Annotated in this window: 102 protein-coding genes, 6 tRNA genes and 2 pseudogenes; 30 read left to right on the forward strand and 80 right to left on the reverse strand. The window is 49.1% G+C overall.

The window, feature by feature from the left end; all coding sequences use genetic code 11:
* From B5F34_RS17745 to thiL, 6 genes are all read left to right on the forward strand, one after another.
* Positions 1–273 (forward strand): hypothetical protein (locus tag B5F34_RS17745; protein ID WP_204245594.1); only part of this gene is annotated, 273 nt, incomplete at its 5' end.
* Between the two features lie 343 nt (positions 274–616).
* A complete protein-coding gene (locus B5F34_RS17575; RefSeq protein WP_162609312.1) occupies positions 617–763 on the forward strand; it encodes a hypothetical protein in 147 nt (48 codons plus the stop codon).
* 97 nt (positions 764–860) lie between these two features.
* A complete protein-coding gene (sppA, locus tag B5F34_RS09355; RefSeq protein ID WP_087337847.1) occupies positions 861–2,630 on the forward strand; it encodes a signal peptide peptidase SppA in 1,770 nt (589 codons plus the stop codon).
* 5 nt (positions 2,631–2,635) lie between these two features.
* Positions 2,636–3,760, forward strand: coding sequence for a tetraacyldisaccharide 4'-kinase (gene lpxK, locus B5F34_RS09360; protein ID WP_087337850.1), 1,125 nt, complete (start codon positions 2,636–2,638; stop codon positions 3,758–3,760).
* Positions 3,699–4,508 carry a purine-nucleoside phosphorylase gene (locus B5F34_RS09365; protein WP_087337853.1) on the forward strand — a complete coding sequence of 270 codons (810 nt, stop codon included), beginning with the start codon at positions 3,699–3,701 and terminating at the stop codon, positions 4,506–4,508. The genes lpxK and B5F34_RS09365 overlap by 62 nt, the downstream gene beginning before the upstream one ends.
* 30 nt (positions 4,509–4,538) lie before the next feature.
* Positions 4,539–5,588 carry a thiamine-phosphate kinase gene (gene thiL / locus B5F34_RS09370; protein WP_087337856.1) on the forward strand — a complete coding sequence of 350 codons (1,050 nt, stop codon included), beginning with the start codon at positions 4,539–4,541 and terminating at the stop codon, positions 5,586–5,588.
* Positions 5,589–5,672: 84 nt separating this feature from the next.
* Here the strand turns inward: thiL and B5F34_RS09375 are convergent, their stop codons facing one another.
* A complete protein-coding gene (locus tag B5F34_RS09375; RefSeq protein WP_087337860.1) occupies positions 5,673–6,848 on the reverse strand; it encodes an MFS transporter in 1,176 nt (391 codons plus the stop codon).
* A gap of 382 nt (positions 6,849–7,230) precedes the next feature.
* Here B5F34_RS09375 and B5F34_RS09380 point away from each other — a divergent pair, with 382 nt between their 5' ends.
* The 5 genes and pseudogenes from B5F34_RS09380 (at position 7,231) to B5F34_RS09400 (ending at position 12,998) form a co-directional block, all read left to right on the forward strand.
* Positions 7,231–8,223, forward strand: a complete 993-nt coding sequence (locus tag B5F34_RS09380) for a hypothetical protein (RefSeq protein ID WP_087337864.1) — start codon at positions 7,231–7,233, stop codon at positions 8,221–8,223.
* Entirely contained in the window at positions 8,210–9,439 is a 1,230-nt protein-coding gene (locus B5F34_RS09385) for an acyloxyacyl hydrolase (protein WP_087337867.1), read from the forward strand. The genes B5F34_RS09380 and B5F34_RS09385 overlap by 14 nt, the downstream gene beginning before the upstream one ends.
* 90 nt (positions 9,440–9,529) lie before the next feature.
* Positions 9,530–10,162, forward strand: a pseudogene (locus tag B5F34_RS09390) (acyltransferase family protein); the annotation flags it as partial.
* Between the two features lie 519 nt (positions 10,163–10,681).
* Positions 10,682–11,851, forward strand: a pseudogene (locus B5F34_RS09395) (site-specific integrase); the annotation flags it as partial.
* Between the two features lie 25 nt (positions 11,852–11,876).
* A complete protein-coding gene (locus B5F34_RS09400; protein WP_087337873.1) occupies positions 11,877–12,998 on the forward strand; it encodes a PDDEXK nuclease domain-containing protein in 1,122 nt (373 codons plus the stop codon).
* A gap of 158 nt (positions 12,999–13,156) precedes the next feature.
* Here B5F34_RS09400 and B5F34_RS09405 read toward each other — a convergent pair whose 3' ends face one another.
* On the reverse strand, positions 13,157–15,172 hold the full coding sequence (locus B5F34_RS09405) for a KUP/HAK/KT family potassium transporter (protein WP_087337875.1): 2,016 nt from the start codon (positions 15,170–15,172) through the stop codon (positions 13,157–13,159).
* A gap of 372 nt (positions 15,173–15,544) precedes the next feature.
* Positions 15,545–15,628 (reverse strand) — tRNA-Leu (locus B5F34_RS09410).
* A 157-nt stretch (positions 15,629–15,785) separates the two neighbouring features.
* Here B5F34_RS09410 and B5F34_RS09415 point away from each other — a divergent pair.
* Positions 15,786–16,871, forward strand: coding sequence for a mannose-1-phosphate guanylyltransferase (locus tag B5F34_RS09415; RefSeq protein ID WP_087337878.1), 1,086 nt, complete (start codon positions 15,786–15,788; stop codon positions 16,869–16,871).
* 98 nt (positions 16,872–16,969) lie between these two features.
* On the opposite strand, the gene B5F34_RS09420 is transcribed toward B5F34_RS09415, so the two are convergent.
* The 3 genes from B5F34_RS09420 to B5F34_RS09430 all read right to left on the reverse strand — a co-directional run bounded on the left by B5F34_RS09420 (position 16,970) and on the right by B5F34_RS09430 (position 19,286).
* Positions 16,970–17,359 (reverse strand): HIT family protein, encoded by a 390-nt coding sequence (locus B5F34_RS09420; protein ID WP_087337883.1) that lies wholly within the window; start codon positions 17,357–17,359, stop codon positions 16,970–16,972.
* Between the two features lie 111 nt (positions 17,360–17,470).
* Positions 17,471–17,935 (reverse strand): transcription elongation factor GreA, encoded by a 465-nt coding sequence (gene greA, locus B5F34_RS09425; RefSeq protein WP_087337885.1) that lies wholly within the window; start codon positions 17,933–17,935, stop codon positions 17,471–17,473.
* A 199-nt stretch (positions 17,936–18,134) separates the two neighbouring features.
* Entirely contained in the window at positions 18,135–19,286 is a 1,152-nt protein-coding gene (locus B5F34_RS09430; RefSeq protein ID WP_087337888.1) for a TlpA disulfide reductase family protein, read from the reverse strand.
* 362 nt (positions 19,287–19,648) lie between these two features.
* Here B5F34_RS09430 and pnp point away from each other — a divergent pair, with 362 nt between their 5' ends.
* Positions 19,649–21,814 (forward strand): polyribonucleotide nucleotidyltransferase, encoded by a 2,166-nt coding sequence (gene pnp, locus B5F34_RS09435; protein WP_087337891.1) that lies wholly within the window; start codon positions 19,649–19,651, stop codon positions 21,812–21,814.
* A gap of 88 nt (positions 21,815–21,902) precedes the next feature.
* Here pnp and B5F34_RS09440 read toward each other — a convergent pair whose 3' ends face one another.
* Positions 21,903–23,462 carry a S41 family peptidase gene (locus tag B5F34_RS09440; protein ID WP_162609313.1) on the reverse strand — a complete coding sequence of 520 codons (1,560 nt, stop codon included), beginning with the start codon at positions 23,460–23,462 and terminating at the stop codon, positions 21,903–21,905.
* Between the two features lie 650 nt (positions 23,463–24,112).
* On the opposite strand from B5F34_RS09440, the gene B5F34_RS09445 reads away from it, so the two are divergent.
* Positions 24,113–25,450 (forward strand): NADP-specific glutamate dehydrogenase, encoded by a 1,338-nt coding sequence (locus B5F34_RS09445; RefSeq protein ID WP_087337897.1) that lies wholly within the window; start codon positions 24,113–24,115, stop codon positions 25,448–25,450.
* A gap of 282 nt (positions 25,451–25,732) precedes the next feature.
* Here the strand turns inward: B5F34_RS09445 and nadD are convergent, their stop codons facing one another.
* From nadD to B5F34_RS09465, 4 genes are all read right to left on the reverse strand, one after another.
* Positions 25,733–26,305, reverse strand: a complete 573-nt coding sequence (gene nadD, locus B5F34_RS09450; protein ID WP_087337900.1) for a nicotinate (nicotinamide) nucleotide adenylyltransferase — start codon at positions 26,303–26,305, stop codon at positions 25,733–25,735.
* A complete protein-coding gene (locus B5F34_RS09455) occupies positions 26,302–26,520 on the reverse strand; it encodes a hypothetical protein (RefSeq protein WP_087337903.1) in 219 nt (72 codons plus the stop codon). Before B5F34_RS09455 ends, nadD begins: the two co-directional genes overlap by 4 nt.
* Before the next feature lie 143 nt (positions 26,521–26,663).
* A complete protein-coding gene (gmk, locus tag B5F34_RS09460) occupies positions 26,664–27,236 on the reverse strand; it encodes a guanylate kinase (RefSeq protein ID WP_087337906.1) in 573 nt (190 codons plus the stop codon).
* 151 nt (positions 27,237–27,387) lie between these two features.
* Positions 27,388–28,266, reverse strand: coding sequence for a YicC/YloC family endoribonuclease (locus B5F34_RS09465; RefSeq protein ID WP_087337909.1), 879 nt, complete (start codon positions 28,264–28,266; stop codon positions 27,388–27,390).
* A gap of 158 nt (positions 28,267–28,424) precedes the next feature.
* Here B5F34_RS09465 and tsaB point away from each other — a divergent pair, with 158 nt between their 5' ends.
* The 7 genes from tsaB (at position 28,425) to rseP (ending at position 35,291) form a co-directional block, all read left to right on the forward strand.
* Positions 28,425–29,123, forward strand: a complete 699-nt coding sequence (tsaB, locus tag B5F34_RS09470; RefSeq protein WP_087337912.1) for a tRNA (adenosine(37)-N6)-threonylcarbamoyltransferase complex dimerization subunit type 1 TsaB — start codon at positions 28,425–28,427, stop codon at positions 29,121–29,123.
* A 144-nt stretch (positions 29,124–29,267) separates the two neighbouring features.
* Entirely contained in the window at positions 29,268–29,906 is a 639-nt protein-coding gene (locus tag B5F34_RS09475; RefSeq protein WP_087337914.1) for a DUF4290 domain-containing protein, read from the forward strand.
* Positions 29,907–29,912: 6 nt separating this feature from the next.
* On the forward strand, positions 29,913–31,217 hold the full coding sequence (gene murA / locus B5F34_RS09480) for a UDP-N-acetylglucosamine 1-carboxyvinyltransferase (RefSeq protein WP_087337917.1): 1,305 nt from the start codon (positions 29,913–29,915) through the stop codon (positions 31,215–31,217).
* Positions 31,214–31,750 (forward strand): ribosome maturation factor RimM, encoded by a 537-nt coding sequence (gene rimM, locus B5F34_RS09485; protein WP_087337920.1) that lies wholly within the window; start codon positions 31,214–31,216, stop codon positions 31,748–31,750. Before murA ends, rimM begins: the two co-directional genes overlap by 4 nt.
* Before the next feature lie 13 nt (positions 31,751–31,763).
* Positions 31,764–32,642 carry a M23 family metallopeptidase gene (locus B5F34_RS09490; protein ID WP_087337923.1) on the forward strand — a complete coding sequence of 293 codons (879 nt, stop codon included), beginning with the start codon at positions 31,764–31,766 and terminating at the stop codon, positions 32,640–32,642.
* Between the two features lie 95 nt (positions 32,643–32,737).
* Positions 32,738–33,898, forward strand: coding sequence for a 1-deoxy-D-xylulose-5-phosphate reductoisomerase (locus tag B5F34_RS09495; RefSeq protein WP_087337926.1), 1,161 nt, complete (start codon positions 32,738–32,740; stop codon positions 33,896–33,898).
* Positions 33,899–33,929: 31 nt separating this feature from the next.
* Positions 33,930–35,291 (forward strand): RIP metalloprotease RseP, encoded by a 1,362-nt coding sequence (gene rseP, locus B5F34_RS09500; RefSeq protein WP_087337929.1) that lies wholly within the window; start codon positions 33,930–33,932, stop codon positions 35,289–35,291.
* Between the two features lie 100 nt (positions 35,292–35,391).
* Here the strand turns inward: rseP and nhaA are convergent, their stop codons facing one another.
* The gene (gene nhaA / locus B5F34_RS09505; protein ID WP_087337932.1) at positions 35,392–36,708 is read right to left on the reverse strand and encodes a Na+/H+ antiporter NhaA; all 1,317 of its coding nucleotides are present in this window, start codon (positions 36,706–36,708) and stop codon (positions 35,392–35,394) included.
* A gap of 23 nt (positions 36,709–36,731) precedes the next feature.
* Positions 36,732–38,132, reverse strand: coding sequence for an rRNA cytosine-C5-methyltransferase (locus B5F34_RS09510; RefSeq protein WP_087337935.1), 1,401 nt, complete (start codon positions 38,130–38,132; stop codon positions 36,732–36,734).
* Between the two features lie 342 nt (positions 38,133–38,474).
* On the opposite strand from B5F34_RS09510, the gene B5F34_RS09515 reads away from it, so the two are divergent.
* From B5F34_RS09515 to B5F34_RS09545, 7 genes are all read left to right on the forward strand, one after another.
* Positions 38,475–39,188, forward strand: a complete 714-nt coding sequence (locus B5F34_RS09515) for a DUF6249 domain-containing protein (RefSeq protein WP_087337938.1) — start codon at positions 38,475–38,477, stop codon at positions 39,186–39,188.
* A complete protein-coding gene (locus B5F34_RS09520; protein WP_087337941.1) occupies positions 39,185–39,733 on the forward strand; it encodes a sigma-70 family RNA polymerase sigma factor in 549 nt (182 codons plus the stop codon). The genes B5F34_RS09515 and B5F34_RS09520 overlap by 4 nt, the downstream gene beginning before the upstream one ends.
* Positions 39,717–40,046, forward strand: coding sequence for a DUF5056 domain-containing protein (locus tag B5F34_RS09525; RefSeq protein ID WP_087337944.1), 330 nt, complete (start codon positions 39,717–39,719; stop codon positions 40,044–40,046). The genes B5F34_RS09520 and B5F34_RS09525 overlap by 17 nt, the downstream gene beginning before the upstream one ends.
* A 117-nt stretch (positions 40,047–40,163) precedes the next feature.
* Entirely contained in the window at positions 40,164–41,369 is a 1,206-nt protein-coding gene (cls, locus tag B5F34_RS09530) for a cardiolipin synthase (RefSeq protein WP_255376961.1), read from the forward strand.
* 59 nt (positions 41,370–41,428) lie between these two features.
* Positions 41,429–42,127 carry a hypothetical protein gene (locus B5F34_RS09535; RefSeq protein WP_140392991.1) on the forward strand — a complete coding sequence of 233 codons (699 nt, stop codon included), beginning with the start codon at positions 41,429–41,431 and terminating at the stop codon, positions 42,125–42,127.
* A gap of 6 nt (positions 42,128–42,133) precedes the next feature.
* Positions 42,134–42,928 (forward strand): thymidylate synthase, encoded by a 795-nt coding sequence (locus tag B5F34_RS09540; protein ID WP_087337951.1) that lies wholly within the window; start codon positions 42,134–42,136, stop codon positions 42,926–42,928.
* 48 nt (positions 42,929–42,976) lie between these two features.
* Positions 42,977–43,474: a dihydrofolate reductase gene (locus B5F34_RS09545; protein WP_087337954.1), complete on the forward strand. Its 498-nt coding sequence runs from the start codon at positions 42,977–42,979 to the stop codon at positions 43,472–43,474.
* Here the strand turns inward: B5F34_RS09545 and B5F34_RS09550 are convergent.
* Positions 43,471–43,947 (reverse strand): Lrp/AsnC ligand binding domain-containing protein, encoded by a 477-nt coding sequence (locus tag B5F34_RS09550; RefSeq protein ID WP_087337957.1) that lies wholly within the window; start codon positions 43,945–43,947, stop codon positions 43,471–43,473. The two genes, B5F34_RS09545 and B5F34_RS09550, sit on opposite strands and share 4 nt — an antisense overlap.
* A gap of 352 nt (positions 43,948–44,299) precedes the next feature.
* Here B5F34_RS09550 and B5F34_RS09555 point away from each other — a divergent pair, with 352 nt between their 5' ends.
* Positions 44,300–45,577, forward strand: coding sequence for an IgA Peptidase M64 (locus B5F34_RS09555; RefSeq protein ID WP_087337959.1), 1,278 nt, complete (start codon positions 44,300–44,302; stop codon positions 45,575–45,577).
* Between the two features lie 34 nt (positions 45,578–45,611).
* A complete protein-coding gene (locus B5F34_RS09560; RefSeq protein WP_087337963.1) occupies positions 45,612–46,151 on the forward strand; it encodes a GNAT family N-acetyltransferase in 540 nt (179 codons plus the stop codon).
* 62 nt (positions 46,152–46,213) lie between these two features.
* Here B5F34_RS09560 and B5F34_RS09565 read toward each other — a convergent pair whose 3' ends face one another.
* The 66 genes from B5F34_RS09565 to B5F34_RS09890 all read right to left on the reverse strand — a co-directional run.
* Positions 46,214–46,678 carry a biopolymer transporter ExbD gene (locus B5F34_RS09565; RefSeq protein ID WP_162609314.1) on the reverse strand — a complete coding sequence of 155 codons (465 nt, stop codon included), beginning with the start codon at positions 46,676–46,678 and terminating at the stop codon, positions 46,214–46,216.
* Positions 46,678–47,277, reverse strand: coding sequence for a biopolymer transporter ExbD (locus B5F34_RS09570; protein WP_087337965.1), 600 nt, complete (start codon positions 47,275–47,277; stop codon positions 46,678–46,680). Before B5F34_RS09570 ends, B5F34_RS09565 begins: the two co-directional genes overlap by 1 nt.
* 15 nt (positions 47,278–47,292) lie before the next feature.
* The gene (locus B5F34_RS09575; RefSeq protein ID WP_087337968.1) at positions 47,293–47,778 is read right to left on the reverse strand and encodes a hypothetical protein; all 486 of its coding nucleotides are present in this window, start codon (positions 47,776–47,778) and stop codon (positions 47,293–47,295) included.
* Positions 47,779–47,792: 14 nt separating this feature from the next.
* Positions 47,793–48,569, reverse strand: coding sequence for a MotA/TolQ/ExbB proton channel family protein (locus B5F34_RS09580; protein WP_087337971.1), 777 nt, complete (start codon positions 48,567–48,569; stop codon positions 47,793–47,795).
* An 89-nt stretch (positions 48,570–48,658) separates the two neighbouring features.
* The gene (locus B5F34_RS09585; protein ID WP_087337974.1) at positions 48,659–50,011 is read right to left on the reverse strand and encodes a hypothetical protein; all 1,353 of its coding nucleotides are present in this window, start codon (positions 50,009–50,011) and stop codon (positions 48,659–48,661) included.
* A 244-nt stretch (positions 50,012–50,255) separates the two neighbouring features.
* A tRNA-Ser gene (locus B5F34_RS09590) sits at positions 50,256–50,343 on the reverse strand.
* Positions 50,344–50,476: 133 nt separating this feature from the next.
* Positions 50,477–51,280, reverse strand: coding sequence for a TatD family hydrolase (locus B5F34_RS09595; RefSeq protein WP_087337977.1), 804 nt, complete (start codon positions 51,278–51,280; stop codon positions 50,477–50,479).
* A 9-nt stretch (positions 51,281–51,289) separates the two neighbouring features.
* Positions 51,290–52,000 carry a hypothetical protein gene (locus tag B5F34_RS09600; protein WP_087337980.1) on the reverse strand — a complete coding sequence of 237 codons (711 nt, stop codon included), beginning with the start codon at positions 51,998–52,000 and terminating at the stop codon, positions 51,290–51,292.
* Positions 52,001–52,061: 61 nt separating this feature from the next.
* Positions 52,062–53,036: a polyprenyl synthetase family protein gene (locus B5F34_RS09605; protein WP_087337983.1), complete on the reverse strand. Its 975-nt coding sequence runs from the start codon at positions 53,034–53,036 to the stop codon at positions 52,062–52,064.
* Between the two features lie 28 nt (positions 53,037–53,064).
* Positions 53,065–53,757, reverse strand: coding sequence for an energy transducer TonB (locus B5F34_RS09610; RefSeq protein WP_087337989.1), 693 nt, complete (start codon positions 53,755–53,757; stop codon positions 53,065–53,067).
* Between the two features lie 209 nt (positions 53,758–53,966).
* Complete coding sequence (gene tnpB / locus B5F34_RS09615; protein ID WP_087337992.1) at positions 53,967–54,155, reverse strand: IS66 family insertion sequence element accessory protein TnpB; 189 nt, start codon at positions 54,153–54,155, stop codon at positions 53,967–53,969.
* Between the two features lie 153 nt (positions 54,156–54,308).
* Positions 54,309–54,809, reverse strand: a complete 501-nt coding sequence (gene rplQ, locus B5F34_RS09620) for a 50S ribosomal protein L17 (protein ID WP_087337995.1) — start codon at positions 54,807–54,809, stop codon at positions 54,309–54,311.
* Positions 54,810–54,812: 3 nt separating this feature from the next.
* Positions 54,813–55,805 (reverse strand): DNA-directed RNA polymerase subunit alpha, encoded by a 993-nt coding sequence (locus tag B5F34_RS09625; protein ID WP_087337998.1) that lies wholly within the window; start codon positions 55,803–55,805, stop codon positions 54,813–54,815.
* An 11-nt stretch (positions 55,806–55,816) separates the two neighbouring features.
* Positions 55,817–56,422, reverse strand: a complete 606-nt coding sequence (rpsD, locus tag B5F34_RS09630; protein ID WP_087338001.1) for a 30S ribosomal protein S4 — start codon at positions 56,420–56,422, stop codon at positions 55,817–55,819.
* 120 nt (positions 56,423–56,542) lie between these two features.
* A complete protein-coding gene (gene rpsK, locus B5F34_RS09635; protein WP_072529649.1) occupies positions 56,543–56,932 on the reverse strand; it encodes a 30S ribosomal protein S11 in 390 nt (129 codons plus the stop codon).
* Between the two features lie 12 nt (positions 56,933–56,944).
* The gene (gene rpsM, locus B5F34_RS09640) at positions 56,945–57,325 is read right to left on the reverse strand and encodes a 30S ribosomal protein S13 (RefSeq protein WP_072546269.1); all 381 of its coding nucleotides are present in this window, start codon (positions 57,323–57,325) and stop codon (positions 56,945–56,947) included.
* A 35-nt stretch (positions 57,326–57,360) separates the two neighbouring features.
* Positions 57,361–57,477, reverse strand: coding sequence for a type B 50S ribosomal protein L36 (ykgO, locus tag B5F34_RS09645; RefSeq protein WP_005645768.1), 117 nt, complete (start codon positions 57,475–57,477; stop codon positions 57,361–57,363).
* Positions 57,478–57,486: 9 nt separating this feature from the next.
* The gene (infA, locus tag B5F34_RS09650) at positions 57,487–57,705 is read right to left on the reverse strand and encodes a translation initiation factor IF-1 (RefSeq protein ID WP_002558052.1); all 219 of its coding nucleotides are present in this window, start codon (positions 57,703–57,705) and stop codon (positions 57,487–57,489) included.
* 9 nt (positions 57,706–57,714) lie between these two features.
* Positions 57,715–58,512 (reverse strand): type I methionyl aminopeptidase, encoded by a 798-nt coding sequence (gene map, locus B5F34_RS09655; protein WP_087338004.1) that lies wholly within the window; start codon positions 58,510–58,512, stop codon positions 57,715–57,717.
* A 13-nt stretch (positions 58,513–58,525) separates the two neighbouring features.
* Positions 58,526–59,869, reverse strand: a complete 1,344-nt coding sequence (gene secY / locus B5F34_RS09660) for a preprotein translocase subunit SecY (protein WP_087338007.1) — start codon at positions 59,867–59,869, stop codon at positions 58,526–58,528.
* A 4-nt stretch (positions 59,870–59,873) separates the two neighbouring features.
* Complete coding sequence (gene rplO, locus B5F34_RS09665) at positions 59,874–60,320, reverse strand: 50S ribosomal protein L15 (protein WP_087338010.1); 447 nt, start codon at positions 60,318–60,320, stop codon at positions 59,874–59,876.
* 32 nt (positions 60,321–60,352) lie between these two features.
* Positions 60,353–60,529, reverse strand: coding sequence for a 50S ribosomal protein L30 (rpmD, locus tag B5F34_RS09670; RefSeq protein WP_087338014.1), 177 nt, complete (start codon positions 60,527–60,529; stop codon positions 60,353–60,355).
* Positions 60,530–60,541: 12 nt separating this feature from the next.
* Positions 60,542–61,060, reverse strand: coding sequence for a 30S ribosomal protein S5 (gene rpsE / locus B5F34_RS09675; RefSeq protein ID WP_087338018.1), 519 nt, complete (start codon positions 61,058–61,060; stop codon positions 60,542–60,544).
* Between the two features lie 5 nt (positions 61,061–61,065).
* Positions 61,066–61,410 carry a 50S ribosomal protein L18 gene (gene rplR, locus B5F34_RS09680; protein WP_087338021.1) on the reverse strand — a complete coding sequence of 115 codons (345 nt, stop codon included), beginning with the start codon at positions 61,408–61,410 and terminating at the stop codon, positions 61,066–61,068.
* 20 nt (positions 61,411–61,430) lie between these two features.
* The gene (gene rplF, locus B5F34_RS09685) at positions 61,431–62,000 is read right to left on the reverse strand and encodes a 50S ribosomal protein L6 (RefSeq protein ID WP_087338024.1); all 570 of its coding nucleotides are present in this window, start codon (positions 61,998–62,000) and stop codon (positions 61,431–61,433) included.
* Between the two features lie 18 nt (positions 62,001–62,018).
* Positions 62,019–62,414: a 30S ribosomal protein S8 gene (gene rpsH / locus B5F34_RS09690; RefSeq protein ID WP_087338028.1), complete on the reverse strand. Its 396-nt coding sequence runs from the start codon at positions 62,412–62,414 to the stop codon at positions 62,019–62,021.
* 54 nt (positions 62,415–62,468) lie between these two features.
* A complete protein-coding gene (gene rpsN / locus B5F34_RS09695) occupies positions 62,469–62,768 on the reverse strand; it encodes a 30S ribosomal protein S14 (protein ID WP_087338031.1) in 300 nt (99 codons plus the stop codon).
* 4 nt (positions 62,769–62,772) lie between these two features.
* A complete protein-coding gene (gene rplE / locus B5F34_RS09700; protein ID WP_087338034.1) occupies positions 62,773–63,330 on the reverse strand; it encodes a 50S ribosomal protein L5 in 558 nt (185 codons plus the stop codon).
* Entirely contained in the window at positions 63,330–63,662 is a 333-nt protein-coding gene (gene rplX, locus B5F34_RS09705) for a 50S ribosomal protein L24 (protein WP_087338037.1), read from the reverse strand. Before rplX ends, rplE begins: the two co-directional genes overlap by 1 nt.
* 20 nt (positions 63,663–63,682) lie before the next feature.
* Entirely contained in the window at positions 63,683–64,048 is a 366-nt protein-coding gene (gene rplN / locus B5F34_RS09710; protein ID WP_087338040.1) for a 50S ribosomal protein L14, read from the reverse strand.
* 2 nt (positions 64,049–64,050) lie between these two features.
* On the reverse strand, positions 64,051–64,320 hold the full coding sequence (rpsQ, locus tag B5F34_RS09715) for a 30S ribosomal protein S17 (RefSeq protein WP_087338043.1): 270 nt from the start codon (positions 64,318–64,320) through the stop codon (positions 64,051–64,053).
* Positions 64,317–64,514 carry a 50S ribosomal protein L29 gene (gene rpmC, locus B5F34_RS09720; protein WP_087338045.1) on the reverse strand — a complete coding sequence of 66 codons (198 nt, stop codon included), beginning with the start codon at positions 64,512–64,514 and terminating at the stop codon, positions 64,317–64,319. The genes rpsQ and rpmC overlap by 4 nt, the downstream gene beginning before the upstream one ends.
* Positions 64,515–64,519: 5 nt before the next feature.
* Positions 64,520–64,954: a 50S ribosomal protein L16 gene (gene rplP / locus B5F34_RS09725; RefSeq protein WP_087338047.1), complete on the reverse strand. Its 435-nt coding sequence runs from the start codon at positions 64,952–64,954 to the stop codon at positions 64,520–64,522.
* Between the two features lie 21 nt (positions 64,955–64,975).
* Complete coding sequence (gene rpsC, locus B5F34_RS09730) at positions 64,976–65,707, reverse strand: 30S ribosomal protein S3 (RefSeq protein ID WP_087338049.1); 732 nt, start codon at positions 65,705–65,707, stop codon at positions 64,976–64,978.
* A 6-nt stretch (positions 65,708–65,713) separates the two neighbouring features.
* The gene (rplV, locus tag B5F34_RS09735) at positions 65,714–66,124 is read right to left on the reverse strand and encodes a 50S ribosomal protein L22 (protein ID WP_087338052.1); all 411 of its coding nucleotides are present in this window, start codon (positions 66,122–66,124) and stop codon (positions 65,714–65,716) included.
* A gap of 38 nt (positions 66,125–66,162) precedes the next feature.
* Positions 66,163–66,432: a 30S ribosomal protein S19 gene (gene rpsS / locus B5F34_RS09740; protein ID WP_087338057.1), complete on the reverse strand. Its 270-nt coding sequence runs from the start codon at positions 66,430–66,432 to the stop codon at positions 66,163–66,165.
* A 20-nt stretch (positions 66,433–66,452) separates the two neighbouring features.
* Complete coding sequence (gene rplB, locus B5F34_RS09745) at positions 66,453–67,277, reverse strand: 50S ribosomal protein L2 (RefSeq protein ID WP_087338060.1); 825 nt, start codon at positions 67,275–67,277, stop codon at positions 66,453–66,455.
* Positions 67,278–67,282: 5 nt separating this feature from the next.
* The gene (gene rplW, locus B5F34_RS09750) at positions 67,283–67,576 is read right to left on the reverse strand and encodes a 50S ribosomal protein L23 (RefSeq protein WP_087338063.1); all 294 of its coding nucleotides are present in this window, start codon (positions 67,574–67,576) and stop codon (positions 67,283–67,285) included.
* Positions 67,577–67,579: 3 nt separating this feature from the next.
* On the reverse strand, positions 67,580–68,218 hold the full coding sequence (gene rplD, locus B5F34_RS09755; RefSeq protein WP_087338066.1) for a 50S ribosomal protein L4: 639 nt from the start codon (positions 68,216–68,218) through the stop codon (positions 67,580–67,582).
* Positions 68,218–68,835: a 50S ribosomal protein L3 gene (gene rplC, locus B5F34_RS09760; protein ID WP_087338067.1), complete on the reverse strand. Its 618-nt coding sequence runs from the start codon at positions 68,833–68,835 to the stop codon at positions 68,218–68,220. Before rplC ends, rplD begins: the two co-directional genes overlap by 1 nt.
* A 24-nt stretch (positions 68,836–68,859) precedes the next feature.
* Positions 68,860–69,165 (reverse strand): 30S ribosomal protein S10, encoded by a 306-nt coding sequence (gene rpsJ, locus B5F34_RS09765; RefSeq protein WP_004291244.1) that lies wholly within the window; start codon positions 69,163–69,165, stop codon positions 68,860–68,862.
* An 86-nt stretch (positions 69,166–69,251) separates the two neighbouring features.
* Complete coding sequence (gene fusA, locus B5F34_RS09770; RefSeq protein WP_087338069.1) at positions 69,252–71,369, reverse strand: elongation factor G; 2,118 nt, start codon at positions 71,367–71,369, stop codon at positions 69,252–69,254.
* 50 nt (positions 71,370–71,419) lie between these two features.
* Positions 71,420–71,896 carry a 30S ribosomal protein S7 gene (rpsG, locus tag B5F34_RS09775; RefSeq protein ID WP_087338072.1) on the reverse strand — a complete coding sequence of 159 codons (477 nt, stop codon included), beginning with the start codon at positions 71,894–71,896 and terminating at the stop codon, positions 71,420–71,422.
* Positions 71,897–72,045: 149 nt separating this feature from the next.
* Positions 72,046–72,447 carry a 30S ribosomal protein S12 gene (rpsL, locus tag B5F34_RS09780; protein WP_021846443.1) on the reverse strand — a complete coding sequence of 134 codons (402 nt, stop codon included), beginning with the start codon at positions 72,445–72,447 and terminating at the stop codon, positions 72,046–72,048.
* A 766-nt stretch (positions 72,448–73,213) separates the two neighbouring features.
* Entirely contained in the window at positions 73,214–75,703 is a 2,490-nt protein-coding gene (locus tag B5F34_RS09785; protein WP_087338075.1) for a GIY-YIG nuclease family protein, read from the reverse strand.
* Positions 75,704–75,726: 23 nt separating this feature from the next.
* A complete protein-coding gene (locus B5F34_RS09790) occupies positions 75,727–77,229 on the reverse strand; it encodes an Eco57I restriction-modification methylase domain-containing protein (protein WP_087338078.1) in 1,503 nt (500 codons plus the stop codon).
* Positions 77,213–77,905: a hypothetical protein gene (locus tag B5F34_RS09795; protein ID WP_087338082.1), complete on the reverse strand. Its 693-nt coding sequence runs from the start codon at positions 77,903–77,905 to the stop codon at positions 77,213–77,215. Before B5F34_RS09795 ends, B5F34_RS09790 begins: the two co-directional genes overlap by 17 nt.
* A 366-nt stretch (positions 77,906–78,271) precedes the next feature.
* Positions 78,272–78,580 carry a DUF3467 domain-containing protein gene (locus B5F34_RS09800; RefSeq protein WP_087338085.1) on the reverse strand — a complete coding sequence of 103 codons (309 nt, stop codon included), beginning with the start codon at positions 78,578–78,580 and terminating at the stop codon, positions 78,272–78,274.
* A gap of 216 nt (positions 78,581–78,796) precedes the next feature.
* Complete coding sequence (rpoC, locus tag B5F34_RS09805; protein WP_087338088.1) at positions 78,797–83,113, reverse strand: DNA-directed RNA polymerase subunit beta'; 4,317 nt, start codon at positions 83,111–83,113, stop codon at positions 78,797–78,799.
* Between the two features lie 53 nt (positions 83,114–83,166).
* Complete coding sequence (gene rpoB, locus B5F34_RS09810; protein WP_087338091.1) at positions 83,167–86,979, reverse strand: DNA-directed RNA polymerase subunit beta; 3,813 nt, start codon at positions 86,977–86,979, stop codon at positions 83,167–83,169.
* Positions 86,980–87,086: 107 nt separating this feature from the next.
* Positions 87,087–87,464: a 50S ribosomal protein L7/L12 gene (gene rplL / locus B5F34_RS09815; RefSeq protein ID WP_005941908.1), complete on the reverse strand. Its 378-nt coding sequence runs from the start codon at positions 87,462–87,464 to the stop codon at positions 87,087–87,089.
* A gap of 83 nt (positions 87,465–87,547) precedes the next feature.
* On the reverse strand, positions 87,548–88,069 hold the full coding sequence (gene rplJ, locus B5F34_RS09820; protein ID WP_087338094.1) for a 50S ribosomal protein L10: 522 nt from the start codon (positions 88,067–88,069) through the stop codon (positions 87,548–87,550).
* Positions 88,070–88,084: 15 nt separating this feature from the next.
* Positions 88,085–88,783 carry a 50S ribosomal protein L1 gene (gene rplA / locus B5F34_RS09825; protein WP_087338097.1) on the reverse strand — a complete coding sequence of 233 codons (699 nt, stop codon included), beginning with the start codon at positions 88,781–88,783 and terminating at the stop codon, positions 88,085–88,087.
* Positions 88,784–88,798: 15 nt separating this feature from the next.
* A complete protein-coding gene (gene rplK, locus B5F34_RS09830) occupies positions 88,799–89,242 on the reverse strand; it encodes a 50S ribosomal protein L11 (protein ID WP_087338100.1) in 444 nt (147 codons plus the stop codon).
* A gap of 57 nt (positions 89,243–89,299) precedes the next feature.
* A complete protein-coding gene (nusG, locus tag B5F34_RS09835; protein WP_087338103.1) occupies positions 89,300–89,842 on the reverse strand; it encodes a transcription termination/antitermination protein NusG in 543 nt (180 codons plus the stop codon).
* 11 nt (positions 89,843–89,853) lie between these two features.
* Positions 89,854–90,042, reverse strand: a complete 189-nt coding sequence (gene secE / locus B5F34_RS09840; RefSeq protein ID WP_087338107.1) for a preprotein translocase subunit SecE — start codon at positions 90,040–90,042, stop codon at positions 89,854–89,856.
* A 14-nt stretch (positions 90,043–90,056) separates the two neighbouring features.
* Positions 90,057–90,129, reverse strand: a tRNA-Trp gene (locus tag B5F34_RS09845).
* Positions 90,130–90,188: 59 nt separating this feature from the next.
* Positions 90,189–91,373, reverse strand: a complete 1,185-nt coding sequence (tuf, locus tag B5F34_RS09850; protein WP_087338111.1) for an elongation factor Tu — start codon at positions 91,371–91,373, stop codon at positions 90,189–90,191.
* 48 nt (positions 91,374–91,421) lie between these two features.
* Positions 91,422–91,493, reverse strand: a tRNA-Thr gene (locus tag B5F34_RS09855).
* 11 nt (positions 91,494–91,504) lie between these two features.
* Positions 91,505–91,587, reverse strand: a tRNA-Tyr gene (locus B5F34_RS09860).
* A gap of 13 nt (positions 91,588–91,600) precedes the next feature.
* Positions 91,601–91,674, reverse strand: a tRNA-Thr gene (locus B5F34_RS09865).
* 96 nt (positions 91,675–91,770) lie between these two features.
* A complete protein-coding gene (gene raiA, locus B5F34_RS09870; protein WP_087338114.1) occupies positions 91,771–92,070 on the reverse strand; it encodes a ribosome-associated translation inhibitor RaiA in 300 nt (99 codons plus the stop codon).
* Between the two features lie 16 nt (positions 92,071–92,086).
* Positions 92,087–92,974: a tyrosine recombinase XerC gene (locus B5F34_RS09875; RefSeq protein ID WP_087338115.1), complete on the reverse strand. Its 888-nt coding sequence runs from the start codon at positions 92,972–92,974 to the stop codon at positions 92,087–92,089.
* A 78-nt stretch (positions 92,975–93,052) separates the two neighbouring features.
* Positions 93,053–93,244: a 30S ribosomal protein S21 gene (rpsU, locus tag B5F34_RS09880; RefSeq protein WP_087338118.1), complete on the reverse strand. Its 192-nt coding sequence runs from the start codon at positions 93,242–93,244 to the stop codon at positions 93,053–93,055.
* Positions 93,245–93,432: 188 nt separating this feature from the next.
* Positions 93,433–94,053 carry a hypothetical protein gene (locus B5F34_RS09885; RefSeq protein WP_087338121.1) on the reverse strand — a complete coding sequence of 207 codons (621 nt, stop codon included), beginning with the start codon at positions 94,051–94,053 and terminating at the stop codon, positions 93,433–93,435.
* A gap of 161 nt (positions 94,054–94,214) precedes the next feature.
* Positions 94,215–94,466: BT1926 family outer membrane beta-barrel protein (locus B5F34_RS09890; protein ID WP_255376960.1), on the reverse strand; the 252-nt coding region annotated here is incomplete at its 5' end.

Here is a 94,466-nt window from a genome sequence, read left to right on the forward strand (position 1 = left end):
TGTTCTGTTTATGTAAACCTTTCAAGGATCTCTCTTTTACGCATCCGTCAGGAAGCGAAAGCGACTGCAAAGTTAAGGACTTTTTCGCATATCTTCCAAATTTTTCCCGAAGTTTTTTTCCTAAAAAAACAACCGGGGAAAACGGAAAACCGAAACAAACCTTTCAAACAGCGACGCTCCCTTGCTGAAAGCGGGTGCAAAAGTACACCTTATTCCCACAAACACCAAATACTCACAAAGGTTTTTTCCGAAAATTATAAAAATATTTTATAAATACACTGATAACGAGTTAGTTACAAAGACAAGGAAACCGGCGGGAGAACGGGAAGGGGGAAAGATGGACACATTATTATATAATATATAAGGGAGAAAAAGGCTGCCAATGCACCTGATACAGCCGACATCACACAGGTTATCTGCCTGATTCCGGCTGCGAAGTTGCACCCAGCCCCCACTTATCGCCCGCAGACCATGGCAAAACAAACCGCCTTCCAAGCCCAAAGAAAGACACGCGAAAAGTATTAGAAACAGCGTCCTAAGGTATAAGGAGCGTGTTGATTATATATAAGAAATAACCATCTATCAATCAACACATTGCATAGACATACCAAGAGAAATGAACTCCAAGAAAGAGGTTGCCTGCCAACAATCAGCCGACCGACCAGTTTGCTTCCCCAAGCATCTCCCAAGCCACATCTACCGCCTGCCCTTCCACGCCAGAAACAGACAAAAGAAAAAGGAAGAAATTGCCCCTTCGGTGTGACAAAACAAAAAAAACAGCGACAGATAGGGCAGATATCAATGGAATTACTTATCTTTGTTAGCTCAAAAAGCTGGCATACAAAAAACTCGTAAAAGTTATGAAAGATTTTCTGAAATTCACGCTTGCCACCATCGTGGGCATTGTCGTGTCGAGCGTAGTGCTGTTTTTTCTCAGCATATTGATTACATTCAGCATGCTGTACACATCCGACTCGGAAGTGCAAGTCAAAGAGAACTCCATCTTTAAGCTCGACCTGAACGGCACGTTGAGCGAACGGAGCCAAGAAGACCCGTTCAGCTTTTTAATGGGCGACGACAGCCAATCTTATGGACTGGACGACATACTGGTTTCTATCCGCAAAGCCAAAGAAAACGAAAACATCAAGGGCATTTACATCGAAGCAACGTCACTCTCCAGCAACGGCTTTGCCTCATTAAAGGAGATACGCGATGCATTGGCCGACTTCAAATCGTCGGGTAAATTCATCGTGGCTTATGCAGACACCTATACGCAAGGACTATATTATATATCGAGCATAGCAGACAAGATACTGCTCAACCCGCAAGGCATGCTGGACTGGAGCGGCCTGGCCTCGTCGCCCATATTCTTCAAAGACCTGCTGGACAAGGTGGGCATAGAGATGCAGGTGTTCAAAGTAGGCACTTACAAGTCGGCCGTAGAACCCTACACCAGCACCCAGATGAGCGATGCCAACCGCGAGCAAGTGACTGACTACCTGACTTCACTGTGGAGCACCCTCACCACAGAGGTATCATCTGCACGTCAAATATCAACAGACGACCTGAACCGGGCTGCCGACCGCATGATGCTGTTCCAACCAGCCGAGGAATGCGTAGCATCCGGCCTTGCCGACACGCTGATTTACAAGACGGATGTCACCGACTACCTGAAACAGATGGCAGGACTGGAGAAGGACGATGATTTGCCCACCCTGGACCTGAACGACATGCGTAATGTCAAGAAGAATGTCCCCAAAGACAAGAGCGGCAACATCGTAGCCGTATATTATGCCTGCGGACAAATAGGCAACGGCATGACCGGCTCCGGAAGCGAAGGCATCGACGGAGAGAAAGTGACCCGCGACTTGCGCAAACTGCAGGAAGATGAAGACGTCAAAGCCGTGGTACTACGCGTAAACTCACCGGGGGGAAGCGCCTATGAGTCGGAACAGATCTGGCATGCAGTCAGCGAGCTGAAAAAAGAAAAGCCCGTCATTGTCTCGATGGGCGATTATGCCGCATCAGGCGGATACTACATCGCCTGCAACGCCGATACCATCGTGGCCGAACCGACCACCCTGACCGGCTCCATCGGCATCTTCGGCATGGTGCCTAACCCTTCCAAGCTCTTACAGAAAATAGGCGTGAACTTTGATGTCGTGAAGACCAACGCTTACGGCGACTTCGGAATGCCCAACCGCAGCATGAACGAAAGCGAAAAGGAACTGATGCAAGCCTATGTGAACCGCGGCTATGACCTCTTCCTGACCCGCTGCGCAGAAGGCAGGGGCATGACCAAGGAAGCGGTGGACCAGATAGCACAAGGACGGGTGTGGACCGGGACACGCGCCAAAGAACTGGGACTGGTAGACGAACTGGGAGGCTTGGACCGCGCCATCGAGATAGCTGTCGGGAAGGCAGGCGTAGATGCCTATACCTTGATAAGTTATCCGGCAAAGAAAAGCGCCTGGGAACAACTGATGGATTTCAATGCCGGCCATTACATAAAGACCAGCCTGCTACAGGGAGAAGCCGGCAGACTTTACCGCCAAATTGAAGCCGTCGACCAGATAAGCCAAGGCGATCCTCTGCAAGCACTGATATATTTCGAACCCAACATTCACTGACGCGAATGACAGAGCAGCCTATCAAGATATCCTATTGGCTCTACCCCTTCTCGTGGCTCTACGGGATAGGGGTAGGCTTACGCAACAAACTCTTCGACTGGGGATGGCTCCGGTCGGAGAGTTTTGACATACCCGTCATCTGCATCGGCAACCTGGTGGCGGGAGGCACAGGCAAGACACCGCATACCGAATATCTGATACGCCTGCTCACCCGACAGAAACTGAACGTCGCTACCCTAAGCCGCGGCTACAAACGCAAGACCAAAGGCTACATCCTGGCCGACGGACAAAGCAATGCCCGACAGATAGGCGACGAGCCTTGCCAGATGAAGGCCAAATTTCCCGGTATACGCGTAGCAGTGGACGAAGACCGGAGGGATGGCATACACCAACTGCTCCGGCTGAACAATCCCCCCATAGATGTCGTACTGCTGGACGATGCCTACCAGCACCGCCGTGTAAAGGCCGGGCTGAACATCCTGCTGACGGACTACCACCGCCTGCTGTGCGACGACGCCCTGCTACCGGCTGGACGCCTGCGCGAACCGGCAGAAAACAAGCAGCGGGCACAAATCGTCATCGTTACGAAATGTCCTGCAGACATCAAACCCATCGACTTCAACATCATCACCAAAAAACTGCAACTATATCCGTACCAGAAACTGTTCTTCTCCGGCTTCCGCTACGGCAATCTGCAACCGGTATTTCCCAGCACCAACAAGCAACCGGCCAGATACCTGGAAGGAAACGAACACATACTGCTGCTGACCGGTATAGCTGCCCCCCTTCCGCTTCTGGACGAACTGAGACAGAAAGCAGCCCGGGTAGTACCGCTTTTCTTTGGTGACCACCACGATTTCAGCAAACGCGACCTTCAGCAGATAGAAGAGCGTTTTGCCACACTGGAAGGACCGAGAAAGTTTATCATCACGACCGAGAAAGATGCGGCACGACTGCGCAGCCACCCGCTGCTGTCAGCCAAGCTAAAGCCCTTCATCTATATGATACCCATAGAAATAAGCATATTACAAAACCAACAATCCATATTTAACCAAGCTATCACAGACTATGTTAGAAAGAATTCAAGAGACCGCAGCTTTCCTGAAGGGAAAGATGCATACACAACCTGAGACTGCCATCATTCTGGGCACAGGCTTGGGCAGCCTGGCCGAAGAAATCACCGACAAGTATGAAATCAAGTACGAGGACATTCCTTACTTCCCTGTATCGACAGTAGAGGGACATTGCGGCAAGCTGATTTTCGGCAAGCTGGGCAATAAGGATATCCTTGCCATGCAGGGACGATTCCACTTCTACGAAGGATACAGCATGCAGCAGGTTACTTTCCCCGTACGTGTGATGCGCGAACTGGGCATCAAGACATTGTTCGTGTCCAATGCTGCCGGCGGCATGAATCCCGACTTTGAAATCGGCGACCTGATGATTATCACCGACCACATCAACTTCTTCCCCGAACATCCGCTGCGCGGCAGGAACATTCCCTACGGCCCACGCTTCCCGGACATGAGCGAGGCTTACGACAAAGAGCTCATCCGCAAAGCCGACGCCATCGCTCAAGAGAAAGGCATTAAGGTGCAGCACGGCGTGTATGTCGGCACACAAGGTCCCACGTTTGAGACACCGGCCGAATACCGCATGTATCACATCCTGGGCGGAGACGCCGTAGGCATGTCGACGGTGCCCGAAGTCATTGTGGCCAATCACTGTGGCATCAAGGTGTTCGGCATCTCGGTCATCACCGACCTGGGCGTGGAAGGCAAGATTGTAGAGGTATCGCACGAAGAAGTGCAGAAAGCTGCCGATGCAGCCCAGCCTAAGATGACAGAAATTATGCGCGAACTGATTAACCGCGCCTAAATAATCTAAAAGCAATACGGAAAGACATTTATGCGAACAGAAATAGCTACCCTCGGTGAGTTCGGCCTCATCCACCACCTGACCGAGGGCATTGAACTGAAAAACGCTTCGACCCGCTATGGAATTGGCGACGATGCTGCCGTACTGTCCTATCCCGCCGACCGCGAAGTGCTGGTCACCACCGACTTGCTCATGGAAGGCGTGCACTTCGACCTGACCTACGTGCCGATGAAACACTTAGGCTACAAGTCGGCCGTGGTCAACTTCTCCGACATCTACGCCATGAACGGCACTCCGCGGCAAATCACCGTGTCGCTGGGGGTATCCAAGCGGTTCAGTGTAGAAGACATGGAAGCTCTCTATGCAGGCATCCGCCTGGCGTGTGAAGACTATGGCGTCGACATCGTGGGCGGCGACACTACCTCGTCTTATACAGGACTGACCATCAGCATCACTTGTATCGGCGATGTCGAACGGGGCAAGGCCGTCTACCGCAACGGTGCAAAGGAGACCGACCTTATCTGTGTGAGTGGCGACTTAGGCGCTGCCTACATGGGACTGCAACTGCTGGAGCGTGAGAAACTGGCTATGAAAGACAGCGGCGGCGACATCCAGCCCGACTTTGCAGGCAAAGAATACCTGCTGGAAAGGCAACTGAAACCGGAGGCACGACGCGACATCATCGAACGGCTGCGGCAAGCAGGCGTACAGCCCACGGCCATGATGGACATATCGGACGGGCTTTCCTCCGAACTCCTGCACATCTGCACACAGAGCAAGGTGGGTTGCCGGGTCTACGAAGAACACATTCCGCTGGACTACCAGACGGCTGTAATGGCAGAAGAACTGAACATGAACGTGACCACCTGTGCACTGAATGGAGGCGAAGACTATGAGCTTCTGTTCACCGTGCCCATTGCCGACCACGAGAAAGTGGCTGCCATGGAAGGTGTGAAGCTCATCGGACACATCACCAAGCCGGAGTTGGGCTGCGCCCTGATTACGCGCGACGGACAAGAGTTCGAACTGAAAGCGCAGGGATGGAACCCGCTGAAGGAAAAGCAAGACGAAGAAGACTAAGCCAAGGTAAGGCGAGAGATAGAGGCTGTGTCAGCATTGCTGGCACGGCCTCTTTAAGTATAGACACGCCCGAAAAGCACGCCCCTACTGCCTGTCCGCACACGAAACAAGCATCGACACCAGCGCGAAACCCGCTCCCACGCTACACACGCCCGCCCAGCCGAAATGCTCCCAACCAAGCCCTGAACAGAACGTGCCCACACTGCCGCCAATGAAGTAAAGCGTCATAAAGATGGTGTTGGCACGACTGGAAGCATGCGGCACTTCCTGCAGGCAACCGCTCTGGTTGCTCAACTGCAACAATTGCATGCCGATGTCCAGCAAGAGGATAGCCAGCACCAACCCCACATAGGTATTGCCCCACACATAGGCAATCAGCCAGGAGAGAAGCTGGAGCACAGAGCCATAGAGCGACATGCGACGGATGCCCAGAACTGGCACGAACTTGCCCGTACCGCTTGCCACCAATGCCCCCATCACACCGCAAAGCCCCAGCAGCCCTACCTTGTCGCTGCCCGCATGAAAGGGCTCACCTGCCAGATGAAACGCCAGACAAGACCATACGGACAACATGCTGCCGAAAGCAAACGCCGCACGCACAGCATAAAGCCGCATCCGCGGACGCGTGACGAAAAGCCTACAGACACTCTTCATCAGTCCACCATACGAACCGTGGAAAGTGACAGGCATAGGAGGAAGCACACGGAGCGACAACACCAGACAAACGGCCATCAGCACCGCCGCCAGCCCGTACATGCCCCGCCAGCCTATCCACTCGCCCACGTACCCGCTGACCACACGGGCTCCCAAAATGCCGGTCAGCAAACCGGAAAGCACGATGCCGATATTCCGCGACTTGTCTGCCGGCTTCGAGAATTGCCCGGCCACGGGGATGAAGACTTGCGGGATGACCGAACAGACACCCAGCACCAGCGACGCGACCTGCACCACCCCAAGCGCAGGAGCCACGGCGATAAGTGCCGCCATAACGGCTGCCAGCGTCATGCTGACTCCCACAATCTTGCGCCGGGCAAACATATCGGCCATGGGTACAATAAACAACAGGCCGCAGGCATAGCCCACCTGCGTAATGACGGTGATCAGGTTGGCTTCTACTTCGCCCGCGGCAAAGTCGGCACGCATCTCTTCCAGCAAGGGCTGGTTGTAATAAAGGTTAGCCACGGTCAGACCACTGACAACAGCCATTGTCAGCAGCAGGGAAGCCGGGATGCCTTGGTTTTCTTTCAACATCTGTTTCATTGCTCTTCGTGCATTAAGCTTCTTCCGGCTGGAAATCAAGATCCGGAAATGGTGCAAAAGTAATGAATAATCGGCAAAGCGCCATCAGCCCGCCCCTGCAGAATGACACTGCTCTGCTGGCAAGCCCTTTCCACCCAAGACCCAAGCAATAAGCAGTCTACTGCCAAGCGATAAGCAGCCGTCTCGTCATACATACGAAATGACAAATTGATTATCAGCGCAATATGCCCCAAGCCACCCAGGGAGCGAACCTCAGCGCGCGACGGTTTCCTGCAGAGGCCCGATTTGTCAAAAGCGAAACAACACAGCAAATTCGATAAAAAGCTTTGGCCGATAAAAAAAATAATCTACCTTTGTCTACATTAAACAACGAATCATACCTATGAGGACTTCAAACCTGCTGAAATGCCTGTTAACCGCCTTAACCCTGACCGTGAACATGAGCTGCAACAGCGACGTGTTCATCGACGAGTTCCTGACGGAAACCCCTGCTCCTATCAGCCTGACCGAGGAAGCCAGCGAAGCCACCATCTCCTTTGAAGCAGACAACTGGGACGTGTGGAGCATCGGAAGCATCGGCTTCGAAACCTACCCGTTCATCTGCGACGAAGAGGGAAACGGCCTGACACTCCCCCTCGAAAACGGCGGCAAGGATTATCAAATCTTCTGCCGGAGCGATTACATAGACTTCCGGATGGAGAAGTGCGACGGACGCAGTCTGAAGCTCCACCTCTACGAAAACCTGTACGACAGCCCGTGGGAATGGACCATCTACGTGGGCAACGAATACGAGCAGGTGCCCATATCCGTTACCCTCAACCCTACCGGCAAATACCAGATAGACAGCATCGTCTACGACTGGAGTAAGTTCGACTTCTACGACTACATGTTAGAAGAAGTAGAAAGCCTCACTGTGCTCAACAAAGAAGGTACCTCACCCGCCCGCTGGACGTGCTACCCGTATAAATTCTCCAAACGCAAAGTAAACTTCTATGCCCCCAACAACGGCTCCAACATCTACAGCGAACTGGACCAGGAGCAGATAGCCCGCTGCTTAGGCGACTGCTCCGTCACCATCCCCGACACGAAGGACGGGAAACCCGTCATGGGCCACACGGAAGCCGTCTTCGGCTCCTTCGAGCAGGAAGTGGACGTGACTTTAGACAAAAACCTGGAAGTAGAAGTATCTATCGACGCAGGCAAGAACATCCACATCACGGTATTCAACAACATGGATTGCTACCACGTGCCCTTCACCCTCTATGCCTCCCATCCCCGCACGGGCAAACGCTTGGAGATTCCGGGCGTGCTATACAGCCAATGCCCCGTAAACTATCTGATTTTAAAAAAAGACGTTACCGATGAACAACCATAAACAGAACCGCCGGAGCGCACTCCTGCTGCTGCTCCTCGTGTGCCTCGGCACCCCCCTGCTTCGTGCCGCCGAACGCGACACCACCCTCACACGCCGCCTCATCCCCATGCTGGGCGTAGACTTCCGCCCTGCCTACACCTTTCCCACCGACGGATTCTTCAAAGGCAACAACCAAGCTGGGAAGCCCATCCGTACCAACCTGTCCGGCCACCTGAAATTAGGATTCCAGTTCGCTCCCGGCACCCGCCTGGGCGACCTTTATCCCCACACGACACAGGGCATCGGCGTGGCCTACAACACCTTCTTCAACCACAAGGAGCTGGGCAGCCCCGTGGCGGTATATGTCTTCCAGACTTCGCGCATCGCCTCCCTCACCCGATACCTCTCGCTGGACTATGAATGGAATTTCGGCGCCTCGTTCGGCTGGAAAAAGTTTGATGAAGACAACAATCCCATGAACCGGGTAGTAGGCTCCAAAGCCAACGCCTACATCAACTTAGGCTTCTTCCTGAACTGGGCCATCGACCCGCAGACCAGCCTGAAAGCCGGCATCGGCCTCACACACTTCTCTAACGGCAATACTCACTATCCCAACGCAGGTGTCAATACGATAGGCGCCAACATTGGTTTCACCCGCTACTTCGGACACGGAGACGAGCGTAAAGACACGCATGTTTCCTCTGCGGCCTACCCCGCCTTCAAGCCCTACATAAGCTACGACGTGGTGCTCTACGGTGCCACGCGCAAGAAGGGGGTATTTCCAGACAACAACTCACCCGTGCTGGTGCCCGGCTCATTTGGCATCATCGGACTTAACTTCACGCCAATGTACAACTTCACCCGCTATTTCCGCGCCGGTCTATCGCTCGACGCCCAATACGATGAAAGTGCCAACATCGGCCGCCACATAGCCAACGAAAACAGTGTGCTCGACTCGGAGAACATCCGTTTCCACCGCCCTCCTTTCAGCGAACAGTTCGCAGTGGGCCTGTCTGTACGCGCCGAAGTCGTGATGCCTATCTTCTCCATCAACTTAGGCATCGGACGCAACATCCTCTGCCAAGGTCCGGATACCGACGCTTTCTACCAGATTCTAGCCCTGAAGACCCACCTGACCGACCGACTGTTTCTGCACGTAGGCTACCAACTCTCCCGCTTCAAGGACCCCAACAACCTGATGTTAGGATTGGGATACCGGTTCGGAAGCAGGAAGTAAGGCGACGCACAGTAGTCACCATGATACATTCACACAGAAATCTTCTTTCAGACCATGCACAACCCACAGATACCACCCCTTACCTCACTGCGCCTGTTCTTCGCCATGATGGTCTTCGCGTTTCTCGTTCCGCTGGCCAAGAATTACAAACACCTGCTGTGCCTCTTCGCCTTTGCAGCCTCCACCGTGGTAACGGGCATGTATTTCACGCCGGAAGCCGCAATTAAAGGATACTGGTACGTCAACCCGCTGACCCGACTTCCCGACTTCATAGCAGGCATGCTGCTGTTCCGCTTGTACGAATACTTCCAGACGAAAGACATCACCTTACTGCAAGGCAGCATCCTGGAAGTGCTTTCCGTCGTCTTTTTTCTGTTTCTTTACCTATATGCCTCAGAAGTTCCTAAGGTCTACCGGTATTCGTGCTACTACTGGCTTCCGGTATCCTTGGTACTTCTCAGCTTTTCCCTGCAAAAAGGCATCTTGTCGCGCCTCTTGTCCAACCGCTTCCTGGTAAAGGGCGGAGAAATCAGCTACAGTTTCTACCTGATACACCTTTTCGTGCTGTTGTCGTATGCAGAATGGCAGAAAACAGCCGACATGAAGATAGCCTGGTACGTATCGATACCCATTCTGTTTATCTTCATCATCCTGCTGAGCCTGCTCTCTTACCAGTACTTTGAAAGGCCCATGAACCGAAAAGTCAAACAGTTACTGGGTTGAAACCACGTAAGAAGGAACCGGGCATTTACTCCCAATAAGGTAGCACCACGAGCCATATATGGAGGAAACCGGCTGCTTATATATGAGCAGGGCAGAGTGAACCGCTGCAACAAGAAACCAATTGCAGGCATCATGACATTGCACTTGACAAACCAGCGCGCTAACTGTGACTTTGAGCAGGCTAACTGTGACTTTGAGCGCGCTAACTGTGACTTTTGAAACATCACTTTTGCCATTGCCGGAGAAAAGGGTGCAACGGACCGTTTCTCTTCCAAGATATGTGAAAGTAAGGGAGGAAATGTTTCTTTCACAACAATTCTCTTATTTACAAACACATACAAAAGGAATAGCGTGAAAGCAGCTGGACGTAATCGACCTGATTTCTACTACATAAAAAAAAGATACTGCAAACTGCCTTCACGGCTTCACGCGCGAATAACCCGTTGTGGATTAACGTGTTGCTGTGAAAGATAGAGGCTTCACGCTGCTTTCACGCCTCCGCAAAAATGAAGTTTATAAGACGGCAGAATTAGTTTGTATCTGGAGTATTATTGGGGTAGAGAGGAAAAGCCTGTATTGGATGAAAACGGTAATCAGGTGTATTATGAAAGCGGTAAGATGCGGGGAAAGCCGAAGTTCGCTATCAAGCATCACAGGCGAAAAGAAAACCTCAGCCTGTATCTGATAGAGAAGCCACGTACCCCTGCGGAACGCCAGCAGAACAAGGAAACACTGGAGCTTGCTGTAAAAATACGTGCCGAACGTGAACAGGAGTTTAAGGAAAGTATGTTGGGCTACCGTCTGAAAAAAGACCGGAACGTGAATTTCTTGGATTATTTTCAAGCCTATATCAATGACTACACCAAGAAAGACATTCGGATGGTGCAAATCGCCTTAAGCCGTTTCAAGGACTTTTTGAAGGAGCATTACCCGATGCACGAGTTCGGCATCAAGCCTGAACTTATCACGAAGGACATGATGGAACAGTTCGTAGCTTATCTGCAATCCCGGAGCGTGGGCGAAGGGGCTAAAAGCATCTTCCAGCGTTTCAAAAAGATTATACACTATGCGATTGACCACGATGTGATGCTGAAAGACCCGTGCAAAGGCGTTACCTGCAAGGCGGATAGCCAGATACTACGCAAGGATGTGCTTTCGCCGGAAGAAATCCAGCGGTTGATTGCGTGCCATTATGACAACGAGAACCCCAACGTAAGGCGTGCGTTTATCTTTTGCCTGTATTGTGGCTTGCGCTTCTGTGATGTGAAAGACCTTACCTATAAGAATATCGACTACGCTAATAAGCTGCTAAAATTTGAGCAGAACAAGACCAAAGGTCATTCCGCCAGTAGCGGTGTGGTTATTCCGCTCAATGACGGGCTTCTTTCGCTTGTGGGAGAACCGCCGGCAGACGGTAACAAAGACGCTCTCATCTTCAACCTGCCTTCGTATGAAAGTTGCTGCAAATCCGTCAAGCGTTGGGTGAAAAGAGCCGGGATAGATAAGCACATAAGCTGGCATTGCGCCCGTCACTCATTCGCCGTGAATATCCTCAACAATGGGGCGAACATCAAGACGGTTGCCAGCCTGCTCGGGCATAGCGGACTGAAACATACGGAGAAATACACCCGTGCGGTGGATAAATTGAAAGAGGAAGCGATAAACAGCCTGCCGGAATTAAAGTTTTAACCATAAAAGACTTACCTTTGCAATTATGGACTTTGAAGCATTAGTAAAACATATCAGCACGATACAAAGCACGTTGCAGGCGCAAGCCGCACACGCTGTAAACCTCGCTCTGACTGCCCGCAACTGGCTCATGGGCTGCTATATCGTGGAGTTTGAGCAAAACGGTGAAGACCGTGCCGCATACGGCGAGCAACTGTTGAAGAAACTGGAACAGCGGTTGAATGTCAAAGGACTGAACGAGCGCAGGTTTCGTGAGTTCCGGCGGTTGTACCTCGTTTATCCGCAACTGAAAGAGCCTATCGCACAATACATATTGGCAGGAAGCGAAATTCGGCACACACTGTCCGCCGAATTTGCAGACCCAATTCGGCGGTCGCCAACCGCCGAATCTTCTCAATACATTCAATCGGCTCAAAACAAATGGATTACCCCACCCGAAAAGTTGTTTAGCCGCCTATCCTCTACCCATTTGAATGTAATTTCACCCATTGATAACCCTGTAAAACGTGCTTTCTACGAAATGGAAGCCATTCGGGGCTGCTGGTCAGTAAAGGAATTGGAGCGGCAAATCAATTCCCTCTATTACGAACGCAGCGGATTATCCCAAAATAAGGAAACCTTGTCTGCCTTGGTGCAGCGGCAAGCCATGCAATTACAGCCCAAAGACATTATTAACACGCCCGTTACGTTGGAGTTTTTGGGATTGAACGACCGTACTTTGGTAACGGAAAACGACTTGGAGCAATCCATTCTCGACAACCTGCAGCACTTTCTGTTGGAAATGGGGCATGGGTTCTGCTTCGAAGCACGCCAAAAGAGAATCCTGATAGACGGGGATTATTTCTTTGCCGACCTCGTGTTTTACCACCGTATTTTGAAATGCCATGTCATCGTGGAATTGAAGATAGACAAATTCCGCCACGAGTACGCTTCGCAACTGAACCTATACCTTAACTACTTCAAGGCGGAAGTGATGCAGCCCGACGATAATCCGCCTGTCGGCATCCTGCTTTGCACCGAGAAGGGCGACACGTTGGTAAAGTATGCCACCGCCGGATTAGACCCGAATATTTTCGTGCAAAAGTATATGATAGAACTTCCCACTGAAGAGGAAATTAAGAAGTTCATTTCAACTGCAAACTATTAGCAATAAAAAACACTACTGGCGAAAAGAAGGAAAGCCATTCTTTCTCTTTTCGCCAGCACGTTTATTACTGCCAACAAGAATAGGTTTAGGTTAGTTTGGATGTATATACAAAAGACAGAACTAAACCGTAAATGCAGACGATAATTATAGCAAGTCACTTATGATACATTCTGTTCTTCCAAGACTATATTAGCATCATTATCGCATTTTTCAGGCTTAATCCGCTCTATACGACGAATATGTTTTGCCCTATTAGCTATAATTAACGGTACACGCTCGACAACAACAACCGATGTGTCAAGCCCCAACGCACTCGGTTCTCCAATGCCTATCTTTCTAATTAAGGCATAAAGGCTCATCAGCAAATTTTGTCGGCGGTTACGGGAATCTTCAGGATAATATATCCGGTGGATAATAATAAAGCGAAAATCACCCGGTATGCCATTCTTATGCAATGAAGGATAAGAGCTTGTTAGTTCTACTTCACCATCCGCAACAAGGTCATCAACTACTTGTCGTAAATAAAGGCTCACGCGCGGTTCTATACGAAAACCTATACGCATGGTTATACTAAACAATGTCCCTTTTATTAATGTGGAACAATTATATTCAAGTGTGTCTGGTGTATCCACAAATTCAAGGTTAATAAGCCAATAATGATCTGCCCGTTTAGGTTGCTTATTGATTATGGAATACAACAATTTATCGTCCACACAACCTTCTTTGTCTGCATGATTCACATAGACAAGATTAGAAGCATATTTGGATATGCTTTCGTCCGCCTTAATATCAGAAATAATGTTGTAGTATTCACTTAACCGTTTGGAAGACATATGTTTTCGACGAATTTTGTTGGCACTTACCCATACAAACATGATAAAACATAATAATCCACCTATTAACAGCGTAAACCAACCTCCGACCATAAATTTGGACAGGTTTGCAGCAAGGAAAATACCTTCAATAACACAATATCCGCCGACAAACAGTATTGATAGAATGCGTGGAATGTTATGCATATGCAAATAGAATCCCAACAACAATGTTGTCATCAACATTGTAATAGTTATGGCAAGTCCATAAGCGGCTTCCATGTGGGTGGAATCTCGAAACAACAATATAGTAAATATTACTCCAATATACATTACAAGGTTTACCATTGGAATAAATGACTGACCTTTTACGTTGGTAGGGTGCTTAATACGCATACGAGGCCAGAAATTCAAGTTCATAGCTTCACTCAATATGGAAAATGAACCGCTTATTAGAGCTTGGCTTGCAACAATAGCTGCCCCGGTAGCCATTGCAATGGAAAACAACAGTATTTCTTGTGGCATGATTGAATAAAATGGGTTCACTGTACCTTCTGCACTTTCCGGATGATGCAATACCCACGCTCCTTGCCCCAAATAATTTAGAATAAGCATCACCTTTACAAATATCCAACTGACCGTAATATTTCGTCTGCCACAGTGCCCTAAATCAGAGTATAAGGCTTCTGCACCAGTGGTACACAAGAAAACGGCACCCAATATCAGAAACCAGTGGGGGGATTCCACTAATAACCGTATGGCATAGTAAGGATTGAATGCCTTGAATACTTGAGGATAGGAAGTCAGACTGATAGCTCCGGCGATTCCAAGAAGCAGGAACCAAAGTAGCATAAATATGCCAAATGACCGTCCTATATTTTCTGTACCAAAACGCTGAACGAAAAATATAATGGTAATAATGGTCAGTGTAATAGGAATCACAGGCAGATGCGGACTGATACTTTCAAGTCCTTCTATGGCAGTTGTGACCGTAATGGCTGGAGTGATAATACCATCAGCAAGCAAAGTGCTCGCACCGATAATGGCAATGATGTAAATCCATCTTCTTCTGTGGCGGCGTAAAAGGGCATAAAGCGCAAGTATGCCACCCTCCCCGTTATTGTCGGCACGGAGAGCCACCAGCACATATTTCACCGTAGTCTGAAGAGTAAGCGTCCATATGATACAAGACAATGCGCCTAAAACATAATTTTCATCAAGAGCTTCTCCAGTATGAATGATGGCTTTCATAACATAGAGTGGCGATGTTCCAATGTCACCAAAAACAATACCCAATGTGATGAGTAACCCGGCAAATTCAAGTTTATGTTGAATATTGCCTTCTTTTGATAAGTTTGCCATAAAAAGTAGTTTTTTGTTCTACATATATTTGTTTTCCTTTTAAGCGGCGCAAATATAAAATAAAATCTTAACAATAAGATTTCACTTTTCTTTTTTCGTGAAAAATATCATATAAACCTTGACGGTGGGCAAAATTTTATATAACGCAGTTTTTTGATTTGAGAAGTGAAGTGTTAATAAATACAAGTTTAATTGACGTTGCTACAAACTTAGGGACATAAAACAACGAACTATAGTATTCATATTATGTAGCGAAGCAAAAAAATAACGATTCACAGCCATTTATTTTGCACCTGTGGGGAAAATGTGGGGAAAAACCGAGCAAATAAAAAGCTAAGTATTTACTTGTCAAATACTTAGCTTTTCTTGCTGTACCCAGACCCGGGGTCGAACCGGGATGGAAGTGAATCCACTGGTGTTTGAGACCAGCGCGTCTACCGATTCCGCCATCTGGGCAACTCGTTTTTCTTAATTGCGCTGCAAAGATACGGCTTTTTTCCGAATCTGCAATACTTTTCTTTAAAAAAGGCGAAAAATTTCAGAAAACGGCTTATAAAATTCGTTCATAAAGAAATATGCCGTACATTAGCGGAAACTTTTAAAACAACATCTTATGGCAGCCAATAAAGACAACTTTTGCGTCATCATGGGCGGAGGAATAGGCAGCAGGTTCTGGCCGGTCAGCCGCAAGACGCTCCCCAAACAATTTCTGGATTTCTTCGGAACAGGACGCTCACTGTTGCAGCAAACGTTTGACCGTTTCAAGAAGATAATCCCCGTAGAAAACATACTTATTGTAACCAATGCCATGTATGCGGATTTGGTCAGAGAGCAATTACCCGAATTGTTGCCCGAACAAATATTGCTCGAACCCACGCGCCGGAATACAGCTCCCTGCATCGCCTGGGCTTCTTATCACATCCGCGCCAAACATCCTAATGCAAACGTGGTGGTAGCTCCGTCGGACCACCTGATTCTAAAAGAAGAAGAATTTCTGACGGCCATTGAAAAGGGACTGGAATTTGTTGCGCAATCGGAGAAACTGCTTACACTGGGCATCAAGCCCAACCGTCCGGAAACGGGATATGGCTATATCCAGATTGACGAACCCGTAGGCGACAATTTCTACAAGGTCAAAACATTTACCGAAAAGCCGGAATTGGAATTGGCCAAGGTATTTGTAGAAAGTGGCGAGTTCTATTGGAATTCCGGACTGTTCATGTGGAATGTAAACACCATCATCAAAGCCGGCGAAGAGCTACTGCCAGAGTTAAGCGCCAAACTGGCACCGGGAAAAGACGTTTACGGCACTCCGGAAGAACAGCGGTTTATTGATGAGAATTTCCCTGCCTGCCCGAACGTATCCATCGATTTCGGCATCATGGAAAAAGCCGATAATGTATATGTATCCTTAGGAGATTTCGGTTGGTCTGATTTAGGTACGTGGAGCTCTCTCTACGACCTCTCCCCCAAAGACAAGAACGACAATGTGGTACTGAAATGCCAGACTCTGCTTTACAACTGCCACAACAATATAGTCACATTGCCAGACGGAAAACTGGCCGTCATTGACGGACTGGAAGGTTACTTAGTGGCCGAATCGGACAACGTGCTTCTTATCTGCAAGAAAGACGAAGAGCACTCTATCCGCAAGTACGTGAATGATGCCCAAATCAAATTGGGAGAAGACTACATCTGACCAGACCCTACAGGCACGGATACCCAATACAACGGGGCTGCTCCGCTTAGACAGAGCAGCCCCGTTCCTTTTATTCAATGGAGGAAACCCAATATATCTCAGAGCTGGGCACGAATGGCTTCAGCCACCGCCTTAAACTCATCGTCCGTCAGTTGCAGTTTGGGATTGGAGAAAAGCATGTCTTTCTCGTTCTGCATAGGTACCAGATGGATATGTGCGTGAGGCACCTCCAACCCCAGCACCGCCATGCCGACCTTACGACAAGAGAATGCCTTGCCAATAGCCACAGCAATATGTTTGGCAAACACGTGCATAGCCGCCAAGTCTTCGTCGCTCAAATCGAAGATATAATCTACTTCCTGCTTGGGAACAACCAGCGTATGGCCCTTCACCAGCGGATTAATGTCGAGAAAAGCAAAGAACTTATCGTTCTCGGCCACTTTGTAGCAGGGAATCTCACCTGCAATGATTCTGCTGAATATAGTCATAGACAACTTTATTTATAAGATTACAGTCTGCATAAGAGGAATAAAAAAATGAAGAATGTGAAAGGCTCGCATGGCGCAACCCGTTTTCTCATTCTTCATTTCTCCATCACTTTAGAAAGATATGTTCAGGACTTCCAGTTTAATCATTCCTTGCGGCACCTTGATTTCGGCCACATCGCCCACCTTCTTACCCAGCAGTCCCTGTGCAATCGGGGTATTTACCGAAATCTTACCTTCTTTCAGGTTGGCTTCGCTTTCCGAAACGATGGTGTAAGTCATCTTCGCACCGTTTTTCACGTTCTTCAGCTCCACCTTGTTCAGAATCTGCACCGAATCAGTCTTCAGCTTCGACTCATCAATGATTTTGGCATCGGCAATCACCGCCTTCAGTTTGGCAATCTTTGCCTCCAACATGCCCTGCGCTTCTTTGGCAGCATCATACTCTGCATTTTCAGACAGGTCGCCCTTGTCGCGCGCTTCAGCAATTGCTGCAATAACTTTGGGGCGTTCTACCGCCTCCAGGTTCTTTAACTCGGCCAACAACTTATTGTAGCCGTCTTCTGACATATAAGCCATAGTTTTTCCTCCTTATAAATTTTCGTTTTTACTGTTATTCACTATTACTCTTATAAACAAAAAAGAATTCCAACATGTCCGGCATGCTGGAACCCTCTTTCTTATTTCTGCGACAAAGATAGGCTTTTAATCCATACGTGTCAAGCAAAAAGCGATGCTTTGTAACATATTTAGGCAAAAAACACTAACTTTTAAGAAGTTAGAGCAATTTCTTGACTTCTTCCTCCAGATTTTTGATGGTTTCTCCACGAGCGCTCAACTCATTATTGCGGTTGATGAGGAAAAGCGTCGGCAGAGTCTGCACATTGTAGGCCGATGCATAGGAGGAATAGATGCCGTTGGCATCCCGCACGCAAATCCAGGGCAGGTTATCCGCCGTAGTTTTCCAGAAATGTTCGTCGGCATCGAGTGAGACCTGATAGATCTGCAGCCCTTGCGAGGCATACTTATTATAAAGGTCAATGAGCATATAGTTGTGCGAAGCCGATACGGCACTTTGGTAAATGGTAAAGTCCAAGATAACCACCTTCCCCTTCTGGTCGGCCAGTTTGTGCACCTTGCCTTCCAAGTCGCGCAGGCTGATGTCAATAATTCCGGTCTCCTGCACTTCCACCTTCGGGGCATCAACGGCAGCCTGCTGCGGAGTGCGCGTATTCTTCATGCCCTTGATGACAATATTATAAAGGTTGCGTGAACGGTCGGCATGCGGGTATGACTGGTTCAGGCTGGTAGCCACGGCGGCAAAGCACTTCACATCATCCTTGCTGTTCAGCGGGTCGAAAATAAGGTAATTGTTCAGCTTCTGGAACAAGGCAAAATAGGCAGCAGCCGTATTGGGGGCAGCAAAAATATAGTTTATCTTCACATCGTCCTTATAATTTTTCAGCAGCACGGCCAAGCTGTCCTGAAAATCGTCCACCCCGATGGCCCGCGCATTCATGGCCTTGGTCAGGTCGTCTACCCGGTTTTGCAAGACTGTCTGCTTCAGTGTCAGTTCCTTAATCTTCTCACAGTTGGCCGAACCTTCCACCGTATAGCCGGTAGCCAGATTACCCAAATCGGCTTTAACCGTTACCGTTTCGGTCGAATCGATGGAAAGGTTAATCACCTGATTGTCTACCCTCAACCTATAAAACTCAGGAGAGACAGGGCAGTCACCTTTGAAAGCGAAAGAACCGTCACCCTTCAGTTTCACCGAATCCATCGGAAGGATACCCTCCAAGGCCGAGGCCTCCAGATAAAGCATCTTACCGTCGGCACCAGACACGCTGCCTTCTATCTTGAACTGCGGTCCGGAAGTGCACGCACCCAACAGGGCCGTTGCCAATGCTACATAAATAATCTTCTTCATTGCTTATCCGTAATTTAATCTATTCAAAAAAAGAGCGGGGCTTCTGCCACCGTAGCCTTTCGCCACGCCACCGGATGTGTTCCGTCCCCTTCCTGCATGTTCCCCGAAACCGGCGTATGAACATCCGGGTCGGGAAAAGAAAGGATGCGAGCAGGAAGTTTTGTGCATTCCGGTCTCTCGCGAAAGCGGTGCAAAGATACGTCTTTTCAGATTTAGTCAAAGCATTTTCACCGCCGTTACATACAGAAATACGCAAAAATTACGTATTTATAAACTTTTTATCTCATCTCCACGCCTTTAGATAAAGAATTATATGTATCTTTGCGCGAATTTTATAGAGAAATAGAAATAAAAAACTTCTTATGATTAACCCTATTGTCAAGACAATCGAGCTGGCAGATGGAAGAACCATCACGCTCGAGACGGGAAAGCTGGCAAAACAGGCAGATGGTGCTGTGATGCTGCGCATGGGCAACACCATGCTGCTGGCTACTGTTTGTGCCGCAAAAGATGCAGTTCCCGGAACAGATTTCATGCCGCTGCAGGTAGAGTATAAAGAAAAGTATTCCGCTTTCGGACGTTTCCCCGGCGGCTTCACCAAGCGCGAAGGACGCGCATCAGACTATGAGATTCTGACTTGCCGTCTCGTTGACCGCGCCTTGCGTCCTCTTTTCCCCGACAATTTCCACGCAGAAGTATACGTAAACATTATCCTTTTCTCCGCCGACGGCGTTGACATGCCCGACGCGCTGGCAGGTCTGGCTGCTTCGGCTGCTTTGGCTGTATCAGACATCCCCTTCGGAGGTCCCATCGCTGAAGTGCGTGTAGCCCGCATCGACGGACAGTTCGTCATCAACCCCACGTTCGAGCAACTGGAAAAGGCCGACATGGACCTGATGGTAGGTGCCACCTACGAGAACATCATGATGGTGGAAGGCGAAATGAAAGAAGTGTCCGAACAGGATCTGCTGGCTGCCCTGAAAGCTGCCCACGAGGCTATCAAGCCCATGTGTAAGGCACAGATGGAGCTGGCCGAAGAAGTCGGCTCGACTGTAAAGCGCGAATACTGCCACGAAGTGAACGACGAAGACCTGCGTAAGGCCGTACACGATGCCTGCTACGACAAGGCATACGCCATTGCTGCCAGCGGAAACCGTAACAAGCACGAGCGTCAGGATGCCTTCGATGCCATTTGCGAAGAGTTCAAGGCTCAGTTCACTGAAGAAGAACTGGAAGAAAAGGCACCGCTTATCGACCGTTACTATCACGACGTGGAGAAAGAGGCCATGCGTCGTTGCATCCTCGATGAAGGCAAACGCCTGGACGGCCGCAAGACGACGGAAATCCGTCCCATCTGGTGCGAGGTTTCTCCCCTGCCCGGCCCTCACGGCTCTGCCATCTTCACCCGTGGCGAGACACAGGCACTGGCTACGGTAACATTGGGCACAAAGGATGACGAGAAAATCGTGGACGATGTGCTGAACCAGGGCAAGGAACGCTTCCTGCTGCACTACAACTTCCCCCCGTTCTCTACAGGTGAGGCCAAAGCACAACGTGGCGTAGGCCGCCGCGAAATCGGACACGGACACCTGGCATGGCGCGCGCTGAAAGGACAGATTCCCGAAGGCTATCCCTACGTAGTGCGCGTTGTATCGGACATTCTGGAATCCAACGGTTCTTCTTCGATGGCTACCGTATGCGCCGGCACACTGGCATTGATGGATGCAGGCGTACAAATCAAGAATCCGGTATCGGGCATCGCCATGGGACTTATCAAAAACGCAGGAGAAGAGAAATACGCCGTATTGTCCGACATCTTGGGTGATGAAGACCACCTGGGCGACATGGACTTCAAGGTGACGGGTACGAAAAACGGTATCACTGCCACGCAGATGGATATCAAGGTCGACGGCCTGTCGTACGACATTCTGGAAAAAGCTCTGCTGCAAGCCAAAGAAGGCCGCGAATACATCTTGGGCAAGCTGACCGACTGCATCGCCGAGCCGCGTCCCGACTTGAAGCCGCACGCTCCGCGCATTGAGACCATGATTATCCCGAAGGAATTCATCGGTGCAGTCATTGGCCCGGGTGGAAAGATTATCCAAGGCATGGAGGAAGAAACGGGTGCCATCATCAACATCGAAGAGGTGGGCAACGAAGGCCGCATCGAGATTGCCGGTACCAACAAGAAGTGCATCGACGATGCCATCCGCATGATTAAAGCCATCGTGGCCATCCCCGAAGTGGGCGAAGTGTATCACGGCAAAATCCGTTCCATCATGCCCTACGGTGCTTTCGTGGAATTCCTGCCAGGCAAAGACGGTCTGCTGCACATCTCCGAGTTCGACTGGAAACGTCTGGAAACAGTGGAAGAAGCCGGTTGGAAAGAAGGCGACGACATCGACGTGAAACTGCTGGAAATCGACCCGAAGACGGGCAAGTTCAAGCTGTCGCACAAGGTGCTGCTGCCGAAGCCCGAGGGCTACACAGAAAGACCGGAACGCAAACCGCGTCATGAAAAGCGATAATTCTTAACGCCAAAAGGTATAAAAGTAAAGCCGCTGCCCAACACAAAACAAGGGCAGCGGCTTTCTTTATACCTAATTTACATCTCTGCTATTTGACATGTTGCAAAACCCACTCCCAACAAGCATCCCTTCCAACCGATACGTCTTCCCAACGGGTAGGAATCAGCACGTCCGGACAGAGGGAAGCTGGAGTACCTTGCGAACGGTCGGGACGTAGAAACAGTTTGTGGCTCACCGTTCCCTGCACCCCGGTGTGAGGCAAACGCCAGAACAAGATGTCGCCGTAGGAACTGGGTTTGTAAGCACTGCAATCGCCAATTACTTTTCCGATATGGTTGTCCACCGCCTCGACAACCAGCAAACCTGCGCTGCTGTAAGTCCCCCGATTCTGGATGAAAATGACCTCGCCGTCAAAATTCGCCACAGCCGGAGAAGGTGATGCAAAGAAAGTATCCAAAGCCGCTACGATGGGCGAACTTTCCGGTCCGGTTTCCGGAAGTGTGATGTCTGCCGCATTATACAAAGTATCGTTGCTGTATACTTGCCGATGCTCTGCAAAATAGCGTGCAAACGACTCCGACAAGGCTGGGTATTGGCGTTTAAAGAGTTCGGAACAACGCATCCACACCGTCCCCTGCTTCCTTTCCACCTCCGGCTTCAGCCACGAAAGCAGCAACTGACATAAACGGCTGTCACCACCGCCATTGTCGCGCACATCTATCACCAATGTCTTTACCTGATGTGTAGCCATGTCGCGGAACATCTGCCGGAGAAACTCATCAAAACGAGGCACCTGTTCCAACTGTTTCTTCACTTCGTCCGGCACCTCTCCTTTGGTCTGCGCATATTGTGCATACAGACTTCCCCTGTCTGTACAGGCATTAAACTGCAAATAACAAACAGGACGGTCGGGCAATATCTTGTAGAGGAAAGGTTGTCGGCGGTTTCCCCGAATCCAATGGCCGGAAGGAGCCACATTCAGCCATTGCACTTGTAGCTCCGATTGCTTCATTGGTTTTAACGCGATTTCCGTCCCATCTGCCAAGGACAGACGCAACAACGAATCGGGTGCAGAGCAAGACGTTTGCACCCAAAAAGAATAGAACTGCATGAGGTTGGGCACTTTCTCCCAAAAATAATTTTCATTGTCACAACTCATGACCCGGCCAAACTCTTCCCAAATCCGATTCATCGACCGGCCATTCATCCGAATGATTTCTTTGCCCAACGCAGCGGCATGGACCTTGTCGACAGCCCGGATATAAGGCTTGCCGGAATCGACAAACACATTGAGGGGATAAATCAAATTCCTGTCTAAGCCGACTGAAACTGTAGTATGGGCATCGGACAGATTCGAAAAAACACGCTGCACGCAACGTTCCAACGCTTCTTTGGACTGGCATTCCGCCAATGCTTCATAACCGGCTTCAATCTGGTCGTCCACAGAGAAAGGAGCATTTTGCCCCGCCGCAAAAGCCGGATGGGTCTGCTCCAGCATGTCCATGCAAAGGAGGAAATCTTTCTGGTAAACATTTCCCTGCTGATACAAGGAGGAACTCTCTACCCGGACGGAAGTGTATGGCTGCACGTTTTGGGTATATGCATCGGCCACGTTCACCAAGCCCGCAAAAGCAATCAAGAGACTCATCTTTTTTTCTATCATGGCTTCTTTCAATTTAAGTGAAACAGTGGAACAAAGATACGCAAAAACTGAAATAGACAACCTGCCCGTTCACCGGGTTATTTTTTTAACAAGTTATATACATTTTAACTAACACAACTCATATTTCTGTTCACGCTTCATACATAATGCCTTACGAAACGACTCCTGCTTGCCACATTAGGCGTTTGCCAGAGTCCTCAGTCGAACATAGCCGACTGAGAGGGTGTGCTTTTGGCAAGGGCAAGTTCCTATCCTGATACAGTTTGCTTCATCTATATATGAAAGCTGCTTCAACGGTATGGGAAATGTCCTTCTTATACCGTTGTTGGTTCGGCAAAATGCCATCCATAAAAAACAGGGGTGAAAGCGTGAAAGCATTCCGTGAGGTCACCAAGACTTCCGGTAGCCTCCCTAACAACTACAACACGTCCCGAAGGACAGTCCGCATGTGACGAAAAAACACTTTTCAGCGTCGTAAAACATAAAATTGCTGTTTAATACCGCATTTTCTTTATCATTTGTTTGCCAGTTTAAAAATAATGCGTACTTTTGTCGCCGGAACCAGTAAGCATCCAGCAACTGGTGGCCCATAGCGAATCAAACGACAACCAATAATAAAAAAAGAAAAGACCATTATGAATGCAGCTAACGTATTGGAAGACCTGAAAAGGCGGTTCCCCGGCGAGCCGGAATACCACCAGGCCGTAGAAGAAGTGCTCTCCACCATCGAGGAGGAATACAACAAGCACCCCGAATTTGACAAAGTAAACCTCATCGAACGCCTCTGCATCCCCGACCGCGTCTACCAATTCCGCGTGACGTGGACCGACGATAAGGGCAACGTGCGCACCAACATGGGCTACCGCGTGCAACACAACAACGCCATCGGCCCCTACAAAGGCGGCATCCGTTTCCATGCCTCCGTCAATCTGGGCATCCTGAAGTTCCTCGCCTTTGAGCAAACTTTCAAAAACTCCCTCACTACCCTGCCCATGGGCGGCGGCAAAGGCGGCTCCGATTTCTCGCCCCGCGGTAAGAGTAACGCCGAGGTGATGCGCTTCTGCCAGGCCTTCATGCTGGAGCTGTGGCGCCACATCGGCCCCGACATCGACGTGCCCGCAGGCGACATCGGCGTGGGAGGACGCGAAGTAGGATTCATGTTCGGCATGTACAAGAAGCTGACACGCGAATTCAGCGGTGTGCTCACCGGCAAGGGACAGGAATTCGGCGGCTCGCTCATCCGCCCCGAAGCCACGGGCTACGGCAATGTCTACTTCCTCATGGAGATGCTGAAAACCAAAGGCATGGACCTTCAGGGCAAGACCTGCCTCATCAGCGGCTCGGGCAATGTGGCACAGTACACCGCCGAAAAAGTACTCCAACTGGGCGGCAAGGTGCTGACCATGAGCGACTCCGACGGCTACGTCTACGACCCCGAAGGCATCGACCGCGAAAAGCTGGACTACATCATGGAGCTGAAGAACCTCTACCGCGGACGTATCCGCGAGTATGCCGAGCAGTACCCCGGCGTGAAGTACGTCGAAGGTGCACGCCCTTGGGGTGAGAAGGCCGACATCGCACTGCCCAGCGCCACACAGAACGAGATTGACGGAGACGACGCCCGGAAGCTCGTGGCCAACGGTGTCATCGCCGTCAGCGAGGGTGCTAACATGCCCTCCACGCCCGAAGCCATACGCGTGTTCCAGGAAGCCAAGATTCTCTACGCACCGGGCAAGGCAGCCAATGCAGGCGGCGTGTCAGTTTCCGGCCTCGAGATGACGCAGAACTCCGAACGTCTCTCGTGGAGTGCCGAGGAGGTGGACAACAAACTGCACTACATCATGGAGAACATCCACGAGAACTGCGTGAAGTATGGCACCGAACCCGACGGCTACGTCAACTACGTCAAAGGCGCCAACATCGCCGGATTCATGAAAGTGGCACGTGCCATGATGGCGCAGGGGATAGTCTGACTGCGGCAGGTAACTATCTGAATTTTTTGTTTGAAGATTGATAGATAGAATTGATTAGGTAAGTAAGCGGGATGCCCCCGGAGCGATAAGCCTGGGCTTCCCGCTTTCTTATTTCCTCTCACTAAACTTGGCAAAAGTAAATGTGCAAAATTAAGTGGTACTAAACAGAGGCGCGGAAACACAGAGTTCCGTAACATCCTACCGGAAACAGGTGAGAGGTTACGGAACTCTGTGTCTCTGTATTTAATAAAACTAAATCAGATTGACGATCTATCTCAATTCTCAATTTTCAATTCTCAATTTAACAATTTCCTCCCACACTCTCGGATGCAAGAAGAATCGCACATCCCTTCCCTCCGCCATCGCCTGCCGGATGAAAGTAGAACTGACCTCCATCACCGGCGCAGGCACGAACCTCACGTGCGGGGGCAGCGAATCCTCGTCTACGGGATAGCCCGGACGCGGGTAAACAATCAGCCGATGTTCGGCCAAGATGCGCCCAGCCTCCCGCCAACGAGGGAACCCCTCCCAGTTGTCGGATCCGATGATAAGATGAAATTCATGGCACGGACAAACTTCGCGCAGTTTGTCGAGCGTGTGGATGGTATAAGACGGACGCGGCAAGTCAAACTCCACGTCGCAGGCGCGGAAGCGCGGATAATCGCCGATGGCCAGACGAACCAACTGCAGGCGCAAACCGTCGTCCATCAACTCCTGCCCTTGCTTGAAGGGGTTGCGAGGCGAAACAACAAACCACACTTCGTCCACCCAGCCAAACTCGCACAGGTAATTGGCCAGTGCCAAATGCCCCACATGCACGGGGTTGAACGAACCGCTGAAAAGACCTACTCTCATAGTTTCTTGCCCTTCAGGCGAAGCCCGCTCATAAAGGCATTGCCTGCCGAAACCAGCATGACCAGCGACGCGGCCACTACACTGACCGTCTCATCGTGTCGGATGCTCCCCACCAGCAAAGCTACCGCTGCCAGAAAAACTACCACGTTGACAATGAGCAGCACTCTGTGGGCCTTGGTACTTAACTGCTTGCCGCTATAATCTTTTTTTGCCATAACAGATGTAATAAAGTTTATAATTTTTAGGTGCGGACTACGCGAACGACACAGATCTATCAAGATATATTATTGACCCAAAAAACATAGACTCACGATGAAATCAACCCGTACAATCCGCGTAATCCGCTCCTAAAAAAGAATCAATCATCCAACAAGAACTCCCTGACCGCACCCAATGTTTCTGCCTTGGCCTTCTCCAAATCGTCGTTCACAATCACGCGGTCGAACTTCGGCGCGAAAGTCAGCTCATAAGCCGCTTTTGCCACCCGGCTCTCGATGACTTCGGGCGCATCGGTGCCTCTGCCCACCAATCGTCGGCGTAGCTCTTCTACGGAAGGCGGCTGGATGAAAAGCGAAAGTGCACGCTGCCCATAAAACTCCTTGATGTGGCATCCACCCACTACGTCGACATCGAAAATGACGTTTTCTCCGGCTTCCAACTGTTTCTCTACCTGTTCCTTAAGGGTTCCGTAGAAACGATCTTTATACACCTCTTCGTACTCCAGGAAGTCGCCTGCCTCAATGCGGCGGCGGAATTCATCGGGGGTGAGGAAGAAGTATTCTACTCCGTCACGCTCGCTGCCGCGCGGAGAACGGCTGGTGGCAGAGATGGAAAACGACAGATGAAGCTCGGGATGCGCAGAGAGCAGGTAGTTGATGATGGTGCTCTTGCCCGAACCGCTGGGGGCGGAAAAAATAATAAGCTTGCTCATTCTTAGTAAATTGAGAATTGGAAATTAAAAATTGAGAAATAAGAAAGTTGGTAAATTGAGGACGGAGAATTGAAAATTGAGAAATAAGAGATGACAGTCATTTGCCAGTTGCGCCAATTGCCACTATTTTTTAATTCTCAATTCAACAAGTTTACATCACATTCAGCACCTGTTCCTTGATTTGCTCCAACTCGTCTTTCATGCGCACGACAATACGCTGCATCTCGGCATGGTTCGACTTGCTTCCAAGGGTATTGATTTCGCGCCCCATTTCCTGGGCGATGAATCCCAGCTTCTTTCCTTGTCCGTGGCCTTCCTCCAGCGTCTGGATAAAATACTTCAGGTGGTTAGCCAGGCGCTGCTTCTCTTCGTTGACGTCGAGCTTCTCGATGTAGTAGATAAGTTCCTGCTCCAGACGGTTTTTATCGTAATCCACCTCCAGCGTTTTCTGCAAGGCATCAACGATGCGCTCGCGTATTTTTACCACCCGCTCTTGTTCGTAAGGCTCCACCTCGGCCAGCAGACGGGCGATATTGCTTATTTTCTCGCGGAATTTCTCCTCCAGCGCTGCCCCCTCTTGGCAGCGGAATCCGGTCAGCGCATCCACGGCCTGGCGCACCGCGGCACGCACCTGCTCCCACTCCTCGTCGGAAAGCTCCTGCACTTCGCTCTTTGCCAGAACGTCGGGCAGGCGCAAGAGCGTGGAGAACCAATCAGCAGGCAAAGGTATGCCGGTGGTTTGCGCAATCTCGCAGATGCGGTCGTAGTAAGCCTTGACCAAATGTGCGTCGATAGGCGTGGCAGCACCCACCCCTTCTTTCTTCTCTACCCACAAGTTGAAGTCTACCTTCCCACGTTCCAACTCGGCGGAGAGAAGGGCGCGTATCTCCATCTCCTTTTCACGGTAGAGAGGCGCTATGCGAGCGGAGAGATCGAGCGCTTTGCTGTTGAGAGATTTTATCTCGACATAAACTTTCTTATCAGGCAAATCGGCCACAGCTTTGCCATAGCCCGTCATGGATTGTATCATAATGCTTCTTAACTTTTGCGCAAAATTACACGATTATTTTTAATTACTGAAAATAATCCCGTACTTTTGTAAGCTGAAAACCTCCGGAACACTTTGCTTGCTGCTCGCCTTGGCAGAGTGCGCGGCGAAGCTTCGGGAAACAAAACACGTATCATATTATGTCATGTATCTTACATATAGAGACCTCCACCACGGCCTGCTCGGTAGCCGTGAGCCAAGACGGTCAGAACATTTTTGAGAAAGAAGAGCTGCGGGGTCCCTCGCACGCCACACTGCTGGGAGTGTTTGTCGATGAAGCCCTTTCGTTTGCCGACCACCACGCCATCCTGCTCGATGCCGTCTCGGTGAGCTGCGGTCCCGGTTCGTATACAGGCTTGCGTATCGGCGTCTCCATGGCAAAGGGTGTGTGCTACGGGCGCAGTATACCTCTTATCGGGCTACCCACGCTCGAAGTATTGTGTGTGCCGGTGCTGCTCTACCACGACGAATTGCCCGACGACGCACTGCTCTGCCCCCTCATCGACGCCCGCCGCATGGAGGTATATGCCGCCATCTACGACCGCGCCCTGCACACGGTGCGCCCCACAGCGGCAGACATCGTGGAATCCGATACCTACCGCGAGTATCTGGAGAACCACCCTGTGTATTTCTTCGGCAACGGCTCCGACAAGTGCAGAGAGCGGTTGGAACAACATCCCAACGCGCACTTCATCGGAGGTATCTATCCCCGCGCCGTAATGATGACACCCCTGGCAGAAAAAGCCATGGCGCAAGGCAGATTTGAAGATGTAGCCTACTTCGAGCCATTCTATCTGAAGGAATTCGTGGCGGGAAAACCGAAACCGTTATTAAGATAAGAACTTGTTAAATGGAAAATGGAGAATCGAGAATTAAAAAATAAATGGAAACTGGCAGATGACAGTCATCTCTTACTCCTCAAATCTCAATTCAGTAATTTTCAACTCAACAAGCACTCAAATCAATAATTTTATTTACCGATTATGCGATACAATACCCAACAAAAACGAATGCCACTGCCAGAATATGGGCGGAGCATACAGAACATGGTAGATTACGCCCTGACCATAGAAGATCGACGCGAACGGCAGCGGTGCGCCAACACCATCATCGGCATCATGGGCAATATGTTTCCACACTTGCGCGACGTGCCCGACTTTAAGCACAAGCTTTGGGACCACCTCGCCATCATGTCCGATTTCAAGTTAGACATTGACTACCCGTATGAAATCATCCGCAAAGACAGACTCGACACCAAACCCGATCCTATCCCCTACCCACGCACCAAAATACGTTACCGGCACTATGGGCGCACGCTGGAAGTGCTCATCCAGAAAGCTTGCGAAATGCCCGAAGGCGACGAGAAGCAACAACTCATCGCACTTATCTGCAACCACATGAAGAAAGACTACATGGCATGGAACAAAGACGCGGTAGAGGACGAAAAGATAGCCGACGACTTGCAGGAACTCTCGCAAGGACGCCTGCAGATGACACCCGCCATCAGGTACCTCATGAACGAACGCATCAACCGCTATTGCCGCAACAACTATCAGAATAATTATAACAACCGGAACAACAACCGGAACAATAACAACCGCAAGAAAAGCGGAAAATACTAACCGCTCATGGCATCATTCATCATCGAAGGAGGACACCGGCTGAACGGAGAAATCCGCCCGCAAGGAGCCAAGAACGAAGCGCTGCAAATCATCTGCGCCACGCTCCTCACCCCAGACGAGGTGGTGGTGCACAACGTGCCCGACATCTTGGACGTGAACAACCTCATACAGCTGCTGCGCGATATGGGCGTGAAAGTGGCCAAAGAAGGTATGAACACTTACCGTTTCCACGCCACCGGCATCGAACCCGCTTACTTGCAAAGCGACGCCTTCCTGAAAGCATGCGCTGGATTGCGAGGCTCGGTAATGCTGGCTGGACCACTCGTGTCGCGCTTCGGACAAGCCACCATCGCCAAACCTGGTGGCGACAAGATAGGACGACGGAGGCTCGACACGCACTTCGCCGGCATACAGAAACTGGGAGCAGACATCGCCTACAACGCTGACAGACATACCTACGAACTGAAATCGGAACGGCTGAAAGGCACTTATATGCTGCTGGATGAGGCGTCGGTGACGGGCACAGCCAACATCATCATGGCGGCTGTCTTGGCCGAAGGACGTACCGTTATCTACAATGCCGCCTGTGAACCCTACGTGCAACAGCTCTGTCACCTGCTCAACCGCATGGGGGCGCACATCGAAGGAATAGCCTCCAACCTGCTGACTATCGACGGCGTGGAGACCTTGCACGGGGCAGAGCACACGATATTGCCAGACATGATCGAGGTGGGAAGCTTTATCGGAATGGCTGCCATGACGCGCAGCGAACTCACCATCCGCGATGTCGCCTACAGACACTTGGGAATCATCCCCGAAAGTTTCCGAAGATTGGGCATCCGTGTGGAGCAACGCGGAGACGACCTTTACATCCCCGCCCAGGAACACTACCGCATCGAATCGTTCATGGACGGATCCATCATGACCATCGCCGATGCGCCATGGCCAGGATTGACGCCCGACTTACTCAGTGTGATGCTCGTCGTGGCTACACAGGCGCAGGGCAGCGTGCTCATACACCAGAAAATGTTCGAAAGCCGCCTGTTTTTCGTCGACAAACTCATCGATATGGGGGCGCAGATTATCTTGTGCGACCCGCACCGCGCCGTTGTCATCGGCCACGACCACGGATTCCGTCTGCGTGGGGGCAACATGACTTCGCCGGACATCCGCGCGGGTATCGCCCTGCTCATCGCCGCACTGAGCGCCGACGGCATCAGCCGCATACACAACATCGAACAGATTGACCGCGGCTACGAAGACATTGAACGAAGATTGAACGCCATCGGCGCAAGGATTACGAGAATATGATACGACCGGAGGAAGTATATAAGATAGGTATGTTCAACAAACCGCACGGCATTGGCGGCGAGTTGCAGTTCACCTTCACGGACGACATCTTCGACCGCGTGGAGGCGGAGTATGTGGTGTGCCCCATGGACGGGATACTGGTGCCTTTCTTCATCGAAGCATACCGCTTCCGCTCTGATACCACCGCGCTGATGAAGCTCGAAGGCGTAGACACGCAGGAACAGGCACGGCAGTTTATCAACACCCCGGTTTACTTTCCTGTGAAGCACGCACAAGAAACACCGGCAGAAGAGCTCTCGTGGACATTCTTCATCGGGTTCCGCCTGGAAGACACCGCGCATGGGCATCTGGGCGAAGTGACCGACATCGACGACTCCACTCCCAACGTACTCTTCGTTGTCGATCATCAAGGCGAAGAACTTCTCATCCCCGCCCACGAAGAGTTCATACTGGATATTGACACCACACACCGTGTCATCACCATGCATCTGCCAGAAGGCTTGCTGGACTTGGATAACGCAGAAGAAACATAACCGGAGCATAAACATGGCTACAACAACTCAGAGGAAAAAACGGAAAAAGCCGTTTTGGAAAGACATCAAGTTTAAATACCGTCTGACCATCACCAACGAAAATACGCTGGAAGAGGTGGCGAGTCTTTACGTGTCCAAACTCAACGGCATCTCCGTCGTACTCTTCACGCTGGCCATACTCTTTCTTATCGCTGCTGCCATCGTGTCGTTCACTCCCCTGCGCAATTACCTGCCAGGCTATATGAACAGCGAGGTGCGCCAGCAAGTGGTGGAAAATGCGCTTCGCGTAGATTCCCTCCAGCAGATGCTTGACCGCCAGGCCATGTACGTAATGAACATCCAAGACATTTTCAGCGGCAATATCCGTACAGACACTGTGCAAAGCATGGATTCGCTTACTGTTCTCCGCGAAGACTCGCTCATGGAACGCACGCAGCGCGAAGATGAATTCCGCCGCCAATATGAAGCTGCCGAGAAATACAATCTGACGAACCTTGCCGCACGCACCGATGCCGACGGACTTATCTTCTACCGGCCTGCACAAGGCATGGTGGCTAAACCCTTTGACGCTGACGCCGGACACTTGGGCACAGACATCGCCGCCAACCCCAACGAGAGCGTGCTGGCCACGTTAGACGGCACCGTACTGATGAGTGCTTATACGGCTGAAACCGGCTACGTCATCATCGTGCAGCACAACCCGGACTTTATCTCCGTTTACAAGCATTGCGGCCCTCCTTTCAAACACGAAGGAGAAACAGTGAAGGGGGGAGAGGCCATCGCCCCCATGCACGCGCCTCCCGAAGCCAAAGACAGCGAAGGAGCACATCTGCACTTCGAGCTGTGGCATCGAGGCAAAGCTGTAAATCCGGAACTGTACATCGTATTCTGACGGAAGCAATGCTCCCGCCACTGGCAATTCAGACAATCTCTAATTTCAATTGTCAATAATCCATTATCCATTATCAATTGTTTGAACCCTTGCTTATGAAGAAACAAATAGCCATACTCGGATCCACCGGCTCCATCGGCACCCAGGCGTTGCAGGTCATCGAGGAACATCCCGACCTCTACGAAGCCTACGTGCTGACAGCAAACAACCGGGTGGACAGCCTCATCGCTCAGGCACGCAAGTTCATGCCCGAAGCTGTGGTGATAGCCAACGAATCGAAATACCCCGAACTGAAAGAAGCCTTGGCCGACTTGCCTATCAAGGTCTATGCCGGCGAAGACGCGCTGTGCCAGATTGTGCAGGAAAACCCCGTCGACATGGTGCTGGCCGCTATGGTGGGATATGCCGGACTGCGCCCCACGATGAATGCCATCCGTGCCCGCAAGCCCATTGCCTTGGCCAACAAAGAGACGCTGGTTGTGGCCGGAGAACTCATCAACGAACTGGCGCGGGTGAACGGTACTCCCATCCTTCCCGTCGACTCTGAACACTCGGCCATCTTCCAATGTTTAGCGGGTGAGGGCAACAATGGCATCGAAAAGATATTGCTTACCGCCTCGGGTGGCCCGTTCCGCACCTTCACACACGAGCAACTGGCTACCGTCACCAAAGAGCAGGCCCTGCATCACCCCAAATGGGAGATGGGAGCCAAGATAACCATCGACTCCGCCTCGATGATGAACAAGGGCTTTGAGGTGATGGAGGCACGCTGGCTCTTCGGTGTGCGCCCGGAACAGATAGAGGTGGTAGTACACCCGCAGGCTGTTATCCACAGCATGGTGCAGTTCGAAGATGGAGCCATCAAGGCGCAACTGGGAATGCCAGACATGCGCCTGCCCATCCAGTATGCTTTCTCGTTCCCCGAACGTGTGCGGTCGTCTTTCCCCCGGCTTGACTTCGACACATGTTCGGCGCTCACTTTCGAACGCCCCGACACCACACGCTTCCGCAACTTAGCCTTAGCCTACGAGGCACTGCACCGCGGAGGGAACATGCCCTGCATTGTCAATGCAGCCAACGAGGTATGTGTCTACGCCTTCCTGACAGACCGCGTGTCTTTCTTAGGCATGAGCGATGTCATCGAGAAGACCATGATGCGCGTACCGTTCCTTGCCAAGCCCACCTACGAGGACTATGTACAAACGGATGCCGAAGCCCGCCGCGTGGCAGAAGAAATCCTAACTAAAAACAACTGAGTAAAAACAAGAAAACAATCACTAAAGACAAATGGAAACATTCTTAATCCGTGCCCTCCAGCTCATCATGAGTCTTTCGCTCCTGGTGATTATTCACGAGATGGGGCACTTTCTCTTTGCCCGGCTGTTCAAGACGCGGGTAGAAAAATTCTGCCTGTTCTTCGACCCCTGGTTCACGCTCTTCAAGTTCAAGCCCAAACGCAGTGAGACGGAATACGCCGTCGGCTGGCTACCGCTGGGCGGATACGTCAAAATCAGCGGCATGATAGACGAGTCGATGGACACTGAACAGATGAAACAACCCGTCAAACCCTGGGAATTCCGTGCCAAGCCTGCGTGGCAACGCCTGCTCATCATGATAGGGGGGGTATTGTTCAACTTCCTGCTGGCCCTGTTCATCTACAGCATGATACTCTTCTCGTGGGGCGACACCTACATTCCCGTACAGAAGGCACCGCTGGGCATGGACTTCAACGAGACCATGCACGAAGCCGGATTCCGCGACGGCGATATTCTGCTCTCTGCCGACGGCAAGCCCTTCGACCGCATGGGAGCCGACCTGCTGATGGGCATTGTCGATGCACGCCAAGTCACCGTCCTGCGCGACGGACAGGAAGCGTCGGTCTACATTCCCGACGGCATGATGGACCGCCTGCTTGCCGACAGCGTACGCTTTGCCGACTTCCGCATTCCCTTCGTGCTGGATAGCATCAGTGCCGGCAGCCCCGCCCAACTGGCAGGTCTGCAAGCCGGCGACAGCATCACACACTTAGACGGGCAGCGCATCGCCTATCTGGACTTCCGCGAGCAGATGGCACAGCGCCACGAACAATACGTTCAGGCTCCTACAGACAGTACCTCCCAAGCCTTGCGCGACATCACCCTGACCTACACGCGCCAGGGTGTGGAGAACACCGTGGCCCTTCGTGTAGACACAGCCTTCACCATCGGTGTATATGCCGTGGGACAAACCGACCGCCTGCTTCCGGTCGTACACCAGAAGTACAGTTTCTTCTCATCCTTCCCGGCCGGTGTCACCTTGGGCGTCAATACGCTGAAAGGCTATGTAGGACAAATGAAGTATCTCTTCTCGAAGGAAGGAGCCAAGCAACTGGGTGGATTCGGCGCCATCGGCAGCATCTTCCCCGCCACGTGGGACTGGCACCAGTTCTGGTACATGACGGCCTTCCTCAGCATCATCCTGGCCTTTATGAACATCCTGCCCATCCCGGCATTGGACGGCGGGCATGTGCTCTTCCTCATCTACGAGATTGTGGCACGGCGCAAACCCAGCGACAAATTCATGGAGCGGGCGCAAATGGTGGGCATGTTCCTGCTTTTCGCCTTGCTTATCTGGGCGAACCTGAACGATGTGATACGGTTCTTATTCTGATTTGACAAAGGATATAATTCAGGCGCGGACTACGCGGACTTCACGGAAGGATAACAGAAAATAATCCGTGAAAATCGCGTAATCCGCGCCTGAAATTTATCTATTTCTTCAGCAGCCGGAAGCCGACAATCCCGCCCAGGATAGATGCGGCAAAGATACCCAGTTTGGCCTGCAGCAGCAAGGTATCTTCTGTAAAGGCCAACGTGGAAATGAACATCGACATCGTAAAACCGATGGAAGCCAGAAAGCCCAGCCCCACGACACGCCTCATCGTCAGTCCCTCGCCCGGACGGGCCACGCCCAAGCGCGACAGCAGCCACGTGGAAAGCACAATGCCCAACGGCTTGCCCAGAAACAGGCCCAGCGCCACACCCAACGCCACATTCGTAGAAAAGACCACCGAACCGTCAATCCCGGCAAAAGACACACCCGCATTGGCCAAGGCAAAGATAGGCATCACCACAAACGACACAAAAGGATGCATGGCATGCTCCAGCCGCTGCGAGGGAGGCATGGCATCGCGCGTGTCGTTCCGCATTTGCGCCACTACCTCCAGTTGCTTATGGTCCAACGTTGAGACACCATTGGGTTCCATGCGTGAGAAAGCACGCAGATGACGGGCAGCCCGCTTCAGGTAAACAGCCTCGGGCAGACGGGCGTCTGCTGGGATAACGAAGGCAGCCAGCACGGCTGCTATGGTGGCATGAATGCCGGACATCAGGAAAGCTACCCATACACCGCCGATACCCAACAGACCGTAGAACAAGACGTTTTTCACCCCCAGTTTGTTGGCTCCCCACATCACCAGCAGGAAAGCGACGCCGACAATGATATTAAACAAGGAAATCTCCGAGGTATAGAACAAGGCAATGACCACCACCGCGCCCAAATCGTCGACAATGGCCAGCGTGGTGAGAAATACCTTGGCAGCCAGCGGCACGCGGTCGCCAAGCAGGTAAATGATGGCCAGTGAGAAAGCGATGTCCGTAGCCATCGGGATGCCCCAGCCACCTGCCGCACCGGTACCGGCATTCAGCAAGGTATAAATCAAGGCAGGAACCAGCATGCCTGCCACGGCAGCACCGATGGGCAGGATGGTATGGCGTGGGTCGGACAGTTCACCACCGATAAACTCGCGTTTCAGTTCCAGGCCCACCACAAAGAAGAACATCGACATCAGTCCGTCGTTAATCCAATGATGCAGGGAATAATAAAGGTAAGGCTCACCGTTGAAGAAGAAGCCCACTTTGTTTTCGAACAAATGAAAATAATCTTCACTCCAAGGCGAATTAGCCAGTATCATAGCCACCACGATGCTGATGCCCAGCACCACACCGGCGGACTTCTCACGGTTGATAAACTGCTGCACGGGCATGACGATGCCGCGCTGAATCTTTCGCTGATATTTCTTTGCCATAATGATTGATAAAGGAAAGAGGGTTAAACTTGCATACGTATCCGCCACTCGGCCGGATAAAGGTTATTGGCCCGGTTGCCCACGTTCTTCACGAAACCCAAGGGGAGGCCCTGACGGGTGAGGAGCACGAAGCCACGGGGTACACCGGCAGGCAAGACGATGGCCTCGCGCCGCAGGTAGGCAATGGCTTCTTCGTGCGACAACTCCACACGCGGAAAGGCATCGGGAGACATCGCCGTGCTCATGGCCAAGGCGTGTGCAGGCACCAGGTCGCGCCTTTTCACTTCGCCCAACACCACGCCCGCCTGCATCACACGAAGCGAAGCCCGCAACATCTGGCAGAAATCGGCATGGGCACGGGGCACAGCGGCAAGCATCGTACCGGCAGGCACCGACTCGAAGGCTTCCTCTCCACCGACCAGCCACGACAAGGCGCAGGAAACAGCTTCGCGCGGCAAAGCCGCCGACGGACGCGCTTGGCGACTCTTCTCCTTGCGGAATTTGTCGCGGCGTACAGGTGAGGCTTCGGCTTCCTCACCGGGTTTGCGCAGGAGGGCAAGGAAGAAGCCTTCGCCCTTCGTGCGGTGAGGCAAGAAACGGTAAACGGGAAAGTCTTCGTCTTCCAACAAATTTCCTGTGATGCCCCACGATGCTGGCACATCAGCCACAGACAGCGGCTCGGCTCCCCATTCGTCGCACATCCAGCGCACTTGCTCTTCGTCTTCTTTTATATTGTAGGTACAGGTGCTGTACACCAGCAAGCCCCCCGGACGCAGACAGGGCCAAATATCGGCCAGGATGCGACGCTGGCGGCGGGCACAAAGTTCCACGTTCTCCACACTCCACTCCTTTACAGCCACGGGGTCTTTGCGAAACATTCCTTCACCCGAACAAGGAGCATCCACCAGCACGAGGTCGAATACGGGCCCCAAGGGCGTGAAGTCTGCCGGATCGTTATGGGTCACCACCACATCAGGATACCCCCATTTAGTCAGATTCTCGGACAAGATTTGTACCCGGTTGCGCATCACCTCGTTGGCCACCAGCAGACTGCCCACCGGCAGGGAGGCACAGGCCAGGGTGGATTTGCCGCCGGGTGCAGCGCAGAGGTCCAACATACGCACGGGAGTTTCGCCCACATACTGCCGCAGCACCCGGTCGAGGAACATAGACGAAGCCTCCTGCACATAGTAAGCTCCCGCGTGCAGCAGGGGGTCGAGGGTGAATACGGGGCGTTGTTTGAGGTAGAAGCCCGACGGGCACCAAGGCACCGGGTCGCCCGCAGGTACCTCCGCACAAGGTTTACCCGGATTCAGGCGCACGCTTACAGGTGAAGGGGTTTGCAGCGCATCGAACAGATGCCCGGCTTCGGCCTCGCCCAGCAACATGCGGACACGCTCCGTAAAAGTTTGAGGAAGATTCATACTTATCTGCTTTTGATGGTACAAATATAGGGGATGATTTTCAATTTTGCAACATACGCCTCCCGCCGGTCCGGCAAGCAGGGGACAGCCAAAGGACGAATGGCTTGGAAGCAAACGGCAAATAGATTGGAAGCAAACAGCAAATAGGTTTCAAGCAGGGTGCTAATATATAAGAAGCAAATAGGCTAATACTGTGCAAGATACGAAGGCTGGTACGAGGGGAACGAGGCAGGGAAGAGCAGACGGGGCTCTTTTTTTTCAAGAAAATATCGTTCCTTTGCAACCAGAAAGCCTTGAACTCCGTCTAACACACAAAGAAACCTCAAAAAAACAAATAGCATTATGAAGACTTTCATTTTCTCTCTTATTGCCGCGGCAGCCCTCTGTATGCCGGTACAAGCCAAAGAACGGACCGTAACCGAACGCGACAGCTTGGGCAACACCAAGCGCATCATCGAACTGCTGGACACCGTGCGCGACGGACAGGCCGTGACCGACACGCTGAGCATCACGACTTATGACAACCCGACCCAGCACAAGTATTCCGTATCCTATGATGCGGACGATTTCTTCCATATCGGCAAAGAAGACGTTGAGAAGTGGGCAGACAGCGCCACGACTTCTGCCATGCTTGTAGCACTCGGACTGTTTCTCTTCTTCATCACACCCGTGGTGCTCATCATCCTCATCTTCTACTTCCGCAACAAGAACCGCCGACAGCGCAACCTGCTCATGCAACAGGCTTTGGCCAGCGGACAGCAGTTGCCGAAGGAAGTGTTCAAGGACGTGGCTCCGCTGGACTACCGCACCAAAGGCATCAAGAACATGGCTCTGGGCATAGGACTTTTCATCTTCCTGCTGATGTGTCTACGCTCACTGTCCTTCGCCTGCATCGGTCTGCTCATCTTCTGCATCGGCGCCGGACAACTGGCCATCCACTACACCACCCCCAAGCGTGACAATCCCTATGCTCGCCCGACGGACAAGCAACCTCACAACGAAAAGCCAGCAACAGACAACTCCACAGCAGCTAACGACCCGACAGGACAAGCATGAAACGCTTAGACGACATAGCGCTGGTTACGCAGGTGGCGGTGCTACACAACACCGCTGCCTTCGACAAACTGGTCAGGAAATACCAGTCGCCCGTGCGGCGGTTCTTCCTGAACCAGACCTGCGGCGACGCCGACCTCAGTGACGATCTGGCACAGGAAACGTTCATCAAGGCCTACACCTGCATCGCCTCTTTCAAGGGACTGGCCAATTTCTCTACCTGGCTCTACCGTATTGCATATAACGTATTTTATGATTATATTCGCAACCGAAAAGAGACAGATGCGTTGGACACACGCCAAGTGGATGCACAATGCCACACCCACCAGCGGGACATCGGGCTGGAGATGGACCTCTACCGCGCCCTCGCCATGCTCAAAGAGATTGAACGCACCTGCATCAACCTCTTCTACATGGAAGACCTGAGCATCGACAAGATAGCAGACATCACAGGATGCCCCGCCGGCACGGTGAAAAGCCACCTGTCGCGGGCTAAACAAAAACTGGCAACCTATTTAAAAGAAAACGGTTATGACGGAAAACGATGACAGACTGATAGAACAGTTTCTCGCCCCGGGACGCCGGGAGATAGCAGACAACGGATTCACCCGCCGCGTGCTGAACCGCCTGCCCGACCGCCGTGAACGGTTGGCACGGCTGTGGACATTTACGGGCTTTACACTCGCCTTGGTGCTCTTTATCGCCCTCGACGGAATAGAACTGATTTGGAACTCCTTGCGCGAAACGCTTACCACTGCCGTAGAACAGAGCATGGCCACCAACATCGACCCCAAATCGCTGGTCATTGCCGGCGTGGTACTCCTGTTCTTGGCGTATAAGAAAATAGCCTCTTTGGCATGAACTGTCTTAAAATAACTTAAGGAGCGGACTAACTCTTCGGGCTTTGGCGTACCTTTGCGCCCACAGAAAACCCCATAAGATAAGAGAGTTTTGAAGCACACCTTATTTATTATATTGCTGGCGGTCTTACTTCCGCTTGTCTCTGCCTATACGCAGACATCAAGCGACACACTGATGATGGACTATCTGCGTGGGCAGGGTATCCCTGTGACGGGCAACAACCGCGTCAAACTGCTCCCTACAGGACGCGCCAAGTTTGCCGACCTCTTCGATGCCATCCGTCAGGCACGCCATCACGTACATCTGGAGTATTTCAACTTCCGCAACGACTCCATTGCCAACGCATTGTTCGACCTGTTGGCGCAAAAAGTAAAGGAAGGTGTGGAAGTACGTGCTCTGTTCGATGCTTTCGGCAACTGGTCGAACAACAAACCGCTGCGCGAAAAGCATATCCAAGCCATCCGGGCCCGAGGCATAGAACTGGTAAAATTCGACCCCATCACCTTTCCCTACGTCAACCACGCCCTGCACCGCGACCACCGGAAAATTGTTGTCATCGACGGAAAGACGGGCTATACGGGTGGCATGAACGTAGCCGACTACTACCTGACCGGCTTGCCCAAGATAGGACAATGGCACGACATGCACGTGCGTATTGATGGCGATGCCGTGCGATACCTGCAAGGCATTTTCCTGACCACGTGGAACCGGGAGACAGGCCAGCACGTGGGAGGACCCGAATATTTTGCCGACATCGACATTCCCCGACAAGAAGCAGAAGAAGTAGCCATCGTAGACCGGGTGCCCCGCGAAACGCCCCGTTCCATCAGTCATGCCTACACCGCCGCCATCGACAGTGCGCGTCACACTGTACGCATCATCAATCCCTATTTCGTACCTACCCAATCCATCCGCACCGCCCTGAAGCAAGCATTGAAACGAGGCGTAAAGGTGGAAATCATGATTCCCAGTGTCAGTGATGTGCCCTTTACTCCCGAAGCCGCACTCTATTACGTACATAAGTTGATGAAGCGCGGCGCACGCATCTACCTCTTCAACGGAGGCTTCCACCATGCCAAAGTGATGACCGTAGACGACAGCTACTGCACCGTAGGCACTGCCAACCTGAACAGCCGCAGCCTGCGCTACGACTACGAGACCAATGCTTTTATCTTTGCCCCGCGCACCACCGCTGCCCTCAACCGGCTCTTCGACCACAACCGCGAGAACAGCACGCTGCTTACGCCGGAGGTGTGGAAACAACGCTCGGGATGGAAGAAGTTCGTGGGGTGGTTCGCCCACTTGTTTACGCCCGTACTCTGAGGATTTGTAAGATTGAAAGGAAAAGCGTACCTTTGTCCCAACAACTTAAGTCAGAAGATATGAAAAGGTATTTACTTATTACTCTCTGTATGCTGTTATCAGCCTTCCAGTTTCTTCAGGCACAGGAAGCTGAGCCGGAGGATTCCATCATCGTGTCCTATGAAACGCCTGCCCTACGGCCAGAGAACGCTTTTCTGCGCGACCTGATGGAATTTCAAGGCATTCAATGTATTGATGTAACAGTAAAATCGACTAAGCCCATCACCTATACCCTATATCAGGTAAACAACATCCAAGGCAAGGAAACAAGAAAGAGCATAGAATTTCCCTTCGCGCAGAATCAGGAGAATGAGATTACTTTCCGCTTCATGTCACAAGCCATGTCGCCCGATACGGCACGCATCGTCCTCTGCCGTCCCATGCACTGCTCCTTCCAAGTGCCCCTGTCCACTACGGGCTGCATCCTGATGGAAACGATCTCCGACAAGCCTTATTCATTAACCGGCCGCATCCCGCTGATTGCTTATACACCGGGACACAAGGAAGAAGTGGAATTAAATGGCATCAAGGGCACTTTCGTTGATTATTGCGGCGTACGGGATGCACACAAGCATCCTACTGAATGGCACAGGCTTTTCAACATCGGAGATTATATCTACTTTGAGTTGGAAATACAGCCGGGCACTACACCGCAGTTTAATTTCCAGCAAATGGATTCGCCCTCCGAGTCCTCTCAAAAAGAAGAAAAAGAAAACTAAATTGCAATGAAACCATACTTAGACCTCCTCAACCGCATACTCAACGAAGGTGTGCACAAAGACGACCGTACGGGTACGGGCACTCTCAGTGTATTTGGCCACCAAATGCGCTTCAACTTGGAAGAGGGTTTCCCCTTGCTGACCACCAAGAAGCTGCACCTCAAGTCCATCATCTACGAACTGCTATGGTTCCTGAGCGGCGATACCAACGTACACTACCTGCAGGAGCACGGCGTACGTATCTGGAACGAATGGGCTGACGCCAACGGTGATTTAGGACACATCTATGGCTACCAGTGGCGCTCGTGGCCCAACTACGAAGGCGGCTTTATCGACCAAATCAGCGAAGCGGTGGACACCATCAAACACAACCCCGACTCGCGACGCATCATTGTCTGCGCATGGAATGTGGCTGACCTTGACCGCATGAACCTGCCTCCCTGCCACCTGCTCTTCCAGTTTTATGTAGCCAACGGGCGGCTCAGCCTGCAGATGTACCAGCGCAGTGCGGACACCTTCCTGGGCGTCCCCTTCAACATAGCATCCTATGCCCTGCTGCTGCAAATGATGGCACAGGTGACGGGGCTACGGGCAGGCGACTTCGTGCATACTCTGGGCGACGCACACATCTACACCAACCATCTGGAACAAGTGAAGCTGCAACTCACCCGCACACCACGCCCCCTGCCACACATGCGGCTCAACCCCGACGTGAAGAATATCTTCGACTTCCGCTACGAAGACTTTGAGTTGACAGACTACGACCCGTGGCCACACATCGCCGGACAGGTATCCGTCTGACACCAACAATCTGTAACACTTCTATCCACCCGCTTACGCTTATTCGTCATGTATTTATCGCTCATTGCCGCCATCGACCGCAACCGTGCCATCGGCTACGAAAACAAGTTGCTGTTCTGGCTTCCGAATGACCTGAAACGGTTTAAGACGCTCACCACAGGCCACACCATCCTCATGGGACGCAAGACTTTCGAATCGCTTCCCAAAGGCGCGTTGCCTCAGCGAAGGAATGTCGTCCTCTCCACAGACAAAAGTCTACAGTTACCCGGTGCAGAAGTGTTTCCGACGCTGGAAGATGCCTTGGCTTCCTGCTGCCCCGATGAACACGTCTATATCATCGGCGGAGCCAGCCTCTACCACCACGCCCTGCCTCTGGCCGATGAACTTTGTCTGACCGAAATAGACGCCGAAGCCCCCCATGCCGATGCCTGGTTTCCGCCCATCGACCCGGCACTGTGGCAAGAAAAAAGCAGAGATGCCCGTCCTGCCGACGAAAAGCATCCCTGCCCTTACGCTTTTGTAGACTACGTGCGCCGTAAAGCCTAATCCTCATCCTCCACAGGCAAAATCGGCATCTGCCGCTTGATTGCTTCGTGAAACGAGATAAGCGTCTCTGTACGTGCCATCCCCAAGGGTTGTAACTTGTCGTGGATGATGCTCAACAGATGATGGTTGTTGCGGGCGTAGAGTTTGATGAACATGTCATATTTCCCGGTCGTAAAGTGACACTCCACAATCTCAGGAATGGCCTCCAGTGCCTTGGTCACGGCATCAAACGAAGCAGGATCCTTCAGATAAATGCCGATATAGGCACATGTTTCATAGCCAACTTTCTCCGGGTCGATGATGAACTCCGACCCCTTCAGAATGCCCAGGTTGGTCAACTTCTGAATACGCTGATGAATGGCAGCTCCCGACACATTGCAGGCACGTGCCACTTCCAAGAAAGGAATGCGGGCGTTATCGGCAATCAACCGCAGAATCTGTTCATCCAAACTATCCAATTGATGATGTCCCATTACTTGATACGAATAGAATTAAAAATGTAATAAACCGCATTAACTGGCGATTTGTTGCAAAGTTAGCGATTTTTCCCTCAACAGAAATGCAATCTGTTACATTTCTTATCAGAAAAGATACCGAAATGATTTAAACGTCCCGGCCAAACAGCCAAGAACTTCGCGCTAAGACCGATACTCGGCTGATATGCAGCACGTTATTTCTTATATATAACGAAGCGGCTGCTTACCGCTTGGAAATGCGCTGCTTATGGCTTGGCAATACGCCTCTTACCGCTTGGCAAGTTTTTCAGCCCATATTGCAGATGACGCAGAAACACCGTATCTTTGTAGACAAAATTAAGAACTTGTCATGAAAAAAAGTAACCTGCTTCTTGTGTGCCTATTTGCCTGCTTAGGCTTGAGCGCACAATCATTCGACCGGTACTTCACCGACCAAACGCTGCGTGTGGACTACCTCTTTACCGGCAATGCCGAACATCAAGCCATCTGTTTAGACGAACTATCCGTCCTTCCCCGCTGGGCAGGGCGCCGCCACCACCTCGACGAATTGCCTCTGGCCGGCAACGGACAAATCGTCATGCGGGATGCGGCAGACAGCACTGTTATCTACTGCACTTCTTTCTCATCTCTCTTTCAGGAATGGCTGGAAACGGAAGAAGCCCGACAAACGGACAGAGGATTCGAGAATACTTTCCTGCTGCCTTATCCGCAACGCCCGGCCGTGGTCGAAATCACTCTCTTCGACCCGCACAGAAAAGTACGCACCCGGATGACACATACCGTTGACCCACAGAATATCCTGATACACCAGCGGGGACTGACACACATCACCCCACACCGGTACCTCTTGCAAAGCGGTCCGGCCGACCGTTGCATCGATGTGGCTATTCTGGCCGAAGGATATACCTCTAATGAAATGGAGACTTTCTACCAAGATGCACGCATCGCCTGCGAAAGCCTGTTTGGCCACGAACCGTTCCGCTCGCTGAAAGACAAATTCAACATAGTGGCCGTGGCAAGCCCCTCGGAAGACAGCGGAGTGAGCATCCCGCGACTGAACGAATGGAAAAGCACTGCTTTCCACTCGCACTTCAGCACGTTCTACTCGGACCGCTACCTGACCACCTCCCGACTCAAATCGCTGCACGACGCGCTGGCTGGCATCGACTACGAACACATCATCGTATTGGCCAACACAGATGAATACGGGGGCGGTGGCATCTATAATTCTTACACTCTGACTACTGCCCATCACGAAGACTTCCGCCCGGTGGTGGTACACGAGTTCGGTCATAGCTTCGGAGGACTGGCCGATGAGTATTTCTACGACGAAGACATCATGAACGATACCTATCCGACCGACGTAGAGCCGTGGGAGCAAAACGTAACGACCCGTGTGGACTTTGCCTCCAAATGGCAAGACATGATTCCGCAGGGTACACCGGTGCCGACCCCTGCCGAAGACTTCAACACCCATAAAGTAGGTCTGTACGAAGGAGCCGCCTACTCATCGAAGGGCCTGTACCGGGCTTCCTACAACTGCCGGATGCGCACCAACGAGTATCCCGCATTCTGCCCCGTATGCCAACGGGCACTCCGGCGGCTGATAACCTTCTACACCGAATAAAACCATCCTATAACCCTTCAAAAACAAAGAAACCATGCTGAGACTACACCGCATCACTACGGCCGACGAGGAACTGTACAACTTTATGGAACAGTTGCTCATCGCTTCTTTCCCGCCCGAAGAATACCGGACCTTGGAACAGTTACGCCTCTATACCGATACGCGGCCGGAATTTCATAACAACATTATCTTTGACGGAGACATGCCCGTGGGCTTCTTCACCTTCTGGGATTTCGGCACCTTCTGCTACGGCGAACATTTCGCCATTGATCCAGCCCGACGCAACGGAGGCTATGGCAAACGTACACTCGAAGAACTTATAAGCCATGTCCACCCCCTGCCCATCGTGCTGGAAGTAGAAATGCCTGAAGAAGAAATGGCCCAACGCCGCATCAATTTCTACAAGCGGCAAGGATTTACGCTGTGGGACAAGCCTTATCAGCAGCCCCCCTATAAAGCAGGCGACGGCTTTCTGCCCATGCGGCTGATGTCGTACGGCAACATCGACCCCGAACAGGCTTACGAAAGCATAAAAGACCGTATCTATCGCGAAGTCTACGGAGTCGCACGCTGACTGAACGCCCTATCCATCCCGATAACATACGTGAGGGGAGAACAGCCATCTCCCCTCTCATTTCATTCTCTCTTCTGTGCCGAATAATTGATGTTCAGTGCATGCACCTTTCTCAACGCCTCTTTAATGTCCGTCACAATGCCCATGCGCGTATCTTGGTCTACTTTCAAGGAAATCTGCATCAACGGGCGATCGGACTCGGAAAGCCTGGAACGCTCACCTGCGATATAGTCGGGAATATCTTCGGGAGAGGCAAAAGCATCGTTCAACTGAATGCGGGTTTCGTTTCCCAACCGTTTCCTATAGGCTTCGGCAGGACGTCCTACATAGATAACGGTCACCAGCGATTTCTTTTCCAGCTTTTCCAATTCCGTAATCTGCGGCACCCTAAACTCCACTTTCAGGGTGACTTCGCGCATGGTGGTAACAATCATGAAGAAGAACAGCAGCGTAAATATCAAGTCGGGCAACGACGAGGTGTTCAAGGCAGGCATTGTCCGTTTTCCGTGTCTGTCAAAGCGTCCCATCAATCAGTTCCTCCTTCCTTTCCGGTTTGCGTTTCGGATATTTTCTGCGGATATACTTGCCGGACCGCCCGTTTTTGCTCCGGTGTCAGTTCCGCATAGTTCTTCTGCCACTTGGTACGGGCCAGTTCATCGCGCAATTCGTTATAAGCAGCCACCAAGGCATTCTGCACATCCATGTAAGCCTTATACGAAGCATTCCGGTCGCAACAGAGCGAAATGACATGATTCTTCGTAACCGACAACACGCCAAAGTAGGGGAAAGACACAGACATCTTCTCGGGAAGGTCTTCGCTGTCCGAAGGATTGGCTACGAACTCTTTCACGCGGCGACGCAATTCGTCTGCGCTTACCAACCGACCGTCACACAACACTTCGTCGTCAGCAGTCAGGTCTACAGGCAGTACGTTCCGTTCCTTCAGCCTCAAGGGTTCCGCCTTCTGTCCCGGCAGCAGAGGCTCCGGCAAACGGCGTACCAGGCCTTGGTCGGTATCCATCGAAGTCGTCATCAAAAAGAAGATAAGGAGCAGGAAAGCAATGTCTGCCGTCGAACTCGAATTGATTTCCGGAACATTCCGTTTGCTTCTACGCCTGAAATACATACCCTCCTCCTTTCCTTACCGGAATCTTCGCGCCATGCCAAAACCTGCAATCAACGCCAAGGCGATGCCCAACAGCGTGTAGATGGCATATAGAAACATATCGGACACCTTCAACCAAAAAGGCACATTCTCCGTCCCGTCGTATCCTGGTATGTTCAAAGGTCGGTCGCTGCCCATACACCACGAAACAGCCAGCACCACCACCAGCAACATGACACCCAACAAAGAGCGCAAGGCCGAACGAGGCGACACGATGCAACGGGCAACAAACTTATAAAACACACCCGACAATGAAACAACCACCGCCAATCCGAACAGAATGTATATCCAGCTCATCAACACATCCGTATAAGCGGGCTCCTCTTTCGAAAGATCGGCCACCAGGCGCTGCTCCACCGGTGTCTCGCCTCCGAAGAAGAACAGACAGAGTACGCCCAGCGTTGCTATCAGCAACACTCCCAGCACAGCGCCCGACACCTTCTGTATCTTATACCGTTTCATTTCCGTCCTTCCTATCACTTTTCATAACGCAGGTCGTAACGAATGACCATATCCAGCAACGTTACGGTAGCATCCTCCATATCGCTGGTCAGCGCCTCTATCTTAGACAGGATATAATTGTAGAACACTTGCAGAATCAGCGCCACAATCAATCCGAAAATAGTCGTGATGAGTGCCACCTTCATGCCACCCGCCACAACCGCAGGCGACAAATCGTTCACCATCTGTATCTTGTCGAATGCCTGCACCATGCCAATCACTGTGCCCAAGAAGCCCAGCGAAGGTGCCATGGCAATGAAAAGCGTAATCCACGAACAGCCTTTCTCCAGGTAGGCAGCCTGTACGCTACCATAGGACACAACGGATTTCTCCACTATCTCTACGCCCTGATCCAACCGCATCAGCCCTTGGTAGTAGATGGATGCCACAGGTCCCCGCGTGTTGCGAGCGATATCTTTGGCCTCTTCTACATCGCCCTTTGCCAAAGCCGAGTCGACAGACGCAACGAACTTCTTAGTATTGATTTCGGACAGGCTCAGATAAATAATGCGTTCAATGCAAAACGCCAGACCGATGACAAACGCAATGGCTATCCAACTCATATAGAAAGCCGACCCTTCGATGAACTTCGTCTTCAGCATCTGATGAAAGCCTCCCTCCGGTTCGGGTTGCACCACAGCCTCGTTTGCTTCTGCGGAAAGAATCTCCGAAGCATCCTGCGCCCAGACTTCCGGCGCTGCCACACCCGACAGCAGGAGAGCCACGACAAGCATGACAAACATTCTTTTCATTCCGATTTCCTCTTTACATTTTCTGATATAAATAACGCTTCAAAGATAATGCTTTTTTCAATGAACGCCAACAAGCTCACGGCGAAGAATCAATACCGCACTTCAACTTCAGCAGGGAAAATGCGCTCGCGGTCGTAAAACAGACAAAGACTTCTCATCATCGAGCCAACCCGGCAAGTCACCTTCCCGCGAAAGACCTCTTTCCCGTTGACTACCACCGTGACCGGCTTGCTCAAATCCACCAAATGTTCATTCAGGAAAAGGGTGAGCGCACCACCTGTAGCGGGCGTGTAGGTCTTGGCAAAACGCAGTTCGATACCCCAAACGGAATCACGCTCTACGGTCTGGTAATGCACATTGTCTACAGACAGTTCGATGCGATTATCTGCTATATCCATCCGGTAGCGGGTGCGCAGGGAATCGCAAGGACGCTTCTCCACCGCCAAGTTATAAAAACCGTTACGATGCCAGCCGTCCATCTCGAAATCTTCCCACAGAAAATGCCGGGGCCAGGGATTACGGCTGAAAGTCTTCAACCAAGGCGTGGTGGGCCGATAGTCAATATGATGTCCCCTACCGGGTATCAGTTCAATGCGGTGCTTGAAGCCATCGGTGAAAACAGTCTGCAGACTATCGAAAGCATCAGACACCAAGCGGCTCAGTTGATTACGGTAGAAGCCCGTATCATCGGCCCCGGTCAACAAACTGAAGCCGATGTTGCGGCAGTTCTCGGCTGGTGCATTCTTCAACGGCTCTCCACCTGCCATAGGTCCTGCCGCAGCCCAGTAGTCGGCATAAAACGAAGCCAGCCGCTGACTGCCATAGCCTCCTTCGGATATGCCAAAGACGTAAAGCCGGCGGGCATTGACAGAATCGTCCAGCATCAACCTGCGCAACAGCCAGTTCCACGTCCACTGCTTAGAGCGTTGCCACCAGCGGTAGTAAGCTCCCTCGTTGGGAATGCGGGGAACAAAATAGCGGGAAGGCGCATCATCGAACTGTTGAGCCAGTTTCAGGCCTGTGCTCCACTCCCTGTCGCGCGGCCCGGATCCGTGCAGGTAAATAAACACGGGCCATCCGCCATCCGAAGCAGCATCGCCCTTCTGCACCCAATAATAGTTCATCACGGCAGACGGTTCCAGCGTATCGGGCAGCAGGATGCTGTCTGCCACAACCGGTTTCTGGACCGACAAAGCAGGCAAGACCGGCTCGTCCAGCAGGCGGTTAGCTTCTTGCCAGGCGTTCCACACCTCGCTTCGCCGCTGTGCCAAACGGGATATTTTCACTTTATCCGACTGTTGCACGGGAGCAACCTGCTGTCCTCCTTCAATCTGCTGCACAAAATAGTCCACCATCTCCCCCGACGTCTGTCCCTGCACGGGCACAAACACTCCTCCTAAAAGGCATAAAGCCAAGCACTGATAAAATCTTATTCCTTTCATAAAACAAAATGTATGACAAAAGCGGCATATTTCCGGATATTGCCTCCGCAAACAGCCCTCATCCTTTCCGACTACAAAAATAACAGCTATATCCCAAACTTCCAAGCAATAAGCAACAGATTGCCAAACGATAAGAAGCAGACTCCTAAGCCCTAAGAAACAATCGGCCGTCAGCATCCAAGTCCACCGCCAAGGGATGCTCAGTCTTAAAACAAAAAATCCTGCTGATAATCAGCAGGATTAGCGGAGAGACGGGGATTCGAACCCCGGATACCCTTTTGGAGTATACACGCTTTCCAGGCGTGCCTCTTCAACCACTCGAGCATCTCTCCTTGGTTGATTGCCAAAAAAGAAAAACAAGAATCAGTAAGCCATACTACCTTCCCGTTTTTCGGGTGCAAAAGTAGTTTATTTTTTTGTTACTCGAAGCATTTCACCGCATTTATATTGCGAAAGGAGGTACATTTAATATATTTTAAATATATCATCCCGTTCCTTCATGCCAAAGAAGGCCAGTGCATTTTCAGTAGTCACCTGAGCCACCTTCTCTGGGGCTTCTCCCATAATCTCGGCCAACTTCCGCATCGTATCTCCCACAAAGGCGCTTTCATTCCTCTTCCCGCGGTGAGGCACCGGAGCCAGATAGGGAGCATCAGTCTCCAACACCATACGCTCCAAAGGTAAGTGTTTCAATACAGCAGGAAGAGACGATTTCTTGAATGTCACCACTCCGTTAATGCCCAACAGGAAACCGGGAAAGTCCAAGATGCGCCGCGCCTCTTCCTCCGTCCCTGTAAAGCAATGCATAATGCCTCGGAGAGATGTTGCCTTGTAAGGCAATAGTACGTCATATATCTCTTCGAAGGCTTCCCGGCAGTGAATCACAACGGGCAAGTTCTTGTCCAATGCCCATTGCAACTGCAGGTCAAACGCCTCGCGCTGCTCTCTGAGGAAAGTCTTATCCCAATAAAGGTCCATGCCAATCTCGCCTACAGCAACAAAAGGATGAGGAATTGCCAACTGCTGCTTCACCAATGCCAGCTCATCCCGATAATTCCCGCCAACCGACGTAGGGTGCAGGCCAATCATCGGGAAACAATATTCTGCATACTCCTCACACACCTGCAACAAAGGCTTCAGAGTGGTACTGTCGATGTTAGGCATAAAGATATGCGACACCCCAGCCTGACGGGCCCGCTCAATCACCTGAGGCAAATCATCAGCAAATTCCTCCAGAAAAAGATGCGAATGTGTATCTACCAGTTTCATAATTCAATCTTATAATTCAGTTTCATGTCTTTTCTCGCCGGTACGATAATAGTATATCACCCCATAAGCCCGACACTGTTCCAGACGTTTCTCTAAAGGCAGTACGTCGGCAAAAGCCTTTTCCACCTGATTCCATACATCCAGAATCAGCCGGTCGGCTTCTGCCCGCATAGCCGCCAGGGCTTCCAGGCTGCGGGCTGTTGCCACCTGTAAATTCTTCTGTTTCTCATAACTTTCCATAAAAATATCATAGTGCACTTTCACCTTGGCGATAGTAGGATTATAAATAGGAATTCCTCCTTGCCCCATACGCTTACGCTCCCCCTCTATCACTTTACGCCCCCAATCTGCCAAAGCGGTTTCCGACGACAAATCCGGCAACGCGTTTTCTTGGACATTTAAACCATACAACTCCTTCTGTATAGCCCGTATCTCATTGCGTATCACCGCCAGATTCAAGACCTGTATAAAATGCGATATGTACAAACGGGCCATCTTCACGTGACGGTGGTGTGCGGATGCCGCCCGTGCCTGCCGTTCATAACACTCCGCATAATAGGATTGTGCAGCCTCAAACCTGACCAGAAAATTCTGCACAGCCTGCTGCGTCTTCAAAGAAACGTTGGGGTCTATCACGCCGGACTCTCCACACTTTGCAACAACCGCTTTCATGGCCCGTATCCGCGCCTGGTCAGTATTGGGCAATCGTCTGTATGGCATTGTTTCAAATTAAAAAATTAAACGGGTATTCATGGTATTGCTCTCTCTGCCTGCACACGCGCTACACTTCCCGGAACATCAACTGCTCCATCAGTTCTTTCAAAGCCTGCTTGCGCTCATCCGACACGGCCACCGACAGCAAGGCTGCCCTTGCGCGGAATGTATATTCTTCCATCAGGCTCTCACACAGATTCTTTACACCGATTTCATCATAGAGGGCTGTCACGGCTGTTATTTTCTTCTCGGGCACGTACGTATCTGCATCTATCCAGAAAGACAAGGCTCTGCGTTGCTGTTCATCTGCCCGCTCAAAAGCCTTGATTAATAAATAAGTCTTCTTATTGCACAAGATGTCACCACCGATATTCTTACCAAACACCTCCGGATTTCCATACACATCCAACAGATCGTCTTTTAACTGAAAGGCTACCCCAAGATTGATGCCGAAATCATACAAACGGTCGGCATCTTCCTGCGAAGCACCTGCCAGGACAGCTCCTATTTTCAGGCTGCATGCCAACAGGACGGAGGTCTTCAAACGTATCATCTCAAGATATTCTGCCTCTGAAACATCTTTCCGAGATTCAAACTCCATGTCCATCTGTTGCCCTTCGCAGATCTCCAAAGCTGTCATGCTAAACAGATCCAACACTTCCTTCAAACTGGCAGAAGGGCAAGCCGCCATAAACTGATAGGCCAGCACAAGCATGGCATCTCCCGAAAGAATGGCTGCATTCTCATTCCAGACTTTATGCACGGTAGACTTACCACGACGCATCTCGGCTTTGTCCATCAGGTCGTCGTGCAAGAGCGTATAATTGTGGTAGACCTCAATGCCCGTGGCCGGAGAAAAGATTAGCTCCACATCTTCCTTATACAAGTTATAAGCCATCAGCATCAGCAAAGGTCTGATACGTTTTCCACCCAAAGACAAGACGTATGAAACGGGTTCATATAGCCCTTCAGGCTGACGAGTAAACTTTAACTCGCTTATGTGGCGGTTTATTTTCTCCAGAAGTTCGTTAGTTGTAAACATAACAATATATCAAAATTAAGTTTCTCTGTTATAACTGGAACACGACAGGCAGCGTATAACGCACACGCACCGCCTTCCCTCCCCGCATTCCCGGCTTCCAACGGGGCATCCCCCTCAACACGCGAACAGCCTCACTGTCAAGCAAAGGATGTATCCCCTGCAACACTTGCACATCAGTAATGCTGCCATCTGCATTCACCACGAACTGGCACAAAACCGCACCTTGAATATGATGCTCCCAAGCGGCCTGAGGGTAGTGAATGTGTTGCGTCAGATAACGCATCAACCCCTTTTGCCCATCCCAAGGGAACTCCGGCAATATATCCACCACGACAAAAGGTTCTTCACTTGCGGGATATTTCTTCAAATCATATACATCCTCTTCAATACGTTCTTCCCCACCACTGCCCAAGGGTTCTGCTGAGAACTCTACCGGACTATCCTCGGCGGCATCATTTTCAACTACTGTCGGTTTATCCTCCACAACAGGCAAAGGCTTGGCAGGGACAGGAAGAGGCACAATGGGATGTTCCACCAGCGGGACTTCAAGTTCCTCTTCAAAAACCAAATCAGAAAGTAAAGCATCCATACTGTCTATGTCATCCTGTTCTGTCCACTCAAGAGCAACGAACAAGACAGCCAATGCCACCACAAAACCCACCAGTAACCTGGTCGTTCGATGTGGCTCCAAATCTGCAGCAGGAGACTTTTTTATTTCCATGAAGTTAGTTCATCCACAATATATTCATTCCCTACAGGGCAAAATTAATGCATTTCTACCTAAAAGCCAGCATAAAAAGCGTTTTTCTGAAGAAAAAAACAAAAGGGGCAGTGTTTCTGCACAGCCGTTTCCTTGTTTCACCACGGTCCCAACCACTCACTAAAACAATAAGGCACCATAACAACCTGACAGTAAAGAGCACCTTTTTTCTACACATGAAAGAATTGCCTGTTGCCAAACAGCCGAGCAGCAGACTTCCAAGTGAACACATAGACATCCCCGTTCAAGGGATCCAGATGGCAGGAACGGATGGCACCGCACAGGCTGTCAACGCCCTTGCGCAAGTCTACCGGGTTGCGGCTCATTACAAAGCGGTTGCTTTCATTCAGGTTGAACATGGCTTTTTTGAGGACAAAGGTCGGAACTTCCTGAAAATCCTAAAACACGACGGATTTCGGATGGTTACGGATTTCGGATGGTTACAGTACCATAATAAAAAAGGGATGTATCTTCCAACAGATACATCCCCTATCGTAATAAGAGCAAATTTATTATTCAGCAGCAGCTTCAGTCTTAGTTTCTTCAGCAGCCGGAGTCTCAGCGGCAGCTTCAGCAGGTGCGGCAGCAGCGGCATTCTTCTTCGAACGGCGCGTACGCGTTACCTTCTTGGCAACCTTGTCCTTAGCCATGTTCTCATCGTAGTCTACAAGTTCGATGAAGCACATCTCGGCGTTGTCACCCAAACGGTGTCCCGTGCGGATGATGCGTGTATAGCCTCCGGGACGGTCAGCAATCTTCACGGAAATTTCCTTGAAGAGTTCAGTTACAGCATATTTGTCCTGCAGGTAGCTGAACACGACGCGGCGCGAGTTGGTCGTATCGTTTTTAGACTTCGTGAGCAGAGGCTCAACATACTTCTTCAAAGCCTTAGCCTTGGCAACGGTCGTAGTGATTCTTTTGTGCTTAATCAGAGAAATAGCCATATTAGCCAACATGGCCTTTCTATGAGAAGCAGTACGACCCAAATGGTTGAATTTCTTATTGTGTCTCATTGTTTATTCTTTGTCTAATTTATATTTAGAAATATCGGTTCCAAACGACAGATTCAGACTCTCCAGCAAATCATCAAGCTCGGTGAGCGATTTCTTTCCGAAGTTTCTGAACTTCAGCAAATCCGTCTTATTGAACTGCACCAGGTCGCCCAGCGTTTCTACATCGGCAGCCTTCAAACAGTTGAGGGCACGCACAGAGAGATCCATATCGACCAGTTTCGTCTTCAGCAATTGACGCATGTGCAGCACTTCTTCATCAAACTCTTCATTACCATCAGCATCGTTGGTTTCAAGTGTAATCTTCTCGTCGGAGAAGAGCATGAAGTGATGAATCAGAATCTTGGCTGCTTCTTTCAGAGCCTCTTTCGGGTGTATGGAACCATCGGTAGTAATCTCCAGTATCAGCTTATCGTAGTCGGTCTTCTGCTCGACACGGTACGGCTCAATCTGATACTTGACATTACGTATCGGAGTATAGATTGAATCGATAGGAATTGCATTCACATCGGTGCAGAAATCCCGGTTCTCATCGGCAGGGACATAGCCACGGCCCTTATTGATAGTCAGGTCAATCTGCATCGTTGCTTTGGGATCCAAATGACAAATAACTAATTCAGGATTTAACACTTCAAATCCAGTCAAATACTTACCTATGTCACCGGCCTTGAATTCAGTCGCATTCTCAACCGTAATGCTGACTTTCTCACTCTCGAATTCCTCCACTACTTGTTTGAATCTCACTTGCTTCAGATTCAAGATAATGTTAGTAACATCCTCCTTGACTCCGGGAACACTGGAAAATTCATGCTCAACCCCTTCAATCTTGATAGTGGTGATAGCAAAACCTTCCAATGAAGAGAGCAGGATGCGGCGCAATGCATTACCGACGGTAATACCGAAACCGGGTTCCAACGGACGGAATTCGAACTTGCCGAATTTGGAGTCCGCCTCCAACATTAATACTTTATCAGGTTTTTGAAATGCTAATATCGCCATGAAATTAATTATTATTTAGAATACAATTCTACGATCAAATGTTCTTTAATATTTTCAGGAATGTCTGCTCTTTCAGGCACATGAAGCAACTTACCAACCTTTGCATTGTCATCCCATTCCAACCAAGGATATTTGCTGTGGTTGAATCCAGCCAACGAATTGGCAATAACCTCAAGCGACTTAGAGCGTTCACGCACACCCACCACTTGACCAGGCTTAACCGCATAAGACGGAATATTAACCACTTCGCCATCTACAGTAATGTGTCTGTGGCTTACCAGCTGACGGGCAGCGGCACGCGTAGGAGCGATACCCAAGCGATAAACAATATTGTCTAAGCGACCTTCCAGCAACTGAAGCAGGACTTCACCCGTAATGCCTTTGGCGGTGGCTGCCTTCTCAAACAAATTGCGGAACTGTTTTTCCAAAACGCCGTATGTATATTTGGCTTTTTGCTTTTCACGCAACTGCACACCATATTCAGAAGTCTTTCTCTTTCTGGAATTACCATGTTGTCCAGGAGGATAGTTCTTTTTCGAGAGAACTTTATCAGCTCCAAAAATACCTTCACCGAATTTACGGGCTATTCTTGATTTTGGTCCAGTATATCTAGCCATTTTTCTTTCTTAATTTTAAATTGTTATTGATGAACTCAATTTGTTGCAGCCGCGATTGCAGAGAAGAATTTGATACAATCCAATAACAAAATCAAGTTTCATTCTAATTAAAGGTAATTTTTATACTCTACGTCTTTTCGGAGGACGACATCCGTTATGCGGCAACGGCGTAACGTCGATAATTTCTGTCACTTCGATACCTGCACCATGAACGGTTCTGATAGCAGACTCACGGCCATTGCCCGGACCCTTCACGTATGCCTTCACTTTTCTCAAGCCCAAATCATACGCAACTTTTGCACAATCCTGTGCAGCCATTTGTGCGGCATACGGCGTGTTCTTCTTGGAACCTCTGAATCCCATTTTTCCGGCAGAAGACCAAGAGATAATCTGGCCTTCGCTGTTTGCCAGAGAAACAATAATGTTGTTAAAAGAGGAATGAACGTGCAATTGACCGTTGGCATCCACCTTTACATTTTTCTTTTTTGCTGCAACTGTTTTTTTTGCCATATCAACTAATTATTATTTAGTAGCTTTTTTCTTATTAGCAACGGTTTTCTTCTTACCCTTACGTGTACGAGCATTGTTCTTCGTGCTTTGGCCTCTAACGGGCAAGCCCAGACGATGACGCACACCACGGTAACAACCGATATCCATCAGACGCTTAATGTTCAATTGAACCTCAGAACGAAGGTCACCTTCCACTTTGTACTCTGCGCCAATGATCTCACGAATCTTGGCAGCCTGATCATCCGTCCAGTCTTTTACTTTCAGGTCTTTGTCAACACCTGCTTTATCCAATATTTTTGCTGAACTACTACGACCTATTCCATAAATATAGGTCAAAGCGATTTCACCTCTCTTGTTTTGGGGCAAATCGACACCAACTATTCTTATAGCCATATACTAAGATTATTTTTTTTGCAAAAATAATAAATTTATCCTTGACGTTGCTTATACTTAGGATTTTTCTTGTTAATCACATACAAACGGCCTTTGCGTCTAACGATTTTACATTCCGGTGTACGTTTCTTTAAAGATGCTCTTACTTTCATATCTCAATGTTATTTATATCTAAAGACAATTCTACCTTTTGACAAATCATAAGGGGACATTTCAACTCTCACTTTATCACCCGGCAAGATTTTGATGTAATGCATACGCATCTTACCAGAAATATGCGCAGTAATTTCATGTCCGTTTTCCAATTCTACCCGAAACATTGCGTTGGACAATGCTTCTACGATTACTCCATCTTGTTCGATTGCAGATTGCTTCGCCATATTAATTCTTTAAATTGCGTTATCTCCTAATACTTCTTCAATGAAATCAAATGATGACAAAATATCAGCTTTTCCTGATGTAATTGCAATGGTATGTTCAAAATGGGCAGCACACTTTCTGTCTTTCGTACGAACTGACCAATTATCATTCTCCATCACAATCTGTCTGGCTCCCAAAGTAATCATTGGCTCGATAGCAATACACAAACCCTTCTTCAACACCGTTCCATAACCACGCTTTCCATAATTAGGAACTTGCGGATCTTCGTGCATTTCTTTTCCGATACCATGCCCCACAAACTCACGGACAACACCGTAAGAATGTGCTTCGCAATGTTGCTGAATGGCATATCCTATATCACCGATGCGCTTACCTGGCACAGCATTTTCAATGCCAAGATAAAGAGCCTCTTTCGTGACTCTCAAAAGTTGACGAATCTCCTCTGCAACTTCACCCACACAAAAAGTATAAGCGGAATCCCCGCAAAAACCATTCATATAGGTACCACAGTCCACAGAGAGAATATCACCGTCCTTCAACACGACATTTCCCGGAATACCATGTACTACCTGCTCATTGACAGAAGTACAGATTGAAGCGGGAAACGGAGATCCATAAGGATTAGGAAATCCCTTGAATGTAGGGACAGCACCATTATCGCGAATGAATTCTTCGGCTATCTTGTCAAGTTCTCCGGTAGTAACTCCTGGCTTGACAGCTTTGGCTATTTCTGCCAAAGTCTGTCCTACCAGTAAGTTACTCTTACGAAGTAACTCAATTTCATCATCCGTTTTAAGAAATATCATCTTCTTCTCCCAATTAATAGGCGGCTATATTAGCGCTACGACCCTTGATTCGTCCGGTTTTCAACAAGCCGTCATAATGTCTCATCAACAAATGACTCTCAACCTGCTGCAATGTATCAAGAACTACACCGACCAGAATCAACAACGAAGTACCACCAAAGAACTGTGCGAATTCCGAGGTCACACCAAACAAGCCTGCAAAAGCCGGCATGATAGCAACCAAGGCCAAGAAGAAAGAACCCGGCAAAGTAATGCGCGACATAATCACATCAATATATTCTGCCGTACTTTTTCCGGGCTTGATTCCCGGAATAAAGCCATTATTCCTCTTCATATCCTCGGCCATCTGAGTAGGATTTATAGTAATTGCGGTATAGAAATAAGTAAAGACAATGATCAATATCGCAAAAACCAGATTATACCAGAAACTCGTATGGTCAGTAAACGCACGGGCAAAACCACTCAAATTATCAACATTGGAAAAACCGATGAAAGTGATAGGGATGAACATGATTGCCTGAGCAAAGATGATAGGCATCACGTTAGCAGCATTAACCTTCAAAGGGATGTACTGACGCGCACCACCATATTGCTTGTTGCCCACTATTTTCTTTGCATACTGCACAGGTATCTTACGGGTTCCCTGAACCAAAAGAATAGCAGCAGCAATCACCAACAGCAAAACAACAATCTCAATCAAGAACATCACCAGACCACCCGTCTTATCAGTCATACGGGAAATCAACTCCTGAAACAGCGATTGAGGCAAACGGGCAATGATACCGACCATAATAATCAATGAGATACCGTTACCGATACCCTTATCCGTAATACGCTCGCCCAGCCACAAGATGAACATACTTCCAGCAGCCAAGAATATGGTGGAAGCAACCATAAACCAAGTCCAGTCTAATGAAGCATTTAAGGAAGGACCTGCCTGCATTTTCAAGTTGAACAAATAGGAAGGTGCCTGAACAAACAACACGAGAATCGTAAGATAACGCGTGTATTGATTCATCTTCCTTCTGCCACTCTCGCCTTCACGCTGTAACTTCTGGAAATAAGGAACAGCTATTCCTAACAACTGAATTACAATAGAGGCAGAGATGTAAGGCATAATTCCCAATGCAAAAATAGAAGCATTTGAGAATGCTCCACCCGAAAACATATTCAGCAAGGCTAAAAGGCCCTCACTTGTTTGTTGATGCAATTGCGAAAGCATTGACGGATTGATACCCGGCAATACAACGTATGAACCGAAACGGTAAATTGCCACAAACAATATGGTAATGAGGATCCGTTGCCTCAGATCCTCAATTTTCCATATATTCTTTAATGTTTCAATAGCTTTTCTCATTGAATCAGAGTTTTACTACTTGTCCGCCAACAGCTTCAATGGCAGCGACAGCCGTCTTGGAGAACGCATGAGCCTGCACATCGACTTTAGCAGTCAAAGTTCCATTACCTAAAATCTTGACCAGTTGTTTAGAAGAAACAAAACCAGCCGCAATCAGGTCGTTAATACCAACAACCTGCAGATTCTTAGCCTCGGCCAACTTTTGAACAGTATCCAAATTGATAGCCTTGTATTCTACACGATTGATGTTCTTAAAGCCAAATTTCGGAACACGGCGTTGAAGAGGCATCTGACCACCCTCAAAACCTATTTTCTTAGAATAGCCCGATCTTGACTTAGCACCCTTATGACCGCGCGTAGAAGTCCCGCCCAATCCGGAACCCGGACCACGACCGATTCTTTTTCTAGTCTTTGTAGAGCCGGCAGCTGGCTTCAAATTATTTAAGTTCATATCCTAAAGTTCTTAATTATTCAACAATAATTTTACTTCACGATGGTAACAAGATGTTTCACCTTATCAACCATACCCAGAATTGAAGGAGTGCATTCGTGTTCAACCACACGATTCAACTTACGAAGACCCAGGGCATCGAGCGTTCTTTTCTGATCAACGGGAGCACCGATTCTACTCTTTATCTGTTTAATCTTTATAGTTGGCATAAAAGTTCCTCCTTAACCTCTAAATACTTTATCAATAGAAATACCTCTGTTTTGTGCAACCATGCGTGCATCACGCATTTCGCTCAAAGCCAAGATTGTTGCCTTCACCAGGTTATGAGGGTTAGAGGATCCCTTAGACTTAGCCAATACATCCGTCACACCCACACTCTCCAACACGGCACGCATTGCACCACCGGCAACAACTCCCGTACCATGAGAAGCTGGCTTAATAAACACCTCAGCACCGCCAAACCTTGCAGACTGTTCGTGGGGGACAGTACCTTTCAGGACCGGAACTTTCGTCAAGTTCTTCTTGGCAGCCTCTACACCTTTGGCAATGGCTGCGGTCACTTCACCGGCTTTACCCAGTCCCCAGCCGATAATGCCTTCTTCATTACCAACTACAACAATAGCTGCAAAAGTAAAAGTTCTACCACCCTTCGTAACCTTAGTTACGCGATTGATGGCAACCAGTCTATCTTTCAGCTCTATGTCGTTTGAAATCTTAACTCTATTATTCAGCTTTGCCATAATGATTAAAATTTAAGTCCACCGTTACGGGCTGCATCAGCCACTTCTTTAACTCTTCCATGATACAGATAACCATTACGGTCGAACACTACAGTCGTGATGCCAGCTTCCTGCGCCTTTTTCGCAATCAGTTCACCCACCTTGGCAGCCTGCTCCTTCTTCGTCATCTTCTCAGTCATTCCCAATGAAGAGGCTGCAGCCAAAGTTCTCCCTGTCAAATCGTCGATTACTTGCACATAGATCTGCTTGTTGCTTCTGAACACACTCATACGCGGGCATTCAGGAGTTCCCGAAACCTTATTGCGTACTCTATATTTGATCTTAATTCGTCTTTCTATCTTTGTAGTCATAATACTATCAATTTAAAAGGTTACTTCGCACCGGCAGATTTACCAGATTTTCTACGAATTTCTTCACCGACAAACTTAACACCCTTACCTTTATACGGTTCAGGCTTACGGAAAGAACGTATCTTAGAGCAAACTTGACCAAGCAGCTGTTTGTCACAAGACTCCAGAATGATGAGAGGATTCTTATTTCTTTCAGACTTAGTCTCCACTTTGATTTCAGGCGGCAACTGGATAAAAATATTATGCGTATAACCTAAAGCCAGTTCAATGATGTTACCTTGGTTAGAAGCACGGTAACCCACACCGACAAGCTCCAATTCTTTCTTATAACCTTCCGAAACGCCAACCACCATGTTATGTATCAAAGCACGATACAAACCATGATAAGCATGCTTTTGCTTAGGATTATCCAACATAGCATCAGCTTTCTCAGCCAATACCACATGGTTATCGCTAATAGTGACTTCGATCGCGGGATTTACATACTGGCTCAATTCACCTTTGGGTCCCTTTACAGTAACCACATCATCCTTCAGTGTAACCGTTACACCGGCCGGAATGTTTACGGGCAATTTTCCTATTCTAGACATTACAAATTCCTCCGACGATTAATAAACATAACACAATACCTCACCACCGATCTTCAGCTGAGAAGCCTCTTTATCTGTCATCACACCTTTGGAAGTAGACAGGATAGCAATGCCCAAGCCATTGATTACGCGCGGCATATCCTTATAGCCGGTATATTTACGCATACCCGGAGAAGAAATTCTCTGCAGTTTCTTGATAGCGTTAACCTTGTTTACCGGGTCGTACTTCAAAGCGACCTTAATCGTTCCTTGCGGGCCATCTTCGATGAACTTATAGTTCAAGATATAGCCTTTTTCGAAAAGGATTTTCGTAATTTCCTTTTTCAAATTAGAAGCGGGAATTTCCACTACTCTGTGCTTTGCCTGAATAGCATTCCGCAATCTAGTCAAATAATCTGCTATTGGATCAGTCATATAAAATAAAATTAAATTAATCAGGACTACCCTGACAATATTTAAACTAAAAAATTACCAGCTTGCCTTCTTCACACCGGGGATAAGACCATTGGAAGCCATCTCACGGAACTGGATTCTGGAGATACCGAACTGACGGATATAACCTTTGGGGCGTCCTGTCAGCTTGCAACGGTTGTGCAAACGGATCGGGTTAGAGTTTTTCGGCAACATCTGCAACTTCTGTGCAGCTTCATAAGCTTCGGCCGGCTCACCCGTTCTGATGATTTGCTTCAACGCAGCTCTTTTCTCGGCATATTTGGCTACTAATTTGGCACGTCTTACCTCACGCGCTTTCATTGATTCCTTTGCCATATTCTCAATCGTTTTTTGCGTTCTTAAACGGTAAACCAAATTCTTTCAGCAATGCATATCCTTCTTCGTCAGTCTTGGCTGAAGTTACAAAGGTAATATTCATTCCGAGAATTCGGGTTATACTGTCGATATTAATTTCAGGGAAAATGATTTGTTCCTGGATACCCAGTGTATAATTACCCTTACCATCAAACTTGCTTTCGATTCCCTTGAAGTCACGGATACGCGGAAGAGCCACTCTCACGAGTCTTTCCAAGAACTCATACATTCTCTCACGGCGCAAAGTCACCATAACACCGATAGGCATTTTCTTACGCAACTTGAAGTTTGCGATGTCCTTGCGTGAAACAGTAGCCACTGCCTTTTGACCGGTGATAGCAGTCAGTTCGCTGATGGCAACATCAATAATCTTCTTGTCAGCCACAGCCATTCCCAAGCCCTGATTAATCACAATCTTCTTGAGAACAGGCACTTGCATAGAAGAAGAATACTGGAATTGTGACTTCAATGCAGGAGCAATACGCTCTGCATATTCTTTTTTAAGGCTAGCAGTATTACCCATTACTTAATCTCCTCCTCTGATTTTTTAGAATAACGCACTAAAGTTTTCTTGCCATTGGCATTCACAACTTCTTTTCTTCCAATACGTGTCGGTTTTCCAGTTTTCGGATCAACCGGGTTCAAATTTGAAATATGCACAGATGCCTCCTGCTTCACAATTCCACCTTGAGGATTCTTTGCGCTCGGCTTCGTGCTCTTTGATACCATATTGATACCTTCAACGATGGCCCGGTTCTTCTTCACCAGAACCTGCAACACACGACCAGTCTTTCCCTTGTCTTCACCAGAGTTAACGTAAACTGTATCGCCTTTCTTTATATGTAATTTAGCCATTACTTAAATCTTTTACAATATTAAAGCACCTCAGGAGCGAGTGAAACGACTTTCATATTTGTGGCACGAAGTTCACGGGCTACCGGACCAAAAATACGGCTGCCACGAATTTCACCAGCATTATTCAACAACACGCAAGCATTATCATCAAAACGTATGTAAGAACCATCCGGACGACGGATTTCCTTCTTAGTACGTACGATCAAAGCCTTAGACACTGCACCTTTTTTAATATCACTTGAAGGGATGACGCTCTTAACAGAAACAACAATCACATCCCCTACAGAAGCATAACGACGACCTGTACCGCCCAAAACACGGATACAGAGAGCTTCCTTAGCTCCGCTATTGTCACATACCGTAAGTCTGGATTCTGCTTGTATCATAATCACTTAGCTCTTTCAATAATTTCTACTACTCTCCATCTCTTCGTCTTGCTCAAAGGACGAGTTTCCATAATCCGCACAGTATCGCCAACATTGCACTCATTCTTTTCATCATGAGCATGATATTTTTTTGTCTTGCTGACGAACTTTCCATAAATGGGGTGTTTTTCCTTAAATTTGGCAGCAACGGTAATGGTCTTATCCATCTTATTGCTGATCACAACGCCCGTTCTTTCTTTTCTTAAATTTCTTGCTTCCATCAAACTCATCATTTATTGTTAAGTTCTCTTTGGCGTAATTCAGTCTTCATACGCGCAATTGTCCTGCGTAATTGTTTGATCTGAGCAGGATTGTCCAACGGAGAGATAGAATGGTTCAGCAACATTTGCTGATAATTACCCATTTCTGCTTCCAGTCTTTCCACCAAATCCTTGGTAGCCATTTCTCTAATTTCTGCAATCTTCATAACTCTTACGCATTTTGATTTTGAATATCATAATCACGTCTTACCACAAACTTGGTTGTGATAGGAAGCTTCTGTGCAGCCAGACGCAAAGCCTCCTTGGCGATTTCATAAGATACACCCTCAGCTTCAATAATAATTCTTCCCGGAGTAACAGGTGCCACGAATCCCTCGGGGTTACCTTTACCTTTACCCATACGTACATCAGCAGGCTTTCTCGTGATAGGTTTGTCAGGGAATATACGAATCCAGATCTGTCCTTGACGTTGCATATATCTTGTCACTGCAATACGAGCAGCTTCAATCTGACGGCCCGTAATCCACTTTGTCTCCAAAGCCTTAATGCCGAAAGAGCCAAAAGCCAACTGGTTGCCTCTTTGAGCATTACCTTTCTGACGGCCCTTTTGTTGTCTTCTGAATTTTGTTTTTTTCGGTTGTAACATAATTCCTAAAAATCAAATCAGTTAGCGATTGTTATTTTTCTTTCTTTTGAAGTTTCGACCGCCATTGCCGCCGTTATTGCTGCTACGACCGCTTTCTTTCTGGGTAAAGTTGGGTGCCAACTCACGCTTTCCATACACTTCACCTCTGCAAATCCAAACCTTGATACCCAGCACACCGACCTTCGTCAATGCTTCTGCATGACAGTAATCGATGTCAGCTCTGAAAGTATGCAACGGGGTTCTTCCTTCCTTATACATTTCGGAACGGGCGATTTCAGCTCCGTTCAAACGTCCAGAAATCTGGACCTTGATGCCTTCGGCACCCATGCGCATCGTGTTGGCGATAGCCATCTTGATAGCACGGCGATAGGCAATCTTGCCTTCAACCTGACGGGCGATGTTGTTAGCCACGATCACAGCATCCAACTCAGGTCTCTTAACTTCGAAGATGTTAATCTGAATATCCTTATCGGTAATCTTCTTCAGTTCTTCCTTCAACTTATCAACTTCCTGACCGCCTTTACCGATGATGATACCCGGGCGCGCTGTACAAACAGTAATAGTAACCAGCTTCAATGTGCGCTCAATGACAATTCTTGAAACGCTGGCCTTTGCAAGTCTGGCGTTCAAATATTTACGGATTTTGCTATCTTCCAGCAAAGAATCGCCGTAGTTCTTGCCGCCATACCAATTGGAATCCCAACCTCTGATAATACCTAAACGGTTGCTTATTGGATTAACTTTTTGTCCCATTACACCTTAATTTTGATCTTCGTTATTACTTTTAGAACCAACGAACAAAGTCACATGGTTTGAACGCTTGCGAATTCTATAACCTCTTCCCTGCGGAGCCGGACGCATTCTCTTCAGCGTAGCACCACCATCAACATAAATCTTTGTTATATACAATTCGCCGCTCTCTGCCTTCCGTTCGTTTTTCTGTTCCCAGTTAGCAATCGCAGAACGCAACAACTTTTCCAATCTCGCGGCAGCTTCCTTAGAAGAGAATTTCAAAACGCCCAATGCCCGATTCACTTCCATTCCGCGAATCATGTCAGCTACAAGACGCATTTTGCGGGGAGAAGTAGGAACATTCTGCAGTTTTGCAAAATACATGGTCTTAAGGGCTTCTTTTCTCTTTTCAGCCGATATTTTTTTTCTAGCTCCCATTATATTATTACTTTTTTTATTTCAATAAAAGACCTGTCTTATTTTTTCTTGTTACCCGCATGGCCTCTGAACGTACGTGTCGGAGCGAACTCGCCCAGCTTGTGTCCTACCATGTTCTCCGTAACATAAACAGGAATAAATTTATTTCCATTGTGAACTGCAACGGTATGCCCGACAAAGTCCGGCGAAATCATTGAAGCTCTGGCCCAAGTCTTAACCACCACTTTCTTGCCACTTTCGTTCATGGCAAAAATCTTCTTCTCAAGCTTTACGTTAATATACGGACCTTTTTTTAATGAACGACTCATAAATTACTCAATTAATCAGGTTACTTCTTTCTTCTCTCAATAATATACTTAGACGACTGCTTCTTCGGAGCTCTTGTCTTAAGTCCCTTAGCATACAAGCCCTTGCGGGATCTCGGATGTCCACCGGAAGCGCGGCCTTCACCACCACCCATCGGGTGATCTACAGGGTTCATCACAACGCCACGGTTGCGCGGACGGCGTCCTAACCAGCGTGTGCGTCCAGCCTTACCGGAGCTTTCCAACGCATGGTCAGAATTACCTACGCTACCGATAGTAGCCTTGCAAGTAGACAAGATTTTACGAAGTTCACCTGAAGGCAGTTTGATCACACAATAACTACCCTCTCTGGAGGTCAACTGAGCAAAGTTACCGGCCGAACGAACCAAAGCAGCGCCTTGACCCGGACGCAATTCAATATTGTGAATCACAGTACCGACCGGAATATTCTGAAGAGGAAGTGCATTACCTATTTCAGGAGCAGCGTTTTCACCTGACATGATAGTCGCACCAACTTTCAATCCATTGGGAGCAATAATATATCTCTTCTCACCGTCTGCATAAAACAACAAAGCGATACGAGCCGAACGATTCGGATCATATTCAATTGTTTTCACTACAGCCGGCACACCGTCTTTATTTCTCTTGAAATCTACAATGCGAATCACCTTCTTATGACCTCCACCAATGTAGCGCATAGTCATCTTACCTACATTGTTACGACCACCTGAGGATTTCGTTCCAAATACAAGAGACTTTTCTGGTACCCGTGCAGTAATTTCTTCGAAAGTACCAATAATTTTATGTCTTTGCCCCGGTGTTGTGGGCTTAAATTTACGTACTGCCATTTCTATTAAATATTGCTATAAAAATCAATCGTATCGCCTTCTTTCAATGTAACAATTGCCTTCTTAAAAGCATTTGTACGGCCATTGATAAGACCGGCTTTCGTGTAACGAGACTTGCTCTTGCCCGCATAACGCATGGTATTCACATCCATTACCGTTACATTGTAAAGGGCCTCTACTTCTTTCTTAATTTCCAGTTTATTAGCATCAGGACGCACGATAAAACCGAAGCGGTTGTTAGCCTTCTCGGTTATTGCGGTCATCTTTTCTGTCACTAACGGTTTAATAATAATTCCCATTATTTAAGCCTCCTTTTTACATAAGATATTTTCAATGGCAGAAAGAGCGTTCTCTGTAAGCACGAGAACCCCTGCATCCAACACCCGATAAGTGTTTAGACCAGAGACTGTCTGCACATTTGCCCTTTTCAAATTACGAGCCGACAAATATACGTTTTTATTTGCTTCCGGGAAAACCATAAGCAGCTTCTTGTCAGAAACTTTAAGATTTTTTGCAATATTTACAAATTCTTTGGTTCTCGGAGCGTCAAAACTGAAGTCCTCAACAACGATAATAGCGTTATTCTGAGCCTTGTAAGACAAAGCCGACTTACGGGCCAGAGCCTTCACTTTCTTGTTCAATTTAAAGGAATAGTCACGAGGTTTCGGACCAAAAACACGGCCACCACCTACCAGCACAGGCGAATTCATATCACCACGACGTGCACCGCCGCCACCTTTCTGACGACCAATCTTGCGCGTAGAACCGCTGATTTCGCTTCTTTCCTTAGACTTGTGAGTGCCCTGACGCTGGTTTGCCATAAACTGTTTAACATCCAAGTAAATAGCGTGGTCGTTGGGCTCAATTCCGAAGATAGATTCGTTCAACGTAACCTTTCTTCCGGTGTCTTCACCTTTAATGTTATATACGTTAACTTCCATTATTTCTCAATTATTACGATTGAACCTTTGCAACCAGGAACAGACCCCTTGATGAGCAGGAGGTTATGCTCCGCGATTACTTTTAATACTTGCAGGTTTTGAACAGTTACTCTGTTACCACCCATCTGTCCACCCATTCGCATGCCTTTGAAGACCTTTGCAGGGTAAGAACAAGCACCAATAGAACCCGGTTTGCGTGCGCGGTTGTGCTGACCGTGAGTAGTCTGGCCTACACCGCCGAAACCATGTCTCTTAACAACACCCTGGAAACCCTTACCCTTGGAAGTACCAATAACGTCAACAAACGTAGAGTCATTGAACAGTTCCACTGTAACGGTGTCACCCAGGTTCAGTTCTGTCTCAAATTCTTTGAACTCAGCCAAGTGTTTCTTGGGGGTTACTCCGGCCTTCTTGAAATGGCCCATCAGAGGCTTTGTAGTGTGCTTCTCTTTCTTGTCCTGAAAGCCCAGCTGAACGGCTGCATAACCGTCCTTTTCTACAGTCTTCACTTGAGTAACTACACAAGGACCAGCTTCGATAACAGTGCATGGTACATTTTTACCCTCGGCACTGAAAACGGATGTCATTCCGATTTTTTTTCCTAATAATCCTGGCATTTCACTAAATTTTTAATACACTTTTTACACTTTGATTTCTACTTCCACACCGCTCGGCAACTCCAGCTTCATCAGCGCATCAACGGTCTTAGCCGTAGAGCTATAGATGTCAATCAGTCTCTTGTAAGAAGAGAGTTCGAATTGCTCGCGTGACTTCTTGTTTACGAAAGTCGAACGGTTTACGGTAAAGATACGCTTGTGCGTGGGCAGAGGAATGGGTCCGCTCACGATAGCACCCGTTGTCTTCACAGTTCTTACAATCTTCTCAGCCGACTTGTCAACCAAGTTGTGGTCGTAAGATTTCAGTTTGATTCTAATTTTCTGACTCATTGTCTTAACTAAAAGTTTGATATTACACAAAGAAGCACCGCAGGTTAAGAGTCATTCGCTAACCTGCGGGCTTTATTTATTAATTATTAAAGCAGATCAACACGTCCCTTTACTTCTTCCAACACAGCCTTGGCAATAGAAGTAGAAACCTGAGCGTGGTGGTCGTAAGTCATAGAAGAAGTGGCACGGCCGGAAGTAATGGTACGCAAAGCCGTTACGTAACCAAACATTTCTGCCAGCGGAACCATAGCCTTCACGATACGGGCACCGGAACGGCTGGACTCCATACCTTCCACCTGACCGCGACGCTTGTTCAAGTCGCCAATCACGTCACCCATGTTTTCTTCCGGAGTAACAACTTCCAGCTTCATAATGGGCTCCATCAGCACAGGACCTGCCTTGGCACATGCGTTCTTATAAGCCTGGATGGCACAGATTTCGAACGAGAGCTGGTCAGAGTCAACGGGGTGGAACGAACCATCAAGCAGCGTCACCTTCAGATTATCCATCGGGAAGCCTGCCAACACACCGTTCTTCATGGCAGTCTGGAAGCCCTTCTGTACAGAGGGGATGAACTCCTTGGGGATGTTACCGCCCGTCACCTCGTTGATGAACTGCAGGCCACCTTCCTTAAAGTCCTCATCTACCGGACCAACGTTAACGATGATATCAGCGAACTTACCGCGACCACCCGACTGTTTCTTGTAAACCTCGCGGAGGTTGACAGTCTTGGTGATAGCCTCCTTGTAGTTAACCTGAGGCTTACCCTGGTTACACTCAACCTTGAACTCACGTTTCAGACGGTCGATGATGATATCCAGGTGAAGCTCACCCATACCGGAGATAACCGTCTGTCCGGTCTGTTCATCGGTACGAACCGTGAACGTGGGGTCTTCTTCAGCCAGCTTGGCCAGACCGTTGGACAGTTTGTCCATATCTTTCTGCGTCTTAGGCTCTACAGCGATACCGATAACGGGTTCGGGGAAGTCCATGGATTCAAGCACGATGGGGGCAGTTTCGTCACACAACGTATCACCCGTACGGATATCTTTAAAACCTACACCGGCACCGATGTCACCGGCAGAAATCACTTCTACAGGATTCTGCTTATTGGAGTGCATCTGGAACAAGCGGGATACACGTTCCTTCTTGCCCGAACGGCTGTTGTAGATATAAGAACCGGCTTCTACCTTACCGGAGTAAACGCGGAAGAATGTCAGACGGCCTACATAGGGGTCCGTAGCAATCTTAAAGGCCAGAGCAGACGTCTTTTCGTCCTCATCCGGTTTGCGGTCTTCTTCTTCACCCGTTGTAGGATTCGTACCTACGATGTTGGGGGTATCCAACGGTGAAGGCAAGAATGCGCACACGTAATCCAACAGGGTCTGCACACCTTTGTTCTTGAACGAAGAACCGCACAGCATGGGAACGATATCCATCTTCAATGTAGCGGCACGCAAGCCACGGAGGATTTCCTCTTCGGTAATCGTAGAAGGATCGTCGAAGAATTTCTCCATCAAAGCATCGTCATACTCAGCTACCGTCTCCAGCATCTTGCCTCTCCATTCTTCGGCCTCATCCTTCAAGTTAGCGGGGATTTCTTCTACATCGTAGTCGGCACCCATAGTTTCGTCATGCCACAAAATAGCCTTCATCTTAATCAGGTCGACCACGCCCTTGAAGTTTTCTTCAGCACCGATGGGGATAACAATAGCACACGGACGAGCGCCCAGAATCTCCTTCATCTGACGGAGCACTTCAAAGAAGTCTGCGCCCGAACGGTCCATCTTGTTCACATAACCGATACGGGGAACATTATACTTGTCAGCCTGGCGCCAAACCGTTTCAGACTGCGGCTCAACACCACCTACAGCACAGTACGTAGCCACGGCACCATCCAATACACGCAAAGAGCGCTCCACTTCGGCCGTGAAGTCCACGTGTCCCGGAGTGTCAATCAGATTGATTTTGTACTTGTGACCTGCATAATTCCAGTAAGTCGTGGTAGCAGCAGAAGTAATGGTGATACCACGTTCCTGCTCCTGTTCCATCCAGTCCATTGTAGCGGCGCCGTCGTGCACTTCACCAATCTTGTGCGTCAAGCCCGTGTAGTACAGGATACGTTCAGAAGTCGTAGTCTTACCGGCATCAATGTGGGCCATGATACCGATATTACGCGTTAAATGTAAATCTTGTTTTGCCATTATTGTCCTTTTACTTTAATGAGTTTCTAATATCAGCACAAAGGGGAGCATCAGAAGCGGAAGTGAGCGAAAGCACGGTTAGCTTCAGCCATTCTGTGCATATCTTCCTTACGCTTGAAAGCACCTCCCTGTTCATTATAAGCATCCATGATTTCAGCTGCCAGCTTGTCAGCCATCGACTTGCCGCCGCGCTTGCGGGCAAAGTTAATCAGATTCTTCATGGAAACGGACTCCTTACGTTCGGGACGGATTTCAGTCGGCACCTGGAAAGTCGCACCACCAACACGGCGGGACTTTACTTCTACCTGAGGGGTTACATTGTCCAACGCTTTTTTCCAAATCTCGAGAGCGCTCTTCTCTTCGTTCTGCATTTTGCTCTTCACTGTTTCCAAGGCAGCATAGAAAATCTCATACGACGTATTTTTCTTGCCATCATACATCAAGTGGTTCACGAACTTGGAAACCTTCACATCATTAAACACGGGATCCGGCAGGATAACGCGTTTCTTCGGTTTTGCTTTTCTCATTTTCTTTCAGATAATGTTTCGTCCTTGGTTGTCTACCTCTGTCTTCTTCAACCCTCCCTCCGGAAGATTTACTCAACCTTTAGCATCTCCAAGCAAACTAAAACGTAAATTATTTACTTCTTTCGCTTAAATTCCTTAGACTGCTGTCATTATTTCTTCTTAGCGGGAGCAGCCTGACCCGGTTTCGGACGCTTGGCACCGTACTTAGAACGACGCTGCGTGCGACCAGCCACACCAGCCGTATCCAATGTACCGCGAACGATGTGATAACGTACACCCGGAAGGTCTTTCACACGACCGCCACGCACCAACACAATAGAGTGCTCCTGCAAGTTGTGGCCTTCACCGGGGATATAGGAGTTCACCTCCTTACCGTTAGTCAGACGAACACGGGCTACCTTACGCATAGCCGAGTTAGGTTTTTTCGGAGTGGTTGTGTACACTCTCACGCAAACGCCGCGTCTTTGAGGGCAAGAATCCAAAGCGGGAGACTTACTCTTGTCTACCAACACTTGGCGCCCCTTTCTTACTAATTGCTGAATTGTAGGCATTTTACTTATTTTTAAATTATATATTAATTTATATTATTTCCAAACAGTACACTTTTTCGGGCTGCAAAGTTACGAATAAGTTTTGAATAATCAATGCGCTACAGACTTTTTTATTTAAGCGTCTGTTTAAATTTTCCTCTTTTAAGATTTATATTCAGCTTCCTTTAAGCCTCTTTCCGGTCTCTTTTCCCGGCATACTTCGTCACGTAGCCTGCTACGCTCCTCAATACACCGGGAAAAATACTCGGAAACAGCACTCAAAATAAAGCTGATTTGTTTGATGGGAAAAATGCTTTCACGCCTTCACCTGCCTGCAAACTTTTGTAGATGAGGAAAATGTTGTGAAAGATACATCATTCACCCATCTTTCACATCACGTTTTGTGCCGCCACTGATGCACGGAGCAGTTCTATTTTTACCGATTTTATCCTTATACTTTGAAAGCAGCGTCCATAGCGCGGAGAAGCACGGTGCGTATCCCTGCGAAAGGTGTGAAAGATGCGTGAAGGATGCATCTTTCACCATAACCGGCTGATTCACAAAAATTCAGCGGGCGGTGAAGGCGTGAAGGCAGTTTGGGGGTATATTGTTTGCGGGGTAATGTGGGGGGAGCATCATGCCGAGGTAACCAACCTAAAGGTTAGCAGACTAACATGAAAGTTTAGCGTGCTAATATGAAGGTTTAGCGTGCTAATATGAAGGTTTAACGTGCTAATATGAAGGTTTAACGTGCTAATATGAAGGTTTAACGTGCTAAACCTTTATGTTAGGTGAAGCCTTTCTCGTATTCTTCCCGGCTCATGACGGTTTGGTAAAGCCCGATGTCTTCGCCCGCATGACGGTTGATGCCCGTGTATTCCAGGCTGGCGTCTTCGTAGCGTTTGAATTTGTAGATGGCATCGTTCATCAGCGGACCATTGAAAACTCCCAAAGATACGAGTTGACTGAAGTCTTTTAGCGTCAGGCCGGTCACTTTGAAGAAAAGGTCGGGTTCCAGCTGGGTAATGACATCATACAGACTGTATTCGCGGTAGTCAGTCAGATACATGAAGACCGGAATACGGGCAGCAAACTTGATGAGCTTGTCTTGTATCTGTTTGCGCAGGCTCTTGTATTCTTTTTCTTCTTGAGTAATTTTTTGTTTTTCTTCTCTGCTGAGTGAACGGTCTCCAGCCTCACACCTGGCCTTCTTCACAGCATCAGACTTGTTGATAATGGTAGCAATGTCCCGGTTCAGGGTTCGGAAACCTTCTATGTTCATCAGCGCCTGCATAGCTTCGGGATTATTCATCAGGCGTTGTAAAGTCAGGTTGTCCACATTGACCAGCACGGCACTTTCCCATCGGCGGGCCAATAGGGTGGCACTGGTTCCGCTCAAGGCCATATCCAACACACCTGCTGCATCAATCTGCTTCATGTGGCTGCCATCGTAGGCCAACACCGGCAGAAAACGGATGAACTCTTCCACTTTCTTTTCGGGATTCGTTTCGTCTACGTTGAGACGGCAACTGTAATCGGCGATTTGCCGTAGAGCACGGTCGGGGGCAAAGTCGAAAACGTAGCAAGTCTGTTTCAGTATCTCTATCCGGTTGGGTGAAAGACCATCGGGGTTTCGGATAGCCCAAGGACTTTGCACTCGGAAGGCGGCTTGGAAATAGGTTTCGGGACTGGATGAATTGCGCAGCATGAAGATGCCGGTCCAAGGCTTTACGGTGACACCTGTAGTCAGCTTGCCACAAGACAAGGTGATGGTCTTTGTTGCCAGCGGGTCGTCCATGGCGGCGAGGACGGGTTGGAGTGCATCTGCGCCAATACCGGCTTCCGGTCCGGCAGCCACGACAATGTGGCAGTCGTGGTAGAAACGGTTCTGACGCTCTTGCAACAGGTTGCGCATGGCATAGCAGGAGGCCACAGAAGGCAGAAACCAGAGTGTATGACTCAACACTTGCAGCAACGGCGCATGCGAAAAAGGCATAGGCGGACGTTCTGTGCACAACTTCAAGTCGGAAACGATATGGCCGGTATAGGCCCCGCGCATCAGGTCGAGCCATTTTTGCACTTCGTCTTTGTAGCGGAATGAAGCCAACGTGCCTTCGCCTTCTGCCTTGAAGAAGGTGTTGAGGTCGAACTCGTTGAATTCGCCCGCCAAGGCTACAGAGCGGATGGCGTCGGGCAACTGGTAGGTCATCATTACCATGCGTGGCAGGGCGGCGTATGGATTGTCAGGCCCTTGCCAGGCAGCCTTGGCACGCTGTTCGTCCGAGTAAGTCCAGTTGTATATCTGTTCTTCAATAAATTCTCCGGAGCTGATGGCGCGGAAAGGAGTGCCGGACAGGTAGAGGTAGGCATCGGTAGTGATGGGCATCATGTCTTCATCGTAATAGTCGAAGGCACGGTTGGCTTCCTCTTTTTCTTCAGCGGCAAAAAGGTCTTTGGTCTTGTCACGCCAGGCGCCGTAGTGATATTCATCCAAAATGACACAGTCCCAATTCATCTGGTGTATCTGTTCGTTGCGTGCCTTGATTCCTCCCGCTTTGTTGCGTCCCAGCAGGTCTTGGAAAGAACCGAAATACACCAAGGGGTGCGTTTTGTCTGCTTCGTCCAGCGTCAGTGGGGTGTCGCGCGAGATGAATTGCCAGCCCCGGAAGTCAGTGTGGTTCATCAGGTCCGTTTCCCAAGCGTTACGCACGGCGGGTTTGAAAGTAAGTACCAGCAGGCGTTTCCAGCCCATACGACGTGCCAGTTGGTAGGCGGCAAAAGTTTTGCCAAAGCGCATTTTGCAGTTCCAGAGGAAATGAGGGGCTTTTCCGGTATTCTCTTCGCGGCAGCGGTGGAAGTAAGCGGCTGTTTTTTCCACAGCTTCCTGCTGTTCGGGGCGCATGCGGAAGGTTTCTGTGCGTTGGCATTCGGTATCATCATGTCGGCGCACAACTTCTACGGCCTGTGCCACTTCGCGCACGGTGCAGCGGAACCATTCTCCGGCAGGGTTGGCAATGCCCATGCGACGCAGGCGGTCGTGCACTTCGTGGTCGGTAAACGAAGTGCCGTCTTCGCGCATGGCAGAAGCTTCGTAACGGATGGCATAGGGCAGCGGACCGGGCCGTAATGTGGGATATTGTTGGCGAATGCGTTCTTGTACGCTTATGGTGGTATAACCCACTTTCAGCAAGCCTTGATATTGCGGGCTTTTGTCCTCATAGGCGTATATTTTGGGGGATACGGCAGGACGGTGAGGGAAGAAATTGTTGGCAGACATGAGGTAAATAATAAATGTATGCTTTAATCCATGGGACGTATCATGCTTTCGACGAAGGCGATTTCTTCATCGGTCAAGCCGTATTTCTGGTAGAGCATCTCGTCGGTCCAGGGGTGGGAGAAGTCTTGGAGGGGGACAAGAGAGTAAACATTTCTCATAGCATCTTGAGTATTCTTTTTAAGCATAACGCAGAATCTAAAAAATCTGGTATGGATATAACTTATTACATTTTTGCATTCCTTTTCATCATTGAATGGACCAAGCATAAGATAAGTCTGCGTACAGCAGGACTCTGGATAACCAATCATTGGCTTAGCTAAAAATCTATACGGATAGGCGCCTCTTTCTCCATAAGATTTGGAAATGTAAATTTTATAGCTGCCTATCCATTGTTTATTCTTTGTTACATACGCTTTATCTATGTATTTCTTTCCTTTAACGCAAAGGAGTTCTACAGAACCTTGAAAGGGAACATCTTGATATTTACTAAAGGAGGAAATAATGCCGAAAGGAGTTTGTGGGCTTACATATTGAGAGAATGATTTTTCTTTAAATGACTGTATCTTATGCAGAATGGGAACTGCTTCGTTGAAACGAATAAAAGTATCACAATTATTTTCTAATAAGGGGCGAAACATAGTGGATTTTTCTTTTCCATTTTGTATAGAACTAACTCGACAGTTTCCATGATAGTCTTTGTCCCATAGAAAATAGCAAACACCGCCAGAAAGATCTATGCCGTTAGTAAAACATTCTGTAGCATCAGGATAATCAACAATGACTTTTAACCGATTGTCAGAAAGCATATCTTTTCGGAAATCGTCAAGTCCACGACCTCCTGCAAACCATCGTGAAGGTATAATCATAGTTAAGTATTTAGGGCAAAGTTTTTTTGCCTGTTCTACAAATTTATGATAGAGAGGAATGGAGTAATTATCTTTTTCTATTCCAATTTCCAGTTGATACGGCGGATTTCCAATAATAACATCAAACTTCATATCAAATATCTTTTCCGGATTAAATGTGTGAATAAACTGGTAGGCGTATGTTTCCCGTCCTTCATTGCGATCATACACGTTTTGGCTGGCACCGCAGTAGCGGCAGCGACCCTGTTCCCACGTGTGCTGCATGGGCGTATATCGAATGTTTCCCTGCCTGTCGGCAAAAGCAGTGCAAACGGAGTATTTGCTGTTTGCCCACTTGCTGCAATAGACGCTGCGGCGAGAGAGAAGTGAGGTGAGTTCCGTAATGGCGAGTCCGAAGAGTTGGCTGGTCATGATGTGGTTCACCCGTTCTTGCACATCGGGAATTCGGTCGGCCAAACCAACCATGAGGCGCTTGGCTACTTCACGCAAGAAGACACCGGTCTTGCATACAGGGTCGAGAAAGGTGGCCTGCGGATTGCTCCACAGTTCCGGTGGAAGCATATCCAGCATGCGGTTCACTACTTGTGGCGGTGTAAAAACTTCGTCGTTGCTCAGGTTGGCCAGACACGACAATACATCCGGGTTATAGCTGCGCTGCATCTTGGGTATAGATTTTCAGGTAGTGCGTAAGGGGATATTCAGCCTTTGGCGTGGGAATGAAAGCTTCGTCGCCCAAATCGGAGAAAAGATTAGGACCTTGCATAGGCTGGTTGCGCAGCAGCATGTCCAGTTCGAAGTCGCGACGTTTGATGAGACCGCTTCCATTGACAGCCGTCCATTCGCTAAAGGTAATTGCTTCGCGTCCGTCCGGTGTACGCAGGGTCAGAGCATCGCCCCACAAGATGTTACGGTGGAAAACATAGCGGATGCTTTGCAGGTAATCGTCTTTGTCGTCGGCTTGGGGGAAGTGAGTCAGGTAGGCATCGCGCAGAATGTGGAAAAGCCGGGTACGGCATTCGTCCACGTTGTCCTGCAGCAGTTCGATACCGTAGAGGCTGGAAACAGTCAGGAAGGCGTAAAGTTCGTAGTCGGCACGCACTGCGACATACCGGCGTTGCACCACAGCCAGCTTGCGCTGGAGTATGCGGGCCAGAAAATTACCGTTGCCGCAGGCGGGTTCGAGGAAACGGGAGTCAATACGTTCCGTTTCCTCTTTCACAAGATCGAGCATGGCGTTCACCTCGCGGTCGGCGGTAAAGACCTCGCCGTAGGCGGATACGCGCTCTTTGGACTTTATCCGCCTATGGGCAGAAAAGTCTGAGGTGGGGTGTTCCATACAATGCGCTATATATGAGCGGACGCATTATTGGGTAAAAGGTGGGCTTCTGAGGACTTACAAGAGAGGATAAAAAACGCAGACGGAATCTTATCCAATCCTGAGGCCCTGAGAAAGCCCACCGTTACAGATAAGTTCCGCCCACGCTATAGCGCAGGCGTTCGCTGAACTTATTCGAGTAACGGTGCTTGAAATTTCTCAGGTTTCAGGATTTACCGAATAATAGCAAACGCTAATTAATAATATGTCTTTTGTTGTGGCAAAGGTACGAAAGAATTCGTTATCCCGGCTTCAGCAGAACTACTTTTTTAGCATAGGTCCTTTGCTCTTTCATTTTAAAAAGGCAATAAACCTTGCCGATTACACTCAGGCCTCACCAGTTAAATTGGGAAAAGCCAGGTTCTTTTCTTCCGGTATGGAGATGGGGCCGAAAGCACGCTCATACTTCGCGATGTTCTCCTCCAGCGCGCGCAACAAACGCTTGGCATGTTCCGGTGCCAGAATGACCCGCGACTGCACTGGCGCCTTGGGCATACCGGGAAGCACACGCACAAAATCGAGTATGAACTCGGAACTGGAATGGGTAATGATGGCCAGGTTGGAGTAGGTACCCAAGCCGACTTCTTCTCTCAACTCTATCTGCAAATGGTTGTTGCCACTTTCTTGATTTTCCATATCTGTTGCGATTATTTTACAAGTCGCAAAGATAGAAAAATGCGCCAAAAGCACGAAACAAAAAAGAAAAATATCTGCCGCGCCATACATGCCCCAAAGTCAGGCAGAGTCACGGCAACGAAAACAGTCTGCAGCCTCCTCCATTGCAGATAAAAAGAAAAAGGGTAGAAAGCGCAACAGACTCCCTACCCTTCTTCCTTATCTTAACAAACTTCTTTACTCAGCTTCGGCAGGCTGTTCCTGCTTCTCACTGTCAGACACGGCATAATCCAACACCGTCTTCTTGTTGGCCAGCATGCGGTCGTACTCCTCTTTGGAGCCGACAATGAGCTTGTCGAACTCGCGCTGTCCGGTACCGGCAGGAATCAGGTGACCGCAGATAACGTTCTCCTTCATACCCTCCAGTTTGTCCACCTTGCCGTTGATGGCAGCCTCGTTCAGTACCTTCGTCGTTTCCTGGAAGGATGCAGCCGACATGAAGCTGGACGTTTGCAGAGCGGCGCGGGTGATACCTTGCAGGATCTGCGTTGATGTGGCAGGCACGGCATCGCGCACTTCCACGGGCTTCAAGTCGCGGCGCTTCAACATAGAGTTCTCGTCGCGCAACTTGCGGGCAGTGACAATCTGTCCCGGCTGCAGGTTCTGCGAATCTCCGGCATCCACAACCACCTTCTTGCCCCAGATGCGGTCGTTCTCTTCCATAAACTCCTGCTTGTCCACCACCTGCTGTTCCAAGAAGCGGGTATCACCCGGCTCATTGATTTCGACCTTACGCATCATCTGACGCACGATGATTTCGAAGTGCTTATCGTTAATCTTCACACCCTGCAGGCGGTAAACGTCCTGCACCTCGTTGACAATGTATTCCTGTACTGCCGTGGGGCCCTTGATGGCCAGGATGTCGGCCGGCGTGATAGCACCGTCGGACAACGGCGTACCGGCACGCACATAGTCATTCTCCTGTACCAAGATCTGCTTGGACAGCGGCACTAAGTACTTCTTCACATCGCCACCTTTGGAAGTCACGATGATTTCGCGGTTACCACGTTTTACCTTGCCCATCGTAATCTCACCGTCGATTTCGGAAACCACAGCAGGATTGGACGGGTTACGAGCTTCAAACAGCTCTGTGACACGCGGCAGACCACCCGTGATATCACCGGCCTTACCTACGGCACGCGGTATCTTCACGATGACATCTCCGGCTTTCACCTTCTGACCGTCTTCCACCACCACGTGTCCGCCTACCGGCAGGTTGTACGTGCGGATCAATTCGCCGTCTTCGGTCATGATGTGGGCAGTAGGCACCTTCGTCTTATCCTTCGACTCGATGATAATGATTTCGCGCAAACCGGTCGATTCATCGGATTCAACCTTATAAGTAACATTTTCGATGACGTCCTCAAATTCAATCTTACCCGTAGCTTCGGTGATGATAACGGCATTGAACGGGTCCCAACGGGCAATCAGTTTGCCTTTCTCCACCACCTCACCATCGTTGGCATACAACGTAGAACCATAAGGAACATTGTGAGTAGACAGGATGATGTCGGTATTCACATCCACGAAACGCAATTCTGCCAAACGGCCGACTACCACCTTGGCAGCCTGACCGGTTTCGTCAATCACGTCTACCGTGCGAAGTTCCTCGAACTCCAGGCGGGCATCATTCTTGGCCACAATGCTGGCATTGGCAGCGATGTTGGCAGCCGTACCACCGGCGTGGAACGTACGCAACGTCAACTGAGTACCCGGTTCACCGATAGACTGGGCAGCGATGACGCCTACAGCCTCGCCCTTCTGCACCATGCGGCTCGTAGCCAGGTTACGCCCATAACACTTGGCGCAGACACCTTTCTTCGACTCACAGGTCAGTACAGAACGGATTTCGACGCTCTCGATAGGAGAATCTTCAATCTTCTGGGCAATCTCTTCGGTAATCTCCTCACCACCGGCTACAATCAGTTCGCCAGTTGTGGGGTGAACAATATCGTGCACAGACACACGGCCTAAGATGCGTTCATACAATGTGGCAATGACCTCGTCATTGTTCTTCAAAGCCGTGCACACCAGTCCGCGGAGTGTACCGCAGTCTTCTTCGTTCACAATCACATCGTGCGACACGTCTACCAGACGACGGGTCAGGTATCCGGCATCGGCCGTCTTCAAGGCAGTATCGGCCAGACCCTTACGGGCACCGTGCGTGGAAATGAAGTACTCCAACACGGAAAGGCCCTCCTTAAAGTTCGAAAGAATCGGGTTCTCGATAATCTGACCTCCCTCGGCACCGGCTTTCTGCGGCTTGGCCATCAGACCACGCATACCGGACAACTGACGGATCTGTTCCTTAGAACCACGGGCACCGGAATCCAGCATCATGTAAACAGAGTTGAATCCTTGGTCGTCTTCCGAGATTGTCTTCATCAGGATGTTGGACAACTCAGAGTTAACGTGCGTCCAAATATCAATCACCTGGTTATAACGTTCATTGTTGGTAATGAAACCCATGTTGTAGTTATTGATAACCTGCTCCACTTCTTCATAACCCTTCTGAACCAGAGCCTCTTTCTCTTCAGGGATAATAATGTCACCCAAGTTGAATGACAGACCACCCTTGAAGGCCATGTAATAACCCAAGTTCTTGATACCGTCCAGGAAGTCGGCAGCCTCAGACACACCGCATACTTTGATAACGTGGCTGATGATGTCGCGCAACGACTTCTTGGAGATAATAGTATTGATATAACCGGCTTTATCCGGTACGATTTCATTGACAATGACACGGCCCACAGAAGTATCATGCATCATTTTCTTGACGATGTTACCCTGATCGTCCACGTCGTTCACCAACACACTTACCGGTGCGTGAATATCACACTTGCCTTCGTTATAAGCAATCAAAGCCTCTTCCGGTCCGTAGAAAGTCAAGCCTTCGCCCTTGGCTCCCTTACGCAGCTTGGTGATATAATATAAGCCCAGCACCATGTCCTGCGCAGGCACTGTGATAGGAGCACCGTTGGCAGGATTCAAGATGTTGTGCGATTGCAGCATCAGCATCTGAGCTTCCAGAATAGCCTCATTGCTCAAAGGCAAGTGAACAGCCATCTGGTCACCATCGAAGTCGGCGTTGAAAGCCGTACATGCCAACGGGTGTAACTGGATAGCCTTGCCCTCGATCATCTTGGGCTGGAAAGCCTGGATACCCAGACGGTGCAGCGTCGGGGCGCGGTTCAACAGCACCGGATGTCCCTTCATCACATGCTCCAGAATATCCCAGATGACCGGTTCCTTACGGTCTACAATCTTCTTGGCACTCTTCACCGTCTTCACAATACCACGCTCAATGAGCTTGCGGATAATGAACGGCTTATAGAGTTCGGCTGCCATCAGTTTAGGAATTCCGCATTCACCCATCTTCAACTCCGGACCTACCACGATAACGGAACGAGCCGAATAGTCGACACGCTTACCCAGCAGGTTCTGACGGAAACGTCCCTGCTTACCTTTCAAGCTGTCCGAAAGAGATTTCAGCGGACGGTTGGCATCTGTTTTTACAGCACTCGACTTGCGTGAGTTGTCAAACAAAGAATCTACCGCTTCCTGCAACATACGCTTTTCGTTGCGCAAGATTACTTCCGGTGCCTTGATTTCAATCAAACGTTTCAGACGGTTGTTGCGGATAATTACACGACGATAAAGATCGTTCAGGTCCGAAGTGGCGAAACGTCCTCCATCCAATGGAACCAACGGACGCAATTCGGGCGGGATAACCGGCACGATGCGCACAATCATCCACTCCGGCTTGTTGCGACCACGCGAAGCACGGAACGACTCAACAACCTGCAGCCGCTTCAGAGCCTCGTTTTTACGCTGCTGAGAAGCATCACTTCCGGCACGATGACGCAACTCGTAAGAAAGAGCATCCAAATCCAACTTAGACAACAGGTCGTAGATGGCTTCTGCGCCCATCTTGGCAATAAACTTGTTGGGGTCGGAATCTTCCAGGAACTGATTATCTTTCGGAAGTTTATCCAGCAAATCCAGATATTCGCCTTCTTCCAACAAATCATATTTAGCCACCTCGTCACCCAGCACACCGGGCTGAATCACGATGTAACGCTCATAGTAAATAATGGCATCCAACTTCTTCGTCGGCAATCCCAACAGATAACCGATCTTGTTGGGAAGGGAACGGAAATACCAAATATGTGCTACCGGAACCACCAGTTGGATGTGTCCCATACGCTCACGACGTACTTTCTTCTCAGTGACCTCTACACCGCAACGGTCGCAGACAATGCCCTTGTAACGGATACGCTTGTACTTACCGCAATGGCATTCATAGTCTTTAACAGGACCAAAAATACGCTCGCAGAACAAACCGTCACGCTCAGGCTTATACGTACGGTAATTGATGGTTTCAGGCTTTAATACTTCACCACTCGAATTTTCCAGGATTTCTTCGGGAGAAGCCAAACCGATGGATATCTTCGAGAAATTACTCTTTATCTTGTTATCTTTTCTAAAAGCCATATTTGTATGTTAATTGTAAATTGTCGATTGAATAAATGGTCATCTCAGCCGGCTTATTCCAAGTGAATGCTTAAACACAAGCCCTGCAACTCATGCAGCAATACGTTCAAGGACTCCGGAATGCCCGGCGTAGGCATCGGCTCGCCCTTCACAATAGCCTCATAAGCTTTGGAACGTCCAACGACATCATCCGACTTAATCGTCAGGATTTCCTGCAAGACGTGTGCGGCACCGAAGGCCTCCAGTGCCCAAACCTCCATTTCTCCGAAACGCTGGCCACCGAACTGTGCCTTACCACCCAACGGCTGCTGGGTAATCAACGAATACGGGCCGATAGAACGTGCGTGCATCTTATCCTCAACCATGTGACCCAACTTCAACATATAAGTCACACCCACCGTTGCCTGCTGTTCAAAGGCCTCACCCGTTCCGCCATCGTAAAGCGTAGTCTTACCATAACGCGGCAATCCGGCCTTATCAGTCCATTCATTCAAGTCATCCAGAGAGGCGCCATCGAAAATCGGAGTAGCAAACTTCACACCCAGCTTCTTTCCGGCACTGCCCAATACAGCCTCGAAAATCTGACCAATATTCATACGCGAAGGCACGCCCAAGGGGTTCAGTACAATATCAACTGGGGTTCCGTCTGCCAAGAACGGCATATCTTCCTGGCGTACCACACGTGACACAATACCCTTGTTTCCGTGACGACCGGCCATCTTATCTCCGACACCAATCTTACGCTTCTTGGCAATGTAGACTTTCGCCATCTGGATAATTCCTGCCGGCAGTTCATCGCCGATAGTAATGGCAAACTTCTTGCGTTTCAATTCAGCGTCCTGTTCCTTATACTTACGGATAAAGTTCATCACCAACGCACGAATCAAATCATTGGTATGCTCATCCTTGGTCCAACCACTCAACTGAACGGCCGTAAAATCCAAGTCACTGAAATCGGATGCAGCAAATTTGGCGCCTTTGGCTATCACGTCAGTGCCCATATAATCCTTGACACCTTCGGATACATAATTTTCTGTCAACTTTAGAAGTTTCTTCACCAGAATCTTACGCAAATCTTCAACCTGAGCCTCAAATTCTTCATCAATCTTCTGCAACAAAGCCTTATCAGCCATCTTGGAACTGCGGGTCTTTATGACGCGCGAGAACAACCGCTTACCAATAACTACACCTTTTAACGAAGGAGAAGCCTTCAGTGAAGCATCCTTCACATCACCAGCCTTGTCACCAAAGATGGCACGCAGCAATTTCTCTTCGGGCGAAGGATCCGACTCACCCTTCGGGGTAATTTTACCAATCAGGATGTCACCCGGCTCAATACGTGCTCCAACACGCACAATACCGTTGTCATCCAAATCTTTCGTAGCTTCTTCACTCACATTCGGAATATCAGAAGTCAGTTCTTCCATACCGCGTTTTGTTTCACGCACTTCCAGCGAGAACTCTTCCACATGTACCGAAGTCAGCAAATCTTCACGTACCACGCGCTCATTCAGAACGATAGCATCCTCGTAGTTGTATCCTTTCCACGGCATGTAAGCCACCAGCAGATTCTTACCCAATGCCAGTTCACCATCTTCCGTAGAATAGCCTTCTGTCAGAATCTGCCCCTTTGTCACACGCTGTCCTTTATCGCAAATAGGACGCAAGTCAATGGTCATATTCTGATTGGTGCGGCGCCATTTCGGGATTTTATATTCCTTCAAGGCAGGCTCAAAGCTGACAAATTCCTCGTCTTCCGTACGGTCGTACAAGATACGTATGGTGGTTGCATCCACGAAATCGACCACCCCGTCGCCCTCAGCCGTAATCTGTGTACGGGAGTCACGTGCAAGCTGACGTTCTATGCCCGTTCCCACGATAGGAGCCTCACTTCTCAACAAAGGTACAGCCTGGCGCATCATGTTCGAACCCATCAGCGCACGGTTGGCATCATCGTGTTCCAAGAAAGGAATCAGTGAAGCGGCTATAGAGGCAATCTGCTGCGGAGAAACGTCCATCAACTCCACCTCGCTGGGAGGCACTACCGGATAATCGGCATCCTGTCGGGCCTTTACCTTGTCGCGCACAAATGTACCGTCATCATTCAACGGCGCATTACCTTGGGCAATGATTTTGCCTTCCTCTTCCTCAGCCGTCAGATAAAGCAGTCCGTTTTCAGACAAATCCACCTTACCACTTTCTACCTTACGGTATGGGGTCTCAATAAATCCGAGGTCATTAATCTTGGCATATACACAGAGCGAAGAAATCAGACCGATGTTCGGACCTTCAGGTGTCTCAATCGGACACAAACGGCCATAGTGAGTATAGTGCACGTCTCGCACCTCAAAACCGGCACGGTCGCGCGACAAACCGCCGGGACCCAATGCAGACATACGACGTTTGTGCGTGATTTCTGCCAGCGGGTTCGTCTGGTCCATGAACTGCGACAGTGCATTGGTGCCGAAGAACGAATTGATAACCGATGAAATAGTCTTGGCATTGATCAAGTCAATGGGCGTGAACACTTCATTGTCACGCACATTCATGCGTTCACGAATGGTACGCGACATACGCGCCAGACCAATGGCAAACTGATTGGACAACTGCTCACCGACCGTACGTACACGACGATTGCTCAAGTGGTCAATATCATCGACTACAGCTTTGGAGTTAATCAACTCAATCAGATACTTGATAATTTCAATAATGTCCTCTTTCGTCAAGACACGGACACTCATATCCGTAGTCAGATTCAGTTTCTTGTTGATGCGGTAACGTCCCACATCACCCAAGTCGTATCTCTTCTCCGAAAAGAACAGGTTATTGATGACCTCGCGGGCACTCGCATCGTCGGCAGGGTCAGCATTGCGCAGCTGACGGTAAATGTAAAGCACTGCCTCCTTCTCCGAGTTACTCGGGTCTTTCTGCAATGTATTGTAAATAATCGAATAATCAGACTGATTCTGTTCCTCTTTATGAACCAGAATATTCTGAACACCCGATTCAAGAATAATATCAACATGTTCCGGCTCAATGACGGTTTCACGGTCGATTACGACTTCATTACGCTCGATAGAAACCACTTCACCGGTATCTTCATCCACAAAGTCCTCAATCCAAGTCTTCAAGACACGGGCCGCTAACTTACGTCCGATGATTTTCTTCAAGTTAGCCTTGTTCACCTTTACATCCTCGGCCAGATTGAAGATTTCCAGAATATCCTTGTCGTTCTCAAAACCAATGGCTCGCAGCAAAGTCGTTACTGGCAGTTTCTTCTTACGGTCAATATACGCATACATCACATTATTGATGTCTGTAGCGAATTCGATCCACGAACCTTTGAAAGGAATGATACGGGCCGAATACAATTTGGTACCGTTGGCATGCACGCTCTGACCGAAGAACACGCCCGGCGAGCGGTGCAGCTGCGAAACGACAACACGTTCAGCACCATTAATCACAAAAGTTGCCTTCTCCGTCATATAAGGGATAGGACCGAGAAAAACATCCTGAATCACGGTATCGAAGTCCTCGTGGTCAGGGTCGGTACAATACAGCTTCAATTTCGCCTTTAATGGAACGCTGTAAGTGAGCCCCCGCTCTATGCACTCATCAATGCTATAACGCGGCGGATCAATATAATAATCCAGAAACTCAAGAACGAAATTGTTTCTTGTATCGGCAATGGGGAAGTTCTCAGCAAATACTTTATACAATCCCTCGTTTTTACGTTTTTCGGGTGGAGTATCCAGCTGTAAAAAGTCTTTGAATGACTTCAATTGCACCTCCAGAAAATCCGGATAGGGAAGCGGATTTTTAGTAGAAGCGAAGTTAACTCTTTGATTTACAATATTTGAAGACATCTGGAAAAATGGATTTGTAGAAGTGAATTTTAACTATATGCACAAAAAGGTTAAGAACCCTTTTCACGAAGGGTTCCTAACCGAATAACCTGATTTACAGGCAAATGTTATTTAAGTTCAACTTCAGCTCCAGCTTCTTCCAATGTTTTCTTCAATGATTCTGCTTCGTCCTTAGCCAAACCTTCTTTTACAGTGCTGGGAGCACCGTCAACCAAGTCCTTAGCCTCTTTCAGACCAAGACCGCAAGCTTCCTTCACAGCCTTCACTACCTGAAGTTTAGCTGCACCGGCGCTCTTCAAAACTACGTCGAAAGAAGTCTTCTCTTCAGCAGCAGCGGCACCACCGGCAGCGGGACCAGCAGCAACTGCAACAGCTGCAGCAGCAGGTTCAATACCATATTCTTCCTTCAAGATTGTAGCAAGTTCATTAACTTCTTTTACTGTCAAGTTAACTAATTGTTCTGCAAAAGCTTTCAAATCTGCCATTTTTGTATGAATTTAATTGTTTAAATACTGAATAAATTGTTTGATTTTGAACTCCGGCATAACGGAGTCCGGTTGTGAAGGCATTAAGCCTCCGTGCGTTCGCCAAGAGTCTTGAGGACTCCGTGAAGAGTGTTGCCACCCGATTGAAGAGCAGAAATAACGTTCTTGGCCGGAGATTGCAGCAATGCAACGATTTCAGCAATAACCTCATTCTTACTCTTGATAGCTACGAGAGCATCCAGCTGGTCAGCGCCAACATAGAAGCTTTCTTCTGCATATGCAGCCTTCAGTGCGGGAATACCGTCTTTAGCCTTATCCTTGATTAACTTAGCCGGAACATTTGCCACATTGCAGAACATCACGGCAGTCGTGCCTTTCAAGCAGCCGTAGAGCGGAGAAAAGTCACCTTCGAGAGACTCCAGAGCCTTATGCAGCAAAGTGTTCTTTACCACCATCAGCTTCACGCCAGCCTTGAAGCAAGCAGCTCTCAAAGCACTAGTGGCAGCAGCATTCATAGCCGTTACATCCACCAGATAGAAATGACCATATTCCTTAACCGTAGCAGCGATCTGCTCAATAATCGTACTTTTATCTTCCTTTCTCATTATTCGTCCGTTTTATTAGATTTCTTCCACTGATTTCGGGTCAACCTTGATACCCGCACTCATTGTACTAGAAAGATAAATACTCTTAATATACGTACCCTTAGCTGCTGTCGGTTTCAATTTAATCAGAGTAGATATGAATTCTTTTGCGTTGTCACGGATCTGATCCGGCGTAAACGATACCTTACCGATAGAGGTATGCACGATACCGCTCTTGTCAACCTTGAAGTCTATCTTACCTTGCTTAACTTCCTTCACAGCTTTGGCCACATCCATTGTCACAGTGCCACTCTTCGGATTCGGCATCAGGCCACGGGGACCGAGAATACGACCGAGGGCACCAATCTTACCCATGATAGACGGCATTGTGATAATGACATCCACATCCGTCCATCCACCTTTGATCTTTTCGATATACTCGTCCAGACCGACATAGTCAGCACCTGCTTCTTTTGCAGCAGCCTCGGCATCAGGCGTACACAACACCAACACACGTGTCACCTTACCAGTACCGTGAGGAAGTGATACCACACCTCTCACCATCTGGTTAGACTTACGCGGGTCGATACCCAAACGCACATCGATATCCAGAGAAGCATCAAACTTAGTAAAAGTGATTTCTTTCACCAATTGAGAAGCCTCCTTGAGAGAGTATACTTTCCCTGCTTCAATTTTGCCTGCAGCCAACTTTTGATTTTTTGTCAGTTTACTCATTCTAATTGAAGTTTATTAGTTATTAACCGGGAACTCCCCTTTTACAGTGATACCCATGCTTCTTGCTGTACCGGCTACCATCTTCATGGCAGCTTCCACAGTAAAGCAGTTCAAGTCTACCAACTTATCCTGGGCAATCGTACGAACCTGGTCCCAAGTAATCTCAGCAACCTTCTTACGATTAGGCTCAGCAGAACCACTCTTCTGTTTTGTCAACTCCAGCAGCTGAATAGCTACGGGCGGAGTCTTGATGACAAAATCAAAAGACTTATCCGTATAATAAGTGATAATTACAGGAAGAACTTTTCCTGCCTTGTCTTGGGTTCTGGCGTTGAATTGCTTGCAAAACTCCATAATATTGATACCCTTCGAACCCAAAGCAGGTCCTACGGGAGGTGATGGATTTGCAGCGCCTCCTTTAATCTGTAACTTGATTAGTCCAGCAACTTCTTTAGCCATTTTAAATTGATTTTTATATTACACTAATGACGAGAATTCCGCAGCGTAACACCCGCATCATTCTTTCTCCACTTGCATAAAGCCCAACTCAAGCGGGGTTTTCCGCCCGAATATCTTCACCATGACCTTCAGTTTCTTCTTCTCGGCATTCACCTCTTCAATGACACCACTGAAACCGCTGAACGGGCCGTAATTCACCTTTACAGCCTCACCGACCAGATACGGGATATTCAGGTCTTCACCTGCATCCTGCAACTCATCGACCGTACCGAGAATCCGATTGACTTCCGACTGTCTCAGGGGAACCGGTTTGTCCAATCCTCCCAAGAACCCAATCACATTAGGCGTGTTTCTCAAACGATGAGCCACCTCACCCACCAGAGCTGCTTCTACCAAAACGTAACCAGGCAGATAACTTCTTTCTTTCACAATTTTCTTACCATTGCGAACCTGATAAACCTTTTCAGTAGGAATCAATACCTGAGACACATATTCGCCAAGGTCGCTGTTCTTTATGTCAGCTTCCAGGTATTCCTTCACCTTAGCTTCTTTTCCACTGATGGCACGCAACACGTACCACTTTTTTTCCACCTCAGACATTCTGCTCTAATTTAATGAGGATAAACAAACTCCATAATGTTCTGGAAACAGAAATCCATAATGAACACCACCAACGCAATAAGCAGGGAAGCATATAAAACAGCCACTGCGCTGCTGGTCAGTTCTGCATACGTAGGCCACGAAACTTTATGAACAAGTTCGTCGTAAGATTCCTTGAATATAGTAACAATCTTTTTCATTGTCTAAATATTAGCACGGGAGGAGAGGCTCGAACTCCCGACACCCGGTTTTGGAGACCGGTGCTCTACCAACTGAGCTACTCCCGTTTGTACATAATCAGTTCCCGAAATTTAATCCGGGAACTGATTCATACCTTTATCTTCTATTAGTCAAGAATTTCAGTAATCTGACCAGAACCTACCGTACGACCACCTTCACGAATAGCGAAGCGCAGACCTACGTTCAAGGCTACCGGATAAATCAGCGTAACTGTGATTTCCACGTTATCGCCCGGCATTACCATTTCTACGCCTTCCGGCAGAGTGATTTCACCGGTGCAGTCCATCGTACGCAGATAGAACTGAGGACGATACTTGTTGTGGAACGGAGTGTGACGACCACCTTCTTCTTTCTTCAAGACATAGATAGAAGCCTTGAATTTAGAGTGAGGCTTAATCTGACCCGGTTTGCAGAGAACCATACCGCGCTTGATTTCGTTCTTGTCGATACCACGCAGCAGCAGACCTACGTTATCACCAGCTTCACCTTCATCCAGAATCTTGCGAAACATTTCAACGCCCGTAACAACAGACTTCTTATCTTCACCCAGACCCAGGATTTCAACTTCGTCACCTACCTTGATAATACCAGCCTCGATACGTCCCGTAGCAACAGTACCACGACCTGTGATAGAGAACACGTCCTCAACAGGCATCAAGAAAGGCTTATCGATATCACGCGGAGGCAGAGGAATCCAAGTATCGCAAGCATCCATCAGCTCCATAATCTTCTCTTCCCACTTTTCAACGCCGTTCAATGCGCCCAGAGCAGAACCCTGGATAAACGGAGTGTTGTCACCGTCGAAATCGTAAGCAGACAGAAGTTCGCGCATTTCCATTTCAACGAGCTCCAACATTTCGGGGTCGTCTACCATGTCGCACTTATTCATGAACACTACCAATCTCGGCACGTTCACCTGACGAGCCAGCAGGATGTGCTCACGCGTCTGAGGCATCGGACCATCGGTAGCAGCAACCACGATGATAGCGCCATCCATCTGAGCGGCACCAGTTACCATGTTCTTCACATAGTCAGCGTGTCCCGGGCAGTCAACGTGCGCATAGTGACGAGTTGCAGTTTCATATTCAACGTGAGAAGTATTGATCGTGATACCACGCTCTTTTTCTTCAGGAGCATTATCAATCTGATCAAAAGACTTAACTTCAGACAGACCTTTCTTTGCCAATACCGTTGTGATAGCGGCAGTCAAAGTAGTCTTACCGTGGTCAACGTGACCAATTGTACCAATATTAACATGCGGTTTGGTACGTTCAAATTTCTCTTTAGCCATAGCTTTACTTGTTATTTATTTGATTAATAATCAGCTTTCGTACGCAAGAGCTGTTACCGGGACTTGAACCCGGGACCTCTTCCTTACCAAGGAAGTGCTCTACCGCTGAGCTATAACAGCAAAAGTGAGGGTGGGCAAAGATGGATTCGAACCACCGAAGGCATAAGCCAGCAGATTTACAGTCTGCCCCATTTGACCACTCTGGTATTTGCCCTGCTTAATTATCGAGCCTCTTGTCGGATTCGAACCAACGACCCCGAGATTACAAATCACGTGCTCTGGCCAACTGAGCTAAAGAGGCATTCACAAAAATGCAACCGTTCCGTTGAAGGGACCTTTGCGAAACGGCTGCAAATTTAGGCATTATTTTTTTACCCGCAAAATTTTTACCGGGATTTTATTTATTCCTTTGCTTTTCTTTGTATTTCACCAGCTGTTTTTCCAAAGCATCCAGGCTCAAGTCCACTGCTTCTTCAAACGTGTCGCAAACTTTGCTTGCGTAGAACTCACCGTTCGGGACCAGTATTTTCACACCGGCTTCCTTGTTTTCGGCCGTCTCTGGCTTCACTACTTTCAATGACACCTCTACTTTCTTTATATCATCGTAAAACCGTTCCAGTTTCTGCACTTTTTTCTGAATAAAGGCCTGCAGACGTTCGGATGCGTCGAAATGAATCGATTGAATTCTTACTTCCATACTTACCTCCTTTTATTTAGGCCCGAGGATGAGCCTGGTTATACATTTTTTTCAGTTCCTCAAAAGTGGTATGCGTATAGACTTCGGTCGTCGCCAGACTTTCGTGCCCCAGCAGTTCCTTAATAGATCCAAGCTGAGCGCCGTGGTTCAGCATTAACGTCGCAAAGGTATGCCTCAGCACGTGGGGAGACCGTTTCTTTACCGTCACCACCTTGGAGAGATTTCGCTTCACAATATCTTCAACAATACTGCGGTATAATTGTTCACCGTTTTCACGAACAAAAAACGCGTTTGTCTTCGCTCCTACGGCGTCCGACCGCTGCCTGACATATTCCAGCAAGTCTTTTTTCAGCTCCTCGCCAAAAGGTATCAGCCGCTGTTTATTCCGTTTTCCCGTCACCTTAAAACAGGAAGCCAGAAAATCCACGTCTTCATCTTTCAGTCCTATCAGTTCAGACAGGCGCATCCCTGTCAGATAGAACGTCTCAAGAATCGCGCGGTCGCGACATCCTTTAAAGCCCGGCCCGAAATCGATGTCATCCAGCAGTCTGTCCATATCCGTTTCCTTCACGAAGACAGGCAGCCTCTTTTTGTTTTTGGGTCCCATAACTTTCCGCAGCGGGTCTGCCTGACAGACGCCCTGCTTCAGCAGGTATTTAAAGAAGGACCGCAGGGTGCTCAATTTCCGGTTGACCGACGTCGACGAATACCCCCCATCCAACAGCATAACCATCCAACTGCGGATTTCGCGGGAGCCGGCCTCGGCAAGCGGCTTGCTTTCTCCATTCTCACCTTCCAGGAACGCTTCAAACTGAAGCAGATCACTGCCATAAGCCTTCACCGTTTCCGGTGAATAATTACGCTCATAGCGCAGGTAGTCAAGAAAGGAATCTATCAGTTCCATATCGTTACAACTCTCTTATGAAATTGTGCAACGAAAGTAGGAAAAAGAATTCAAAAAATCAAAGGTCTTTACGAAAAATTAATCTTCCATTTGCTGAAGTTTCTGAACGTAGATAGCACGTTCTTTCTTAAGTCTCTTGATTACAGACGGTTTATCAAACTGCTGTCTGCTTCTCAATTCCTTCACAACTCCGGTTTTTTCAAATTTACGCTTGAATTTCTTCAGCGCCTTTTCGATGTTCTCGCCTTCTTTTACAGGTACTACAATCATTTTTTTGGTTTTAAAATTTAATAATTAAACATAGAATGTCAAATTCGAGCGGCAAAAGTACGTATACTTTCTTAATTTACAAAACTTTCTGCTTGTTTTTCCACGAAAAACACCGGAAAAAGCCCGACACCGGCAAGTTTCTCCGTTCCGACTCCCGACCTGCTGCGCATGTTTCTGCCCGACACCTCTTACCGGCCGCCTGCCTGCATCCTGCGGCCTTCTTCCTGCTTTTCCTTCAGCAAAAAGAACCGGCAACAAAGGAAATAAAAACAAACGTCCGAGGCGTAAGGCATCCAATCAAACATTGCGTCTATTTCCATCGGCATTATCTTATATTGATAGTACACCAGAGCCGAACCCACAAACACTAAAGCCGAGAAGCCCAAATAGGCAAAGACAACACGAGACATGTATTTCTCCCGTATCTTCCTGAGAGCCATTCCTGTATTAAACATAGCTACATAGAGAGCCACCAACAAAATAGGCGACAAAAGAGCCAGGAACAACTGTCCGTCGTCCATCTCTGACGCCTTCTTATCATCCATGAACCCAAACAACATCGTAGCAAGCGTCAAGCCAATGAGCCACGTAAAAGACGACGACCGGCTACCCTTGAGCCTGGCATATTGCCACAAGCCCCAAGTGAAATAGACAGACACCAGACATTCGAATAAATCCCTCGGCCAAGCTATCCGTTCCCCAAAAATCAGAAAGCAGGGGGAGATAACCAGCCAGATAATGAATACTATTTTATAGCGTCGGGCATCGGGCAACCGACCCGAAGCCTTTAAGAGCGGAGTGGTCTGCATAAAAACTACTTTGGTTTACAGGTGCAAAGATAACGTTTTTTTCATTTCCCAACGCCTGAAGAGCCTCCCGATTGCCAATAAAAAAAGGGTGCGCCCCTTGTAGCGCACCCGGAAGCCCGCCGCCGGAGAGTGCAGCGGGCACAGTTCTAAGTTTACGAGGCTTAGAAAAGAAATCCTATCTTCAAGGTCGGTGCAGCGAAGATGCCGAAGTTGTGGCTGTTGGCATCCAGGTTGCTCAGACCTTCCTGAGGCTTGATAAGCGTACGGTTGTAGGTGTAAGCGAAAGGATCAATCTCGGCACCGATGAAGAATGATTCGGTGAAGAAATAGTCCACACCGGCGGTGATGGCACCGCGGATGTTGAAGGCTTCGCCTACCGATTCGCCCATGTAGGTCTCGTCGTCCGTCATGCT

Source organism: Mediterranea sp. An20, from assembly GCF_002160055.1.
Lineage (GTDB): Bacteria > Bacteroidota > Bacteroidia > Bacteroidales > Bacteroidaceae > Bacteroides > Bacteroides avicola.

What these genes read in the sequence shown, in the direction of transcription:
- B5F34_RS17575 (WP_162609312.1), top strand. Translation starts at nt 617, where the DNA reads ATGAACTCCAAGAAAGAGGTTGCCTGCCAACAATCAGCCGACCGACCA.
- sppA (WP_087337847.1), top strand. Translation starts at nt 861, where the DNA reads ATGAAAGATTTTCTGAAATTCACGCTTGCCACCATCGTGGGCATTGTC.
- lpxK (WP_087337850.1), top strand. Translation starts at nt 2,636, where the DNA reads ATGACAGAGCAGCCTATCAAGATATCCTATTGGCTCTACCCCTTCTCG.
- B5F34_RS09365 (WP_087337853.1), top strand. Translation starts at nt 3,699, where the DNA reads ATGTTAGAAAGAATTCAAGAGACCGCAGCTTTCCTGAAGGGAAAGATG.
- thiL (WP_087337856.1), top strand. Translation starts at nt 4,539, where the DNA reads ATGCGAACAGAAATAGCTACCCTCGGTGAGTTCGGCCTCATCCACCAC.
- B5F34_RS09375 (WP_087337860.1), bottom strand. Translation starts at nt 6,848, where the DNA reads ATGAAACAGATGTTGAAAGAAAACCAAGGCATCCCGGCTTCCCTGCTG.
- B5F34_RS09380 (WP_087337864.1), top strand. Translation starts at nt 7,231, where the DNA reads ATGAGGACTTCAAACCTGCTGAAATGCCTGTTAACCGCCTTAACCCTG.
- B5F34_RS09385 (WP_087337867.1), top strand. Translation starts at nt 8,210, where the DNA reads ATGAACAACCATAAACAGAACCGCCGGAGCGCACTCCTGCTGCTGCTC.
- B5F34_RS09400 (WP_087337873.1), top strand. Translation starts at nt 11,877, where the DNA reads ATGGACTTTGAAGCATTAGTAAAACATATCAGCACGATACAAAGCACG.
- B5F34_RS09405 (WP_087337875.1), bottom strand. Translation starts at nt 15,172, where the DNA reads ATGGCAAACTTATCAAAAGAAGGCAATATTCAACATAAACTTGAATTT.
- B5F34_RS09415 (WP_087337878.1), top strand. Translation starts at nt 15,786, where the DNA reads ATGGCAGCCAATAAAGACAACTTTTGCGTCATCATGGGCGGAGGAATA.
- B5F34_RS09420 (WP_087337883.1), bottom strand. Translation starts at nt 17,359, where the DNA reads ATGACTATATTCAGCAGAATCATTGCAGGTGAGATTCCCTGCTACAAA.
- greA (WP_087337885.1), bottom strand. Translation starts at nt 17,935, where the DNA reads ATGGCTTATATGTCAGAAGACGGCTACAATAAGTTGTTGGCCGAGTTA.
- B5F34_RS09430 (WP_087337888.1), bottom strand. Translation starts at nt 19,286, where the DNA reads ATGAAGAAGATTATTTATGTAGCATTGGCAACGGCCCTGTTGGGTGCG.
- pnp (WP_087337891.1), top strand. Translation starts at nt 19,649, where the DNA reads ATGATTAACCCTATTGTCAAGACAATCGAGCTGGCAGATGGAAGAACC.
- B5F34_RS09440 (WP_162609313.1), bottom strand. Translation starts at nt 23,462, where the DNA reads ATGAGTCTCTTGATTGCTTTTGCGGGCTTGGTGAACGTGGCCGATGCA.
- B5F34_RS09445 (WP_087337897.1), top strand. Translation starts at nt 24,113, where the DNA reads ATGAATGCAGCTAACGTATTGGAAGACCTGAAAAGGCGGTTCCCCGGC.
- nadD (WP_087337900.1), bottom strand. Translation starts at nt 26,305, where the DNA reads ATGAGAGTAGGTCTTTTCAGCGGTTCGTTCAACCCCGTGCATGTGGGG.
- B5F34_RS09455 (WP_087337903.1), bottom strand. Translation starts at nt 26,520, where the DNA reads ATGGCAAAAAAAGATTATAGCGGCAAGCAGTTAAGTACCAAGGCCCAC.
- gmk (WP_087337906.1), bottom strand. Translation starts at nt 27,236, where the DNA reads ATGAGCAAGCTTATTATTTTTTCCGCCCCCAGCGGTTCGGGCAAGAGC.
- B5F34_RS09465 (WP_087337909.1), bottom strand. Translation starts at nt 28,266, where the DNA reads ATGATACAATCCATGACGGGCTATGGCAAAGCTGTGGCCGATTTGCCT.
- tsaB (WP_087337912.1), top strand. Translation starts at nt 28,425, where the DNA reads ATGTCATGTATCTTACATATAGAGACCTCCACCACGGCCTGCTCGGTA.
- B5F34_RS09475 (WP_087337914.1), top strand. Translation starts at nt 29,268, where the DNA reads ATGCGATACAATACCCAACAAAAACGAATGCCACTGCCAGAATATGGG.
- murA (WP_087337917.1), top strand. Translation starts at nt 29,913, where the DNA reads ATGGCATCATTCATCATCGAAGGAGGACACCGGCTGAACGGAGAAATC.
- rimM (WP_087337920.1), top strand. Translation starts at nt 31,214, where the DNA reads ATGATACGACCGGAGGAAGTATATAAGATAGGTATGTTCAACAAACCG.
- B5F34_RS09490 (WP_087337923.1), top strand. Translation starts at nt 31,764, where the DNA reads ATGGCTACAACAACTCAGAGGAAAAAACGGAAAAAGCCGTTTTGGAAA.
- B5F34_RS09495 (WP_087337926.1), top strand. Translation starts at nt 32,738, where the DNA reads ATGAAGAAACAAATAGCCATACTCGGATCCACCGGCTCCATCGGCACC.
- rseP (WP_087337929.1), top strand. Translation starts at nt 33,930, where the DNA reads ATGGAAACATTCTTAATCCGTGCCCTCCAGCTCATCATGAGTCTTTCG.
- nhaA (WP_087337932.1), bottom strand. Translation starts at nt 36,708, where the DNA reads ATGGCAAAGAAATATCAGCGAAAGATTCAGCGCGGCATCGTCATGCCC.
- B5F34_RS09510 (WP_087337935.1), bottom strand. Translation starts at nt 38,132, where the DNA reads ATGAATCTTCCTCAAACTTTTACGGAGCGTGTCCGCATGTTGCTGGGC.
- B5F34_RS09515 (WP_087337938.1), top strand. Translation starts at nt 38,475, where the DNA reads ATGAAGACTTTCATTTTCTCTCTTATTGCCGCGGCAGCCCTCTGTATG.
- B5F34_RS09520 (WP_087337941.1), top strand. Translation starts at nt 39,185, where the DNA reads ATGAAACGCTTAGACGACATAGCGCTGGTTACGCAGGTGGCGGTGCTA.
- B5F34_RS09525 (WP_087337944.1), top strand. Translation starts at nt 39,717, where the DNA reads ATGACGGAAAACGATGACAGACTGATAGAACAGTTTCTCGCCCCGGGA.
- B5F34_RS09535 (WP_140392991.1), top strand. Translation starts at nt 41,429, where the DNA reads ATGAAAAGGTATTTACTTATTACTCTCTGTATGCTGTTATCAGCCTTC.
- B5F34_RS09540 (WP_087337951.1), top strand. Translation starts at nt 42,134, where the DNA reads ATGAAACCATACTTAGACCTCCTCAACCGCATACTCAACGAAGGTGTG.
- B5F34_RS09545 (WP_087337954.1), top strand. Translation starts at nt 42,977, where the DNA reads ATGTATTTATCGCTCATTGCCGCCATCGACCGCAACCGTGCCATCGGC.
- B5F34_RS09550 (WP_087337957.1), bottom strand. Translation starts at nt 43,947, where the DNA reads ATGGGACATCATCAATTGGATAGTTTGGATGAACAGATTCTGCGGTTG.
- B5F34_RS09555 (WP_087337959.1), top strand. Translation starts at nt 44,300, where the DNA reads ATGAAAAAAAGTAACCTGCTTCTTGTGTGCCTATTTGCCTGCTTAGGC.
- B5F34_RS09560 (WP_087337963.1), top strand. Translation starts at nt 45,612, where the DNA reads ATGCTGAGACTACACCGCATCACTACGGCCGACGAGGAACTGTACAAC.
- B5F34_RS09565 (WP_162609314.1), bottom strand. Translation starts at nt 46,678, where the DNA reads ATGGGACGCTTTGACAGACACGGAAAACGGACAATGCCTGCCTTGAAC.
- B5F34_RS09570 (WP_087337965.1), bottom strand. Translation starts at nt 47,277, where the DNA reads ATGTATTTCAGGCGTAGAAGCAAACGGAATGTTCCGGAAATCAATTCG.
- B5F34_RS09575 (WP_087337968.1), bottom strand. Translation starts at nt 47,778, where the DNA reads ATGAAACGGTATAAGATACAGAAGGTGTCGGGCGCTGTGCTGGGAGTG.
- B5F34_RS09580 (WP_087337971.1), bottom strand. Translation starts at nt 48,569, where the DNA reads ATGAAAAGAATGTTTGTCATGCTTGTCGTGGCTCTCCTGCTGTCGGGT.
- B5F34_RS09585 (WP_087337974.1), bottom strand. Translation starts at nt 50,011, where the DNA reads ATGAAAGGAATAAGATTTTATCAGTGCTTGGCTTTATGCCTTTTAGGA.
- B5F34_RS09595 (WP_087337977.1), bottom strand. Translation starts at nt 51,280, where the DNA reads ATGAAACTGGTAGATACACATTCGCATCTTTTTCTGGAGGAATTTGCT.
- B5F34_RS09600 (WP_087337980.1), bottom strand. Translation starts at nt 52,000, where the DNA reads ATGCCATACAGACGATTGCCCAATACTGACCAGGCGCGGATACGGGCC.
- B5F34_RS09605 (WP_087337983.1), bottom strand. Translation starts at nt 53,036, where the DNA reads ATGTTTACAACTAACGAACTTCTGGAGAAAATAAACCGCCACATAAGC.
- B5F34_RS09610 (WP_087337989.1), bottom strand. Translation starts at nt 53,757, where the DNA reads ATGGAAATAAAAAAGTCTCCTGCTGCAGATTTGGAGCCACATCGAACG.
- tnpB (WP_087337992.1), bottom strand. Translation starts at nt 54,155, where the DNA reads ATGTTCAACCTGAATGAAAGCAACCGCTTTGTAATGAGCCGCAACCCG.
- rplQ (WP_087337995.1), bottom strand. Translation starts at nt 54,809, where the DNA reads ATGAGACACAATAAGAAATTCAACCATTTGGGTCGTACTGCTTCTCAT.
- B5F34_RS09625 (WP_087337998.1), bottom strand. Translation starts at nt 55,805, where the DNA reads ATGGCGATATTAGCATTTCAAAAACCTGATAAAGTATTAATGTTGGAG.
- rpsD (WP_087338001.1), bottom strand. Translation starts at nt 56,422, where the DNA reads ATGGCTAGATATACTGGACCAAAATCAAGAATAGCCCGTAAATTCGGT.
- rpsK (WP_072529649.1), bottom strand. Translation starts at nt 56,932, where the DNA reads ATGGCAAAAAAAACAGTTGCAGCAAAAAAGAAAAATGTAAAGGTGGAT.
- rpsM (WP_072546269.1), bottom strand. Translation starts at nt 57,325, where the DNA reads ATGGCTATAAGAATAGTTGGTGTCGATTTGCCCCAAAACAAGAGAGGT.
- ykgO (WP_005645768.1), bottom strand. Translation starts at nt 57,477, where the DNA reads ATGAAAGTAAGAGCATCTTTAAAGAAACGTACACCGGAATGTAAAATC.
- infA (WP_002558052.1), bottom strand. Translation starts at nt 57,705, where the DNA reads ATGGCGAAGCAATCTGCAATCGAACAAGATGGAGTAATCGTAGAAGCA.
- map (WP_087338004.1), bottom strand. Translation starts at nt 58,512, where the DNA reads ATGATATTTCTTAAAACGGATGATGAAATTGAGTTACTTCGTAAGAGT.
- secY (WP_087338007.1), bottom strand. Translation starts at nt 59,869, where the DNA reads ATGAGAAAAGCTATTGAAACATTAAAGAATATATGGAAAATTGAGGAT.
- rplO (WP_087338010.1), bottom strand. Translation starts at nt 60,320, where the DNA reads ATGAACTTAAATAATTTGAAGCCAGCTGCCGGCTCTACAAAGACTAGA.
- rpmD (WP_087338014.1), bottom strand. Translation starts at nt 60,529, where the DNA reads ATGCCAACTATAAAGATTAAACAGATAAAGAGTAGAATCGGTGCTCCC.
- rpsE (WP_087338018.1), bottom strand. Translation starts at nt 61,060, where the DNA reads ATGGCAAAGCTGAATAATAGAGTTAAGATTTCAAACGACATAGAGCTG.
- rplR (WP_087338021.1), bottom strand. Translation starts at nt 61,410, where the DNA reads ATGACTACAAAGATAGAAAGACGAATTAAGATCAAATATAGAGTACGC.
- rplF (WP_087338024.1), bottom strand. Translation starts at nt 62,000, where the DNA reads ATGTCTAGAATAGGAAAATTGCCCGTAAACATTCCGGCCGGTGTAACG.
- rpsH (WP_087338028.1), bottom strand. Translation starts at nt 62,414, where the DNA reads ATGACTGATCCAATAGCAGATTATTTGACTAGATTGCGGAATGCTATT.
- rpsN (WP_087338031.1), bottom strand. Translation starts at nt 62,768, where the DNA reads ATGGCAAAGGAATCAATGAAAGCGCGTGAGGTAAGACGTGCCAAATTA.
- rplE (WP_087338034.1), bottom strand. Translation starts at nt 63,330, where the DNA reads ATGGGTAATACTGCTAGCCTTAAAAAAGAATATGCAGAGCGTATTGCT.
- rplX (WP_087338037.1), bottom strand. Translation starts at nt 63,662, where the DNA reads ATGGCTAAATTACATATAAAGAAAGGCGATACAGTTTACGTTAACTCT.
- rplN (WP_087338040.1), bottom strand. Translation starts at nt 64,048, where the DNA reads ATGATACAAGCAGAATCCAGACTTACGGTATGTGACAATAGCGGAGCT.
- rpsQ (WP_087338043.1), bottom strand. Translation starts at nt 64,320, where the DNA reads ATGATGAGTTTGATGGAAGCAAGAAATTTAAGAAAAGAAAGAACGGGC.
- rpmC (WP_087338045.1), bottom strand. Translation starts at nt 64,514, where the DNA reads ATGAAGATTGCAGAAATTAGAGAAATGGCTACCAAGGATTTGGTGGAA.
- rplP (WP_087338047.1), bottom strand. Translation starts at nt 64,954, where the DNA reads ATGTTACAACCGAAAAAAACAAAATTCAGAAGACAACAAAAGGGCCGT.
- rpsC (WP_087338049.1), bottom strand. Translation starts at nt 65,707, where the DNA reads ATGGGACAAAAAGTTAATCCAATAAGCAACCGTTTAGGTATTATCAGA.
- rplV (WP_087338052.1), bottom strand. Translation starts at nt 66,124, where the DNA reads ATGGGAGCTAGAAAAAAAATATCGGCTGAAAAGAGAAAAGAAGCCCTT.
- rpsS (WP_087338057.1), bottom strand. Translation starts at nt 66,432, where the DNA reads ATGAGTCGTTCATTAAAAAAAGGTCCGTATATTAACGTAAAGCTTGAG.
- rplB (WP_087338060.1), bottom strand. Translation starts at nt 67,277, where the DNA reads ATGGCAGTACGTAAATTTAAGCCCACAACACCGGGGCAAAGACATAAA.
- rplW (WP_087338063.1), bottom strand. Translation starts at nt 67,576, where the DNA reads ATGGGAATTATTATTAAACCGTTAGTGACAGAAAAGATGACCGCAATA.
- rplD (WP_087338066.1), bottom strand. Translation starts at nt 68,218, where the DNA reads ATGGAAGTTAACGTATATAACATTAAAGGTGAAGACACCGGAAGAAAG.
- rplC (WP_087338067.1), bottom strand. Translation starts at nt 68,835, where the DNA reads ATGCCAGGATTATTAGGAAAAAAAATCGGAATGACATCCGTTTTCAGT.
- rpsJ (WP_004291244.1), bottom strand. Translation starts at nt 69,165, where the DNA reads ATGAGTCAGAAAATTAGAATCAAACTGAAATCTTACGACCACAACTTG.
- fusA (WP_087338069.1), bottom strand. Translation starts at nt 71,369, where the DNA reads ATGGCAAAACAAGATTTACATTTAACGCGTAATATCGGTATCATGGCC.
- rpsG (WP_087338072.1), bottom strand. Translation starts at nt 71,896, where the DNA reads ATGAGAAAAGCAAAACCGAAGAAACGCGTTATCCTGCCGGATCCCGTG.
- rpsL (WP_021846443.1), bottom strand. Translation starts at nt 72,447, where the DNA reads ATGCCTACAATTCAGCAATTAGTAAGAAAGGGGCGCCAAGTGTTGGTA.
- B5F34_RS09785 (WP_087338075.1), bottom strand. Translation starts at nt 75,703, where the DNA reads ATGTCTGCCAACAATTTCTTCCCTCACCGTCCTGCCGTATCCCCCAAA.
- B5F34_RS09790 (WP_087338078.1), bottom strand. Translation starts at nt 77,229, where the DNA reads ATGCAGCGCAGCTATAACCCGGATGTATTGTCGTGTCTGGCCAACCTG.
- B5F34_RS09795 (WP_087338082.1), bottom strand. Translation starts at nt 77,905, where the DNA reads ATGGAACACCCCACCTCAGACTTTTCTGCCCATAGGCGGATAAAGTCC.
- B5F34_RS09800 (WP_087338085.1), bottom strand. Translation starts at nt 78,580, where the DNA reads ATGGAAAATCAAGAAAGTGGCAACAACCATTTGCAGATAGAGTTGAGA.
- rpoC (WP_087338088.1), bottom strand. Translation starts at nt 83,113, where the DNA reads ATGGCTTTTAGAAAAGATAACAAGATAAAGAGTAATTTCTCGAAGATA.
- rpoB (WP_087338091.1), bottom strand. Translation starts at nt 86,979, where the DNA reads ATGTCTTCAAATATTGTAAATCAAAGAGTTAACTTCGCTTCTACTAAA.
- rplL (WP_005941908.1), bottom strand. Translation starts at nt 87,464, where the DNA reads ATGGCAGATTTGAAAGCTTTTGCAGAACAATTAGTTAACTTGACAGTA.
- rplJ (WP_087338094.1), bottom strand. Translation starts at nt 88,069, where the DNA reads ATGAGAAAGGAAGATAAAAGTACGATTATTGAGCAGATCGCTGCTACG.
- rplA (WP_087338097.1), bottom strand. Translation starts at nt 88,783, where the DNA reads ATGAGTAAACTGACAAAAAATCAAAAGTTGGCTGCAGGCAAAATTGAA.
- rplK (WP_087338100.1), bottom strand. Translation starts at nt 89,242, where the DNA reads ATGGCTAAAGAAGTTGCTGGACTAATCAAGTTACAGATTAAAGGAGGC.
- nusG (WP_087338103.1), bottom strand. Translation starts at nt 89,842, where the DNA reads ATGTCTGAGGTGGAAAAAAAGTGGTACGTGTTGCGTGCCATCAGTGGA.
- secE (WP_087338107.1), bottom strand. Translation starts at nt 90,042, where the DNA reads ATGAAAAAGATTGTTACTATATTCAAGGAATCTTACGACGAACTTGTT.
- tuf (WP_087338111.1), bottom strand. Translation starts at nt 91,373, where the DNA reads ATGGCTAAAGAGAAATTTGAACGTACCAAACCGCATGTTAATATTGGT.
- raiA (WP_087338114.1), bottom strand. Translation starts at nt 92,070, where the DNA reads ATGGAAGTAAGAATTCAATCGATTCATTTCGACGCATCCGAACGTCTG.
- B5F34_RS09875 (WP_087338115.1), bottom strand. Translation starts at nt 92,974, where the DNA reads ATGGAACTGATAGATTCCTTTCTTGACTACCTGCGCTATGAGCGTAAT.
- rpsU (WP_087338118.1), bottom strand. Translation starts at nt 93,244, where the DNA reads ATGATTGTAGTACCTGTAAAAGAAGGCGAGAACATCGAAAAGGCGCTG.
- B5F34_RS09885 (WP_087338121.1), bottom strand. Translation starts at nt 94,053, where the DNA reads ATGCAGACCACTCCGCTCTTAAAGGCTTCGGGTCGGTTGCCCGATGCC.